Source organism: Kurthia sibirica (genome assembly GCF_003143975.1).
Classification (GTDB): domain Bacteria; phylum Bacillota; class Bacilli; order Bacillales_A; family Planococcaceae; genus Kurthia; species Kurthia sibirica.
Genome location: NZ_QFVR01000001.1, coordinates 115,344 through 230,686, shown reverse-complemented (window position 1 = coordinate 230,686; position 115,343 = coordinate 115,344). Strand labels below are relative to the sequence as shown.

At 37.9% G+C, this 115,343-nt stretch carries 114 protein-coding genes and 1 other annotated feature (2 of these 115 cut by a window edge); of the genes, 2 read left to right on the top strand and 112 right to left on the bottom strand.

Going from position 1 to position 115,343, the window contains the following annotated elements:
- The 79 genes from DEX24_RS01130 to DEX24_RS00740 all read right to left on the bottom strand — a co-directional run.
- Window positions 1-1,737 carry the beginning of a PolC-type DNA polymerase III gene (locus tag DEX24_RS01130; RefSeq protein WP_109304556.1) on the bottom strand. 2,598 nt of this gene lie to the left of the window's left edge, so 1,737 of the gene's 4,335 nt are visible here — the first part of the coding sequence; it begins with the start codon at window positions 1,735-1,737; its stop codon lies beyond the left edge, outside the window.
- Window positions 1,738-1,823: 86 nt separating this feature from the next.
- Entirely contained in the window at window positions 1,824-3,533 is a 1,710-nt protein-coding gene (locus tag DEX24_RS01125; protein ID WP_109304555.1) for a proline--tRNA ligase, read from the bottom strand.
- A gap of 35 nt (window positions 3,534-3,568) precedes the next feature.
- Window positions 3,569-4,828 (bottom strand): RIP metalloprotease RseP, encoded by a 1,260-nt coding sequence (gene rseP, locus DEX24_RS01120; RefSeq protein ID WP_109304554.1) that lies wholly within the window; start codon window positions 4,826-4,828, stop codon window positions 3,569-3,571.
- A gap of 41 nt (window positions 4,829-4,869) precedes the next feature.
- Complete coding sequence (gene dxr, locus DEX24_RS01115) at window positions 4,870-6,015, bottom strand: 1-deoxy-D-xylulose-5-phosphate reductoisomerase (RefSeq protein WP_109304553.1); 1,146 nt, start codon at window positions 6,013-6,015, stop codon at window positions 4,870-4,872.
- A gap of 13 nt (window positions 6,016-6,028) precedes the next feature.
- Window positions 6,029-6,823, bottom strand: a complete 795-nt coding sequence (locus tag DEX24_RS01110; protein WP_109304552.1) for a phosphatidate cytidylyltransferase — start codon at window positions 6,821-6,823, stop codon at window positions 6,029-6,031.
- Window positions 6,824-6,827: 4 nt separating this feature from the next.
- Window positions 6,828-7,616: an undecaprenyl pyrophosphate synthase gene (uppS, locus tag DEX24_RS01105; RefSeq protein WP_109304551.1), complete on the bottom strand. Its 789-nt coding sequence runs from the start codon at window positions 7,614-7,616 to the stop codon at window positions 6,828-6,830.
- A 141-nt stretch (window positions 7,617-7,757) separates the two neighbouring features.
- Window positions 7,758-8,315 carry a ribosome recycling factor gene (frr, locus tag DEX24_RS01100; RefSeq protein ID WP_109304550.1) on the bottom strand — a complete coding sequence of 186 codons (558 nt, stop codon included), beginning with the start codon at window positions 8,313-8,315 and terminating at the stop codon, window positions 7,758-7,760.
- A 25-nt stretch (window positions 8,316-8,340) separates the two neighbouring features.
- On the bottom strand, window positions 8,341-9,054 hold the full coding sequence (pyrH, locus tag DEX24_RS01095) for a UMP kinase (protein ID WP_109304549.1): 714 nt from the start codon (window positions 9,052-9,054) through the stop codon (window positions 8,341-8,343).
- A gap of 95 nt (window positions 9,055-9,149) precedes the next feature.
- Window positions 9,150-10,034 carry a translation elongation factor Ts gene (gene tsf, locus DEX24_RS01090; protein WP_109304548.1) on the bottom strand — a complete coding sequence of 295 codons (885 nt, stop codon included), beginning with the start codon at window positions 10,032-10,034 and terminating at the stop codon, window positions 9,150-9,152.
- Between the two features lie 93 nt (window positions 10,035-10,127).
- Window positions 10,128-10,844 (bottom strand): 30S ribosomal protein S2, encoded by a 717-nt coding sequence (rpsB, locus tag DEX24_RS01085; RefSeq protein WP_109304547.1) that lies wholly within the window; start codon window positions 10,842-10,844, stop codon window positions 10,128-10,130.
- 146 nt (window positions 10,845-10,990) lie between these two features.
- Window positions 10,991-11,566 carry a hypothetical protein gene (locus tag DEX24_RS01080; protein WP_109304546.1) on the bottom strand — a complete coding sequence of 192 codons (576 nt, stop codon included), beginning with the start codon at window positions 11,564-11,566 and terminating at the stop codon, window positions 10,991-10,993.
- A gap of 9 nt (window positions 11,567-11,575) precedes the next feature.
- A complete protein-coding gene (locus DEX24_RS01075) occupies window positions 11,576-11,866 on the bottom strand; it encodes an RNA polymerase subunit sigma (protein WP_109304545.1) in 291 nt (96 codons plus the stop codon).
- Window positions 11,867-11,881: 15 nt separating this feature from the next.
- Window positions 11,882-12,652 carry a FliA/WhiG family RNA polymerase sigma factor gene (locus DEX24_RS01070; protein WP_109304544.1) on the bottom strand — a complete coding sequence of 257 codons (771 nt, stop codon included), beginning with the start codon at window positions 12,650-12,652 and terminating at the stop codon, window positions 11,882-11,884.
- 104 nt (window positions 12,653-12,756) lie between these two features.
- A complete protein-coding gene (locus DEX24_RS01065; RefSeq protein ID WP_109304543.1) occupies window positions 12,757-13,068 on the bottom strand; it encodes a hypothetical protein in 312 nt (103 codons plus the stop codon).
- Entirely contained in the window at window positions 13,068-13,568 is a 501-nt protein-coding gene (locus tag DEX24_RS01060; protein WP_109304542.1) for a chemotaxis protein CheD, read from the bottom strand. The genes DEX24_RS01065 and DEX24_RS01060 overlap by 1 nt, the downstream gene beginning before the upstream one ends.
- Window position 13,569: 1 nt before the next feature.
- Window positions 13,570-14,193 (bottom strand): chemotaxis protein CheC, encoded by a 624-nt coding sequence (locus DEX24_RS01055; RefSeq protein ID WP_109304541.1) that lies wholly within the window; start codon window positions 14,191-14,193, stop codon window positions 13,570-13,572.
- 13 nt (window positions 14,194-14,206) lie between these two features.
- Complete coding sequence (locus DEX24_RS01050) at window positions 14,207-14,653, bottom strand: chemotaxis protein CheW (protein ID WP_109304540.1); 447 nt, start codon at window positions 14,651-14,653, stop codon at window positions 14,207-14,209.
- A gap of 17 nt (window positions 14,654-14,670) precedes the next feature.
- Complete coding sequence (locus tag DEX24_RS01045; protein WP_109304539.1) at window positions 14,671-16,713, bottom strand: chemotaxis protein CheA; 2,043 nt, start codon at window positions 16,711-16,713, stop codon at window positions 14,671-14,673.
- Window positions 16,714-16,725: 12 nt separating this feature from the next.
- Window positions 16,726-17,814: a protein-glutamate methylesterase/protein-glutamine glutaminase gene (locus tag DEX24_RS01040; RefSeq protein ID WP_109304538.1), complete on the bottom strand. Its 1,089-nt coding sequence runs from the start codon at window positions 17,812-17,814 to the stop codon at window positions 16,726-16,728.
- A gap of 4 nt (window positions 17,815-17,818) precedes the next feature.
- Window positions 17,819-18,688: a MinD/ParA family protein gene (locus DEX24_RS01035; RefSeq protein WP_109304537.1), complete on the bottom strand. Its 870-nt coding sequence runs from the start codon at window positions 18,686-18,688 to the stop codon at window positions 17,819-17,821.
- Window positions 18,689-18,691: 3 nt separating this feature from the next.
- On the bottom strand, window positions 18,692-19,819 hold the full coding sequence (gene flhF, locus DEX24_RS01030) for a flagellar biosynthesis GTPase FlhF (protein ID WP_109304536.1): 1,128 nt from the start codon (window positions 19,817-19,819) through the stop codon (window positions 18,692-18,694).
- Complete coding sequence (gene flhA, locus DEX24_RS01025) at window positions 19,816-21,849, bottom strand: flagellar biosynthesis protein FlhA (protein ID WP_109304535.1); 2,034 nt, start codon at window positions 21,847-21,849, stop codon at window positions 19,816-19,818. The genes flhF and flhA overlap by 4 nt, the downstream gene beginning before the upstream one ends.
- Window positions 21,850-21,861: 12 nt before the next feature.
- On the bottom strand, window positions 21,862-22,944 hold the full coding sequence (flhB, locus tag DEX24_RS01020; RefSeq protein ID WP_109304534.1) for a flagellar biosynthesis protein FlhB: 1,083 nt from the start codon (window positions 22,942-22,944) through the stop codon (window positions 21,862-21,864).
- A 3-nt stretch (window positions 22,945-22,947) separates the two neighbouring features.
- A complete protein-coding gene (gene fliR / locus DEX24_RS01015) occupies window positions 22,948-23,724 on the bottom strand; it encodes a flagellar biosynthetic protein FliR (protein ID WP_109304533.1) in 777 nt (258 codons plus the stop codon).
- Between the two features lie 4 nt (window positions 23,725-23,728).
- On the bottom strand, window positions 23,729-23,998 hold the full coding sequence (fliQ, locus tag DEX24_RS01010) for a flagellar biosynthesis protein FliQ (protein ID WP_109304532.1): 270 nt from the start codon (window positions 23,996-23,998) through the stop codon (window positions 23,729-23,731).
- 14 nt (window positions 23,999-24,012) lie between these two features.
- The gene (gene fliP / locus DEX24_RS01005; protein WP_109304531.1) at window positions 24,013-24,681 is read right to left on the bottom strand and encodes a flagellar type III secretion system pore protein FliP; all 669 of its coding nucleotides are present in this window, start codon (window positions 24,679-24,681) and stop codon (window positions 24,013-24,015) included.
- The gene (locus DEX24_RS01000) at window positions 24,674-25,381 is read right to left on the bottom strand and encodes a flagellar biosynthetic protein FliO (RefSeq protein WP_109304530.1); all 708 of its coding nucleotides are present in this window, start codon (window positions 25,379-25,381) and stop codon (window positions 24,674-24,676) included. Before DEX24_RS01000 ends, fliP begins: the two co-directional genes overlap by 8 nt.
- Window positions 25,382-25,385: 4 nt before the next feature.
- A complete protein-coding gene (locus DEX24_RS00995; RefSeq protein ID WP_109304529.1) occupies window positions 25,386-25,748 on the bottom strand; it encodes a response regulator in 363 nt (120 codons plus the stop codon).
- Window positions 25,749-25,770: 22 nt separating this feature from the next.
- Window positions 25,771-27,003, bottom strand: coding sequence for a flagellar motor switch phosphatase FliY (gene fliY, locus DEX24_RS00990; RefSeq protein ID WP_109304669.1), 1,233 nt, complete (start codon window positions 27,001-27,003; stop codon window positions 25,771-25,773).
- Window positions 26,996-27,994, bottom strand: a complete 999-nt coding sequence (gene fliM, locus DEX24_RS00985; RefSeq protein WP_109304528.1) for a flagellar motor switch protein FliM — start codon at window positions 27,992-27,994, stop codon at window positions 26,996-26,998. Before fliM ends, fliY begins: the two co-directional genes overlap by 8 nt.
- A gap of 31 nt (window positions 27,995-28,025) precedes the next feature.
- Window positions 28,026-28,454, bottom strand: a complete 429-nt coding sequence (gene fliL / locus DEX24_RS00980) for a flagellar basal body-associated protein FliL (protein WP_109304527.1) — start codon at window positions 28,452-28,454, stop codon at window positions 28,026-28,028.
- Window positions 28,441-28,662, bottom strand: coding sequence for a flagellar FlbD family protein (locus DEX24_RS00975; protein WP_109304526.1), 222 nt, complete (start codon window positions 28,660-28,662; stop codon window positions 28,441-28,443). Before DEX24_RS00975 ends, fliL begins: the two co-directional genes overlap by 14 nt.
- A 64-nt stretch (window positions 28,663-28,726) precedes the next feature.
- Window positions 28,727-29,521 carry a flagellar basal body rod protein FlgG gene (flgG, locus tag DEX24_RS00970; RefSeq protein WP_109304525.1) on the bottom strand — a complete coding sequence of 265 codons (795 nt, stop codon included), beginning with the start codon at window positions 29,519-29,521 and terminating at the stop codon, window positions 28,727-28,729.
- 81 nt (window positions 29,522-29,602) lie between these two features.
- Window positions 29,603-29,971 (bottom strand): TIGR02530 family flagellar biosynthesis protein, encoded by a 369-nt coding sequence (locus DEX24_RS00965; RefSeq protein ID WP_109304524.1) that lies wholly within the window; start codon window positions 29,969-29,971, stop codon window positions 29,603-29,605.
- Between the two features lie 9 nt (window positions 29,972-29,980).
- Window positions 29,981-30,625: a flagellar hook assembly protein FlgD gene (gene flgD, locus DEX24_RS00960; protein WP_109304523.1), complete on the bottom strand. Its 645-nt coding sequence runs from the start codon at window positions 30,623-30,625 to the stop codon at window positions 29,981-29,983.
- A gap of 2 nt (window positions 30,626-30,627) precedes the next feature.
- Window positions 30,628-31,914, bottom strand: coding sequence for a flagellar hook-length control protein FliK (locus DEX24_RS00955; protein ID WP_109304522.1), 1,287 nt, complete (start codon window positions 31,912-31,914; stop codon window positions 30,628-30,630).
- Between the two features lie 24 nt (window positions 31,915-31,938).
- Window positions 31,939-32,571, bottom strand: coding sequence for a MotE family protein (locus tag DEX24_RS00950; protein ID WP_109304521.1), 633 nt, complete (start codon window positions 32,569-32,571; stop codon window positions 31,939-31,941).
- 4 nt (window positions 32,572-32,575) lie between these two features.
- Complete coding sequence (fliJ, locus tag DEX24_RS00945) at window positions 32,576-33,028, bottom strand: flagellar export protein FliJ (RefSeq protein ID WP_109304520.1); 453 nt, start codon at window positions 33,026-33,028, stop codon at window positions 32,576-32,578.
- Complete coding sequence (fliI, locus tag DEX24_RS00940; RefSeq protein ID WP_109304668.1) at window positions 33,021-34,349, bottom strand: flagellar protein export ATPase FliI; 1,329 nt, start codon at window positions 34,347-34,349, stop codon at window positions 33,021-33,023. The genes fliJ and fliI overlap by 8 nt, the downstream gene beginning before the upstream one ends.
- Window positions 34,350-34,354: 5 nt before the next feature.
- Window positions 34,355-35,137: a FliH/SctL family protein gene (locus tag DEX24_RS00935; RefSeq protein WP_109304519.1), complete on the bottom strand. Its 783-nt coding sequence runs from the start codon at window positions 35,135-35,137 to the stop codon at window positions 34,355-34,357.
- Window positions 35,130-36,146, bottom strand: a complete 1,017-nt coding sequence (gene fliG / locus DEX24_RS00930) for a flagellar motor switch protein FliG (RefSeq protein ID WP_109304518.1) — start codon at window positions 36,144-36,146, stop codon at window positions 35,130-35,132. The genes DEX24_RS00935 and fliG overlap by 8 nt, the downstream gene beginning before the upstream one ends.
- 18 nt (window positions 36,147-36,164) lie before the next feature.
- Window positions 36,165-37,769, bottom strand: a complete 1,605-nt coding sequence (gene fliF / locus DEX24_RS00925; protein WP_109304517.1) for a flagellar basal-body MS-ring/collar protein FliF — start codon at window positions 37,767-37,769, stop codon at window positions 36,165-36,167.
- A gap of 60 nt (window positions 37,770-37,829) precedes the next feature.
- A complete protein-coding gene (fliE, locus tag DEX24_RS00920; RefSeq protein ID WP_109304516.1) occupies window positions 37,830-38,132 on the bottom strand; it encodes a flagellar hook-basal body complex protein FliE in 303 nt (100 codons plus the stop codon).
- A gap of 19 nt (window positions 38,133-38,151) precedes the next feature.
- On the bottom strand, window positions 38,152-38,616 hold the full coding sequence (gene flgC, locus DEX24_RS00915) for a flagellar basal body rod protein FlgC (RefSeq protein WP_109304515.1): 465 nt from the start codon (window positions 38,614-38,616) through the stop codon (window positions 38,152-38,154).
- 2 nt (window positions 38,617-38,618) lie between these two features.
- On the bottom strand, window positions 38,619-39,011 hold the full coding sequence (gene flgB, locus DEX24_RS00910) for a flagellar basal body rod protein FlgB (RefSeq protein ID WP_109304514.1): 393 nt from the start codon (window positions 39,009-39,011) through the stop codon (window positions 38,619-38,621).
- A 1,375-nt stretch (window positions 39,012-40,386) separates the two neighbouring features.
- Window positions 40,387-41,166 carry a GTP-sensing pleiotropic transcriptional regulator CodY gene (gene codY, locus DEX24_RS00905; protein WP_109304513.1) on the bottom strand — a complete coding sequence of 260 codons (780 nt, stop codon included), beginning with the start codon at window positions 41,164-41,166 and terminating at the stop codon, window positions 40,387-40,389.
- Window positions 41,167-41,250: 84 nt separating this feature from the next.
- Window positions 41,251-42,654 (bottom strand): ATP-dependent protease ATPase subunit HslU, encoded by a 1,404-nt coding sequence (gene hslU, locus DEX24_RS00900; protein WP_109304512.1) that lies wholly within the window; start codon window positions 42,652-42,654, stop codon window positions 41,251-41,253.
- Window positions 42,651-43,196: an ATP-dependent protease subunit HslV gene (hslV, locus tag DEX24_RS00895; protein WP_109304511.1), complete on the bottom strand. Its 546-nt coding sequence runs from the start codon at window positions 43,194-43,196 to the stop codon at window positions 42,651-42,653. The genes hslU and hslV overlap by 4 nt, the downstream gene beginning before the upstream one ends.
- A 24-nt stretch (window positions 43,197-43,220) precedes the next feature.
- Entirely contained in the window at window positions 43,221-44,120 is a 900-nt protein-coding gene (gene xerC / locus DEX24_RS00890; protein ID WP_109304510.1) for a tyrosine recombinase XerC, read from the bottom strand.
- A 272-nt stretch (window positions 44,121-44,392) separates the two neighbouring features.
- Window positions 44,393-45,706 carry an FADH(2)-oxidizing methylenetetrahydrofolate--tRNA-(uracil(54)-C(5))-methyltransferase TrmFO gene (gene trmFO / locus DEX24_RS00885; RefSeq protein WP_109304509.1) on the bottom strand — a complete coding sequence of 438 codons (1,314 nt, stop codon included), beginning with the start codon at window positions 45,704-45,706 and terminating at the stop codon, window positions 44,393-44,395.
- A gap of 113 nt (window positions 45,707-45,819) precedes the next feature.
- The gene (gene topA, locus DEX24_RS00880; protein ID WP_109304508.1) at window positions 45,820-47,907 is read right to left on the bottom strand and encodes a type I DNA topoisomerase; all 2,088 of its coding nucleotides are present in this window, start codon (window positions 47,905-47,907) and stop codon (window positions 45,820-45,822) included.
- Window positions 47,908-48,335: 428 nt separating this feature from the next.
- Window positions 48,336-49,223 carry a DNA-processing protein DprA gene (gene dprA / locus DEX24_RS00875; protein WP_109304507.1) on the bottom strand — a complete coding sequence of 296 codons (888 nt, stop codon included), beginning with the start codon at window positions 49,221-49,223 and terminating at the stop codon, window positions 48,336-48,338.
- Window positions 49,224-49,278: 55 nt separating this feature from the next.
- Entirely contained in the window at window positions 49,279-50,181 is a 903-nt protein-coding gene (gene sucD, locus DEX24_RS00870) for a succinate--CoA ligase subunit alpha (RefSeq protein ID WP_109304506.1), read from the bottom strand.
- 17 nt (window positions 50,182-50,198) lie between these two features.
- Window positions 50,199-51,359, bottom strand: coding sequence for an ADP-forming succinate--CoA ligase subunit beta (sucC, locus tag DEX24_RS00865; protein WP_109304505.1), 1,161 nt, complete (start codon window positions 51,357-51,359; stop codon window positions 50,199-50,201).
- Between the two features lie 158 nt (window positions 51,360-51,517).
- Window positions 51,518-51,808, bottom strand: a complete 291-nt coding sequence (locus DEX24_RS00860; RefSeq protein ID WP_109304504.1) for an EscU/YscU/HrcU family type III secretion system export apparatus switch protein — start codon at window positions 51,806-51,808, stop codon at window positions 51,518-51,520.
- Window positions 51,805-53,841: a hypothetical protein gene (locus tag DEX24_RS00855; protein ID WP_109304503.1), complete on the bottom strand. Its 2,037-nt coding sequence runs from the start codon at window positions 53,839-53,841 to the stop codon at window positions 51,805-51,807. The genes DEX24_RS00860 and DEX24_RS00855 overlap by 4 nt, the downstream gene beginning before the upstream one ends.
- Window positions 53,842-53,846: 5 nt before the next feature.
- Window positions 53,847-54,617 (bottom strand): ribonuclease HII, encoded by a 771-nt coding sequence (locus DEX24_RS00850; RefSeq protein WP_109304502.1) that lies wholly within the window; start codon window positions 54,615-54,617, stop codon window positions 53,847-53,849.
- Between the two features lie 145 nt (window positions 54,618-54,762).
- Entirely contained in the window at window positions 54,763-55,641 is an 879-nt protein-coding gene (ylqF, locus tag DEX24_RS00845; protein ID WP_109304501.1) for a ribosome biogenesis GTPase YlqF, read from the bottom strand.
- Between the two features lie 18 nt (window positions 55,642-55,659).
- Window positions 55,660-56,226: a signal peptidase I gene (lepB, locus tag DEX24_RS00840; RefSeq protein ID WP_109304500.1), complete on the bottom strand. Its 567-nt coding sequence runs from the start codon at window positions 56,224-56,226 to the stop codon at window positions 55,660-55,662.
- 117 nt (window positions 56,227-56,343) lie between these two features.
- Window positions 56,344-56,688 (bottom strand): 50S ribosomal protein L19, encoded by a 345-nt coding sequence (rplS, locus tag DEX24_RS00835; RefSeq protein ID WP_109304499.1) that lies wholly within the window; start codon window positions 56,686-56,688, stop codon window positions 56,344-56,346.
- Window positions 56,689-56,835: 147 nt separating this feature from the next.
- Window positions 56,836-57,564 carry a tRNA (guanosine(37)-N1)-methyltransferase TrmD gene (gene trmD, locus DEX24_RS00830; RefSeq protein WP_109304667.1) on the bottom strand — a complete coding sequence of 243 codons (729 nt, stop codon included), beginning with the start codon at window positions 57,562-57,564 and terminating at the stop codon, window positions 56,836-56,838.
- Window positions 57,564-58,082, bottom strand: a complete 519-nt coding sequence (rimM, locus tag DEX24_RS00825) for a ribosome maturation factor RimM (RefSeq protein WP_109304498.1) — start codon at window positions 58,080-58,082, stop codon at window positions 57,564-57,566. Before rimM ends, trmD begins: the two co-directional genes overlap by 1 nt.
- A gap of 70 nt (window positions 58,083-58,152) precedes the next feature.
- Window positions 58,153-58,386: a KH domain-containing protein gene (locus DEX24_RS00820; RefSeq protein ID WP_109304497.1), complete on the bottom strand. Its 234-nt coding sequence runs from the start codon at window positions 58,384-58,386 to the stop codon at window positions 58,153-58,155.
- A gap of 32 nt (window positions 58,387-58,418) precedes the next feature.
- Window positions 58,419-58,691 carry a 30S ribosomal protein S16 gene (gene rpsP / locus DEX24_RS00815; RefSeq protein ID WP_109304496.1) on the bottom strand — a complete coding sequence of 91 codons (273 nt, stop codon included), beginning with the start codon at window positions 58,689-58,691 and terminating at the stop codon, window positions 58,419-58,421.
- A gap of 155 nt (window positions 58,692-58,846) precedes the next feature.
- Window positions 58,847-60,202 carry a signal recognition particle protein gene (gene ffh / locus DEX24_RS00810; RefSeq protein WP_109304495.1) on the bottom strand — a complete coding sequence of 452 codons (1,356 nt, stop codon included), beginning with the start codon at window positions 60,200-60,202 and terminating at the stop codon, window positions 58,847-58,849.
- A 13-nt stretch (window positions 60,203-60,215) separates the two neighbouring features.
- Window positions 60,216-60,548 (bottom strand): putative DNA-binding protein, encoded by a 333-nt coding sequence (locus DEX24_RS00805; protein ID WP_109304494.1) that lies wholly within the window; start codon window positions 60,546-60,548, stop codon window positions 60,216-60,218.
- Window positions 60,549-60,972: 424 nt separating this feature from the next.
- Window positions 60,973-62,256, bottom strand: coding sequence for a signal recognition particle-docking protein FtsY (gene ftsY / locus DEX24_RS00800; protein WP_109304493.1), 1,284 nt, complete (start codon window positions 62,254-62,256; stop codon window positions 60,973-60,975).
- Between the two features lie 14 nt (window positions 62,257-62,270).
- On the bottom strand, window positions 62,271-65,831 hold the full coding sequence (smc, locus tag DEX24_RS00795; protein WP_109304492.1) for a chromosome segregation protein SMC: 3,561 nt from the start codon (window positions 65,829-65,831) through the stop codon (window positions 62,271-62,273).
- A gap of 11 nt (window positions 65,832-65,842) precedes the next feature.
- A complete protein-coding gene (gene rnc / locus DEX24_RS00790) occupies window positions 65,843-66,595 on the bottom strand; it encodes a ribonuclease III (protein ID WP_109304491.1) in 753 nt (250 codons plus the stop codon).
- Window positions 66,596-66,761: 166 nt separating this feature from the next.
- On the bottom strand, window positions 66,762-66,998 hold the full coding sequence (locus DEX24_RS00785; RefSeq protein WP_109304490.1) for an acyl carrier protein: 237 nt from the start codon (window positions 66,996-66,998) through the stop codon (window positions 66,762-66,764).
- 147 nt (window positions 66,999-67,145) lie between these two features.
- Window positions 67,146-67,889 (bottom strand): 3-oxoacyl-[acyl-carrier-protein] reductase, encoded by a 744-nt coding sequence (gene fabG, locus DEX24_RS00780; protein ID WP_109304489.1) that lies wholly within the window; start codon window positions 67,887-67,889, stop codon window positions 67,146-67,148.
- Between the two features lies 1 nt (window position 67,890).
- A complete protein-coding gene (fabD, locus tag DEX24_RS00775) occupies window positions 67,891-68,838 on the bottom strand; it encodes an ACP S-malonyltransferase (RefSeq protein WP_109304488.1) in 948 nt (315 codons plus the stop codon).
- A 2-nt stretch (window positions 68,839-68,840) separates the two neighbouring features.
- Window positions 68,841-69,827 (bottom strand): phosphate acyltransferase PlsX, encoded by a 987-nt coding sequence (plsX, locus tag DEX24_RS00770; protein ID WP_109304487.1) that lies wholly within the window; start codon window positions 69,825-69,827, stop codon window positions 68,841-68,843.
- Window positions 69,811-70,401: a transcription factor FapR gene (gene fapR, locus DEX24_RS00765; protein ID WP_109304486.1), complete on the bottom strand. Its 591-nt coding sequence runs from the start codon at window positions 70,399-70,401 to the stop codon at window positions 69,811-69,813. Before fapR ends, plsX begins: the two co-directional genes overlap by 17 nt.
- Window positions 70,402-70,508: 107 nt before the next feature.
- Entirely contained in the window at window positions 70,509-72,557 is a 2,049-nt protein-coding gene (gene recG / locus DEX24_RS00760; RefSeq protein WP_109304485.1) for an ATP-dependent DNA helicase RecG, read from the bottom strand.
- Window positions 72,550-73,446, bottom strand: coding sequence for an L-serine ammonia-lyase, iron-sulfur-dependent, subunit alpha (gene sdaAA / locus DEX24_RS00755; protein ID WP_109304484.1), 897 nt, complete (start codon window positions 73,444-73,446; stop codon window positions 72,550-72,552). Before sdaAA ends, recG begins: the two co-directional genes overlap by 8 nt.
- A 13-nt stretch (window positions 73,447-73,459) precedes the next feature.
- The gene (sdaAB, locus tag DEX24_RS00750; protein WP_109304483.1) at window positions 73,460-74,122 is read right to left on the bottom strand and encodes an L-serine ammonia-lyase, iron-sulfur-dependent subunit beta; all 663 of its coding nucleotides are present in this window, start codon (window positions 74,120-74,122) and stop codon (window positions 73,460-73,462) included.
- A 260-nt stretch (window positions 74,123-74,382) separates the two neighbouring features.
- Complete coding sequence (locus DEX24_RS00745) at window positions 74,383-76,020, bottom strand: DAK2 domain-containing protein (protein WP_109304482.1); 1,638 nt, start codon at window positions 76,018-76,020, stop codon at window positions 74,383-74,385.
- A gap of 18 nt (window positions 76,021-76,038) precedes the next feature.
- A complete protein-coding gene (locus DEX24_RS00740; RefSeq protein ID WP_109304481.1) occupies window positions 76,039-76,401 on the bottom strand; it encodes an Asp23/Gls24 family envelope stress response protein in 363 nt (120 codons plus the stop codon).
- 354 nt (window positions 76,402-76,755) lie between these two features.
- Here DEX24_RS00740 and rpmB point away from each other — a divergent pair, with 354 nt between their 5' ends.
- The gene (rpmB, locus tag DEX24_RS00735) at window positions 76,756-76,944 is read left to right on the top strand and encodes a 50S ribosomal protein L28 (protein ID WP_109304480.1); all 189 of its coding nucleotides are present in this window, start codon (window positions 76,756-76,758) and stop codon (window positions 76,942-76,944) included.
- Between the two features lie 211 nt (window positions 76,945-77,155).
- Here the strand turns inward: rpmB and DEX24_RS00730 are convergent, their stop codons facing one another.
- The 14 genes from DEX24_RS00730 to DEX24_RS00665 all read right to left on the bottom strand — a co-directional run bounded on the left by DEX24_RS00730 (window position 77,156) and on the right by DEX24_RS00665 (window position 91,617).
- The gene (locus tag DEX24_RS00730; RefSeq protein ID WP_109304479.1) at window positions 77,156-77,809 is read right to left on the bottom strand and encodes a thiamine diphosphokinase; all 654 of its coding nucleotides are present in this window, start codon (window positions 77,807-77,809) and stop codon (window positions 77,156-77,158) included.
- Window positions 77,806-78,471 carry a ribulose-phosphate 3-epimerase gene (rpe, locus tag DEX24_RS00725; RefSeq protein ID WP_109304478.1) on the bottom strand — a complete coding sequence of 222 codons (666 nt, stop codon included), beginning with the start codon at window positions 78,469-78,471 and terminating at the stop codon, window positions 77,806-77,808. The genes DEX24_RS00730 and rpe overlap by 4 nt, the downstream gene beginning before the upstream one ends.
- A gap of 2 nt (window positions 78,472-78,473) precedes the next feature.
- A complete protein-coding gene (gene rsgA / locus DEX24_RS00720; protein ID WP_109304477.1) occupies window positions 78,474-79,355 on the bottom strand; it encodes a ribosome small subunit-dependent GTPase A in 882 nt (293 codons plus the stop codon).
- 18 nt (window positions 79,356-79,373) lie between these two features.
- Entirely contained in the window at window positions 79,374-81,338 is a 1,965-nt protein-coding gene (pknB, locus tag DEX24_RS00715) for a Stk1 family PASTA domain-containing Ser/Thr kinase (protein WP_307725556.1), read from the bottom strand.
- Entirely contained in the window at window positions 81,322-82,086 is a 765-nt protein-coding gene (locus DEX24_RS00710) for a Stp1/IreP family PP2C-type Ser/Thr phosphatase (protein WP_109304475.1), read from the bottom strand. Before DEX24_RS00710 ends, pknB begins: the two co-directional genes overlap by 17 nt.
- Before the next feature lie 15 nt (window positions 82,087-82,101).
- Complete coding sequence (gene rlmN, locus DEX24_RS00705) at window positions 82,102-83,211, bottom strand: dual-specificity RNA methyltransferase RlmN (protein ID WP_373863538.1); 1,110 nt, start codon at window positions 83,209-83,211, stop codon at window positions 82,102-82,104.
- Window positions 83,212-83,284: 73 nt separating this feature from the next.
- On the bottom strand, window positions 83,285-84,670 hold the full coding sequence (gene rsmB, locus DEX24_RS00700) for a 16S rRNA (cytosine(967)-C(5))-methyltransferase RsmB (RefSeq protein WP_109304474.1): 1,386 nt from the start codon (window positions 84,668-84,670) through the stop codon (window positions 83,285-83,287).
- On the bottom strand, window positions 84,667-85,608 hold the full coding sequence (gene fmt, locus DEX24_RS00695; RefSeq protein WP_109304473.1) for a methionyl-tRNA formyltransferase: 942 nt from the start codon (window positions 85,606-85,608) through the stop codon (window positions 84,667-84,669). The genes rsmB and fmt overlap by 4 nt, the downstream gene beginning before the upstream one ends.
- A gap of 1 nt (window position 85,609) precedes the next feature.
- Window positions 85,610-86,110, bottom strand: a complete 501-nt coding sequence (gene def / locus DEX24_RS00690; RefSeq protein ID WP_109304472.1) for a peptide deformylase — start codon at window positions 86,108-86,110, stop codon at window positions 85,610-85,612.
- Between the two features lie 21 nt (window positions 86,111-86,131).
- Window positions 86,132-88,540, bottom strand: coding sequence for a primosomal protein N' (gene priA / locus DEX24_RS00685; RefSeq protein ID WP_109304471.1), 2,409 nt, complete (start codon window positions 88,538-88,540; stop codon window positions 86,132-86,134).
- On the bottom strand, window positions 88,537-89,742 hold the full coding sequence (coaBC, locus tag DEX24_RS00680; protein ID WP_109304470.1) for a bifunctional phosphopantothenoylcysteine decarboxylase/phosphopantothenate--cysteine ligase CoaBC: 1,206 nt from the start codon (window positions 89,740-89,742) through the stop codon (window positions 88,537-88,539). Before coaBC ends, priA begins: the two co-directional genes overlap by 4 nt.
- A gap of 111 nt (window positions 89,743-89,853) precedes the next feature.
- Entirely contained in the window at window positions 89,854-90,078 is a 225-nt protein-coding gene (gene rpoZ / locus DEX24_RS00675; RefSeq protein ID WP_109304469.1) for a DNA-directed RNA polymerase subunit omega, read from the bottom strand.
- Between the two features lie 7 nt (window positions 90,079-90,085).
- Complete coding sequence (gene gmk, locus DEX24_RS00670; RefSeq protein WP_109304468.1) at window positions 90,086-90,703, bottom strand: guanylate kinase; 618 nt, start codon at window positions 90,701-90,703, stop codon at window positions 90,086-90,088.
- A 50-nt stretch (window positions 90,704-90,753) separates the two neighbouring features.
- Window positions 90,754-91,617 (bottom strand): YicC/YloC family endoribonuclease, encoded by an 864-nt coding sequence (locus DEX24_RS00665; protein ID WP_307725557.1) that lies wholly within the window; start codon window positions 91,615-91,617, stop codon window positions 90,754-90,756.
- A gap of 526 nt (window positions 91,618-92,143) precedes the next feature.
- Here DEX24_RS00665 and DEX24_RS00660 point away from each other — a divergent pair.
- Window positions 92,144-93,838 (top strand): Rqc2 family fibronectin-binding protein, encoded by a 1,695-nt coding sequence (locus DEX24_RS00660; protein ID WP_109304466.1) that lies wholly within the window; start codon window positions 92,144-92,146, stop codon window positions 93,836-93,838.
- A gap of 185 nt (window positions 93,839-94,023) precedes the next feature.
- Here the strand turns inward: DEX24_RS00660 and DEX24_RS00655 are convergent, their stop codons facing one another.
- From DEX24_RS00655 to DEX24_RS00565, 19 genes are all read right to left on the bottom strand, one after another.
- Window positions 94,024-94,848, bottom strand: coding sequence for an aminoglycoside 6-adenylyltransferase (locus DEX24_RS00655; protein ID WP_170112799.1), 825 nt, complete (start codon window positions 94,846-94,848; stop codon window positions 94,024-94,026).
- Between the two features lie 93 nt (window positions 94,849-94,941).
- Window positions 94,942-95,277 (bottom strand): TM2 domain-containing protein, encoded by a 336-nt coding sequence (locus DEX24_RS17795; RefSeq protein WP_109304464.1) that lies wholly within the window; start codon window positions 95,275-95,277, stop codon window positions 94,942-94,944.
- Between the two features lie 774 nt (window positions 95,278-96,051).
- Window positions 96,052-96,957 carry a VOC family protein gene (locus DEX24_RS00645; RefSeq protein WP_109304463.1) on the bottom strand — a complete coding sequence of 302 codons (906 nt, stop codon included), beginning with the start codon at window positions 96,955-96,957 and terminating at the stop codon, window positions 96,052-96,054.
- 164 nt (window positions 96,958-97,121) lie between these two features.
- Window positions 97,122-97,400 carry an NINE protein gene (locus DEX24_RS00640; protein WP_109304462.1) on the bottom strand — a complete coding sequence of 93 codons (279 nt, stop codon included), beginning with the start codon at window positions 97,398-97,400 and terminating at the stop codon, window positions 97,122-97,124.
- A gap of 172 nt (window positions 97,401-97,572) precedes the next feature.
- On the bottom strand, window positions 97,573-98,205 hold the full coding sequence (gene pyrE / locus DEX24_RS00635; RefSeq protein ID WP_109304461.1) for an orotate phosphoribosyltransferase: 633 nt from the start codon (window positions 98,203-98,205) through the stop codon (window positions 97,573-97,575).
- Window positions 98,205-98,915 (bottom strand): orotidine-5'-phosphate decarboxylase, encoded by a 711-nt coding sequence (pyrF, locus tag DEX24_RS00630; RefSeq protein ID WP_109304460.1) that lies wholly within the window; start codon window positions 98,913-98,915, stop codon window positions 98,205-98,207. Before pyrF ends, pyrE begins: the two co-directional genes overlap by 1 nt.
- Window positions 98,916-99,830: a dihydroorotate dehydrogenase gene (locus DEX24_RS00625; RefSeq protein ID WP_281288145.1), complete on the bottom strand. Its 915-nt coding sequence runs from the start codon at window positions 99,828-99,830 to the stop codon at window positions 98,916-98,918.
- Complete coding sequence (locus tag DEX24_RS00620; RefSeq protein WP_109304458.1) at window positions 99,827-100,594, bottom strand: dihydroorotate dehydrogenase electron transfer subunit; 768 nt, start codon at window positions 100,592-100,594, stop codon at window positions 99,827-99,829. The genes DEX24_RS00625 and DEX24_RS00620 overlap by 4 nt, the downstream gene beginning before the upstream one ends.
- The gene (gene carB, locus DEX24_RS00615; protein ID WP_109304457.1) at window positions 100,595-103,789 is read right to left on the bottom strand and encodes a carbamoyl-phosphate synthase large subunit; all 3,195 of its coding nucleotides are present in this window, start codon (window positions 103,787-103,789) and stop codon (window positions 100,595-100,597) included. It abuts the gene before it with no gap.
- Between the two features lies 1 nt (window position 103,790).
- A complete protein-coding gene (locus tag DEX24_RS00610) occupies window positions 103,791-104,885 on the bottom strand; it encodes a carbamoyl phosphate synthase small subunit (protein ID WP_109304456.1) in 1,095 nt (364 codons plus the stop codon).
- On the bottom strand, window positions 104,882-106,159 hold the full coding sequence (locus DEX24_RS00605; protein ID WP_109304455.1) for a dihydroorotase: 1,278 nt from the start codon (window positions 106,157-106,159) through the stop codon (window positions 104,882-104,884). The genes DEX24_RS00610 and DEX24_RS00605 overlap by 4 nt, the downstream gene beginning before the upstream one ends.
- A 1-nt stretch (window position 106,160) precedes the next feature.
- Window positions 106,161-107,039, bottom strand: coding sequence for an aspartate carbamoyltransferase catalytic subunit (locus DEX24_RS00600; protein ID WP_109304454.1), 879 nt, complete (start codon window positions 107,037-107,039; stop codon window positions 106,161-106,163).
- Window positions 107,040-107,209: 170 nt separating this feature from the next.
- A complete protein-coding gene (locus DEX24_RS00595) occupies window positions 107,210-108,586 on the bottom strand; it encodes a uracil-xanthine permease family protein (RefSeq protein ID WP_109304453.1) in 1,377 nt (458 codons plus the stop codon).
- Window positions 108,587-108,614: 28 nt separating this feature from the next.
- A complete protein-coding gene (gene pyrR / locus DEX24_RS00590) occupies window positions 108,615-109,154 on the bottom strand; it encodes a bifunctional pyr operon transcriptional regulator/uracil phosphoribosyltransferase PyrR (protein ID WP_109304452.1) in 540 nt (179 codons plus the stop codon).
- A gap of 222 nt (window positions 109,155-109,376) precedes the next feature.
- A complete protein-coding gene (locus tag DEX24_RS00585) occupies window positions 109,377-110,294 on the bottom strand; it encodes an RluA family pseudouridine synthase (RefSeq protein WP_109304451.1) in 918 nt (305 codons plus the stop codon).
- The gene (gene lspA / locus DEX24_RS00580; RefSeq protein WP_109304450.1) at window positions 110,294-110,770 is read right to left on the bottom strand and encodes a signal peptidase II; all 477 of its coding nucleotides are present in this window, start codon (window positions 110,768-110,770) and stop codon (window positions 110,294-110,296) included. The genes DEX24_RS00585 and lspA overlap by 1 nt, the downstream gene beginning before the upstream one ends.
- Before the next feature lie 272 nt (window positions 110,771-111,042).
- The gene (ileS, locus tag DEX24_RS00575; RefSeq protein WP_109304449.1) at window positions 111,043-113,814 is read right to left on the bottom strand and encodes an isoleucine--tRNA ligase; all 2,772 of its coding nucleotides are present in this window, start codon (window positions 113,812-113,814) and stop codon (window positions 111,043-111,045) included.
- 96 nt (window positions 113,815-113,910) lie between these two features.
- Window positions 113,911-114,134 (bottom strand) — a binding site (T-box leader).
- A 51-nt stretch (window positions 114,135-114,185) separates the two neighbouring features.
- The gene (locus DEX24_RS00570; protein WP_109304448.1) at window positions 114,186-114,695 is read right to left on the bottom strand and encodes a DivIVA domain-containing protein; all 510 of its coding nucleotides are present in this window, start codon (window positions 114,693-114,695) and stop codon (window positions 114,186-114,188) included.
- Window positions 114,696-114,788: 93 nt separating this feature from the next.
- Window positions 114,789-115,343: the 3' portion of a YlmH family RNA-binding protein gene (locus DEX24_RS00565; protein WP_346214287.1), read on the bottom strand. It continues 243 nt past the right edge of the window; the window shows 555 of its 798 coding nt (coding positions 244-798); the start codon falls outside the window, past its right edge; its stop codon occupies window positions 114,789-114,791.

Here is a 115,343-nt window from a genome sequence, read left to right as displayed (position 1 = left end):
TTCCGTATCATAAATAGCGCGGTGATGTTGCGTTAATTCGATATTGAATTTTTTACACAACGTATTCAAACGATGACTCTTCATCTCCGGATGTAAAAAGCGTGCAAGTTCTAATGTATCAATTACTGGGTGATTAAAGTGATCAATATTGGCTTTTTTATACGCTTCATATAAGAAGCCCATATCGAAGGTCGCATTATGCGCGACAACGATTGCATCGCCAATAAAATCATGGAATTTCGTGATCATTTCCGTTACTTCGGGTGCTGTGCTTACCAGATCGTCTGTAATTCCAGTTAATTCAATTGTTGTTGCGGATAATGCGTGATGTGGATTGGCAAAGCTCTCGAATGTATCGACGACTTCACCATTGATAATACGCACTGCTGCTAACTCGATAATCGTGTCATAGGCAGCAGATAAACCGGTTGTTTCTACATCGAAGACGACAAATGTTGCATCTTCCAACTTCGTATGTTCCTCCTCGTAGGCGATAGGTACACCATCATCTACGAGATTAATTTCGATACCATAAATCACTTTAATACCATGTTTTTTTCCAGCATTATACGCATCGGGGAAGGATTGTGCAACACTATGATCCGTAATCGCAACAGCGGGGTGACCCCATTTTGCAGCTGCAGCGACCAGTTCGGCAGTCGGCGTCACAGCATCCATCGCACTCATCGGTGTATGCATATGTAACTCGACACGTTTTTCACCTTCTGGCGCTGTATCCTGACGAATATTCGGACGAATTTCTATAATATCCTGCGCCATAATAATCAAATCTCTTACAAAAGTATCATTTTGGACAGAACCTCGAACTTTAACCCACATACCTTTTTTTGCCATTTGCATCAATGCAGCATCTTCTTTATCACGCGAGAACATTTTCACGAGAATGGAATCGCTGTAATCGGATACTTTTAAAGTCATAAGTGAACGGCCACTTCGCAATTCCTTTACTTCAGCATCAAAAACAAATCCCTCAATAATGACGCGACGTTCTTCGTCTTGAATTTGATGGATTTCCATAAAATTCTCATCATTTTTAATCGGAATCCCTAATTGGAATGGACGATCTGTCATATCAACACCTGATGGGTTATCTTGGCGCTCTTTCTCACGTTTTTGCATATCAAGAACAGCTTTTTTTGAAATTTCTTCTTCCTCAATCCGACGCTGAGCGATGAAACGCTGTTGTTCTTCAGCCATTTCTTCTGTTTGGTCCTTCAATTGAAAATCAAAATGGAGCTTATCAAAACCAAAATCACTGTATGTTGCAGCTAACTTATCGGTATATTTATTTTTGAGTGTCATTTGTTCAAAATCTTGCACACAATTAATCACTAATTTTTGACCATTAAACTGTGGTAATTGTTTGCTCAAAATAGCACGTAGTGGAGGCGACAACTCATCTTGTTCTTCGATAATTTTTTGCCAATAATCATGGATTAACTTTTCATCGGCTGTTTTATCTACCGTGTCAAATTGTAATTGTATTTGTGCAATTTGAGAAAAGGCACGATCTAAATGGCTTTTAAATTTCACATATACATCAAATGGTAAGATCCCTTGGATTTTTAATGAAAAACGCCATACACGACTTGCTTTATTAACTGTTAGGCGATTAAGCTCACCATTTTCAAAAAACTGCATAATCGTATCATCTGTTAAATCAATTTGCTGTAATAGCATTTGAAAGCGTTGTTTTCCTTCATGTTCTGTTGACATATTTCCACCTACCTTCTTCTATAAAAGCAAAAGAAAGAAAGCACTAAAGCACTTTCTCCCCTTTTGTTATTCAACTGAATGACACATTAGATTTGTTGGAAAATATTGTTGATACGATCTACTACTTCTTCTTTCGCAATTTCGAATGTTTCACCACTATGACGAACCTTCACTTCAACGATTCCTTCAGCAGCTTTTTTACCAACTGTAATACGAATAGGCGAACCGATTAGATCTGCATCTGTAAATTTAACGCCTGCACGTTCTGCACGATCGTCGAATAATACGTCATAACGATATGATTTAATCGTTTTGTACAATTCTTCACCTAACGCTACTTGATCTTCATCTTTCATATTGACAGAAATAACATGTACATCATACGGCGTAACCTGTTTAGGCCACACAAAGCCATATGAATCTTGATATTGTTCAGCACACGCTGATAATATACGGGAAATTCCGATTCCGTAACAACCCATAATGAAAGGTTTTGCGCGCCCATTTTCATCTAAGAAAGTTGCTTTCATCGATTCAGAATATTTTGTTCCTAATTTAAAGACATGCCCCACTTCGATACCTTCAGCAAATTTAATAACACCTTTACCGTCTGGAGAAGGGTCTCCAACTTGGATAAAGCGAATATCTGCATACGTATCAATGGCAAAATCGCGACCTGGATTAACGTTGATATAGTGAACATCATCTTCGTTGGCACCAGCGACACCATTAGAAATTGATTTGATTGCATGGTCAGCAATTACTTTCACACCAATTGGTAATTTAACGGGACCTAGGCTTCCCACATGGCTTCCTAATAATTCATTAATTTCAGCATCTTCTGCAAGTTCAACTAATTCAGCACCTAATGCATTTTTCAATTTAATATCATTAATTTCATGGTCGCCACGAGCAAGCACAACGACTAATTCTTCATCAATTTTAAATACTAATGTTTTAATAATATTTTCAGGTACAACATCTAAGAACGTAGACACATCTTCAATTGTCTTTTGTCCTGGCGTTGCTACTTTTTCTAAGCCCTTCATATCAACTTCTGATTGTTTATAATCGATCTTCACTTCTGCCATTTCAATATTAGCAGCATAGCTTGAAGAATCTGAAAATGCAATTGTATCTTCACCAATATCAGAAAGAACCATGAATTCATGCGTACCTGCCGTACCACCAATCGAACCTGAATCAGCAATAACTGCACGGAAGTTTAGTCCAAGACGTGTGAAAATATTTGTATAGGCTTGTACCATTTCATTGTATGTTTCATCTAAACTTTCTTCAGTTGCATGGAATGAATAAGCATCTTTCATGATAAATTCGCGTCCGCGTAATAAACCGAAGCGTGGACGTTTTTCATCGCGGAATTTTGTTTGGATTTGGTATAAAGTTAGTGGTAATTTTTTATATGACTTCAATTCATCACGAATTAATGATGTCACAACTTCTTCATGTGTAGGTCCTAATGCAAAATCACGATTATTGCGATCTTTAATACGCATAAGTTCTGGACCATATGCTTCCCAACGACCTGATTCCTGCCATAATTCAGCAGCTTGTAATGTTGGCATTAAAATTTCATTTGAGCCAATTGCGTCCATTTCTTCACGGACAATTGTTTCAATTTTAGTGAGCATTTTTTTAGCTAACGGTAAATAAGAGTACACACCGCTCGTATTTTGGCGGATAAATCCGGCACGTAATAAAAGTTGATGTGAAATAACTTCTGCATCTGCAGGTACTTCACGCAAAGTTGGTATAAAAGTTTTTGACTGTTTCATGTATAAACCTCACCTTTGGCTATTCTATTTTTTAGTTAAAAGAAAAACTTCTGTATATCATTCCATGTGACGGCAATCATGAGCAGCATGAGGAGCGCAAAGCCCACGAAATGGATAATACCTTCTTTTTGTTTGTCGATTGGTTTTCCTCGAACTGCTTCGTATGCAAAGAATAATAAACGTCCACCATCAAGCGCAGGTAGTGGTAGTAAGTTCATAATTCCTAAGTTAATACTTAACATAGCTGCCCAGCTCATCAGTGTCATAAAGCCATATTTGGCTACTTCTTCTGTCGCTTTATAAATACCGACCGGACCTGATAATGAATCTAATGTAAAGCTACCCGTTACGAGCGTACCCAGTATTTCAACGATACGTACCATGAATGTATAGGTTTGCTCGAAACCATATGGAATCGCCATCAGCGGGTCTTTCTTATATTCAATACCATACTGTATACCAATTTGACCGATTTTTTCTTTGTTGACGGTCTTGGATTCAGGCGTCACTTTTACTGTTTTAATTTCGCCGTCGCGTTTAACGTCCAACGTGATTTCTTTGCCAGCATTTTCCTGAATCACTTCAGAAAGTTGCTCCCATTTCTTCACTGCTGTCCCATTTGCTGCAACCACTAAATCATCTTTTTGTACACCTGCAACTTGCGCAGGGCTATCTTTTACAACATTAGCAATGACTGCATCATTTGTCGGTATACCTTGCACAAACGCGATAATACTAAAGAAAATAACTGCTAATATAAAGTTGAATAACGGACCCGCAAAAATTGTCATAGTACGTTTTGGTAATGATTTTGCGTTAAATGTACGATCGTAAGGCGCGATGATTGTTTGTTGATTATTTTCTTCAATAATGGCATCGCGTGCCACTGAATAGCGTACTAATTTCTCGTCTTCATCATACCCTTCAATCCACAAGCCTTTTAAAAGATCTGCTTTTTCTACTTCTAAGAAGAGCATATCTGGCAACTGTTTGTTTTGGTTTAACACGACACGTGTAATTTCATCGGCGTCATTTAGTAAAAAACCAATACGATATCCCGGTTGAAGCTCAACCGTATCCATATCTTCTCCAGCCATTCGTACATAACCACCCATGGGTAGTAAGCGAATCGTGTAAAGTGTTTCTCCACGTTTTATGCCTAATATTTTTGGTCCGAAACCAATAGCAAATTCACGTACGAGAATACCTGAACGTTTCGCAAAAATAAAGTGACCTAGTTCATGGAAAAACACGATGGAGCCGAACACTAATATAAAGGCTATTATTGCTTGCATGTTCTCCCACCTTCTTCGAGTTGAAAAATTTTATACATGTATTATTTTAGCATGCTTTTAACGGTTTTTCTCGTTTCTTCATCAACATGTAAGATTGTTTCTAAATCTGGGTTTAAACTATTGTCATGTTGTTGCATCATACGATCAATGACGTCTTCAATTTCTAAGAACTTAATCTTACCATCTAAGAAGGCCGCAACTGCTGTTTCATTTGCTGCGTTCATCACGGTTAAGATTGTACCACCCATACGTCCTGCTTCATAAGCGAAACCAAGGCAACGGAAGCGATCAAAATCTACATTTTTGAAATTCAATTGACCAATTTTCGCTAAATCTAAACGTTGAGCATTTGGTCTAGGTAGACGCTCTGGATAGCTCAAAGCATATTGAATAGGCGTGCGCATATCAGGTGTGCCGAGTTGTGCCATCACTGATGTATCATGATACTCAACTAATGAGTGTATGATACTTTCTCGGTGAATGACAACGTCGATATCATCATAAGACATATCGTAAAGTACCGCTGCTTCTATCACTTCTAATCCCTTATTCATCAAAGTGGCAGAATCGATTGTGATCTTAGCACCCATCGACCAATTCGGATGATTTAACGCCTCTTTGACCGTAACATTTTTTAACTCCTCACGACTTTGATCGCGGAAACTACCACCAGAAGCGGTTAATATTAATTTGGAAATAGATTTCGGGTTTTCTCCGACCATCGACTGCCATAAAGCAGAATGTTCACTATCAACAGGTAAGATCGGTGCACCATATTTTTTTGCCTCCGACATCACTAAATGTCCTGCTGTCACAAGTGTTTCTTTGTTTGCAATAGCAATCGCTTTTTTTTGACGAATGGCAGCTAGTGTCGACTCTAATCCAACTGAACCTAAGACAGCATTCAGTAAATAACTCGAATCTTCATATGTTGCCACATCAATCAAGCCTTGTTTGCCAAAAGTAAAACCGATTTGTGGGAATTCTTTTTGAAGCGCTAATGCATCTTGCTCCAATTGAAGCGATACAAGCTTAGGTTGAAACGCTCGAATAATTTCCTTCGTTTTTTCAATATTTTTACCCACGGATAATGCCGTAATTTGAAATTCCTCTGGATGTTCTTTGACAATATCTAATGTTTGCTGACCGATTGATCCAGTAGCACCTAATAAACTAATTGATTTCATTGTATAAATCCCCTTATCCTATGAAGTGTATGAAATATAATAACGGCAAGACGAATAATAGACTATCAAAACGATCTAAAATACCACCATGCCCAGGTAAAATTTTCCCTGAATCTTTCACTCCATAATGACGCTTAATTGCAGATTCGACTAAATCACCTAATTGACCAAAAATTGACGCTACGAGAGCGACTACTAATAGCAGACCATAATTGATATCTAGGTCGGCAATAGCTTGGAATATAACAGTCGCAATTAACGCTACGACAATACCACCAACAAAACCTTCGATTGTTTTCTTAGGTGAAATTTCTGGCCATAGCTTATGCTTACCTAATTTTCGACCAATAAAGTATGCGCCAGAGTCAGTTGTCCAAACAATTACAAGTGCGAAAATAATGTATTCAACACCAGAGGCACGTGTTTCGATAAAATAATGGAATCCTAATCCGACATAGAATACACTGGCAATAATAAAAGCGACTAGATCAAACGTAAATTTATTTTTCACAAGTACTGTATAGATCAATAACAGTACAACAAATATTGATACATACTCTAACTGTGAATATGTAGTAACTTCCTGTACTTTTTGTGCAATATCACGCGGCATTAATAAAGCAAATAGGGCTAATAAGCCGATGATTCCTGGTATTGTGAAGAGTGATAACCCCTTCATTCTTAGCATTTCAAAAAGCCCTACCGCTGCCATTGCATAGACCAAAATCGTAAATGGTAAATTACCATAGACGACAAATGGAATGAACAAAGCGGCAGCGATTACGGCTGTAATAATACGCTGTTTCACTTTTTTATTCTCCTTTTAATCCACCATAACGGCGATTGCGTTTTTGGAAGCTTTCCACCGCTTCAAGTAGTGTTTCGGCTGTGAACTCTGGCCAATGTACATCGGTAAACCAAAATTCGGTATACGCTAGTTGCCAGAGTAAAAAGTTGCTCAAACGAATTTCACCGCTCGTGCGAATCAATAAATCTGGCTCAGGTAATTTCGAAGTCATTAAATGCTGGGCAATTAAATCTTCATCAATGTCTTGTGGTTCAAGCGTTCCTTCTTGAACCAGTTGTGCTAATTGCTGAACAGCTAAAACGATTTCACGACGTCCTCCATAATTAAAAGCGAAGTTTAAAATCATACCTGTATTATTTTTTGTTTCTTCTCGCGCCTTGCCAATAGCTCTGTTCGTATAATCTGGTACACCTTCTTGTTCGCCAATCATTTCAACGCGAATATTCAATTCCATTAACTCTGGAATGAATGCTGTCAAAAACTCTTCTGGAAGTCTCATTAAAAACTCGACTTCCTTTGAAGGCCTTTTCCAATTTTCTGTCGAGAAAGCGTATAAAGTAATTGCGCCTACCCCCATACTATTTGCTGCGCGTGTAATACGACGAATATTTTGCATACCTTCACGATGACCTACGAATCGCGGCAACGCTTTTTTGTTTGCCCATCTCCCGTTACCATCCATAATGATTGCTATATGATTGGGCACGTCTTCAAGGTTTAAATTAGTCATTCGTTGCTGAATAGATTGCTGCTGAACTTTATGTGATTTTTTCCATCCGAGTTTATCTAACATTTAGAATCCTCCACTAGCTTACAAGTCGGAACGTATACTGTCTCTATCATAACAAAAATAAGGATGTATTTCCTCTTTCTTATTAAAAAAAGACGTCCCTTTTTAATTAGGACGCCTCATAAAGTACAAAAGTTCTAATAATTAAACATCTAGAATTTCTTTTTCCTTTTCTGCAGCTACAGCATCAATTTTAGTAATGCTATCATCTGTAAGCTTTTGAACATCCTCAGAATAACCACGTAAGTCATCCTCAGTAATTTCTCCAGCTTTTTCAAGTTTTTTGAAGTCATCATTCGCATCACGGCGTACGTTACGAATACCGATTTTTGCTTCTTCTGCTTCTTTTTTAACTTGTTTTACAAGTTGTTTACGACGCTCTTCAGTTAATGCAGGAATTGCTAATCGAATAACATTGCCATCATTTGTTGGTGTAATACCAATATCTGATTTCATTAATGCTTTTTCAATTTCCCCTAAAACTGATTTATCGTATGGTGTAATTACTAATAAACGTGCTTCTGGTGTAGCGATCCCTGCCATTTGAGTTAATGGTGTTGGTGCGCCATAATATTCAATGCTAATGCGATCCAATAAAGATGCATTGGCACGGCCTGCACGAATACCACCTAGAGTACGTGTGAACGCCGAGATTGTTTTAGACATTTTGTCTGCTGCTACATCTACAACTGATTTAGACATTTCAAGTTCCTCCTGCTATTTATATTTATTTACTTACTACTGTACCAATTGCTTCACCTAATACTGCACGTTTAATATTACCACTTTCTGAAAGTGAAAATACAACTAATGAAATATCATTATCCATGCATAGTGTTGAAGCAGTTGAATCCATTACTTGAAGACCTTGTTGAATCACTTCTAAATAAGTTAAATTATCATATTTAACTGCTGTTGGGTCAAGTTTTGGATCTGCTGAGTAAACGCCATCAACATTATTTTTAGCCATTAATATTACGTCTGCATCAATTTCTGCAGCTCGTAATGCAGCTGTTGTATCCGTTGAAAAATAAGGATTACCAGTACCTGCAGCAAAGATTACTACGCGTTTTTTCTCTAAATGACGAACCGCTTTACGACGGATATAAGGTTCTGCAACTTGCGTCATCACGATTGATGATTGTACGCGTGTTGGGACGTCTAAGTTTTCAAGAGAATCTTGTAAAGCTAGTGCGTTCATAACGGTCGCTAACATGCCCATATAGTCAGCATTCGCTCTTTCCATGCCCATTTCGGCACCGATTTTACCTCTCCAAATGTTTCCGCCACCTACTACTAAAGCGACTTCTACACCTAGCTCTACGACATCTTTAATTTGTTGGGCTACAGATTTTACAATCTGCGGCGAAAGGCCAAAACCTTGATCACCTGCTAAAGCTTCACCACTTAATTTAATTACAACGCGTTTATATTGCGGCATTTTCTGGACCTCCATCATACTTTTTTGTGGAAAAATAGGGAACACGAATAGCTTGTGCTCCCTAAATTTATTGCTATATTGTATGCAATTGGAAATTAGTTACCTTTTACTTGGTTCATAACTTCTTCTGCAAAGTTATCTTCGCGTTTTTCAATACCTTCGCCGACTTCATAACGTACCATTGAAGTAAGTGTACCGCCTAATGAAGCAATGAAAGCTCCAACAGTTTGGTCTGGGTTTTTAACGAATGGTTGGTCAAGAACACAGATTTCTTTGAAGTATTTATTTAAGCGACCTTCAACCATTTTAGCAACGATATTTTCAGGTTTTCCTTCATTTAGAGCTTGTTCTGTTAATACTTTACGCTCATGTTCTACTTCTTCAGCAGAAATTTGGTCATGAGAGATGTATTTAGGGTTTAAAGCTGCGATATGCATTGCAACATCTTTAGCTGCTGCTTCATCAGTAGTACCTTCGACAACAGTAAGTACGCCAATGCGTCCGCCCATGTGTAAGTATGCACCGAATGCATCGTTGTCTGTTTTTGTTTCAATAACAAAACGACGTAAGCTTAATTTTTCACCAATTGTAGCAATTGCTGTAGAAATGTGAGCAGAAACAACAGCGCCATTAGACATAGTTGATTCTAAAGCTGCTTCAACAGTTTCAGGTTTAGTAGCTAATAAATGATCAGCCAATTCTTTAACTAACACTTGGAAACCTTCGTTTTTAGCAACAAAATCAGTTTCAGCATTTACTTCAAGTAAGATTGCTTCGTTACCTTGTTCTAGGATGAAAGTAGTACCTTCAGCCGCAACGCGGTCAGCTTTCTTACCTGCTGCTGCAAGACCTTTTTCACGTAAAAAATCTACAGCTGCAGCGATATCTCCGTCTACTTGTACTAATGCTTTTTTACAATCCATCATACCAGCACCAGTTTTTTCGCGTAATTCTTTAACCATTTGGGCAGTAATAGCCATGATTGTTTCCTCCTATAAATTCAATTTATATTCTCAAAAAAAGGTGATAAGAGGGTTTAGCCGCTTATCACCTTTTCCAAACTTGCTCAGGAATTACTCAGCAGCTTGATCAGCTTGAGCTTCTTCTTCACCTTGTTTTGACTCCATTAAAGCATCAGCCATTTTAGAAGTGATTAATTTAACTGCACGAATAGCGTCATCATTTGAAGGAATAACGTAATCGATTTCGTCTGGATCACAGTTAGTATCAACCATTGCTACTAAAGGAATGTTTAATTTGTGAGCTTCTGCTACAGCGATACGTTCTTTGCGTGGATCTACTACGAACATAACGTCTGGAACAGCTTTCATATCACGAACGCCGCCTAAGAATTTAACAAGACGAGCATGTTGTTTTTTAAGTTGAACAACTTCTTTTTTAGGAAGAACTTCGAAAGTACCGTCTTCTTCCATTTTCTCGATTTGTTTCATACGAGCAACACGTTTTTGAATCGTACCGAAGTTAGTTAAAGTACCACCTAACCAACGTTGGTTGATGTAGTAGTTACCTGAACGCTCAGCTTCGTCTTTGATTGCATCTTGAGCTTGTTTTTTTGTACCAACAAAAAGAACTTTACCACCATCAGCACCAACTTGGCGCATGAAATCGTAAGCTTCCTCTAATTTTTTAACTGTTTTTTGTAAATCGATAATGTAGATACCGTTACGTTCCACAAAGATGAAGCGTTTCATTTTTGGGTTCCAACGGCGAGTTTGGTGACCGAAGTGTACACCAGCCTCTAGTAATTGTTTCATTGAAATTACTGACATTGTATTGCCTCCTAATAGGTTTTGTATTTTTTTCCTCCGCATCCATCAATTGCATGAGAACTCTTTATAAAAGAGCACCACTCCTTGCATCAGAATGCGTGTGTAATTAACACCATTTTTAATGGTATCATAGCAAAGTTTTTGTTTCAAGTATTTTTAAGGTTTTTATTCTGAAATTTTATCAATAATTCAATTTCAGTCTTTCCTTTTTGCATTTTTTTTGCAATACTGTCAATCGATTGACCTGCTATATACATCTCTTTAATTTCTTGTTCGGGTGTTTTAGGTGGTACTTGTGGCTGTGTATAGGCATTTTTAACATAAGCTTTTGGCGCCGTAAAAGCGGTATTTTGTTGTTTTTGCTGTGTAGCTATCACGGGTGTAGCTGTATGTTGAAATGACTCATCTGCTGGCTGTTCAATACCTACTTGAGGTTCTTTGTCCGTTACATGATGCACGTCATCATTTGATGACTCTGGCTGCTGAGACGCTGTTATAGACTTCTCTTGTTGCGGGCTATAACGCTTCATACTCGCGATTAGACGATCATTGTCATCTTGTATATCCGTTAGAAAAGCTGTCATCGACGATTCCATTTCTTCGATCAAAAGCTCTTGTTGACGATCATTTTGTTTAAAACGATTCATCTTCATATACAACAAGACGATAAAATAGAAGCTCAACATTTGTAAGACAAACAACGCGAATATGATTATTTCCATAGAGAACTCCTATCCACTAAAATCAAAAAGATTCCCTTTATACGGATGTTTTGATTGTGGTTCTTCATTTTCTTGTTCTTTTCTATCTTTTTCTTCATCCTGAGGATGGTCATGTCTCAGATCATTATGCAGTTCTTCAGATGCTAATAATAATGTATGATTTTTTTGGAGTTGTTTATTCAAAGATTCATTTGCAAAGGCTTGTCCGGCATGAACCTGTTGCTGTGCCTGATCTTGTTGCTTCCCCGCATCAAAGGTCTTTGGTATAGCAATTTGTAGTTCTACCCCTTTTAAACTCATAATCAACCACCTCCATTAAGCATTTTTCATTTCCTCACTTAAAAGATTCTTCAACTTAAATAATGATTTAGAATGGATTTGTGAAATGCGTGAAGTCGATAGTCCCAGCACTTCACCAATTTCGGTTAATGTGAGCTCGTCTGTATAAAACATACTCAATACAAGTTGCTCTTTGTCATTTAACTTTTTGATATTTACAGCTAAATCTTGCAAGAGTTCTAATTGTACAGCCACTTGCTCTGGTGTTTTAGTCACCTCGTCACGAATGACAAAGCTTCTACCTTCTGAATCATCAAAATCCTGTAGTTGCTCATCGATTGATAATACGTTTGATACGAGATGCTCTTGCATCGTTTGGTACACTTCATTGATTGGTATATCCAGTTCCGCCGCTACTTCTTCCGCCGATACATGACGTTGTAATCGCTGTTCCATTGCTTCGATTTTCGCTTCAAGTTTTTTTGTTTTTTCTCGCGCCGAGCGAGGAAGCCAATCTTCTTTACGTAAACCATCAATGATTGCACCACGAACTCTGAATGATGCGTATGTATCGAATTTTAAATCTCTCGAAATATCAAATTTATTTAGAGCATCAAATAACCCCATCATGCCAAGGCTCATCAGTTCATCGCGCGAAACACTTTTTGGTAACCCCGTGCTAATTCGCTGTACATGATACGACACAAGTGACTTATATTTTTTCATTAATAAATCACCTGCACGAGGATCTTTATGTGCGGACCAATCTTGCCATAATTTTAGTTCTTCAGTTGACGTTGATTGCATCTGCTAATCCCCCATTTCTTGAAATATTCCCTAATTGTATTATATCAAATGATACAAAAAAATGGGAACTGAAATATGACAGTTCCCGATTTCTTCTTCACATTTTATTCATCTTTTGCTAGCATCGTCTTGACTACCTGTGCAATTTCTTCAGACTGACCTTCTGAAGGGGTATCCAACTCTACTGTTGTCTGCTCTACTGCCTGTTGTGTTTCTGGCTCTTCAATGGGTGGATTATAAAGAATCAACGCAAGTAATGCACGCACGACAAATGTAATCAAAAAGAATGCTAAAGCAAATAAAAAACTATAAATAATAATACTTGTCGGTGATTGATTTGTTAAAAAACGTGCAAAAAAGTAAATACAAAACCCAATGAGTGCTGACCAAAAATTAATATAGATTGTTCCAATCATTATATATCTTTCACTCCCTGATTGACGGTGCGTATATTTAAGAGGCAGGTCTGTGGATCAAATTCAATCGTTCGTCCACTATTCCCTCCTGTATCTTGACTTACTACCGGGATCGAATGTTTTTTTAACTGTAGTAGAACAGCCTCAACATTTCTCGGTCCAATTCGCATCGTATCCTTCGTCGTTGAAAATTGAAACATCTGTGCACCACCTGCTAGTTTCGCTTTCATTTTAAACGATGAAGCACCTGCTTGCTTTAAACTTGCAATTAGTGCAGGTATACCAGTATCAGCAAACTTAGATTGATTGATTTGGCCAGCTTTTCCTAAAGTTGAATCCGGTAACATAATGTGAATTAAACCAGCAATTTTTTTTGAAGAATCATAAATAATGACGCCGACACATGATCCCAATCCCGATGTACGAATTGAATTCGGTGACGATACAATATCCATTTGAGCAATTCCTACTCTAACAATGTTTTCATTGCTAATTAACATGTTATTCCACTCCTAGTGCAGTAAAGATTGCCTTGAAGGAATCTGGATTAGGCAGCAAAAAGAAGTGACCGTTCACTTCATGCTCCTCATCAACCTCATCCTCGAAGATTGAAGTGTCAATTACAATTACAGAGTCACTAATTTGAGACAGTTCAATTAATCCAAAACTGATAATAGCCCCAAACATATCTACGCTAAGCGCTGGAGGTGTTGGGTAAATTTTTAAGCCCGTAAAATCTGATAAGGCAGATAAATAAGAGCCTGATAAAATATTACCTAACTCTTGCATTGCTGATACACCTAGTTCTTGATTATGAGGTTTTTGAAGATCAAAATCTTCATCATGTATTAATTTGCGAATAAAACGGTTTGCTTGCTCCACCGGCAATATGAAGAACATACCACCTTGTGCGTCGCCATCTATTTGAAGATATGTGCCGGCAACGACTTGCTCTGCTCCACCACCACGTTCAACCATCTCATCAAATGACACCATCTCAACCGCTGGTACACGCATATCAATTTTCGTATTCAGTAAGGCCGACAAAGCGGTAGCTGCATGAGCAGCACCAATGTTTCCTACTTCTTTTAATACATCTAAATGAAATGAAGTTATTTTCGTCATATTATTACCTTCTTTACTTTAAGGTATTTAGTACTTTTTCTAAATTCAGCAAAATTAATAAACGCTTATCAACTTTCGCAACACCAGCAATAAATTCTTCTTCCATCGAATCTACCACTTCAGGCTGTGGTTCAATCGATATTTTTGGTAAATCCATGACATCATTTGCTGCATCTACGATAAAGCCAACTTCCATATCTTCATGAGAAATAATAATAATGCGCGTATCGTCTTCTTCCTCTAGGAAAGGAATAGCAAAACGTTCTCTTAAATCAATGATTGGCGTAACAACACCGCGTAAATTAATTACACCTTTGACATAGTTTGCTGTTCTAGGAACACGTGTAATATGCACTGATTTTTCAATACCTTGTACTTGATGCACCGGTAATGCATATTCTTTATCGCCGAGTTGAAAAACGATTACTTTTAACATTTCAGCATCCAATTGTTCTGTCATCCTCTATGCACCTCCTTCTATTTAATAAGCGAATTACAATCGACGATTAATGCTACTTGACCATTGCCTAATATCGTTGCACCAGAAATAGCGAAAACATTCGATAAGTAATTTCCTAATGATTTTAAAACAATTTCTTGCTGACCGATAAACGAGTCCACTACGAGACCAGCCATCTTATCACCCTTACGTACAAGTACAACAGAATGGAAGCCATCATTGTCATTTGAAGCTCTTGGCACATCAAATGTTTCATCTAAGAAGACAAGAGGAACAACTTTCCCACGGAAATCAATAACTTTTTGATTATGTGCATTCATAATATCACTTGTTTTAATAATGGACGTTTCAATTATGGAAGATAATGGGATCGCATATACTTCCTTTTCAATTTCAACGAGCATAACAGAAATAATCGATAATGTTAGCGGTAATTGAATGGAGAACAATGAACCTTTGCCTTGTTCTGACTCAATACTTACGCTACCACCAAGTGCTTCAATCGTTGATTTAACGACATCTAACCCCACACCACGCCCAGAGACATCCGAGATAACATCCGCAGTAGAGAAGCCCGACGCCAAAATTAACTCATCAATTTGTTTATTGCTTAAAGAAGCTACTGATTCTTCTGTAATGACGCCTTTAGCTAACGCTTTTTCAAGGACACGTTGGCGATTAATCCCCGCTCCATCATCCTCAATTTCAATAAAGACATGGTTACCGCTATGATATGCACGTAGTTCAACCGAACCTACTTCTGGTTTACCAGCAGCTAGACGTTCTTCAGGTGATTCAACACCATGATCCAATGCGTTGCGGATTAAATGTACAAGCGGATCTCCAATTTCATCAATTACTGTACGGTCTAATTCCGTTTCAGCTCCAATAATTTCTAAATTGATTTTTTTGTTTAAATCTCGTGATAGCTGACGAACCATTTTCGGGAAGCGATTGAAGACCGTTTCCACCGGTACCATGCGCATATTTAAAATAATATTTTGTAAATCGCCTGATACACGTGTCATACGCTCCGTCGTTTCATTCAATTCACTATGATTTAATTCCGTAGCGATCGACTGCAAACGTCCACGATCAATAACTAGCTCCTCGAATAAATTCATTAATATATCTAGTCTTTCAATATTGACACGAATTGTTTTGCTTGAATTATGACCATTTGATTTTGTAGTAGTAACTTGTTTTTCTTCACTCTTCGGTGTGACAGCGATTGCCTGAATCTGTGCTGTAGTAACCTCTTCTTGTTCATTTGGTTGTGTGCTAAGTTTTTTAACGGCTATTTGAGTGATGATTACTGTTTCAACTTCTGAAACCTTCATTAATTTTTGTTTCAAATCTTCTGGTGTATCCTTTGTAACGAATGCTACTGCAAACGAGCTATCAAATTGTTCATCTTCTAATTTTTCAACAGTTGGTACTGATTTAATAACATCGCCTAATTTTTCAAGTATTTCAAAAATCATATAAACACGCGCAGCTTTCAATAAACAATCATCGCGAAGTGTCACACGAATTTCTACTGTTTCAAAACCCTGCTCTGACGATTGCTCCAATACTGTTTTTTCAAAATCATCGAATGCTAATTCAGAAGATTGGATTGCATCATCTGATGTTATTGAAATTTCTTCTTCCTGAGTGGCCGAAGTACCTTCTAATGGTTCACCATTTTCAAGGCGGCGTAATTTTTCGACGGTTTGCGTCACATCTTTTTTACCGTTACCGCCCCCAGAAATATCTGCAACCATTTCTTCTAAATGATCCACTGATTCAAAAACAACATCCAATAATTCTGGTGTAACAACCATTTTATCATTGCGAATCGCATCTAAAACATTTTCCATTTTATGCGTTAAGTTAGCAATATCTTCATAGCCCATCGTCGCTGACATACCTTTTAATGTGTGTGCATTGCGGAAAATTTCATTAACAATAGCTGTATCTTGCGGATTTTTTTCTAAAACTAATAAATTTTCACTACAAGATTGTAAATGTTCATTACTTTCATCTATAAATACTTCTAAGTATTGATTTGTATCCATTGTATTTTCCTCCTACTGTACATATTTCATAATCGTTTGAGCGATTGAATTTAGAGTGATTTCTTCATCGACTAAGTTTGTTTGTACTGCTGATTTTGGCATACCATAGACAACACAACTCGCTTGTGCTTCAGCTATGGCAATCGTATTACCAACGCGTTTGAGTGCTTGCAACCCCTTTGTACCATCCGAACCCATACCTGTCATAATGACCGCTACACGGCTTAATTCAGAAAAGGGGGCTACGCTACGAAAAAGTACGTCGACTGAGGGTTTATGCCCACCAACTTGCTCAAGCGCTTCATCTAAATACAACGAGTATGTCATACCTATTTTGCGAACTGTCATATGTTTTCCACCTGGTGCAATATAGGCAACACCATTCTGTAAAATATCACCCATCTCTGCCTCTTTCACCGTTATTTCCGATAAGGTGTTCAAACGATTTGCCAGCGACTTCGTGAAGCCAGCAGGCATGTGCTGAACGATCAATATTGGTGCAGGGATCGATGCGGGAATCGCAGTTAAAACATCTTGTAAAGCTCTTGGCCCTCCTGTTGACGTGCCAATAAGTACAATTTTTTTAGAGCTACTATTCCAACTCCTAGCCTTCAAGACTTTAGCTGTTTTAAAAGGGGGCTGTTCCACATGAGGAATGACCACCGCAGTTGGTGCTACCCTTTTTAAACTTGTAATGGGGACATCAATCGCTGCTTTGACCTTACGTACAAGCTCATCTTGAATTTTATGTAAATCCAATGAAATTGTTCCGCTTGGTTTTGCTACAAAGTCAACAGCACCTAATGAAATTGCTTCGATCGTTATGCTTGCACCTGCTGTCGTCATACTCGAGAGCATAATTACCGGTTTTGGTGTTTTTTCCATAATGATCTTCAATGCCTCAACACCATTCATTTCAGGCATCTCAACATCCATTGTTAAAACATCTGGATTTAATTTTGCAATTTTATCAATTGCATCTTTGCCATTGCGGGCTGTACCGACGACTGTAATTTCATCATCCTCTTTAAAGAAATCGGATATAAGTTTTCGCATAAAAGCTGAATCATCAACTATTAATAGTTTTTTTGGTGAAGCCATTATTTCACGCCCTCCCTTTAGAAAATAAATTACGCAGTTTCGATAAGAATGGTTCATGGGTTTGTTGTGCCATGTGCTCATCCTGTAGCCCATTGACGTATATTCGAGCGATTCGATCAATAGCTTTTGATGCATGGGCACTTGGATAAAGCGCCTTAAATGGTTTTTGTTGCTGAATGGCTTTTCGAACTTGCATATCTTCCGGAATGACACCTAACGCCTGAATGGTATTATTTAAAAAGCGTTGCATTGTTGTAGCTAAGCGTTGTAACGAATCCTGCCCTTCAACAATTGTAAATGCTCGATTGCTAACGACATAATATTGCTTTGACTCATCTTTTGTATGAATATATTTCATCATCGAATACGCATCTGTCACAGAAGTTGGTTCGGTCGTTGAAATAACAACAATATCGTCTACTGCCATAATAAATTGCAATGACCATTCAGTAGCACCTGCTCCCATATCAAAGAGTATATAGTCGTAGTTCTTTTGTAGCTCATTGAAGGCGAAAATAAGACGCTCAAACATAAAGTCCGACCATCGAAGTATGGAGGACATGCCTGAACCTCCCGCTATAAAATCTATTCCGTAAGTATCTTGGTGAATAACCTCTTGAATAGTGCATTCCCCTTGTAAATAGTGGGTCAAACTATTTCGAGCACTTTTACCTAGTAAAATATGAATATTCCCCATACCAATATCCATGTCTACGACTAAAACCTTATGCCCTAATTGAGCTAAAGCAATTGAAAAGTTAGTTGAGAAATTACTTTTCCCAACGCCGCCTTTTCCACTGACTACTGCGATTGTCTTGCAAGAAATCTTGTCAATTGCCATCATCTTATGGCGTAATCTCTCTGCTTGATCCATCTTTTACTCAGCTCCTCTAAAAAATAGTTCTACGAGTTGAGCGACAGATCCTTCTGCAATATTCTCTGGGACTTCTTGACCATCCGTATAGTAAGCAAGTCCTTTATTATATTTAACCATTAAATTGATCATTGAGCCAATAGTATTTGTTTCATCCATCTTAGTAAAGACAAATTGCTCAATCGTAAATGTAGAAAATTGCTCGATAATTGCAGCCATATCTTGTTCTTTAGCAGTTAATGATAAAACTAAAAAGTTTTGCACATTGGATTTTACATCGATTAGTTGTTCTAAATCTTCAACAAATTTCGTTTCTTTGTAATTTCTCCCTGCTGTATCAATAAGCACAAGGTCATGCCCAGAAAATTGCTGAATTGCTCGCTTATAATCTTCTGATGTGTAGACGACTTCCACCGGGGCTTGCAAAAGATTGGCATATGTTTTTAGCTGTTCGATCGCACCAATTCGATAGGTATCCGTCGTAATAAATGCTACTTTCTTTTTCTTCTCTAATACAGCTCGTGCAGCCATTTTAGCAATAGTAGTCGTTTTTCCTACACCGGTTGGTCCGAGAACATTAACAAATTTTTGTTCAAATGTAATGCCACCCATTGGCAATTTTGATAATTTTCTAAAGAGTGCTTCTTGTGCTGCAATCATCAAAGTACTTTCTGTACACTCCGTATTATTTTGCATAATGACAAAGAGCTCATCACAGATTTCTGCGATGAGTTCTTCATTTAATTCTTGTTTTTTCATAAGTGTTACAATAGCTTGCATTTCTGATGGAATAGCTCGTAGTTGCTGCTGTTGTGTATTGACAGATTTCATAATTGAGCGCAACTCGTCTAATTGTTTTTTTATTTCTGCATTTTGCTGTGTATAATCAGGTGTATCGTTCATCATTTTTGGCATAACTACTGCTGATGATTTAATATCTGGACGTGTGTCCGCTGTTTCTTGCTGTTCAATTCCTACAACAACTTCAAACTGTTTTTTCTTAAACATTCCTAAAAAGCCTCTTGAATACACGACTTTTGAGCTGATGATGATCGAATCATCACCAAAATCTTTGCGAATGAAAGCCATCGCTTCCGGCATTGTGTTTGCAATATATTTCTTCATTTTCATTCTACATTCACCACTCCAACGCTCTGAATCTCGATAGATGCCTCTAGTTCGTTATAAGACAATATCGGAATTTGAGGAAAATAACGTTCAGTTAATTGGCGTACATACATACGCACAGCCGGTGAACATAAAATAACCGGGGACTGCTCTATAAATGACGTTCTTTCCAACTCGCCTGCAATTGACTCTAAAATCGACTGAGACATTTGTGGATCCATTGCTAAGTAATTACCATGGTCCGTTTGTTGAATACTATCTGCAATTTGTTTTTCAATGCGTGCTGACACAGTCAATACCTTTAAGTCTGGTTGTGTTCCCGCATATTGCGTTGTAATTTGACGTGCTAATGCTTGACGTACATATTCAGTTAATACCTCAACATCAGATGTTAACTTCGAATAATCTGCCAATGTTTCAAATATAATTGGTAAATTACGTACTGACACACTTTCATCCAATAATTTTGATAATACTTTTTGAATTTCACCGATTGATAATGGCGTTGGTGTCAGTTCCTCAACAAGGATTGGTGCGGTCTCTTGCAAGTGATCAATCAGTTGTTTTGTCTCTTGACGACCTAATAGTTCAGAAGCATTCGCACGAATGATTTCAGTTAAGTGTGTTGATACCACACTTGGCGGATCAACAACTGTATAGCCAAGCATTTCGGCTTCTTCTTTTACTTGTTCATTAATCCATTTAGCCGGCAAACCAAATGATGGTTCAATCGTATCAATACCTTCGATTGAATCATCATCACCAGGACTCATCGCTAAATAATGATCCAATAGTAATTCGCCTTTAGCTAACTCATTTCCTTTTATTTTTATACGATATTCATTCGGTTGAAGCTGAATATTATCTCGAATACGTACAACTGGTATTACGATGCCAAGCTCTAAAGCAAGTTGACGACGTATCATCACGACACGATCCAATAAGTCTCCTCCCTGTGATGCATCAACTAAAGGAATTAATCCATAACCAAATTCAAATTCAATAGGGTCAACATTTAGTAAATTGATAACATTTTCCGGGCTTTTCAAATTATCAGTCGTCACTTCTTCCTCTATCTCATCTATTTCTTCTTCAGTCTCTTTATTTAGTGAATTGATTCTCCAGGCAATACCTGCAATCGTAATAGCAACTGGTAAAGTAAAGATCAGTTGGATTGGTGTGACAAAACCTAATAATGCGATTGTTGCTGCTGCAACATACAATAATTTTGGATTTGTTAACAACTGTCCGATAATATCTTCACTTAAATTACCTTTAGAACCTGCTCTTGTTACAACAATACCTGTTGCAGTTGAGATTAATAATGCTGGAATTTGAGATACCAGTCCATCACCAACTGTTAAAGTGGTAAAGTGAGCAACCGCCTCACCCATAGCCATATCCATTTGTACGACACCGATAATCATACCGACAATCATATTAATAATAACGATAATAATACCTGCTATCGCATCACCTTTTACAAATTTCGTAGCACCATCCATCGCACCGTAGAAATCTGCTTCATTACCTACTTTTTCACGACGTTCTCTTGCATCCTTCTCCGAAATTAAGCCAGCGTTTAAATCCGCATCAATGGCCATTTGCTTACCTGGCATCGCGTCAAGCGTAAAACGAGCTGCCACTTCAGATACACGCTCAGAACCCTTTGTAATAACAAGGAACTGTATGATGACAAGGATGACGAATACAACGACACCTACTAAAATATTTCCACCTACTACAAAAGTACCGAAAGTTTCGACTACATTACCTGCATCGCCTTCAGATAAAATTGCACGTGTTGTAGAAACGTTTAATCCTAGTCTAAAAAGTGTTAACAGGAGTAATAGCGATGGGAATATTGAAAATTGTAGTGCTTCTTTCATATTCATCGCTGTCAGTAACACGAGTAAAGCTAATGTTAAATTGACGATAATTAAAAAACTGATCAACCATGGAGGTAAGGGTACTACAAGCATTGCGACAATCATGATGACTGCTGCTAAAACTCCTATATCGCGAATTTTCATTGTTGTACCTCCCTAAATTTTACGTTTAATACGATAAACATATGCTAATACCTCCGCTACTGCTTTAAAGAACTCATCTGGAATCTTTTGATTAATTTGAACCTGATCATACATCGCTCGAGCTAACGGTCTATTTTCAACCATTACAACTCCATTTTCCTTAGCAATTAATTTGATCTTTTGTGCAACAAAATCTGTCCCTTTTGCTACGACAACTGGTGCTGCCATTTTTGAATCATCATACTTCAAGGCGATGGCATAGTGAGTCGGGTTGGTAATAACAACATCCGCATGTGGAATTTCTTGCATCATACGACGCATAGCCATTTCACGTTGACGCTGTTTGATTTTTGATTTAATCAAAGGATCTCCCTCTGAGTTTTTATATTCATCTTTTACATCTTGCTTCGACATTTTTAAATTCTTTTCATAATCAAAACGTTGGTAAAAATAATCTAAAATGGAGATGATCAACAGAACAACACTAGCACTCAAACCCATAATAGCTGCAAGCTTGGCAATTGTTGTCAATGTGTCCCCAGGTGTTTTAAACGACAGGCTTAAGACATCCTCAATATTCAAAAAGATAATCATCGTTGTAACCGTTCCGATAAAAGAGATTTTCAAAATCGATTTGATTAATTCGATTATGGCTTTCATAGAAAATATGCGCTTAAATCCTTTAATTGGATCGATTTTTTTTAGGTCAAACTTCAGTGGTTCCACGGTGAAAAGTAGTCCAAATTGAAAGAAGTTAGCTGCAACTGCAGCCACAACCGCTGTTAGCATAATCGGTAAGAGTACGACCGCTACTTCAAACATAATGTCCTTATACATTTCAACGACGGAAGAGATTGAGAGTGTTTCGATTAGTATATTATGAGATAACGTCTCTCTAAAAAAGCTTAATAATCTTTCCCTCATAGATGGACCCGCAAAAAATAAATACATGAAAACAGCGAATAATACAATCGCGCTCGTAACATCTTGGCTTTTTAAAACCTGACCTTTTTTACGTGCATCTTGACGTTTTTTCGGCGTTGCTTTCTCTGTCTTTTCACCAGCAAAAAATTGTAAATTTAATGTTACTAACATGTATTATCCACCACCTAATATGACCATGAAATCTCGCATTGCTGTAAACATTACATGGAATAGCTTTTGCATAACTGCGATCATCACACTTATCATAATAATAAGAACGATGAAGCTCACTCCTATTTTTATCGGAAAACCTACAACGAAAATATTGAGCTGCGGTACTGATTTTGCTGTAATACCTAATGCCAAATCAACTAGAAATACCGTGGCAACAACAGGGATAGCCATTTGAAAAGCAATTGCAAATACCGCAGTAAAGGTTTTCATAATGAATTCACTGACAGCCTGATCGCCCAAATGTGGCCAGACGCTGTTTAAAGGAATAAATTGAAAACTATAGTAGATGCCATCAAGCAATAAATAATGTGCATCCGTTCCGATTAGTAGCAATAACGCTAATGTTTGGAAAAATTGACCGATTAACGGACTCTGTGCTCCGGTCATCGGATCGATTATATTGGCGATTGCAAAACCAATTTGAAAATCAATAAAACTACCTGCAATTTGTACTGCCGAAATAATTATGTATGCGACAAGACCAATCAACAAACCGACAACTGCTTCTTTCATCACAAGCATGGCGTACATTTCATCAATTTCAATAGAAATCGTTTGAACTGAATATGTCATCATCCACGACAAGACAACTGCTAAAAAAATACGTGCTTGCGGTGGTATTGTTTTATATGAAAAAAAGGGTACTGTTACAAAAAATGCTGATAAACGTACTAAAATCAAAAAAAAGACCGGTAACTTTGGAATCAAATCAGCCATGCGATCACCCTATATATCGCGATAAATTTTGAAAAATATCACGCGCATATGATGTTACATGCGTTAACATCCAAGGCCCAAAAATAACGATGCCCACTAATACAGCAACGATTTTTGGTACGAATGCTAAAGTTTGTTCTTGGATTTGGGTTGTAGCCTGAAAAATACTTACGAGTAGCCCAGAGATTAGCGCGACTAATAACAGGGGTCCGGAAACTAATAATATAACCGTTATCGCGCGTTCGGCTGTAGATATAACAAATTCTTGTGACACGATTCCTTCCCCCTCTAAAAGCTCTCTAAGAGCGATTTCATAACTAAATACCAGCCGTCGACTAAGACGAATAGTAGTATTTTAAATGGTAATGAGATCATAACTGGCGGTAGCATCATCATACCCATGGACATGAGAACACTGGCGACAATCATATCTATTACTAAAAATGGAATAAAGATCATAAAGCCCATCTGAAATGCGGTTTTCAACTCGCTTAATGTATATGCTGGAACGAGTGTCGTCAGTGAAATATCTTTCACTGTTTTTGGCTGTTCTTCATTCGCATAATTTAAAAATAAATTTAAATCACTTTGCCTCGTATGTTTACTCATAAACTCTTTAAATGGCAAGCTAGCCTTATCATATGCTTCATCTAATGAAATTTCTTCTTTAAATAACGGTTGTAAAGCCTCTTTATTTACTTCATTAAAAGTTGGTGCCATAACAAAAAATGTTAAAAACAAAGCTAAACCTACAATTACTTGGTTCGGTGGCATTTGCTGCGTCGCTAATGATGTACGCACAAATGACAAGACGATTACGATTCGTGTGAATGATGTCATCAAAATAAGAATACTTGGCGCTAATGACGCAACGGTTAATAACAGCATTAATTTAACGGAGGTAGAAACATTTGAGCCACTACTACTATCTGAGAATGCATTTAAAAAATCACTCATTGTCTTTATTCTCCTTTTGCTGCCACTCATCCATATTGTTTTGTCGCTCTTTTTTTATCTGATGTAATTTTTTATCGAGTTCAGACTTAAAATCACCTGTTTCATTTCCCACTTGCTCGTTTGATTTACTTCTGTTCTTTTTCTGTGAAAACTTATCTTTCATATTGCCAACCAGTTCAGCAATATACGGTAATTGAGACGCCAATACTTGCTTATCTTCGTGCAATTTCAATAAATAGTGTTGTTCTTGTTCATCTGTTATTTCTTTTATTATATGTACATCATCGCCCACACCTATAACGAAAAGAGAACTACCTATTTTCACTAGTTGGATGGATTTATGTTGACCTAGTGACAGACCACCTAAACTTTGAAGTAACTGGTTAGATTGATATTTTTTATTATTGCGATTTACTAGCTTTAATACCCCGTAAAGTAACGCGACGACAAAGATTAATGAGAGGACAATTTTTGTATAATCCCATACACCTAAACCTGAAGTACCCGTTGTTGCAGTAGTAGTTGGTTGCTCTTTTTGAGCTTCCGTACATTGTTTGCTGTCTTTATTTTCACCTAAACAATCACCAACCATACCACCTGATTCAGCATAAGCAATCGTGCTTGATGCTGAATAGGAGAATATAGTAAGTACTGCCAGCAAGAGAATAAAGAAACTTATTGTCATTTTTGGCTTGAACATCGTTCTACCCTAACGCTTTTTGAATTGCTTCAATAACGCGATCTGCTTGGAATGGTTTAACGATGAAATCTTTTGCACCAGCTTGAATAGCATCGATTACCATCGCTTGTTGGCCCATTGCCGAACACATAATAATAATTGCATTGGCATCTTTTTCTTTTATTAGTTTTAATGCTGCAATGCCATCCATCTCCGGCATTGTAATATCCATCGTCACTAGGTCCGGTTTTAATTCATTGTATTTTTCCACAGCTTGAGCACCATCTGCCGCTTCACCTACAACCTCAAAATCATTTTTAGTAAGTATGTCCTTAATCATCATGCGCATAAACGCTGCGTCATCTACAATTAGAATTCTTTTTCCCATAGTATATTCCTCCAGTAAAAATCTATCTTAAGTTATTTAATCGATCCGCCTTACTAAGTATATCAGTTATTCTTACCCCAAAGTTCTCATCTATAACAACTACTTCACCTTTAGCAATCAATCGAGCATTCACTAAAATGTCTACGGGTTCACCAGCTAGTTTATCTAGCTCAATAATTGAACCACTTGATAATTCTAAAATTTCTTTTACAGAACGTTTAGTTCGTCCAAGTTCCACTGTTACTTGTAATGGAATATCCATTAACATATTTAAGTTACGTGCTTCAGCTTGCTTTAAATGCGTTTGTTCGAAATCTGCAAATTGAGCTTGTTGAACATTTAACTGTGGTTGTACTGGCTGTTGTTGCTGTGTATACACTGGTTGTTGCTGCATTGGCTGTTGTTGCATTGGTTGTTGCATTGGTTGTTGTTGCATTGGCTGCTCAAATTGCGGAGCTGCTTGCTGTGTAGTTGATGCCATTTCTTCTGGTAGTGTTGGTGTCGATGGATTAGCTGATTCAGTCGATTTAGCAACTTCTTCAAAAGCATCTTCATCTTCAGGGTTCATTAATGATTTTACTAATTTTTTACTGAAATTTAAAGGTAATAATTGCATTATATTCGAATCAATTAAAGTACCAATTTTAAGTCTGAATGACACTTTCACTAATAAGTCATCATCAGGAATATTATCAGTACCTTGATTGCTTGAAAAATTCATCAAATCAATTGAAGGTGGAGAAATATCAACCTTTTTATTAAAGATTGTCGACATTGACGTAGCAGCCGACCCCATCATTTGGTTCATCGCTTCTTGAACAGCACTTAAATGGATCTCTCCTAGCTCTTCAGCAGGGCTAAGTCCATCTCCACCAAGCATTAAATCAGCAATAATTGCTGCATCTGATTGTTTAATTACGAGGAGATTCATACCCATTAAACCTGTTGTATATTCTACTTGAACAGCAACATAGGGATGTGGGAATTCCTCCTCCAATTTATTTCGATTAATCATACTTAGGGCAGGTGTCGTAATATCAACTTTTTGTCCTAAAAGTGAAGATAGTGCAGTGGCAGAGCTACCAAATGAAATATTACCAATCTCACCTAGCGCATCTCTCGACATGTCGTCTAAATAATCTTCAACATTGTATTCTTCTGTTTTTTCTTCAGCAGTTGTCTCTGGTGTTGAATCGATTGATTCACCACGAAGCAACGCTTCAATTTCTTCTTGTGATAACATTTCATCACTCATCATCGCTGTCTCCTCCTTTCAAGGTTTCTAAAATTTGTACAGCCAATTTTTTCTTAACTTTACCCGGTTGAGCCGTGAATTTTGGTACATCCGCTACTTTTAATACCAGTGCATCGGATATTGACTGATCAAGCTGAATAACATCATCTTTTCTTAATAATAAGAAATCTTCAATGCTAATCTGTGCAGTTCCTAATTCAGCAACAACAGGTAATTCAGACTGTTGTACTCTATCTTCGATTAGTTTCTTCTGCTCTGGTGAAACCTCTTTCGTATTAGACTGCATCCAATAACGTACCGATAAATTTGGCACAATAGGCTCTAATACAACATGAGGGATACAAATATTAATCATACCACTTGTTTCACCAATAATAGAGTTGAAAGAAATTACTACAACTGTTTCATTTGGAGAAATCATTTGAAGAAATTGTGGATTCACCTCAAGCTCCGTCATTACCGGATCGATATCCGCAATATTTGACCATGCCTCACGTAAATTATCGAATGAGCGCTCAAATAAATTCGTCATTATTTTCGTCTCAATTTCAGTCAGATTATCTACATTACTATGACTTGATCCAGCTCCACCCATCAAACGATCCATCATTGAATATGCAATGTTGGGATTGATTTCCATTAGTACATTACCATCTAAAGGAGGTACTTCGAATACATTTATTAGCGTCATATTTGGAATCGAACGAATAAATTCTTCAAATGGAATTTGGTCAACAGAAGCTACTGTAATTTGTACATATGTTCTAAGCTGAGCAGAGAAGAAAGTAGTCATTAGTCGAGCAAAGTTTTCATGTATTCGTGTTAAACTACGGATTTGATCTTTAGAAAAGCGAAGTGCTCGTTTAAAATCATACACTTTAACTTTTTTCACTTCGTCGTCTTTTTTTATATCATCCGCTGTCATTTCACCTGTAGATAACGCTGATAAGAGCGCATCTATCTCTGATTGTGACAATACATCTCCAGCCATTTGCCCACCTCCATTCTTCTATTTAATATTATTATGAAATTGCATAGGAGGTAATATACACTTTTTGAACTTCTCCATCTTGCATTAAACCATTAAATTTTGATTTTAATGTGTTGGTTAATAATTCCTTACCACGCTTACCTTCTAAATCTTTACTGCTCATTTCAGATAATACTTCAACTAAAATATCCTTCACTTGAAAATCACGTTTTGTCATTTCTTCTGCTGCTTCTTTGCTATCCAATTGGATTTTCAAAGATAGTTGAATATATTTCCGATCAGCTAAATTGGTATTTAGCTCCGGTACATCGATAGACTGTTCCAGTATCTTATCGATGTTTGGGGCTGCGTTTGGTGTATCCGTTCCAAGCTGTTTATAGACGATCACGCCTGCAACACCTAATAGCGTAATGGTTACTAAAATAATCAGCATGATTGTCAGTAGTTTATTCTTCATCATTTTCACCTCGTATATGCGGGTTTGATAACACTTGTACCTGTTTATAGAAAAGTATGATTTGTGCATTCACTTCATCAATTTCTTCTAAAACAACATATTTACGTCCGGTCGTTAAAGTAATTAAGGTGTCCGGAAACGCCTCGACCGATTCTATGTATAATGCGTTTAATGCAAATGATTTACCATTTAATCTTGTAACATTAATCATAGGATATAGGGCCAGTCTACAAGAGCACTAGCCCGGCCCCCCTTCCTTTTTTAAAACTTAGTCATTAACGTTTAAGATTTACTAACTCTTGTAAAATTTCATCTGAAGTTGTAATAATACGTGAGTTTGCTTGGAATCCACGTTGTGCGACGATCATTTCAGTAAATTCTTCTGATAAGTCAACATTCGACATTTCGATGAAACCAGATTCGATCGTACCATTACCATCTGAACCAGCTGTTTTTGAAGCTGATGGTTCACCAGAGTTATTTGATACCGCAAAGTAATTACCACCCGTTTTAGTTAAACCTTCTGGGTTTGAAAAACGCGTAACCGCAATTTTATCTAACGCAACGAGCGTACCATTTTCAACATATGATACGGTACCATCTTGACCAATCGTTAGGTTTGTTGCAGTTGAAGGGATTGGCGGGAAAGTATTGCCGCCTTCCGTTAACAGCTTTTTACCATCTGGTGAGACAAGTGTACCTGCGCTATCCAAATATAAATTCCCTGCTCGCGTATACGATGTGTTTGTACCATCCGTAAAGGATAAATAGCCATCACCATTAATGACAATATCCAATGTACGGTTCGTCGTTTGGAAAGAACCTTTTTCATGGTTGGTATCGATTGCTGCTAAACTAGCACCTAAACCGATTTGTTTAGCATTTGTACCCCCTAAATTATCTCCGGGTGCACTTGCACCTGCTACAGTTTGAGACATTAAATCTTTAAAGATTACGCGCCCCTTTTTAAATCCGTAAGTATTGACATTGGCAATATTATTACCGATTACATCTAATTTTGTTTGGAAATTTTTTAAACCACTAATACCTGAGTACATTGAACGTAACATTATTGTTTTCTCCCTTCGATTTTGGATGTACTACATCAATCAGTCAGTAGTACCGAAAAGGCGCCCTTTAACAGGTCCCGCCTATAACACAATTGCACCATCGATATTTGTAAAAATTTGATCATTTGCTTCTTGGCGATTCATCGCCGTTATAACCGTTTGATTTTTGACATTGATGATGAGCGCAGCATTTTTTGTTAAAACAAGCGCATCATTTAAGCCTTTTTTGTGAGCGGAGACTATTTTTTCTTCTATTGCATGCCATTCTGTTGCTGATATATCTATTTTTCTTTGTTCAATACGTTGTTGTGCATGCTTACTAACTTTAATGTCCTGATTCGCTGTATGTAAAATACGCGCAAATGAGTTTTGTGGTAATTGTTTCACTGATTTATTTTTGAATTGTTGCTGCGGAATAGGCATCGGTTGATTTAAACGAATTGGCTTCATATGAATAACCTACCCAGAAATAGATGTGAATTGATCGCCCGTAACGGATGCACCATTTGATAATAAATACTGTACCTTACCATCTTTTTTCGTTACGGAATTTACTATATCGGAAATATCATTACCTTCTGCATCTTTATAGCTGATTTTTTTACCAATGAGCATGCTCGCTTCGACCAATGAATTTGTCGAATTTGAACTTGTTGTATCCAATACTTCTGAAATATTGGATGCGGAAATGATTTTACCGCTTTCCAAAACAAATTTCGCTTCAGAACCATCATACTTCACACTCATTACTTTTTCGGTACCTGAATTCACGATTGGTTTTCCATCTTCACCTACAGTATCAGATGCTTCATGCCATGTTACATTTTTACCAATGAATGAATTGAATTGAATCAGTTGGGATTGTTGTGTCATAGCTGTTAAATTATTCATGGAGGTTGCAATATTTTGCATTTGTTCTAAGGAAGAAAATTGGGCCATTTGAGAGATGAATTCTTTATCATCCATTGGACTAGTTGGATCTTGATTTTGTAATTGCGTAATGAGAATTTTCAAGAAATCATCTTTACCTAAATTACTATCGCCCGTCTTTTTTGTTTGAGTAGGCATATAATAATCAGATGTAATACCTTTTGTTTCCGTCATAATTATTCCTCCATTTCAGCTAATAAATCATCAAAACTCATATGATTTTCTACTTTTTTGTCATTGTGTTCTTCGTCGTCAGAACCTTTGTTATTTGGTGTGTTTTGACCGAATTGATGACCACGTTCACCTTTATTTGGTTCGCTTAAAGCCTGCGTTACTTCTAGGCGGTCAAGCTGAATGTTTTGACTGACAAAACCTTGTTTTAACTGATGTAAAGAACTATCTAACATCTGTTTACCCAATGCTGTAGAAGCTAATAGCTTAGCGGATAATACACCATCTTTTTGTATTAATTCTAAGCGAATTGTCCCCAAATTTTCCGGATACAATTTGATTAATAAACGTGTGCTTGCTGCATTGCTTGCAAACTGTGCACGATTCATAATTGATTGAAACTCCTCAACAAACTTACTCGCTTGTGCCTGTGGAGCGGTTGGTAAAGTCATTGTCACAACAGTCGCTTTCGTTGCTGTCGCTGTCGGTACTAACTGTTGTGTCGATTGTGTTTCAGTAGCTACTATCGGTTTAAAATTAAATAGTTTATTAGCAAAAGGAAGTGCTACTGCTTTTTCAGTTGTTTTAGTTGTTACCGTTGCTGCAAGTGTTGTTAACCAATCTTTCATTTGACTACTTTGTAACTCTTGTTTTAATAATAAATCTGTTTTAGGTGCTACTAGATCGACTAATTTAAATAAAGCAACTGCTGCTTGTGCATCCTTTTTAGATAAGATGGCATTTTCTGCACCGTTTAATGCTGCCGCAATTTTACCTAATACAGCTGATATTTGATCATCCATTTTCCCAAGAGCTACCCATAAATCTTGAGGACCTTGTTGTCCCGTAAGTTTCGTCAATAATTGCTGCAAGTCTGTTGCTGTCATGCCCAATGCTTGCGCAAGGTTTTCTGTAGACAATCCTTGACCGGCCATTGAATCGACAGTAAACTTACCACCCATTAAAGTTGTTATATCTTCAATACTTGTGGCATTAAATAATGCAGCTAAATCAATACCTAATACTTCTTCTTGCATAACTTCGACTTTTGGAGTGGGTAGTAAAAAATCAAGTGTTAATGGTTTTGAGTCCTCTTGCTCTACCTTTTCTTCGACAACAGAGTGGCTGTCGCTCATAGTTATTTTGTCATCTATTACTGTTGTTGCTTGTGCATCTGTTGCTGTTTTCAGTGAGTTGCTAAAGTTCTGGTTTGAAGTTGCTGTATTTTGTGCTGGCGCTACCGGCTGATTTCTTACTTGAACAGCTTGATCAAATGACGCTATATTCACCACTTTCAAGTCACCTCCCCTCTATACTTATTTATTCTTAGACAGTTGTTCGGTATACTTAGCAGCTTTTTCTGGTGTCATTTTTTCTAAAATAGTTGCTAATGTCACCGGTTTTAAACCTTTTAAAATCTTCATAGCTTCTTTATCTGACATCGCAGATAAAATAGGTGCTGATTTCTTAGGTGCCATTTGCTCATAGGTTTTAATAACAGTCGCAATATCTGTTTTCGTATCTGCTTTAGAATTTTGTAATTTTTTTATTTCTGCTTCAAGTCGTTTCTTTTCAATCTCGGCTTTTGATGTGTCTGTTTTTGTACTATCTAGCTGACCTTGTAATTTCGCGACAATCGTATCTTTTTCTTTAATAGAAGCTTTTAGGCTGACGATTTGTTTATTGTAATTTTCCACCGCTTCATCCGATGTTTCTTTTTGTGTAGAATCGCCTGCTCCAATTACCGATTTTGCTTTTTCAAAAACGTTTGTACCTGTTACTTCTGCAACTATTAAACCGATTGCCAAAGTGAATAAAACAGGTATTATTACCCAAAAAAATAGTTTTTGTAACTTACCTGGCGATTTTGTTTGTTGAGTTTCCTCAGCAGTAACAATGCTTCTATTTTTATTATTAGGTCTTTTAGTGGGTGCTGGTTTTTTCGCCATGTCTTCACCTTGCTTCCTTATTGTAAAAGGCAATTTGCGAAATTTCGTCCAGTTGAATCAACTCAAGACGATCTTCTTCTTTCAAATATACCTCTAAGTCTTTTTCTTTCATTTTTTCATATTTTTTATATTCAAGTGAAATCTCGATTAGTTTTTGTTCAAACCAGTCCATTTTTGAACGCGCCTGGATTACCTTTGTTTGTAATTCAGCTATTTTTTTCTCTAAGCTATCAATAAAGCCCGCGTAATTGTGCATTTCTAAGACGCTTAGCCCATCTACTAGTTTTTGCTGTTGAAAAATTAATAAATTTTCTTTTTTTTTCAATGCATCATAGAGTTGTGTTGCAATCACCTCAAAGATACTAACTGATTCTTTATAGGCCATCTCAGATTCATTTTTCTCTTGTTCTTTAATAACCATTACTTGATCGAATCGATAACGATATGCTTTAGTCATTCGCTCCACCCTTTGCAAGATTGATTAGTTCGTTTATACTTTCTTCCTTGGACACGGGGTCCATAAATCCTTGTTTCAAATAATTTGTAATAAGCGGTTCATAGTGGATTGCTTCATCAACTTCTTGTGAGGAACCCTTTTTATAAGCACCAATATTAATCAAATCTTCATTTTTACTATATGTATAGTAGAGTTCTCTCAAGCGTGTTGCTGCCGCGATATGTTCTTTACTGGCAATATGATTCATCAGTCGACTGACTGATTTTAAAACATTGATTGCAGGATACTGTCCTTTATTTGCTAGATTACGATCTAAAACAATATGGCCATCTAAAATACCACGAACTGTATCAGCAATTGGCTCATTCATATCATCACCATCAACAAGTACCGTATAAAAGGCTGTAATAGAACCTTTTTCATTTGTACCTGTTCGCTCTAATAACTTAGGTAAAATTGCGAAAACAGAGGGTGTATACCCTTTTTGAGCAGGTGGTTCGCCTGTAGCTAAGCCGACCTCACGTTGCGCCATAGCAATACGTGTTACTGAATCCATCATCAACATAACATTGAGACCTTTTTCTCGGAAGTATTCTGCAATTGCTGTTGCTGTAAATGCTCCTTTTATACGCATCAAAGCAGGTTGATCTGATGTTGCTGCAACAATGATGGAACGTTTAAGTCCTTCTGGACCCAAATCACGTTCAATAAATTCTCTTACTTCACGGCCACGTTCTCCTACAAGTGCAATCACGTTTAAATCAGCCGTCGTATTACGTGCAATCATACCAAGTAATGTACTTTTACCAACACCTGAACCAGCAAAAATACCAACCCTTTGCCCTTTACCAACTGTAAGCATACCGTCAATTGCTTTTACCCCGACTTCAAGCGGCTCCTCGATTGGTGGTCGTGTTAAAGGGTTTGGTGGTTCTCCTTCAGTTTGAACAGTACTTAAGCCTCCCGGAAGCAACGAACCATCCATCGGTCTTCCCATTGAATCTAGGATTTTACCGATAAGTTCTGGTCCAACTTTCACTTCGAGTGGCTTTCCTGTACCTTCTACTAAACATCCAATTGATATATCACGCAAGGAGGTAAATGGCATTAAGACGACTGTATCATCTTTAAAACCCACGACCTCTGCAAGTATTTCTTGATGACCGAGCTGCGAAGAATTGACATGTATTTTACAGACATCACCGATCGAACTTTGGGGACCATTTGATTCGATCATAAGTCCGACAACACGCGATATTTTACCAAACTTTTTAAATGTTGGAATCGCTGTAATATGCTCTAATAAATCAGCAGCCTTCATCGTCATCAATCCACACTTTCTATAATTTCTAATAAACCCTTTTTCAACATATTAAATTGATCATCAAGCGTTACCATGAGGCGACCTGTATTTGTTTCTAAATAACACTCTGCCCCTGTTAAGTCATCATCTATAAAAATCATAAATTGAACATCTGGTGGGAATAATGTTGCAAACTCTTCTCGATTGTTCGTAACGCTATCAAAATATTGCACAGAGGTGAAAATTTTAATATATTCTGCTTCACGCGCTTCTTTTAATGCGCGTTCAATTATTTGCAAATACAATTGCGGTTCGTCTTTTAATTGCTGATTGACGATTCTTGATGCCGATCGAATAGCAAGTTCTAAAATCAACTTTTCTTGTGCTTGTAAATAAGCATTGCCATTTTCGACCGCTAATAGTGCCGTATTATTTGCTTCACTAATCTTATCTGACATAGTATGTTGTACTTTTAATGTCGCATCTTCAAAACCTTCAGCAAAACCTTCATCATATGCTTTTTTTTCCAATATTTGCTTGTCCTGTTCCCAAGCCTGACGTGCGGCATCAATCTCAGCAGCAGCATTTTGTCGCTGCTGCTCAATTTTTGCAATAGTTGCTATTTTTTCTTCCGAGAATGCTTGTTGCATTCTTTGCTGCTCGTCCAACAGATGTTCAATAGACAAACCATCAACTACGTCGCTCGCTTCACTAAGATTTTTCGTAAAAGAAAAACTACGTACTTCTATTTTTCTAATGTTGCTATCATGTTCTGATTCCGCATGCTGTCGAATGATTCTAGACAATTACGTCATCTCCTCCACCACGGGCAATAATAATTTCACCAGCATCTTCTAATCTTCTCGTTACGGCGACGATCCGTGTTTGAGCATCTTCTACATCGCGTAAACGAACAGGTCCCATGACATCCATCTCTTCCTTGAATGTTTCTGCCATACGTTGAGACATGTTTTTGAAAATAATTTCTTTAACATCCTCGCTTGAAACCTTCATTGCTAACATAAGATCTTCATTCTCTGAATCTCGAATAACACGTTGAATCGAACGATTATCAAGCGTAACAATGTCTTCGAAGACAAACATACGTTTTTTAATCTCTTCTGCAAGCTCAGGATCTTGTATTTCAAGCGCGTCAAGAATTGTTTTCTCCGTTTGTCTATCAACACCATTCAACACTTCAACAACTGCATCTACGCCACCTGTTTCTGTGTAATCCTGTGTGACAGTTGACGACAATTTACGTTCTAATACAGATTCTATTTCACTAATTACTTCTGGTGACGTTGATTCCATCGTAGCAATCCGTTTTGCGATGTCCGCTTGAACTTCCTGTGGTAAGGATGATAAAATCGTTCCCGCTTGCGCAGGCTCTAAATAAGATAAAATTAAAGCAATTGTCTGTGGATGTTCATTTTGAATAAAATTGAAAATTTGAGCTGGGTCTGTTCTACGTGCAAAATCAAATGGTCTAACTTGTAATGATGATGTCAGGCGATTAATAATCGCCAAGGCCTGTTCGTTGCCTAATGCTTTTTCCAAGACGGTTTTAGCATAACCAATACCACCTTGGGAAATATAATCTTGAGCGAGTGCAATCGTATGGAATTCTTCTATAATTTCTTCCTTAACATCTGCTTCTACTCGTTTAACGCTGGAAATTTCTAATGTTAATTTTTCAATTTCATCTTCATTTAAATGTTTGTAAACCGCTGCCGACACTTCAGGCCCTAAGGAAATTAGTAAGAGTGCGGCTTTTTGTTTACCTGATAAGTCTTTCTCTTTCTTTGTTGCCACGAAAATAAGCCTCCCCTACTATTCCTCAGAAATCCACGATCGTAATAGTTTTGCGAAATCTTCCGGCTTATCTTTAGCCATCTTCTCTAACTGCTTACGTCGAACGGTTCCCTCTGTCTCTTTTTCATCTGAAATATCATCTACTTCTAAACTAGTAAATTCTTCTTCTTCGTAGTATTCTTCTTCCGCCGTTCTTCTACGAGCGCGAATAATAAAGAATGCTAATAATGCAATAGCCGCCACTAACACGCCACCAATAACCCAAACCCACCAAGGGATTGCACTTTTAGTTGCTATATCTGTGACTGGTTTACCGTTAAGTTTTTGTACAGAAACGATTACTTTTTGCTCAACTTCAGCATCGGATAGTGTTCCTGCTTCATTTTTATCAATTGAAGTTCTTACGATAGAAGCTAACATTGTTTTAATATCATTTTGAGTCGTTGGATCCAATGAAGTTGGGTCATCCGCTGTAGGCGGTTCAACAACAACCTGTATACCTAAATCACGTACGCGATACGGACTTTCTGCAATTTGACGTTTAATACGATTCACTTCTTTATTAACTGTTTCAGATGTTTTTTCGTAATCACCATTGCCGCTACCAGTATCTTCTTGATAATTCGTAAAATTATCAGTAGTTGTTTCTGCTTCCGGTGTACCAGTCGCCCCTGCATTTGTACCTGCATATGACTCATTAATTTTTTGTGCGCTAATTTCGATACCAGACATATTTTCCTTATCGACTGGTTTCACGAGATTTTCCTCGCGATTTTCTTTTGTAAAGTCAATATCAGATGTTACAGAGACAATTGCTTTACCACTTCCCATAATGCTACCGAGAATCGATTGAACCTGTCTTTGAATGTCTTTTTCGATTTGTTTTTTCAACGTCAACTGCGTGCCAGCATTTGCCACATTTGCACCTTCAGCTGAATCTGTAGCTGCTAAATCAAAATATTCATTGTATTGATTGGTAATTACAATATTATCCGTACTTAAATTTGGTACGCTTTTCGCTACTAATTTATAGAGTGTTTTCACTTGTTCTTCTGTAAATTCTTGTCCAGGATTTGTATTTAATACAATAGAAGCACTGGCATCTTTATTTTTCTCACTATCGCTGACAAATGTACTTTGTTCAGGCATCGATAGCATAACTTTCGCATCTTTTACCCCATCAATATTTTTCATTAAATTGGCAAGTTCCGTTTGCACAGAAGCTACTTTTAAGACATTGAATTCGTTATCGGTCATACCAAATCCAGCATTTTGAGAGAAGAAAGAATAATCGATTTCTCCACTTTTTGGGTAACCCGCTGATGCTAAACTTACTTTGAGTGTATCAACCTGATCTTTCGGAACAGAAATGGCTGTACCACCTGCAGTTATTTCATACTTAGTACCCGCTGTATCTAGTTGTTCTTTAATTTGACCTACTTCAGCGGTTGTTAAGTTAGAATAAAGCGGTTCGTACGTCACTCTTGTCATGAAGAAAGTAACTAAGGCTGCAACGATCACAACTCCGAGTATTAAGCCGATTAACGTCCCTTTTTGACGTTTCGAGCGGCTGCTCCAAAAGTTCGTAAAGTCGGATTTGATTTTTGTTAATCTATCATTCATTTTAGGCCTCCGGTTACATTGAATATCACTATTCTTTATCCATGCGAGCTAGTCATATGATTAAACTGTCATACGCATTATTTCTTGATATGCTTCTACCGCTTTATTGCGGAACTGTAAAGCTGTATTTAATGTCACACTTGCTTTTTGCGCCGTAATCATTACATCATGTAGTTCTACGTCTTGACCTGTAATCAATTTATTCGTCATTACATCCGAACTTTGTTGTGCTTCATTTACTGAGCCAATTGCATCTTTTAACATTGTGCTAAAAGATTCTTTTGAAGCCACTTGGTTTGTAGGGGCTGCCTGGCTAACTGTAGGTGTGACTGGTGCCACAATACCAATTTGAGAAACGTCCATCATTCATCCTCCTAAAACTCTATTTTCCGATTTCTAAGGCTTTCGTCAACATTGATTTATTGGCGTTAAACACTGTAACGTTCGCTTCGTACGAACGTGTTGCAGACATTAAATCTGTCATTTCTTTTAATGTATCTACATTCGATAATTTAACATATCCATTTTGATCAGCATCTGGATTGGAAGGATCATATGTAAGTTTAAAATCAGTTGTTGTATCTTCATTTATTTTCGTTACTTTTACACCGTTACCAGCAGACTTACTACTAGAACCAATCGCAGCATTTAGTTGCGTTGCAAATGACCCTGCTCCTTCTTGTGCAGTTAAAGTGACGGTTTTTCTTCTATAGGGCTGCCATTCACCATCCACCATCTTTGCACGAGTCGTTTCCGCGTTCGCCATATTAGATGAAATAACATCCATTCTAAGACGTTGTGCTGTTAAAGCCGACCCCGTTGTATCTAAACCATGAAAAATAGACAAGCTTAATTACCTCCTTTTATTACTGTTTGAAGCGTATTGTACTTACTGCTTACTCTTTCAATTAATGCATTGTAATAAAGTGTGTTTTTTGCTAGGCTTGCTTGTTCTTTATCCATATCTACGCCATTACCATTTTGACGGTAATTTAAATTACTATAGCTATATACACCAGGTGTATTTGCTTCCGCTTGGAAATCGATATGTTTATCATCCGTACGATTGGCACTCAACGTCGTTGTTTGAGCATCCGTTAACATTTGCTTAAAACTAACATCTTTTGCTTTATAATTTGGTGTATCAACATTCGCAATATTTTGTGCAATTGTTTTATTTTTAATAGAAGAATATGATAACCCTTGCTCAAGGTTCGCAATCGTTCCGCTAAATAGACTCATAATTATTCACCCCATATTTTCATCTTTAAGGAAATACTCGTCTCACTTACTACCCTAATTGTAATAAAGATAATCCAATGTGTCTATTACTATTATAGTAATTTAGGTAGTCCTAAAGTACCTTTTTAGTGTTTATTAGACATTTTTTTCGCATATTAACCATTTCTATTCAACTATCCAACCACAAGGTAATAAACACTAGAGTGATAGTGCTTATTATACCTTTTATATTTATAAAGTATAAAATTTTGATTCATTAGAACTAATTAGTATATCTTTTCGCAATTAATACATAATTTATACACTTTACAACATATGTAGATTACTGCATTTTTATTCACTTAAAACAAATAATAAACAAATTATTAATCATCGATACTTTCTGTCATATATACCATTTTTTATACTTTCAATAAAACACTATAACATTTATCATCGTATTCAAAAAGTAACATTCAACATATATTTTATTTGGAATATATTTGAATTATTTTCCGAACGACTGGAAAGACTGCAATAACTAGCTTTTAATAAAAGACCAATATTTTCCTTCACAAAATGTACATATTTTAAGTTTATTTCTTCTGCATACTAAAAATCACTTTTTGCTATTAGTATGAAACATAGTGAAGTTTTCTGATAATTATGCATCAATTTTCTATAAATGGCAAATATTCTCATTTTTTAAAGTAATAGAGCATTTTTAAGAATATTTCACTATTAATGACCTTGTACCGACTTTCATAACTTCTTTTTAATCTTATTAGCTACATTCTTATTTTTAGTGATGATGCGTAAACAACTCTATTCACCCAATCTTCCTTCAAGTAATAGCTATTATTATAATCTTCGACCAACTTGACTTAAGCGCGCATTCAAAGTACTACACATGCGATCTAACCCTTTTAAATGAAAACCTTGAGTAAGTCAATTAATCTCCCTTAAAACGTTACGTTAGTAGATATGACCCTTTTTTTATACTTCCCTTTCAATAACATCTTTGCATGATAAAGATCCAATCATCTAAATCCATATGCACTTCGTTTTCATACGTTTTTTAGTATGATTTCCTGCTAAAAAACTTATTCGAATAATCAAAGCGAAAGCGAGTCAATATCTCTATCTGGCTCGCTTTTTATCTGCAAACTATCACATGTTCGCATCTCCTATAAAATAAGTTGAGGCGAGGTCTACAAAAAATGACCCACAACAGATGTGGTTTGGAAAAACCAACAACTATTGTAGAACCTGATATACAAAAAAAGGTGAGTAACATTGAATTAATCAATGTCACTCACCGCCATAAAAAAAAGCATTTTCTAAAGTATAGAATTGTACATACTTTAAAAAACACTTTTCCTATTTAATTTATATACTAACGCATTTTAATTTCTGCTAGTGCGTTTAGGAACTTGTTGTTTAATACTTTAATATAAGTCCCTTTCATACCTAGTGAACGTGATTCGATCACGCCTGCTGATTCCAGTTTACGTAATGCATTAACAATTACTGAGCGCGTAATACCAACGCGGTCTGCAATTTTAGAAGCTACTAGTAATCCTTCAGAACCATCTAATTCTTCAAAAATATGTTCAATTGCTTCCAATTCAGAATATGATAATGAGTTGATTGCCATTTGAACAACTGCTTTACTGCGTGCTTCCTCTTCGATTTCTTCTGCTTTTTCACGCAGAATTTCCATACCTACTACAGTAGCACCGTATTCAGCAAGGATTAAATCTTCGTCTTCGAAACGTGTATCGATACGTGCTAACATAAGTGTACCTAAACGTTCGCCGCCACCTTTAATAGGAACGATTGTTGTAAGACCATTTTTGTACATTTCACGATTATCAACAGGGAAAGCTGTATGCTCATCATTGATGTCAATATTAGCAATCGTTTCTGAGAAATCATATAAGTTTTTTGTGTACTCTTCTGGGAATTGGCGTTCTTCAAACATTTTTGCAGTACGTTCATTCTCGATTTGTTGGTTAATTTCTATCCCCAATAATTTACCTTTACGACTGACGATAAAAACATTACTATCGATTACATTACCTAATGCTTCAGCCATTTCTTTAAAGTTTACTGGCTTCCCAGCCGTTGCTTGTAACATCGTGTTAATTTTGCGGATTTTTTCTAATAAGTTCATTTATATAGTTCCTCCTATGAAATGTCCGTTATTTACGGAATATTCAAAAGTTTTTTAATATTTCATAATATTTATCATTATAGACTATAAGATAAACTCTGACAAATCTTTGTCTTTTGCTATATCTCCTAGCTTTTGTTCCACATACGCTGGCGTGATAGCAATATGCGTTGGTGCAATTTCAGAGGCTTCAAACGATAGATCCTCTAATAATTTTTCTAAAATTGTATGCAAACGGCGCGCGCCAATATTATCTGTTTCTTGATTAACTTTTGATGCGATTTCAGCAATTTTGTCAATGGAATCATCTGTGAAATCAATTTCTACACCCTCTGTCTCAAGTAACGCCTTATATTGACGAATCAATGAATGATCTGGCTCTTTTAAAATACGAACGAAATCGTCCTTCGTTAATTTTTCCAACTCTACGCGAATCGGGAATCGACCTTGTAATTCTGGAATAAGGTCTGAGGGTTTAGACATATGAAATGCACCAGCTGCTATAAAGAGCATGAAATCTGTTCGCACCGAACCGTATTTTGTATTAACCGTTGAGCCTTCGACGATTGGTAATATATCACGTTGCACGCCTTCACGCGAAACGCCGCCACCACCTTCACGACCTTTTACAGCAATTTTATCAATTTCATCAATGAAGATAATGCCTGTTTGTTCTGCGCGACGTACAGCCTCTGCTGCAACTTCATCAGCATCAATCAAAGCACTGGCTTCTTCCATCGTCAATAATCTGCGTGCATCAGATACTTGTACTTTTCGTTTTTTCTTTTGTGCAGGCATCATATTCGACAGCATATCGCCAATATTATTACCGCCCATGTCCATACCAGGCATTCCCGATAGTGCACCAAGCATATTTGAAGATTGTTCCGTCACTTCGATTGTCACTATCTCATTTTCTAACTTACCGGCTTGTAAGTCTTCTGCAATTTGAGAACGTTTAACGCGTACATCCGAGTCAATTTCCTTCTCTTCTTCATCACTATGGTCTTGACCGCCTCCAAAAAGCATTTCAAAAGGATTACCACCCGTATTTGCTTGTTTTTTCTTTTTCAAGCTAGGCACAAGTAATTTAACGATTTTTTCATTCGCTAATGCTTGTGCTTCTTCGCGGACTTCTTCTGTTTTTTCTTCTTTTACAAGGCGATTTGCCACTTCTACTAAATCGCGTACCATTGATTCTACATCTCGACCAACATAGCCTACTTCTGTAAACTTCGTCGCTTCAATTTTTAAAAATGGTGCTTTGACAAGTTTTGCAATTCTGCGAGCAATTTCTGTTTTACCAACACCTGTAGGCCCAATCATTAAAATGTTTTTCGGAATAACTTCTTCCTTCATTTCATTCGGTAATAACTGTCTGCGATAACGATTTCGTAGCGCTACGGCAACTGATTTTTTGGCATTTGTTTGTCCCACGATATAGCGATCAAGATACTCAGTCATTTGTTTTGGTGTTTGTTCTTTCATTTGTCTAAGTCCTCCACAATTATATTATGATTCGTAAATACACAAATATCAGCTGCGATTGTTAAAGACGCTTCTGCAATTTCCTTTGCAGATAACTGTTCGCCTGAGTATTGTTTTAAAGCACGTCCAGCAGATAACGCAAAGTTTCCACCAGAGCCAATCGCTAAAATACCATCATCAGGTTCAATTACTTCACCTGATCCCGATACGAGCAATAATGTTTCCTTATTCATCACAAGTAAAAGTGCCTCGAGTTTTTGAAGCATTTTATCGCCTCTCCACTGTTTGGCCACCTCTACAGAAGCTCTTTGTAAATTACCATTAAATTCAATCAATTTACTTTCAAACATTTCAAATAGAGTAAATGCATCGGCTACTGAACCTGCAAAACCGGCTAATACTTGCCCATTAAACAATTTACGTACCTTTTTTGCCGTGTGCTTCATTACGACTGTATTACCTAAAGTAACCTGTCCATCCCCAGCCATAGCACATTCACCTTTATGCTGTATTGCAAATATCGTAGTAGCATGTAGTTCCATAGTAAATCACACTCCTAATTTGTTTTATGCTCGTGGATGAGCATTCATATATGTTTTCCGAAGATGTTCCTTTGTAACATGTGTATATACCTGCGTTGAAGATAGGCTTGTATGTCCAAGTAGTTCTTGCACTGTCCTGAGGTCAGCTCCATTATTCAATAAATGAGTAGCAAAGGTATGACGAATCATATGTGGATAAATCGTAGATGACAATGGCGTTTTTTTAACCATTTCATTTAATATATAACGTATGCCTCTGGCTGTCACTGCATCACCCTTCATATTGACGAAAAAAAATGAATGATTTTTATTCTTCATTAACCTAGGACGTGCAAGATCGATATACAGTTGCAATGCCTCATGGGCAAACTGACCAAAGGGTACATAACGCTCTTTTCGACCCTTCCCCATCACGCGGATAATACTTAAGGAAAAATCAACGTCTTTAAGTTCAATTGATGTTAATTCACTTACGCGAATGCCCGTAGCATAGAGTAATTCGAGTATTGCTAAATCACGAATCGCTTTTGGTGTTTCCCCTTCATTCGCTTCAAAAAGCTGCATAAGCTCTTCCTCATAAAAAAAACGCGGCAATCTTCCTTCTTTTTTCGGATGGTAAAGTGCTTGGAAGGATGAATCATCCAGATCAAACTCTTTATTTAAAAACCGGAAAAACGAACGAATGGACGAAATCTTACGCGAGATTGTCGCCCTAGCCTTTTGCGCATTATATAATTGTGTGACATATAACCGAGCATGAACATACTCTACTTCTTGAAGATTACGTAAGCCTTCAGCTGCGATAAACTGAAAAAACTCCTGTATATCTTGTTCATACGCTGCTGTTGTCAGAGCTGAATAATTTTTCTCCAGCTGAATATATGAAATAAACTGTTGGAGTGCTACTTCTTTTTCGATGTTCATTATAACACCTCTTTTTCTAACTTCTTTATTATTCTCGCATTAATAGAATAATTTTGAAAGTCAGAACACTTATGTAGTACTTGTACTATGCTAATTTTCTGTAGATTTATGACAATTTGCGTCCTGTACTACTAAATAAAGGCATTTTTGTACAACACCCTTATAAATTCAAATAAAACACCGATAAAAAAAGCCTTACAAAGTATAACAACTTTGCTTGGCTTAATCAAATTTTTTTATGCAGTGTACAATTGTACGACTATGGTGGATTATTAGATTTTTTCTCTGTCAATAAAGTCAGAAATTGTTTGTAGTGCACGTTCTGCCTGTTTTTCACCACGTTCAAGCTTAGAGCGCAATTTTTTCCCAGTAAGTGCCGGGAATAAACCGAAATTGACATTCATCGGTTGAAAATGTTTGGGGTCGGCTTCCGTAATATAACGAGCCATACTGCCTAACGCTGTTTCAGCTGGGAATACCTTTAATTCTTTTTCCATATGCATCATTGCTGCATTAATACCCGCCACTAAACCACTACCTGCTGATTCAACATAGCCTTCAACACCGGTCATCTGTCCTGCAAAAAACACATTCGGTTGGCTTTTTAGTTGATAGGTCGGTAAGAGTGCCGTTGGTGAATTGATAAATGTATTACGATGCATCACACCATAACGAACGATTTCAACATTTTCTAAACCAGGAATCATGCGGAAAATTTTCTTTTGCTCTCCCCATTTTAAATGTGTTTGGAAACCGACAATATTGTAAAGTGTGCCTGCTGCATCATCTTGGCGTAATTGTACAACCGCATAGGGGCGCTCACCTGTTTTTGGATTTTCCAAACCGACTGGTTTCATCGGTCCAAATAACATTGTTTTTGGACCACGACTAGCCATTACTTCAATTGGCATACAACCTTCAAAGAACTTTTCTTTTTCAAATTCTTTTAATGGTGCTACCTCTGCTGCCACCAATGCTTCTTGGAAAGCATAAAATTCTGCTTCATTCATCGGGCAATTTAAATAGGCTGCATCCCCCTTATCGTAGCGTGATTTTAAATACACTTTATCCATATCAATACTATCTTTTTCAACGATTGGCGCTGCAGCATCATAAAAGTATAAATACTCTTGCCCCGTTGCTTGTTGAATGCTCTTTGCAAGTTCTGGAGATGTAAGAGGACCCGTTGCAATAACAGTGATCCCATCCTTCGGAATCTCCGTTACCTCTTCATTGATCACTTCAACTAATGGGTGATTTTTCACCTTTTCTGTTACATAGCCAGAAAATTCATGTCGATCTACTGCCAATGCACCACCTGCTGGTACAGAACAATGATCTGCTGCTTCGATAATAATGGATTCCAGCTTACGCATCTCTTCCTTAATAACACCTACTGCATTCGTCAGTGTGTTTGCACGTAATGAGTTTGAACAAACTAACTCCGCAAATTTATCTGTATGATGTGCTGGTGTTTGTTTAACCGGGCGCATCTCATATAGTTTCACTTGAATTCCACGTTTTGCTATTTGCCAAGCGGCCTCGCTACCTGCTAAACCTGCCCCAATTACATTAATATATGTCATTTTTTCACTTACCTGCCTTCTTTACATTTTAGATTTAAAACTTGTTATCCTGCATTACTTTATCATAAAAAAAGGTATATGAGCTATGAAAAACTCACATACCTTTAAATATTTTACTGTGTTGGTTCTTCTTTATAATCACAAGCAGAACATTGAATTTGAATGCCTTTTTTGATTTTCTTCTCGACGAGCATTGCGTCACATTTCGGACATGGACGACTAATTGGTTTATCCCATGATACAAAATCACATTCTGGGTATTGGTTACAACCGTAGAAGATTCGTTTCGTTTTACTCTTACGCTCAACGATTTCACCTTCTTTACAAGTTGGGCATTTCACACCGATTTCCTTGACGATTGCTTTTGTATTTCGACATTCAGGGAAATTACTACAAGCCATGAATTTGCCATAACGCCCAAGTTTATACACCATTGGGTTGCCACATAGTTCACAGTCTTCACCTGCGGGTTCATCTTTAATCTCTACTTTTTCCATCGCTACTTCGGCATGTTGGACATGTTTTTCGAAGTCTTGATAAAAGGCATCGATTACTTCAACCCATTTCTTATTGCCTTCTTCTACTTGATCAAGATCCTGTTCCATTTTCGCAGTAAACTCAATATTTACAACGTCGGGGAAAAATTCAATAACTAAACTATTGACGATTTCGCCTAGCTCCGTTGGAACAAATCGTTTTGTCTCCAAGGTAACATAGCCACGTTTTTGAATCGTATCAAGTGTTGGTGCGTATGTCGAAGGTCGACCAATTCCCACTTCTTCCAATGTTTTTACTAGGCGCGCCTCTGAGAATCTTGGAGGTGGCTGTGTAAAATGTTGTTTTGGTTCAATATCAATTCGCTTGATAATATCGCCTTTTTCCATTAGTGGTAGTAGCTTATCCTTTGATTTATCTTCTTTATTGTCATCATTACCTTCGATATAGACTTTCATAAAACCAGGAAATTTAACTGTAGAACCTGTCGCACGGAACATAATATCACCATTTAATAGGTCAGCTGTTACCGTATCGAGAACAGCTGATGCCATTTGACTGGCAATATAGCGATCCCAAACTAAACGATATAAGCGAAGTTGATCTCGCGTAAGAACCGTTTTCATCGTATCAGGGTGACGCATTGTTGATGTCGGACGCACTGCTTCATGAGCATCTTGCGCTTTATCAGATTTTTTTGCCTGTTGTGTGATAGGTGTCGTATAGTCTTCACCATAGTTTTCTAAAATATATTCAAATGCTTCTTTTTTAGCTGTTTCTGAAATACGTGTAGAATCGGTACGCATATACGTAATAAGACCAACGATGCCACCAGCCTTCTTACCTAAATCAATACCCTCGTATAATTGCTGTGCAAGCATCATCGTTTTCTTCGCTCTAAAATTCAGTTTACGCGCTGCTTCTTGCTGAAGTGAAGATGTAGTGAATGATGGTGCCGCATTGCGTTTACGCTCACGTTTTAATACTTTAGCTACCTCAAAATCTTCACCTTTAATTTGTGCAAGAATATCTTTTACTTCCTGCTCATTTGTTAGTTTAATTTTTTCTTTAGTTGTGCCATAGAAGTTTGCTTCAAAAGGTTTTGTTGATTTCTCAAAATTCCCTTCAATTGACCAATACTCCTCTGGTTCAAAGCTCTTAATTTCGTTTTCACGATCAATAATTAGGCTGAGTGCAATCGATTGAACACGACCAGCAGATAATCCTTTTTTGACTTTCTTCCATAGTAATGGACTAATATTGTACCCTACTAAGCGATCTAAAATACGACGCGCTTGCTGTGCATCAACTAAGTCTAAATCAATCGGTCTTGGATGTTTAAATGATTCCTTTATAGCGTCTTTTGTGATTTCATTAAAAACAACGCGACAATCCGACTCGATGTCGATGTTTAATGCAGTTGCTAAATGCCATGCAATTGCTTCACCTTCGCGATCTGGATCGGCTGCGAGATATATTTTCTTTGCCTTTTTAGCGGCAGATTTTAAATCTTGTAATACCGGACCCTTACCACGAATTGTGATATAGCGCGGTTCATAATTATTTTCGGTATCAATGCCCATTTGACTACGCGGTAAATCGCGTACATGGCCAACAGATGCCTTTACTTTATATTTTTTACCTAAATATCGCTCGATTGTTTTTGCTTTAGCGGGCGATTCTACTATTACTAAATAATCCGACATATGTTTTGCCCCCTTATAGAGGTGAAGTTTCAATTTTTGAAAACAATTACCTGTTGCAAAATGTATAACAGAAAATCGTTTTTTGCAAGATAAAACTTTTTGAAATTGTTTATTTCTCGTTTTTTTCTGTCAATAAATGTCCTACTTCACTCGAAATATGTACATCATTCTACGCGCGGTATGAAAATTTATACAATGCTTGATACGATTGACTTTCTACTCTTTTTTAAGCATGTGAATAATCATGCTTTTCTCGCTGTTTTTATACGTGATAAAAAATATTTTTCTTGCTGTTCAAAAAAAAATACTATTTTTCTGTAGTTATGATATTATTCGTCATTTTCCGACAAAAATATTTTTATCTTCTATTATAAGAAAGAATAGCGACATACGCTCGCTATTCTTTGGTCTTACTATGTATTTTTTAGTTATTCATTCGTTTCTATTTCTTCAAGTATATGTGTGCTGTTCCAAATTAACTTTGCGCCTTCTGTAATTAGTTTATGAGGTCCTACTGACAGCGAAGAACCAATATCTCCTGGCAACGCAAAAATAGGACGTCCATGATCCAACGCATAATCTACCGTACTCATCGTGCCACTTTTTTCACCAGCCTCCGTAACAACGACCCCCGCACTTAAACCACTAATAATACGATTGCGCATCGGAAAATGCCATTTTTGAGGTTTCATATAGGGTGGATACTCTGTCATGACTAACTGTTCTTTCATCATCCGTTGCGCTAGATTTTTATTCTCTGATGGATAACTATAGTTAAACCCATGCCCTAATACCGCTATCGTACGCCCAGAGCGCTCCATCGTCATAGCATGAGCTAATCCGTCTACCCCCTTTGCTAAACCGCTTACAATCACGTATTGACGCTTTATGAGTGCTGGCAATAAAAGGGCTAAGCATTTTTCAGAATAACTTGTTGCCTTTCTAGAGCCAACGATGGCCAATTTATTGGCATAGGTCAATAATTTCTGTTCACCACGTAAATACAGCACGGTTGGTGGATCGTAAATTTCCAGTAATTGTTTCGGATAAAGATCATCATAAAAAAAAAGCGGCATGATTTTTAATGCTTCATAGTAACGAGATAGATTCTTGTCAATAACACGACGGAAATTACTTTGAAGTAACTGTGCTTTATCATTATTCATCTTCAATAATAACGCTAGTTTTGTCGCGGGCATCGTCGTAATTGAAGTCAATTCCGGATCTTCTTTGAGTAGTGGCAGTAAACGGTTGACTGACATTGGTTGGACATAGTGCAACGCCAATAAATTGTCATTCAGGATATTTGTTTGCATACGCTCTCCTCCTATAAAAAAAAGTGTAGCAGATTTTCATCTGCTACACCTACTATTAATGTGTTTTTACTTTGTCATACAATCCTTTTTCTTTCACTAATTGGATGAATGTTTCACCGATTTCAGCTGGTGTAGGTGCAACTGCGATCCCTGCATCTTTCATCGCTGCAATTTTGTCAGCTGCAGAACCTTTACCACCAGAAATAATAGCGCCCGCATGACCCATACGTTTGCCAGGAGGTGCTGTTTGACCACCGATGAAGCCGACAACTGGTTTTGTCATGTGATTTTTCACATACTCAGCCGCTTCTTCTTCTGCAGTACCACCGATTTCTCCAATCATCACGACACCATAAGTTTCAGGATCTGCTTCAAATGCTTTTAGTACATCAACAAAATTTGTACCGTTAACAGGATCTCCCCCGATACCAACTGCTGTCGTTTGACCAATACCAGCCTCCGTTAATTGATGAACTGCTTCATATGTTAACGTACCTGAACGTGATACGACACCAACATGTCCTTTTGTATGAATATAACCTGGCATAATACCAATCTTACATTCGTCTGCAGTAATGACACCCGGACAGTTCGGTCCAATTAGAATTGTTTTTTTATCTTCCATGTAACGTTTTACATTTACCATATCTAAAACTGGGATATGTTCTGTAATACAGATTACCATATCCAATTCCGCATCTACTGCTTCGATAATAGCATCTGCTGCAAATGGAGCTGGTACATAAATGACAGAAACATTTGCCCCTGTTTCTTTGACAGCATCCGATACTGTATTGAAGACTGGTACGCCTTCAACTACTGTATTTGCTTTACCTGGTGTAACACCTGCTACGATTTTAGTACCATATTCAAGCATTTGCTTCGTATGGAAAAGAGCAGTAGAACCAGTAATCCCTTGAACTAATACTTTTGTATCTTTATTAATAAAAATAGCCATTTTATAGTCCGCCTCTCTTAACCGACAAGTTTTACGATTTTTTCTGCGCCATCACCTAGTGAAGTTGCAGCTGTAATATTCAAGCCTGATTCATTTAAGATTTCTTTACCTTTTTCAACGTTTGTTCCTTCTAAACGTACTACTAGTGGTACTTGCAATCCTAACTCTGAAGCCGCTTTCACTACACCTTCTGCAATGATGTCACATTTCATAATGCCACCAAAGATGTTTACAAAAATACCTTTAACATTGTGGTCAGAAAGAATGATTTTAAAAGCTTCTTTTACTTTTTCTGCTGAAGCACTGCCCCCAACGTCAAGGAAGTTAGCTGGTGATCCACCATAATAGCTAATTGTATCCATTGTTGCCATAGCAAGCCCCGCACCATTTACCATACAACCAATATTACCATCTAGAGCAATATAGCTTAAATCGTATTGTGATGCTGCAATTTCTTTTTCGTCTTCTTCATCGTAGTCTCGTAGTTCTACAATATCTTTGTGGCGATAAAGTGCGTTGGCATCAAAGTTGAATTTTGCATCCAACGCGATTACTTCATCCTCTTCTGTTACAGCAAGTGGATTAATCTCAACGATTGATGCATCTTTATCAATCACTGCCTTGTATAAACCAAGCATTAATTTAACTGCTTTATTTACAAGATGTGTCGGAATGTTAATATTGAATGCTAAGCGACGTGCTTGGAATGCAGCCAAGCCAACAACTGGATCAATCACTTCAGTGAAAATTTTCTCCGGCGTTTCTGCTGCCACCGCTTCAATATCCATTCCACCTTCTTCAGAACCCATCAACGTAACTCTCGAAGTTTGGCGATCAACTACAAAACTTAAGTAATATTCTTTTTTGATATTTGATCCTTCTTCAATGTATATACGCTTCACTTCTTTGCCTTCTGGTCCTGTTTGATGCGTAACTAAAATTTTCCCCAACAATTCTTTCGAATATGAACGCACTTCCTCGAGATTTCTCGCGATTTTAACACCGCCAGCCTTACCTCTACCTCCTGCATGAATCTGTGCCTTCACCACTACAACATCCGAGCCTAATTCCTTCGCTGCCTTGACTGCCTCTTCAGGCGAAAATGCTACAGATCCTTTTGGAACTGCTACCCCATATTGACGAAGAAGTTCTTTACCTTGATATTCATGGATATTCATCAAATTGCCTCCCATCTCAATTGTAAAGCGTTTACTTACTACACCATTGTAGTGGAGAAATTGTCAGATGTCTAGCGGTTACCTTATATTAAAATATCAATCGCTTAATCAATTATTTTCTATTTTACGTTTCTTTTTTACGCTTTTTCACTAATATTTCATCCGTTTTTACGGCTCTTTTTTGCATGCTGTTTATCTAATTGATAGATAAATGCGAATACTTCGGCAACTCCCTGATACAGTTCTTCTGGTATCGATTCATTCAAATCTAACTGTCCTAATAACTGTACTAAAGTCTTGTCTTCTTGAATCGGTACATCATTGTCCTTTGCTTTTTGTAAAATATTCTCCGCTAGAACTCCTTTGCCTTTCGCTAATACTTTTGGCGCATCTCCCTTATTTGCATCAAAGGATAGCGCAACTGCTTCCTTTCGTTTTTCCGCCGTCATATTCTAAAATCCAGTCCTTTCTCATTCGGCAGTTCCATACTTTGTCGCTGTTGTTTAACAGTCTTTTCGGGTATCGAAAATTCCTTTATAAAAACACCCGATAATTGATAATCATGTTTTTCCAAACCAGTCTTTAACGTCTCTTTTAATGGTTCAATTAGCTCTTTCACGTCATTTTTCTCTGAATAAACAGTCAGTGAAACAACACGACTCTGTACCTGCATATCTATGACAGTTTCCGCTAAAGAATCCAGCTGTAAATAGAACATAATTCGTGCAAAATTCGCATCGATTTTACCATCTTTTGTTTTCGAACCCGTCCATTGCAATGTAGCATCCGTTCTTTTACCGAACATTTGTAACGGAATTTGCATAATAATTTGTTGTTGTGGACCATTTTCTGCTGACAGTAGTTGCTGACCATTCAAACGCGCAATAATCTGTTCGGCTCCTTGGCGAGTTGACTGTGATGGTTGATCATTTAATAGGTTTTGCAAATGTGCTTTTAATGTATCTTTTAGCAGTGTCACATCCTGCCCTTTATCAAGTAACTTAGCTTCTAAACTCAAGCCAAGATCTTGTAATGTTTGCTTCATAGCATGTAAGAAGTCCTTACTCGATAAATTGGCTTGCAGCTGATTTTCAGTCGTTTGGACAAGTTGTTGAATAAGCGGTGATGGATTTTGCGCAGCTTTTTGCGCCATATTGCTAAAGGCTTGCTCTCCATTTTGTTGTGATAGACCTAGAAGGCTTGCTAATTGCTTTGAAGCACTACTTGAAGTCATTTGCCCCACTTGCTCACTAAAGGCAGCTAACACTGCTTTAAACGCGTGTGCATCCCCTTTCATAGTCACTTCACTCAAAGCGTGTATAATCGTTTGCTTTTGCGCTAAATTTAAACTTGGTTCAGCAGCTACTGCTTTTGCTAGCTGCTGAATTATTTGTGGTTTATCGGTTGTCTCAGCTGTTCTTAGTTGGGCCAATAGTTGACTAAGTGCTGGTTTAGTTGCAGCCAGCTGCTTTGATACTTCCGCTGTTAACTGCTGATGATGCTCTTTACTCGGGGATACTTGCATCCTCGTAATCGCTTGTTGTAGTGATTTTCCTTGCTCCACTGTCCATGTTGGATGTTCTTTCACCATTGCACTTAATGTCGGCAATATTGCTGTGTTACCCAAGCTATCTTTCGTCATTTGTTGCATCGCTTGCTGACTGTGGAGTGGCAATTTATTGAAAAGATTTTGCGATATATTAAATCGATTCGTTTGCTCTGGTAAATTCAAGCCCTCTTTAAGCCCCATCATTAAAGATGTGTTCGTAACTGCGGAACCCTTACTTCCGAGTAACTCCCCAAGCATCTTCCCTGTTAATGCGCTACCTAACTGCTCATTCAACGGTGTTTTTAGATTTAATAACTGTTGTAAAATAGCTTGTTTAATCGTTGGGGATAATTGTTGATCACCTTTTAATAATGCTTCAAATTTGCTTAAAGCATCGACAAATCCACCTTTTGCTCCACCTTGAATAACGGCTTGTAACGTCGCTGCATTCATTGGTAGTTTTAACTCAATAATTTTTTGAATCGCCGCCAAAGCGTCCGCTTTTACAACTGTACTTCCACTCGTTTTTAATAGCTGTTCGGCTTGGATCAACTGCTCTTTAGATAGCGGCGTATCATTTTTGATAAATTGGGCAACAAGTTGCTGCATCTCCTTTGTCTGCGGTAACTTTAGCCCTTCTAACACCTGCTTCACCTGCTCACTCATCGACATTTTACTATCGATTGGGCCACTTACAATTTTTAATGTCACATCCGGTTGCGTGCCCGTTACTTGAAAATAATGCGTATTTCCCGCCTGCATTGGCGTTTCAAGTTTAGCGATGAGTTTTTGACCGCCAATTTGAATTTCTGCCTGCTGGTCGGGATACAGCTTTTTGATCGTGCCATGTAATACTTGCCCTTCTTGCATCGACATGGCCTGTTTCCCTTGTACAACAACTGGTTGTCCTAAATTGACACCTGCTAAATTCACATCGTTCACTCCTCTATTAACATTGATTTAATTGGTTCAAAGGTTTTGCGGTGAATGGGTGTTATACCGAGGGTACGCAATGCTTCTAAATGTTGTTTTGTACCGTAACCGGCATGTTGAGCAAAACCATAGCCTGGATATGTACGATCCATATCATCCATATAGTGATCACGTGCTGTTTTTGCTAAGATAGAGGCTGCCGCAATCGCTAAACTTTTAGCATCGCCCTTTATAATTGAATCTTGAGGAATATCTATATCTAATGTCATGGCATCAGCTAATACAAAATCTGGTTTTTGTTCTAATTGTTCGATTGAAGATTTCATCGATAAGCGCGTTGCTTCATAAATATTAAACCTGTCAATTGCTGCCTCATCTTGGAAATGTATTGCCGTAGAAATAGCATATTCATATATTTTTTTCAAATAGTATTCTCTTTTTTCAAATGATAATTGCTTTGAATCATTTAAACCAACTAACCCTGGGCAATAGGCTGGTAAAATAACGGCTGCTGTCACAACTGGTCCTGCTAATGGTCCACGCCCCGCTTCATCTGTGCCGGCAATCAACGCCTCTGGAAAAGCACGGTATGACCTATCAAATGCCTCTTTTGCAAGATGTTCATCAAGTATTTGTTGTTTTTTCTCCTGTTGCCTCACCCATATACTCAATGCTTTTTTCACACCGTCACGCTCATCATTCTTCAGTTCTTCCATCCACTGTTGCCATTCTACCTCATTCGCTAATGCTTCTTTAATACTTTTAATAGTCGCCATTGTCATTTCTCCTTATAAATATATATCGGTAATTCTATCTTTTTTTTCATCATTCCATCGATTCTATTATACGCTGTTTTTCGAATAGATGACTTGCAACGAGTACATAAAAAAATGGCTCCTAATAAATTAGGAGCCATTTTTATTATTTATCTTTATTGTCAAACTCTTCTTTATAATCTTCAACATAGTCAAATGTCAACTTACCAAGATGCTCGTTGCGAATATCGCGTACGATCAATTCAGCTACGTAGCTATAATCGATTTCTCCACCTGTTGTACGTACATTACGCAACTTGCCAATATGCTCAAATGTTTCTACGATTTCATCTGAAACCTTCGTCATTTGATATCTTTCATACAGACGGTTTGGGTAATGTTTTTCTAAGAAATGAAGACCGTAAATCGCAAGGTCGTCCATATTCATAATCGTATCTTTAATCGCACCTGTAACCGCAAGTTTATAACCGACATCCGGATCTTCAAATTTCGGCCATAAAATTCCCGGTGTATCCAGCAGTTCAAGTTCTTTTTCAACCTTAATCCACTGCTGCGCTTTTGTCACACCAGGCATATTGCCGGTACGCGCTAAATTTTTCTTCGCTAATCGGTTAATCATCGTTGATTTACCAACGTTTGGAATGCCGACGATCATCGCGCGAATGGCACGACCCTTCATCCCTTTAGCTTTCATGCGATCCCATTTTGGTTTTAAGATAGCTTCAGCTGCTTTCGTCACGCGTTTTAACCCTTTGCTATCCAATGAATTGACAGCGATTGCTTCATGACCATGTGCCTTGAAAAATTCTACCCATTTCTTCGTTTGTGTTTCATCAGCCATATCGGCTTTGTTCAAAATTAATAAGCGTTGTTTTTGATGAATTACTTCGTCAAGCATTGGATTTCTTGATGACATTGGTAAACGTGCGTCGATTAACTCAAAAACGATATCTACTAATTTTAATTTTTCTGTTACCTGTCTGCGGGCTTTCGCCATATGTCCTGGGAACCATTGAATGGTCATACTTATCACTCCTACTATTTATCTCACTTTACCGAATTGATCCAACGGCCAAAATACAATGCTCGTCTTGCCGATAATCTTATTTTCAGGAACGAGACCAATATGTCGGCTGTCCTTACTATTTCTGCGATTATCGCCCATTACAAAAACATACCCTTTTGGAATGATCTCTTTGCCGGTGTAATCTTTTAATGTAAAATCCTCTGTCAACGTGCCACCATCTAAAATGGACGCTTTATACGATTTTAAATAAGGCTCCTCGACTGCCTTGCCATTTCTATATAGAACATCATTTTTATACTGAATTTTGTCACCTGATATACCGATTACCCGTTTAATATAATCTTTTTTTTCTGGTGCATGGAAGACGATTATATCTTTATGATGTATATCGGCGATTTTATAGGACACTTTGTTTACGACCATTCGGTCTCCACTAACTAGTGTCGGCATCATCGACTCTCCATCAACAACGATTGGTGTAAATAACACATAACGTATGAAAGCAGCAAGTGCAAATGCAATAACGAGCGCCTTCGTCCATTCCCAAAGTTCATTCTTTTCTTTTCTTTTTTTGGCTTCCATCGTATGGCCACCTCCCACAATCTCTTTATATTGTACAAGGATTTTAATTTTCAAGCAAAAAGAAAAGTGCTATCCAGCTTTGAAAGATGGATAGCACTCTCTAAAACAGCTCTGAAATTAACGAATTTCTTTAATACGAGCAGCTTTACCACGTAGGTTACGTAGGTAGTATAATTTAGCACGACGTACTTTACCACGACGAGTAACAGTTAAGTTAGCAATTTTTGGAGTGTGTACAGGGAATGTACGTTCAACACCAACGCCGTATGAAATTTTACGCACTGTGAAAGTTTCGCTGACACCGCCACCGCGACGTTTAATTACAACGCCTTCAAACTTTTGAATACGTTCACGAGTACCTTCGACGATTTTAACATCAACGATTACAGTATCTCCTGGACGGAAAGTTGGTAAGTCTGTGCGTAATTGTTCTTGAGTAATTTCTGTAATGATTTTTGACATAGTTTTTTTCTCTCCTTGTTAGAGGCTCATGCAGGTCTCTTTTGGTTGCTGCAGCGGAACATCATAATACGGCATTCCTTATAAGAAATGCATTTTAAATATTAGCATACTTTAATAGTGCTTGCAAGAGGATTTCCTTTACAGAAGTTAAGTTCTTTTAAGCTTATTTAAATAGACTTGTTGTTGTGCTGTTAACTCCGCTTGCTCAAATAAATCTGGTCGACGTTCAAATGTACGCTTAATCGTCTGCTCGTCACGCCATTGTGCAATTTTCGCATGATTACCTGACAACAGTACATCTGGCACTTTCATGCCTCTGAAGTCAGCTGGGCGTGTATAATGCGGGTGCTCTAATAGACCCGTAGAAAATGAGTCATTGACATGCGATGCTTCCTGCCCTAGTACACCAGGAATTAAACGGACAATACTATCAATTACCGTCATTGCTGCTAGTTCCCCACCCGTCAAGACAAAATCACCAATCGAAATTTCATCTGTAACAAGATGTTCGCGGATACGCTCATCATAGCCTTCATAATGACCACAAAGGAAAATTAAATCTTCCTCTAACGCCAATTCTTCCGCTTTTTTCTGATCGTAGCGTTCTCCTTGCGGGCACATCATAATAATGCGCGGTTTTTTACCATCTACCACGAGTTTTTCAACTGCATTAAACATCGGTTCAGGCTTCAAAACCATTCCTGCTCCACCACCATACGGATAATCATCCACTTGATTATGCTTGTTCATCGAAAAATCACGGATGTCTGTCACCGCCAAAGAAACGGCTCCTTTTTCCTGTGCTTTCTTCAAAATAGAGGCGCCAAATACACCTTCAAACATATTGGGAAACAGGGATAAAACTTGAATATTCATCATGATAACATGCCATCCATAAGTGCAATTGTAATGCGTTTCTCATCGACATCTACTTCTTTAACAACATCTAAAATTACCGGGATATAATGGAACTTGCCATTTACACCTTTAATAGCCCATACATCATTTGCGCCTGTTTCAAGAATTTCAGTAATGATACCAATCTCATTTTCTTCTTCATCAAAAACAGTACAACCGACAATTTCATGGTAATAAAAGTCATCATCATTTAAATCTTCTAAGTATTTTTCATGCACTTTTAACTCAGAGCCTTTAAATGGTAAGACATCACTCATGAAAGGATAGCCTTCTAATGTAATAAGCATAAAGTTTTTATGGGGACGTGAAGTTGCTATTTTAACAAGCGTTGGTTTTTTATCTCCAGGTGCAAATACACCTAACTCAGTGCCTTCTGCAAAACGTTCCTCTGGAAAATCTGTTTGTGAGATTACGCGAAGCTCTCCACGAATACCATGTGTGTTGACAATTTTCCCTACATTGTACCATTCAGTCATCGTAACACCTCTTCATTTTTTGAATTTATTTAAACAAAAAAGGAAGGAACCTAAGCTCCCTCCTTTTACGCTAATCTAGAATATCGACATAGGTCTTCTTCATACGGTGACTGCTTGCGGCCGAATAAACAATTGCGCGTATTGCCTTAGCAACGCTACCTTGCTTGCCAATGACCTTTCCGATATCACTAGGATGGACAGAAAGCTTATAAACAATACGATTTGCACTTTCATCAGCTATAACGCTAACTTCTTCTGGAAAATCGACTAAAGGTTGAACGATTGTTTTGATCAGTTGTTCCACAAAGTCACCCCCGATTATTTAAAAAAGTAATATTAGTTACCTTTTTTTGAGTTATGGAATTTTTCCATGATTCCTTGTTTCGAGAACAAGTTACGAACTGTATCTGATGGTTTCGCACCATTACCTAACCAAGCTAATGCTTTAGCTTCGTCGATTTTAACTTCTTCAGGAGAAGTTAATGGATTGAAAGTACCGATAGTTTCGATAGAACGACCATCACGTGGTGAACGTGAGTCTGCTACTACGATACGGTAGAATGGAGCTTTGTTAGCACCAATACGTTTTAAGCGAATTTTTACTGCCATGTTTGATTGCACCTCCGAATATTGTTTTACACAAGATATTATAATATCAAGCTTTATTTTGTTTGTAAAGTGTTTATTCTTAACACACATTATCTTACCTTATTTTTTAATGTAAGACAAGGGGTTGTAAAGTATTTTTTCTTAACAGACGATTTTTATTTGAAAAGCGAGTCCATTCCAGGGATTTTCATCTTTTTCTTGCTCTTAGTAGACATGCCTGTCATCTGTTTCATCATCTTTTTCATGTCTTCAAATTGTTTTAACAGACGATTGACTTCCTGCACAGAACAACCAGAGCCTTTAGCAATACGTTTTTTTCTACCCGCATTAATAATTTCTGGATTTGTTTTTTCCGCAATAGTCATCGAGCGAATAATCGCTTCAATATGATCAATCTGTTTATCATCAAAATTGATGTTATCGAGACCTTTCATTTTGTTGACACCTGGAATCATTTTCAAAATATCTTCTAGTGGACCCATTTTTTTAACTTGTGACATTTGTTCTAAGAAATCATCAAACGTGAAGGTTTGCGTTTTGAATTTTTCTTCCAATTCTTTCGCTTTTTCTTCATCGACGTTTAATTGGGCTTTCTCGATTAATGATAGTACATCACCCATTCCAAGAATACGTGATGCCATACGCTCTGGATGGAACGGCTCTAATGCATCTAGCTTTTCACCCATCCCGATAAATTTAATTGGTTTTTGCGTTACAGTACGAATTGATAAGGCCGCACCACCACGTGTATCACCATCTAATTTAGTAAGAACAACACCCGTTATTCCGACTGCGTCATCGAAGCTTTCAGCGACATTTACAGCATCTTGACCTGTCATTGCATCCACGACTAAAAAGACTTCATCCGGCTCTTTTAAAGCACGAATATCTTTTAATTCCTGCATCAATGTTTCATCAATATGCAAGCGACCAGCTGTATCAATGATCACAACATCTAAATGTTCTTCTCGAGCATGTGCAATGGCCTCACGTGCAATTTCAACAGGTGACACATCCGTTCCTTTTTGGAATACAGGAATGCTCAACTGCTTGCCTAGCGTTTCCAATTGTTTGACAGCTGCTGGACGATAAACATCGGCCGCAACGAGCAATGGATTTTTATTGTATTTTTTGCGTAATAAATTCGCTAATTTACCTGTAGTTGTCGTTTTACCTGCACCCTGTAAACCAACCATCATAATAACTGTCGGTGGTTTTTGCGAGAATTTCACGACACTTTGTTCGCCACCCATTAAATTTGTCAGCTCATCTTGAACAATTTTAATCACCTGTTGTCCAGGTGTTAAACTCTTCATGACATCTTGACCAACCGCTCTTTCACTTACTATTTTAACGAATTGTTTTACAACTTTTAAGTTAACATCGGCTTCGATTAAAGCAAATCGAACTTCACGCATCATTTCTTTAACGTCTTGTTCATTGATTTTACCTTTACCTTTAATCTTTTGGATGGTACTTTGGAGTCGCTCTGATAATCCTTCAAATGCCATAGCTTGTCGCCTCCTAATCCTGCTTCAACTGTTCAACTAACGATATTATTTCTTCATTCGTTAATTGAGCTGCTGATAAGCTTTTTATTAATTGATCTGTCACGCGCTGTCTCTTTTTAAACTTATGGAATAATGCCAGTTTTATTTCGTATTCTTCAAGCATCGCTTCAGTTCTACGAATATTATCATATACTGCCTGACGAGAAATACCATATGATTCCGCTATTTCACCAAGCGATAAATCATCTAAATAATATAGCTGCATATAGCTACGTTGTTTGTCGGTTAATAATGCCTCATAAAAATCAAAAAGAAAATTCATACGAGTAGTTTTTTCTAATAGCATTTTTAACCACTCCTCATCTTATCCATTGCTGTGTAGTACGTCTAAAATAGACGATACACATATTCTTTTGTATCTTAAATAAAATACATTGTTCTGTCAAGTAAAACTACTTGTCTAAATTATGATGAAGCCTTTTATATCAACGTTTTTAAGCGCTAGGAAATTGCATTTAAACACAACTTCGAACCCTCTCCTACTAGTAAACATTCTTTCACCCGACAATTCAAGTGAAAAAGATGTTTCTACACTTTTTGAGCCGATAACAGGCGTCAAGACAAATAATATATATTCTATCCTACGATGATTCGTCGCATAATAAACCTGGTGACAACATGATGAAATCACAGAATAAAATTCATTTTACTATCTATCTACATAATAAAAAAACATCGCGACGACGTCGCGATGTTGCAATTTATTATGTTTAATTGCCTTCTGTTTCTTTAATTTGTTCGTCCAGTGCATCGGCAAATAAACCGTAAACATAGCGTTCAGCATCAAATGGTTGTAAATCGTCCATCTGCTCACCAAGACCAACAAACTTCACTGGAATATGCAATTTATTGCGAATTGCAATAACAATCCCACCTTTAGCCGTTCCATCCAACTTCGTAAGGACGATTCCCGTCACATTGGTTGCCTCTTTAAACGTCTGAGCTTGCACGAGCGCATTTTGACCTGTTGTAGCATCTAAAGCTAACAATACTTCATGAGGTGCGTTAGGAAGCTCACGAGAGATGACACGGTGTACCTTCTCAAGTTCATTCATTAAGTTTACTTTATTTTGCAGACGTCCTGCTGTATCACAGATTAGTACATCTACTCCACGATTTTTCGCTGCATGTATAGCATCATACATAACTGCCGCTGGATCCGTCCCTTCGGATTGACGAATGACTTCTGCACCTACGCGATCGCCCCATACTTGTAACTGGTCAATTGCACCTGCGCGGAATGTATCTCCGGCAGCCAACATAACCGAACGACCTTCTCCCTTTAAACGATGCGCAAGTTTGCCAATTGTCGTTGTTTTTCCGACACCGTTGACACCCACGAATAAAATAACAGTTAATTCACCTTTTGGCTGCATATTTAAAGTAATATTTTCCTCGCCAGCTTTTTCATAAATCTCTACAAGTTTTTCAGAGATTAATGTCTGAATACCTTCCGTCGATTTAATATTTTTCTTTTGTACTTCAAAGCGAAGAATTTCAGTTAATTCCATTACAGTTTCGAAGCCTACATCCGCTTGCAGAAGGAGTTCCTCTAATTCTTCAAAGAAGTCTTCATCAACCGTGCGATAACGTGCAACAAGATCATTTACTTTAGATGTGAAAGAATCACGTGTTTTCGTCAAGCCCGTTTTAAACTTTTCCGTAATAGAAAAGGCTGATTTGAACCATCCGCTTTTTTCTTCCTCTGATATTGCTGACTCTTCTTGAACCGCTGGTAGTACTTCTGGCTCTGCTTCAACTATTGGCTCTGCTTCAACTACTGGCTCTGCTTCAACTACTGGCTCTGCTTCAACTATTGGCTCTTCGACCGTCCCCTCTGATAAGGGTTCCTCTATTGCAGGCTTAGTTGTCTCTACCAATTCACCATCAGGTAGCGTACTTTCGACTTTTTCGTCTTGTAGCGCATCATTTTGGACATCAGTTTGTGCTGGGGCACCCATTAATTTTTCTTTCATTCGCTTTAAAAAGCTCAAGTTGATTCGCTCCTTTAGGACATTGTTTCCTGTTCTAATTTAACTGATACGAGTTTGGAAACGCCGGATTCTTGCATCGTAATACCATACAAAACATCCGCCCCCTCCATCGTACCCTTACGGTGAGTTATAACGATGAATTGTGTTTCATCGCTGAATTTTTTCAAATATTGGCTGTAGCGCGAAACATTTGACTCATCAAGAGCAGCTTCTACTTCATCCAAAATACAAAATGGTACAGGGCGTGTTTTCAGGATCGCAAACAATAAAGCAATCGCTGTTAATGCACGTTCTCCACCTGATAATAGGCCAAGATTTTGCAATTTTTTACCGGGCGGTTGTGCAACAATTTCGATGCCAGACTCCAAGAGATTTTCAGGATCCAATAATTCTAAATCAGCACGACCTCCGCCAAATAGTTCTCTAAATACATCTTGGAAATGAATGCGGATCTGTTTGAATGTTGCACTGAAACGACTGGTCATCTCTACATCCATTTCTTGGATTGCTTCGAAAAGCGTATCCTTCGCTTCCAGTAAATCATTACGTTGGGCAGTAAGGAATTGATGTCTTTCAGCAACTGTTTCATATTCTTCAATAGCAGCAATATTGACAGCGCCAAGCTCTTTGATTGATTGCGTTAGCAAATTCACTTTTCTTCTAGCAATCGACATATCGAGATCGATTGCTGGCTCAAGCATCGCTTCTTCAAATGATAGGTCATAATTCGTCAGCAATTGCTCAACTGCATTGTCACGTTGGACATCTAAGCGACCCAGGGCAATTTCAATTGTACTTTGTTCTGTACGCATACTCTGATGAATTCGTTGCAATTCTTTCAAAGCAATTGTCTGTTGTCCAATTTTTTGTTGTAGCGCTGTACGTTGTATGAGATTGGCTTGAATCGTAGCATCCAATTGTTCTTTATGAGCAATCATTTTATCAATTTTGTCGCTAAGCTGTTCCACCGTCATTTCTTTTGGTAGATCACTTTGTGTGACAAAATCAATTTCGCGACGAAGTGTAGCTACTTCCGTGTCGGCACCATTGAAATAATTACGTGTTTCTTCCGTTGATAAACGAATCGATTCCACCTGTCCAGTAGCTTGTGCGTTTTGCTCGCGTTTATTCGCTAACTCTGCCATTAAATCATCGCGCGCCAATTCACTTTGTTGCTTGAGAATTGTCATTTTTGCGATATCGGCATCGATCTCGAGTAAACTTTGTTTAAGAGCGATTAGTTGTGCTGTCAAAGCAGCTTTTTTCATTTCAAGTTCAGAATGACGAGAGGTTGAGTCCTCCTGTTCAGAGCCGTAAATAGATAGGCTTTGCATCAAATATTTTAATGTGGATTGCAACTGCATTTGCTGCGTTTCTAAGATGTTTTCTTGACGGCGTAATTGCTCGCCATGATCCTGTTGAACATCGAGCAATGTTGAAGCTGTAAGTGCCTTAGCTTTCCAGTCCGCTACGACATGTTCAGCTTGTAAAATCGTCGCTTCCATTGCTGATAGTTTTTCTTGCAAAGCTTCCAGTTCAGCTTTGCGGCTAAATACCGTTGTTTGATTTTTATTTGAGCCACCACCAGTCATCGAACCACCCGCATTGACTACATCCCCTTCAAGCGTAACAATGCGATAACGATAATTGACAAACTTAGCAATTTGACCAGCACCATCAAGATCTTTTGCAATGATTACATGTCCTAATAAATGCTCAGCTATTTTACGATATTGCTCGTCGAAAGTAACAAGTTCATCTGCCGTATTAATAAACGATGGATGATCCACTGCTGCTTGAATTGTATTTTTGGATACTTTTCGTGACTTCATGATATTGAGCGGTAGGAAAGTTGCTCGACCTGATTTTTGCTGTTTCAAATAACGAATTGCTGATTTAGCATGTACATCGGTCGTCGTGACGATATGTTGCATCGCTGCACCAAGCGCTGTTTCAATTGCTTGCGTGTACTCTGTCTCAACTTGAATTAACTCAGCAACAGCTCCTGAAATACCCTGTAATTGATTTTTTTCGCGCGCTACCAATACGGCTTTAACACCTTGATAAAAACCTGCAAATTCGGCATCAAGCTCTGCTAACGTATCTCGTCTTGATTGAAGTTGTTGTAAATGGTTATATCCTTCATACAACATTTTCTGCTTTTCTTCGAGCTGCTTTGTGGCTGTTCTCAAATCTGCTTGTGTTGCTTGAAAATCTTTTGTTTGCTCTGCAATTTCTTCTTTCAAAGCCTGTAAAGTCGGCTCTATTTCATTTAATTTCTCTTTGACACTCGCTTGTTCTGTAAGAAGCTCAGTTGATTTACTCGACATTTTCTCAGTCGATTGAAGCTGTTGATTGATTTGTTGATTCACACTATTCAATTCATTATTAGCTGCTGCTTGCTCGCTTAAATAATCAATATATGTACTCTTCTTCTCTTCAATATCTGCATTCAATTCATCTGATGTGCGACTTAAATGATTCTCAAGCTCTTTTATTTCTTTTTTCAAGTTACTTAACTTCTCTGATGCCATCTTCAGCTTCGTCTCTTTTTCAAGCAATGATTTGTGCCAGTTATCACGTTTTGTCGTGGCAACAAGTAATGATTGCTGAAGCTTGAACAGTTGATCCGTAGCATTTTTTTGTTTTTCAACGAATAGTTTTTGGTCCCCTTGTAATCTTTCAGAAGTGGAGCTTACCTCAACTAATTTTGTACGATCTGTATCCAAAGCTGTATCTACAGAGGTTAAAGTTTCACGCAGTGTTTTTAATTGTTCTTCAGCCTTGGTAATACTTGCTGCTTGCTCTAGTTCTTTGTTATCAACTACTGCTTTATTTTGTAAAATAGCCATTAGTTTTTCTTCTATTTCTTCGATATCATGAACGAGTACAGCGATGTCAATTTCTCGTAAATCTTTTTTCATCGCCAAGAAATCCTGCGCAGTAGAAGCTTGGATTTGCAACGGTTCAATGCGCTCATCCAACTCGTGTAAAATATCGAGCACACGGTGCAAGTTATCATCCGTTTCAAAAAGTTTATTTTCCGCTTTTTTACGACGTTTTTTATATTTTAGAACGCCTGCTGCTTCTTCAAAAATAGAACGACGTTCGTCAGGACGACTATTCAATATTTCATCGACTCGACCTTGTGAAATGATAGAAAATGCTTCTTTCCCTAGTCCTGAGTCTAAAAATAAATCAGTAATGTCTTTTAAACGACATGATTGCTTATTTAGTAAATATTCACTTTCTCCTGAACGGAAAACTCGTCGTGTAACGCTTACTTCACTAAAATCGATTGGTAACCGCTCGTCCGTATTGTCGAGTATTAGCGTTACCTCTGCGAAATTTAGTGGTTTTCTAGAATCACTACCCGCAAAAATAATATCTTCCATCTTTGCACCGCGAAGAGATTTTGCAGACTGCTCGCCTAAAACCCAACGAATCGCGTCTGTCACATTACTTTTCCCGCTACCATTTGGACCGACAACCGCAGTAACGCCAGGTACAAAATCAATACCAATGCGCTCAGCGAATGATTTGAAGCCAATTACTTCAAGCCGTTTCAGATACAAATAAATACCCCCTAGTCTTTAGGTAACTGTTCTTTTAGGGTACGCATCGCAGTTTGAGCGGCCTTTTGTTCAGCTTCCTTCTTAGATTTGCCATGACCTTCACCTAATTCTTCACCGCTTAAAGTGACTTTAGATATGAATGTTCTGTTATGTGCTGGACCATTTTCTTTGACAATCTCATATGCAAGGACGCCTGAATTTGATTGTTGTACCATTTCTTGTAGCTGACTTTTGAAATCAACGACATGTGAGAATGTTCCGAGCTCCACTTTAGGAAAAACAACCTTTTCCAAAAATCCCACAACTGTTTCTAAACCTTGGTCCAAATACAACGCGCCAACAAACGCTTCAAAGCAATCGGCTAATAAAGCTGGACGTTCACGACCTCCCGTAATTTCTTCACCTTTTCCCAACAAAACATACTGTCCAAAATTCAGTTCATTTGCAAAAATCACTAATGATGGCTCACAAACAATCGCTGCTCGAAGTTTAGTAAGCTCACCTTCTGTCATCTTAGGGAACAATAGGAATAAAAACTTAGAAACAGTTAGCTCTAATACTGCATCGCCTAAAAACTCTAGTCTTTCATTGTCTTCAAATTCTTTGCGACGATGTTCATTTACAAATGATGAGTGTGTAAATGCATTGTAGAGTAAACTTTTGTTACTAAAATGAAGGCCCAAAATCGATTGTAACTCTTCAAATTTCGTTCTTGCTTGATCAGATATTGCAGCATTTCTCTGAGATAATTCTTCAATTCTCATTTTTATCAACCTCTTATTTTACTTATAGTAGTACATATTCAATTTTACCTGTTTATTAGTCAATGTGCAAAAATAAATACAAAAATACCTCCATGACTCAAAAATCATGGAAGTATCTCTTCTGGATATATAAAAAATAGTGCGTGAAAATCACCGCTATTTAGTACTAGCCAATTTTGCTTTCGATGAATGTTACTGCCTTACCAACTGTTGAAATTTGTTCAGCGTCTTCATCCTCGATTTGCATATCAAATTCTTCTTCAAGTTCCATTACTAGTTCAACAACATCTAGTGAGTCAGCACCTAAATCGTCCTTGAAAGAAGCTTCTAATTTCACTTCGCTTTCGTCAACACCTAGACGGTCAACGACAACTTTCGTTACGCGTTCAATTACTGTAGCCAAAATACTCACCTCCCCTCAATAATAATAAGCTGTGTCAACACAATATAAAAGTAATAATTTCCAAATTGGTATGACCACTTTTTTCGTTTTTAGTATAACATTTCAACGCAGATTTGAACATAGGATTTCAAACCTTTTCTCGAATGATTACATAACCATTCCGCCATCAACATGCAATGTTTGACCCGTCATGTAACTCGCATCATCTGATGCTAAAAATGTAACAACCTTTGCTACTTCAGAAGCTTGCCCAAGCTTCGCTAATGGGATTTGTCCGAGCATAGCCGTTTTGACATCTTCAGGCAATGCTGCTGTCATTTCCGTTTCAATAAAACCCGGTGCAATTGCATTTACACGAATATTCCGTGTCGAAAATTCCTTCGCTGCTGTTTTTGTAAAACCAATGACAGCGGCTTTTGAAGCAACGTAATTCGCTTGACCAGCATTTCCTGCTACGCCAACAATTGACGCTATATTGATGATCGCACCTGCACGCTGTTTCATCATTTGACGACTTACCGCCTTCGTACAGAGAAATACTGATTTCAAATTCGTATCAACGACCGCATCAAAATCTTCTTCTTTCATACGCATGATTAAATTATCTTTTGTTATACCAGCATTATTAACTAATATATCAATCGAACCGAAATTCGTCATTGTTGCGGCCATTAAACCTTTGACATCATCCGCATTTGCGACATTTGCTTGATGCGCAATGGCTTGTCCACCATTTGCTATTATTTGCGCTACAACTTCTTCTGCTTTCGCTTGAGAACCGCTATAGTTGACAACAACCTTTGCACCTTCAGAGGCTAAATGTAATGCAATTTCACGACCGATGCCGCGTGAAGCACCTGTTACTACCGCTGTTTTATTCGATAATTTCATATTAGTTCCACTCCTTGGATGCATCGATGACAGCTTGCATCGTTTCTTCATCATATACGCAAAACGTCGTTAATTGACGATCTACTTTTTTTACAAGACCACTCAACACTTTACCTGGACCACATTCGATAAACGTATCAACGCCTGAAGCGATCAACTCACGAACTGTTTCTTCCCAACGTACTGGTGAATACAATTGTTCAACAAGCAATTGTTGAATAGTATCTGCATCAACAACCGGTTGTGCCGTGACATTCGCAATGACTGGTATTTCTGCATTTTTCTTCGGAATAGCTGAGAGCATTTCCTCTAAACGTGAAGCTGCCGGGCGCATTAATTCTGAATGAAAAGGACCGCTCACCACTAATGGCAATACGCGTCTAGCACCCGCTTCTTTTGCTTTCACACCGGCAACTTCCACCGCTTTTGCTGTACCTGAAATGACAATTTGACCTGGACAATTTAAATTTGCTAACTGTACAACCTCATCTAAATCCTTTGTCACTTCATCTGTTACTTGTTGCAATGCTTGTGCATCAAGTCCTAAAACCGCCGACATCGCACCTTGACCAGCTGGTACTGCATCATTCATATATAATCCACGCTTATGTACTGCAACGCAAGCATCTTCAAATGATAACACTTTAGAAGCGACTAAAGCCGTATATTCACCTAAACTATGACCTGCAGTGAAAGCAGGTGTAATCCCGTGATCCATTAATCTCTGTGAAATCATCGCACCTGTCGTTAGCAAAGCCGGCTGCGCGTGAAACGTCAATGTTAATTCCTCTTGAGGACCTTCTAACATCAATTTAGATAACTCCATATTTAACAACTGATCTGCTTGATCATAAAATTCTTTACTACGTGAATCCGTGTCGATTAATTGTTGTCCCATACCAACGGTTTGTGAACCTTGGCCAGGAAAGATGAATGCGATTTTAGTCATAGTTAATTCTCCTTTGAAATTGTAGAATCAATCGTTTGACACACTTGATGTTCAACCATAATATGCGTTTGACGAATCGCACTATAAATAGCGTTGGCCTTTGATGAACCGTGTGCTTTTACGACTGGTGCTTTCAAACCAAATAATGGTGCTCCACCATATTCGGAATAATCCATTTTTGTTTTAATATTTTTTAAATTATTTTTCATCATAACTGCTGCCATTTTTGTTTTTGTCGATGACATAAATTCTTCTTTTAACATCCCAAAAATATTACCGGCAACGCCTTCGATTGTTTTTAATACCATATTACCTGTAAAACCATCTGTTACAACAACATCTGCTGCATGATTTAATAATTCACGCGCTTCAACATTGCCAATAAAATTAATATCCGCTTCTTTTAATAAAGCAAAAGCAGCCTTCGTTAATTCATTGCCTTTTTTATCTTCCGTACCAATATTCAATAAGCCGACAGTTGGCTTGTCAATACCACGTACTTGCTGCGCATAAATACTCCCCATAATCGCATATTGTAAAATATTCTCTGGCTTGGCATCAGCATTCGCACCTAAGTCCATCATATCAAAACCTACACCATCCATCGTTGGTAAAGTCGTCGATAGGGCTGGTCGATCAATCCCCTCAATACGATGCACGATGAATAAGCCAGCCGCCATAAGCGCTCCCGTATTGCCAGCGGATACACATGCATCTGCTTCACCATCCGCAACGGCTTGAGCCATACGCACCATCGATGCATCTTTTTTGCGACGTACTGCACGAACTGGTTCATCTGTTCCTTCAATTTTTTCAGAACAATGAATAATTTTAACGCGCTCGTGTTGCTGTATATAAGGAGACATTTTTTCTTCGTCACCATAAATTGTAAATTCTACATCGGGAAAATCATGAACAGCCGAAAAAACACCTTCGACGATTTCCTTAGGGGCATTGTCGCCACCCATACCATCAATTGCTATTTTCATTTTTACCACCTTTACCCTTCGTACGATACATTTCAAATTTACCAACAAAAACTGTGCTACCTTCTACTGTAGATGTTACTTCCACAAATGTACGGTCTCTAGCATCGTCTTTACCTGTCACGATTGCTTTAGCGATTACACGATCCTCCGCATGTACGGGACGCGTGTATAATAGCTCTGATTTTACTGTCAATGCTAAATCGTCGTCAATTACTGCCACAGCTAATGAATTGGCCTGTGCAAATAAATGATGCCCACGGGCGATGCCATTTCGTTGAAATACATGCTCCTCTTTAACATCGAAGATCGATAATGCACGTTCATCTAAATCAATATCTATAATTTCACCAATTATTTCATCAATTGGTAACGATTTTACTTCATTTTCAAAATTATGTGCCGCTACATCTTTTATTCGCTCGCGTAGCTCTGGGATGGATAATTCCATGCGATCCAATCGAATCGTCTGGACGCTAACGATAAACTTGCTCGCTAGTTGATCGTCTGTCACAAAGGGATTATCTTCAATGGTTTGCTTTAATAATCTTTGTCTTTCTTTTTTCGAGTACTTCATTGTCCTTTTCCCACCCTTGTATTAGCACTTGGTACTAACATCAGTATATAAATATAAAAAAGGGAATGTCAAGTGTTGTTTACTTAAACGCTTGATATCCCCTGCAATTAATCGATTCTCTCACCGTCTAAAACACCTGATTTTTCAAGTTTTTTGCGCAAACCTGCATAATTTGGATTTTGCCAAAAATCCTCGGAATCTACCATTTTCACTGCATCTTGTCTCGCTGTTTCTAAGGCACGATAGTCATGTATTAAGTCTGCTACTTTAAATTCTGGCATACCACTTTGCTTACGACCAAAGAAATCTCCCGGACCTCTTAACTCTAAATCTTTTTCAGCTAATCGGAAACCATCTGTCATTTCCACCATCGAAATCATACGTTCCTTGCCCTCGTCACTTTTTGGATCTGCAAGTAATATACAATATGATTGATGCTCACCCCGCCCAACACGTCCTCTTAACTGGTGAAGTTGAGCTAAACCAAAACGTTCAGCATCATAAATCATCATGAATGTTGCATTTGGGACATTGACACCGACTTCTACAACAGTCGTCGACACGAGCACTTGTAAATTACCCTCACTAAATTCGCGCATAACAGCATCCTTATCACTTGATGATAGTCGGCCATGCATCAAACCAATATTGAATTTACCGTGAAATAACGTCGTTAGTTGTTCGTACACTTCGACAGCATTTTGCACGTCAAGCTTGTCAGATTCTTCTATGAGCGGGCAAATTACATATGCTTGCCTACCTGCAGCAATCTCCGTGGTCATTTTCGTAATAATTTGATTGAACTGCTCCTGTTTTACCCAGTGCGTTTCAATCTCTTTACGACCGGCAGGAAGCTCATCGATAATGGAAACATCCATCTCACCAAAAACAGTGATTGACAATGTTCTTGGAATCGGTGTTGCCGTCATAAATAATACATCAGGATTCTCACCCTTCTCTTTTAAAACGCGACGCTGTTCTACACCGAAGCGATGTTGCTCATCCGTAATCACTAATCCAAGCTTATGAAAGCGAACATCTGGTTGAATGAGTGCATGTGTTCCCATAACGATATCGATATCACCATTTGCCAAACGTTCTAAAATTTCACGACGTGCCTTCGTTTTCGTCGAACCTGTTAATAAAGCCAATGACAGGCCAAAAGGTTCTAGCCATTCACTTAAGCTATCGGCATGTTGCTCTGCTAAAATCTCCGTTGGTGCCATAAGAGCACCTTGAAAACCGGCTGTCACAGCAGCATAAAGCATTGCTGCTGCAACGACTGTCTTACCAGACCCGACATCGCCTTGCAAGAGACGATTCATGCTATGAGGTTGTAATAAATCACGACAAATTTCATTGACTACTTTTTTCTGAGCACCTGTTAATTCGTATGGAAGCGATTCAAAAAATGCCTTGAGCTTTGATACATCATAATGAATAACCATGCCATGTTCTTGCTCTTTACGCAGTTTACGTAATGCTTGGATTTTCAATTGAAAATCCAGTAACTCCTCGTAAACAAAACGTCTGCGCGCCTGTTTTGCAGTTTCAGCATCCTTTGGGAAATGCACACCTTCCAACGCTTCAACAATCGGCAATAACTTGTAGTTAACGAGCAGTTCCTGTGGTAATTGTTCTTCGATGTCCTGTCCATATAAATCAAGTGCTTGGCGCATAAAATGGCGGAACTTTGTTTGAGGAAGCTTCCCTTTTACACTATAAACAGGTTCAAAATCGGCTCGTTCGTCTTTAGGTCCACAAGAAATATGTGTCCCGTTAATCAACTGACGACCTCGATCCCATTTCCCTGTTACCGCGACAATTGTACCAGGTTCAAGCTTTGTTTTTAAATAGTTTTGATTAAAAAAAACAACCTTCACTAAATGTTGACCAGCGAGCATCTGCACTTGAAGACGTGATTTACGATTACCTAAAAACATGACTGTAGGAATACTCTCAATACGTCCTTCTACCGTTACCCGCTCATTATGTGGTGTTTCTGCTAAATTTTTCAAACGATAATCTTCATGACGGTATGGAAACGTCCATATTAAATCTTCAATCGTGTGAATATGCATATTTTCTAAATTTTCGGCAGCTGCCTTCCCCACGCCACTGAGTTCGGTTACTGGACGAGCTAATTCACTAGCCATTTGCCGGCGCCGCACTACCAAAAATTTTCTTCTCTAACCAACGACCAGTTGGAGTTGCCGCAAGTCCACCTTGCGCTGTCTCTCTTAACGCTACAGGCATCGTTTTACCGATTCGATACATCGCATCAATTACTTCATCTGTTGGAATACGACTTTCAATACCTGCCAAAGCCATATCTGCTGATACCATAGCATTCGCTGCGCCCATTGCATTTCGTTTTACACAAGGAACTTCCACTAAACCAGCTACTGGATCACAAACAAGACCTAACATATTTTTTAAGGAGATTGAAAAGGCATGGGCACTTTGTTGTGGCGAACCACCTGCCATCTCAGTGATTGCAGCTGCCGCCATAGCTGCTGCTGAACCAACCTCTGCTTGACACCCACCTGCTGCACCCGAAATCATTGCATTATTCGCTACGACTTGACCGAAGGCACCCGCAGTAAACAAAAAGCGTACCATTTCTTCTTTCGTTGGATGTAACTTATTTTTAACAGCAAATAATGTACCTGGTACAACACCAGCAGAACCTGCAGTTGGCGTAGCACAAATTGTCCCCATTGCTGCATTTACTTCATTTGTAGCTACTGCTTTCGCTACTGCATCTAAGATAAAATCACCAGATAACCCTTTACCAGAAGCGATGTAATTTTGCATTAATACGGCATCTCCACCTGTTAAGCCAGTAACGGACTGGACACCATTTAAACCGCGTTCAACCGCTGCTTCCATCACTTCTAAATTACGGAACATTTGATTCATGATTTCTTCACGGTTACGCTCTGTAATAATCATTTCTTGTTCAATCATAATTTCAGAAATTAATTTATTTTCTGCTTCCGCTCTTTCAACAAGTTCTCGGACATTACGAAATAAAATTTCCATCAATCAAAACCCCCTAATTTTTTATTCTTGTTACCTTCGTTATATTAGGAAGCAATTCAATTTCTTCCAGTATTTCTGTCGAGATATTTTGGTCGACTTCAATGACCATTAAAGCCATATTACCGCGTTCTTTACGCGACACTTCCATATGCCCAATATTAATCGAATGATGCGCTAAAGAAACAGCAACATTCGCTACCACGCCCGCACGATCATCATGAACGACTAAAATAGCAGACATGCCACCTGACATCCTTAGAGGGAAATCATTAAGCTCTGTAATCTCAATAGAGCCACCCCCAATTGAGATGCCTACCATGCTCATCTCACTATCACCATCCCCAATTACAATGCGTGCTGTATTAGGATGATCAACACTACCTGTCTCCGTAATGAATTCAAATGTCAATCCTAAGCGAGCTGCTTCATCAAAGGAAGTTTTAATACGTTCGTCGAATGTATCATAATCTAGTAAACCGCCAATGATTGCAACGTCCGTACCATGACCTTTATACGTTTCGGCGAAGGAACCATACAGGTGGATTTTAGCCCAGGTTGGTTGCTTACCAAACAAATCTCGCGCTACACGACCAATTCTTGCTGCTCCAGCTGTATGGGATGATGAAGGTCCAATCATAACTGGACCAATAATATCAAAAACCGATGTAAATTTCATATATTCTCCTCCTTATCACACATTATCTTTACCAATATTACACGATTCAATGCAATAACCCAAACAATTTAGTCAAATTTATTATAGCCTATGAATCAAGCCTTTAAATATGATTTATTCGTTCTATTTATAGCTAATAAATCAATAATTCTCGTTCTATTATCAGCGGATTCTTTATTTATTATAGAAGAATAAGATACTTGTATAATGAATAAAAAAAAGCAGACGAATTGCTTCGTCTGCTTAACCAATCATCATGCTTATTCTACTGACAAGATGAAGGGATACAAAGGTTGTTTACCATTGTGTACTTCTACTTCAGCATCACCATAGTGCGCTTCAATATAGGCTACTAAATCGTCTACTTGTTGTTTCGTTGCATCTTCACCATATAAAATGGTAATAATTTCTGCATCCTCATCCACAATTTGATCGACTAAATACTCTGCCGCTTCTTTTAAAGACGGACTAGCTTTCACAATTTTACCTTCTGCCATCGACATAAAGTCATCTTTATGAATCTCGATTCCATCAATAGATGTGTCGCGAACTGCAAAAGTAATTTGACCCGTTTTAACGCCATCAATTGCCGCTGTCATAGCCGCTGCATTTTTCTCAACAGATGCTTCAGTATTAAAGGCTAATAGTGCTGCAAAACCTTGAGGAATCGTTTTAGTCGGTACTACCGCTGCTTCGATTTCTAAAATTTCTGCCGCTTGCTGAGCTGCCATAATAATGTTTTTATTATTCGGTAAAATTAATACGCGTTCAGCACCTACTTCCTTAACAGCTTTTACGATATCTTCAGTTGAAGGATTCATCGTTTGACCACCTTCGATTACATAAGCTGCGCCTACGCTTTCAAGAAGTTCTTTAATGCCTTTGCCCATCGCTACAGTAACGATTGCATATGGAACTTTTTTAACCTTAGGTTTTTCTTCTGTACCGACAATTGCTGTATGTTGCTGACGCATATTATCTACTTTAATTTTCACAAGTTCACCATATTGATGACCGTATGCAATTACTTCACCTGGTGTTTCAGAGTGAACATGAATTTTAACAACTTCATCATCTGAAATAACTAGTAATGAATCACCGAAATGACTCATATCTTCACGGAACTCTGCTTCTACGAATGGTTTTTTATCATCTTCAAAACGAACCATAAATTCAGTACAGTAACCAAATTCAATATCAGATGTATCCATAAAATCTTGTGCACTATGGTGTTCAGCACTGACTAAATCATCCATAGATTTAATTTCTGTTTTTTCAGGTAGCGCTTCGCCTTTTAAGCTCGCTAAGAAACCTTCATAAACATAAACAAGACCTTGACCACCACTATCTACTACGCCTACTTCTTTAAGAACAGGTAAAAGCTCTGGTGTTCTTTCTAAAGATGCTTGTGCAGCTTTTAGAGTTTCCTCCATTACTTCAATAACATTATCGTTATTTTTAGCAGCGATAACAGCTTGTTCAGCTGCTTCACGTGCCACTGTTAAAATTGTACCTTCTACTGGTTTCATTACCGCTTTATACGCTGTTTCCACACCGTATTGGAAGGCTTGAGCAAGTTTAACACTATCTACTGTATCTTCTTTTTCAATCGCTTTACCGAAACCACGGAATAATTGCGATAAGATAACGCCTGAGTTACCACGCGCACCCATTAATAGACCTTTAGATAACGCCTGTGATGTTTTACCGATACTAGCTTCTGCTTTAGCGGCAGTTTCTTTTGCACCAGATGTCATTGATAAGTTCATATTTGTTCCTGTATCACCATCTGGTACAGGGAAAACATTTAAAGCATCTACATAATCTGCATTTTGAGATAAATGATGGGATCCCATCTGTACCATTTCCGCAAATTTTAATCCGTCTAATGACTTCATTTGAATAAGTTCCTCCTCTTACACGTTCGCTACACGAACACCTTGTACATAGATATTAACTGATTTTACAGCCATACCTACAGATTTATCGAGTGTATATTTAACCTTAGATTGAACCTGATAGGCTACCTCGGAAATTTTTGTACCATAACTAACTATTACATACATATCAACATGAAGTTCTTCACCAATTTGACGTACAACTACGCCTTTACCAAAGTTCTCTTTACGTAGAATATCAGTAAGCCCATCACGGATTTGGTGTTTACTAGCCATACCAACTATCCCGTAACATTCGATTGCTGCTCCACCCGTAATTTGAGAAACGACATCATTTGAAATATCTATGCTTCCGAATTCGTTTTTAAGTTCTACTGACATAATTTAGCCCCCTGACTTAAAGTTAACTATTCTATATTGTACTATTTTTTTAAAACAAAGAACAACTTTATACATACAGAAATTATTATACATCAGGAAAGCATATATATTAAGTATAATTCAGCAATTTATCTCTAAAATTCCTCAAATACACCTATTTAAAATCCTTTTAAATACAATTTATTATTTATCTGTTAATTAATTCCTAACAAAAGATTTAGGTGTAAAGGTTTTTTTCTTGAAAGGCAAAGAAAATGAGTTGCAATGAACTATAACGTATGTTAAATTATTAAAGTATGTGAAATATCGAAGTGAAAACTGAACTTTCAACTTCTTATATAGGAGGAAAACAATATGCCAAAACAATGTGTAATTACTGGCCGCAAAGCTCGTGCTGGTAACAATCGTTCTCACGCAATGAACTCTAGTAAACGTACTTGGGGCGCAAACCTACAAAAAGTCCGTATTCTAGTTGATGGTAAACCTAAAAAAGTATGGGTATCTGCTCGTGCTTTAAAATCAGGTAAAGTTGAACGCGTTTAATACGAATTTAACAGCTTGATGTGAACAATTAGCCCACTGGTTAATTGTTCACTAAAAAACGACAACGTCATTTTATGACATTGTCGTTTTTTTGTGCATTCTTTTAATTTTGTAGCACAATAATGGTCGGTCTATGTGAACTGAATGATTCTGTATATCGGGATCCTTTACCAGTACTCTAGAAGGATTCCTTTCTAAGCAAAGAAGATAATTAATCTCTGCTGCGGATCATAAGAATCGCATTGTCGGTAAATTGTAGCGTCGCTTCAGCCTCTACAATCTCATTGCTTGTGAAGCGCCCTGAGCCTATAGGCATCGCTAAATTATTGGTAGTGTATTTCACACCCGTTAGCGTGACGCCAGCAATCGGACCTCCAAATGGATAAAAGGACAAGTATTTATATTTATTTGTATGCCGAATTGTATGCATACCAGCAAAAAGAAATTGCAAGCAGTTTGATGTATTAACAATAATAAGAGGAATAGATGGATTTTGTTGCTGTAAACGGTAGACAGAATGTAGATTTGATTCATAATGATCTAATCTACCTCCTGTAACACCCGTAATATAGATGATCTCTGGTTCATAGGTTAATGCTTTTATGATGGCTAGTTCGGTGTCTGTTTCATTTTTTTCAGCTTGAAAACCATCTACTTCAGCAACCTGTTCTTTAACTAACTGCCATTCTTCTAAAGTAAGCGAATCAAAGTCTCCTACCGCCGCATTCGGTATAATACCCGCTTCTAACAAATAAATTGAACCATGGTCGGCACCTATATAAACTGTTTCGTTATGTGGAAAAAGGAAATCATCTAGGACGATTTCCTTTTTTGGTCCTCCAGCAACTACAATTGCTGTTCTCATCTTATTGCCTTTTCTCCCGCTTCTAAGATAGCTTGTAAAGCTGCTGTGCGGTCTTCTTTACCATAGATTGCAGAACCAGCTACAAAAATCGTCGCACCAGCCTCTGCACACGGAACGATTGTTTCTGCCGTAATCCCACCATCAATTTCAATATCGATATCTAAGCCTCGCTCTTGAATAATATAGGATAACTCAGCAATTTTCGGCACTACTGATTCAATGAATTTTTGACCACCGAAACCTGGATTTACAGTCATCAATAAAACTAAATCAATGTCACCTAGCACATGTTTAATCGAATCAACTGAAGTATGTGGATTTAACACCACGCCCGGTTTCACACCAAATGAACGAATCAATTGAAGTGTACGGTGTAAATGACGGCAAGCTTCTACATGCACGGTAATGTAATCAGCTCCTGCTTTTGCAAATTCTTCGATATAATCATCCGGATTTTCAATCATTAAATGCACATCTAACGGAAGTGTCGTATATGGTTTAATTGAAGCCATTACCGCTGCACCAAATGAGATATTCGGTACAAAATGACCGTCCATAACGTCGATGTGAATAAGATGAGCTCCTGCTGCTTCCACTTCTTTTACTTCTTCGCCTAACTTTGCAAAATCTGCGGCTAATATAGATGGGGCAATTTTAATCATATTTAGTACCTCGGCTTTCTATCTGTTATTTCTTGTAGGAATTGTAAATAATGATCGTAGCGATACTGCTCGATACTACCTGACTCCACAAGTTTTTTCACTTCGCATTTTGGTTCTTTTAAATGAAGACATTCTCTAAATTTGCAGCTTTCAGAAGCTTTTTGAAGTTCTGGAAAACAAGCTGTTAACTGTTCTTTTTCAATTGTTTCAAAATCAAATGAACTGAAACCTGGAGTATCCGCCACAAGTCCTCCTGCTACTTCGATTAACTCAACATGGCGCGTTGTGTGCTTCCCACGATTTAACGCCGAGGAAATGATGCCTGTTTTTAAGTTAAGCTCTGGCATTAATGTATTCAAGAGTGTAGATTTTCCCACACCTGATTGTCCAGCTAGCACAGTTGTTTTATGTTCCAATAACGGAGTAATTTTGTCGAGAAGTTGTGCATCATCGATAAATGTTTCGATAATAGTATACCCGATTTTTTCATATTGTTCCTTATATTTGGCAATAAGCGGCTTTTCATCTTCTGGTAGGAGATCCAATTTTGTGAGACAAATAATAGGTTCTACATCAAACGATTCTAACGCTACTAAAAAGCGATCGAGTAAGACAGTATTGAAATTAGGCTCTTTCACCGAAAATACTAAAATAGCTTGATCGACATTGGAAATAGGTGGGCGTACAAGTTCATTCATACGCGGAAAAATTTCCGTAACAGTACCATCATTATTTCCCTCTACAACATACTCGACAAAATCACCTACAAGCGGTGTGATTCCCCTCTTACGAAAGACACCTCTTCCTCTTGTTTGATATACTTTACCGTCGTCATAAACATAGTAGTAACCTGCTAACGCTTTTCTAATTTGGCCCTTAGCCATATATTTCCTCCTTTGATTTTATAGATCATCATATGAAATTGTTTCATCATAAAGCACTTCGCCATCACGTTCTACACGGTAGGAAGCTTCCTTGCCCTGTTCTATTTCTAGTGTGATATTTTTCTTAATATCGTCGTAAATTCTAAACTCTTGATGGACGTCTTTTATCGAATGTGTAGCATCTTGAATATAGATTTTTATTTTTTGATAATTTGCTTCTTCACCATCGTCATCTTCTTCAGGCTCAAATTGAATCTCTACTGTTTTAACAAATCGTTTTGCTGGTTTTTTCTCCATACCCTTTGATAACGTGACATTGATTGTAGACCCTACTTTTAATGATGTTCCTGCTTCAATGGACTGTGCCATAACTTGCCCTTTGGCAACATCATCTGAAAATGCCTCATCGGTAATTTTTATATTAAAACCGGATGAATTAGCGTATGTTTTCAAGGCATTTTCATCAAATCCTATTAAATTTGATAAAATATTTTCTGCGACGCCCTTGCTAATTGTCAATGTAATTGTCGTTTCGCTCGGGACATTTGAAGAGCCCTCCATCGGTGATTGCTTAATAACTGAATCGATTTCTTTAGAAGAAAAAGATTTTTTCACAACTATATTTTTATACCCTTGTTTTTCAAGGATAGACTTCACTTGATCAATATTCTTGCCTATATAATCAGACATCGTTTTTTTGGCTTTACCTTCGCTAATGACAAGGTCAACTTCCGTTCCTTTTTGACGCTCTGTGCCAGCTGCAGGACGTGTATTTATCACTTTTCCCTCATTGATAGCAGAAGAATTTTGGGTCGTCTGCTTACCGATTGCAAAACCTGCGCCCTGCAACTTATCAATCGCATGATCTAACGAGCTGTCTGTAACATCCGGGACAGCAATTTTCTTCGCTGAAAAGAACTGGGGCATCGTAAAATATAACACAGCAAAAATAATTAATAATGCACCTATTAACGCGACAAGCCATTTTAATTTACTCTTTTTTTTCCGTGGTTTTTCCGATGTTTTTGGCGGTTGTACAATCGCACTGACCTCTTCGCTTTGTTGATCGTAAATAGGACGTGCTTTAATGATTGGCATTGCTTTCGTTGCATCATGATCCTCAGGCACAACAAATTTCGCTTCATGAGCTCTCTCAAGCGATAGGACTGTTTCCAAATCATCACGCATTTTTTCAACTGTTGGATAGCGATGTCGCGCATCTTTCGACGTTGAAATTAATACGACATTTTCCAATGATTGTGGAATCGTCGGAACGATTGCACGAACAGAGGGTGTTTCTGATTGTAAATGCTTTAAAGCAATCGACACAGCCGATTCCCCTGAAAAAGGTAATTCTCCAGTCAGCAGTTCGTATAATACGATACCAAGTGAATAAATGTCGGATTTCTTTGTCGCAATACCACCTCGCGCTTGTTCTGGTGACAAATAATGGACAGTTCCTAATACCGAATTTGTTTTCGTAAAAGAGGTAGAGGATAAGGCCATTGCAATACCAAAATCAGTAATTTTCACATGACCATCTTCATCAAGTAAAATATTTTGTGGCTTAATATCACGATGTATAATTTGATGTTGATGGGCAATCATAATGGCTGATGTTAGCTGTTCCATTATTTCAACACAGCGTGTTGGTGCCAGTGGCGCATATTCATTTATATATTGTTTAAGGGTCATCCCCTTAACGTATTCCATTACAAGATAATGCATTCCCTCATCTTCGCCGACATCATAGATACTGACTATATTTGGGTGATTAAGGCTCGTCGCTGACAGTGCTTCTCGTTGAAAGCGACGCTTCGCCTCTTCCTCATCATTAAAACTATAATGCAATACTTTTACAGCCACGTCGCGGTTCAAAATCATATCATGTGCTAAGTACACATTGGACATGCCGCCCCCACCGATCACTTCCAACACCTTGTATCTGCCGCTTATTCTCTTACCTTTAAGCAATTTCGTCACCTCCATCTTTAAGAGGCTGTGCAATAATGACGGTAATATTATCTTCGCCGCCATTTTCATTGGCTAATTGCACAAGTGCCTGTCCCTTTTCTTCAATAGATTGCAAAGAGGTAACGATCATATGTATTTGTTGCTGATCCACTTTATTACTTAAGCCATCAGAACAGATTAAAAAATAGGACGCCTCTTCGATTTGTATTTGATAAAAATCAGGTTCAATTGTCGCTTCCGTACCAAGTGATTTAATAATATAATTTTTCTTCGGATGTATTTTTGCCTCATCCTCACTTATTTCGCCGCTATCAACTAGAATATTGACATACGAATGGTCTCTTGTAATCAATTGGATTCCCTGCTCGTCGACAATATAAGCTCGACTATCGCCAACATGGCAAATAGACGCTTGATTTTCTGCAATTATTGCAGCAATCAGCGTCGTACCCATGCCCTGACAATTTTCATTTTTTAGAGAATAATCATAAATAAGCTTGTTTAATTGTGTGACTGTATCGAGTAGCCAAGCTGTGCAATCGCTCATCGTCAAAAAATCGCTATCCGATGCTGCTATAAAACGCGATCGTAGTCCTTCTACTGCTAATGTACTTGCAACATCCCCAGCATTATGACCGCCCATGCCATCAGCAACGATTGCTAAATGGACGGTATTATTGCTTCGGGAAATTACAGTTGCGCGATCTTCATTGACCGATCTTTTCTTACCGATATCACTCTCTACGGTATATCTCACAACCTTCACCTCAATTTAGTGTGCAGTCTCTTCTTCTCTCTCTTGTGCACGAAGTTGCCCACATGCTGCAGCGATATCGGAACCTTGTTCACGACGAATTGTTACATTGATTTTACGGTTTTTCAATGCTTTTTCAAAAGCAAAGATGCTGCTGCGTGATGTACGTACATAATCGCGCTCTGGTACATAATTAATAGGAATTAAGTTAACATGACATTTAATATCTTGGATTAAATCTGCTAATTCATTGGCAACTTGCACCGAATCATTTTGACCTGACATCAGACCGTACTCAAATGTTACACGACGTCCTGATTTTTCAGTGTAGTAACGTACTGCATCCATTAAATCTGGTAATTTATATGCTTTTGCAATCGGCATTAATTTTTGACGTGCCTCTTGGTTTGGCGCATGTAAAGATACTGCGAAGTTAATTTGCATACCTTCATCAGCGAATTTATAAATTTTCGGTACAATCCCCGAAGTTGATACGGTAATATGACGCGCACCAATATTTAAAGATTCTTCATGATTAATAACACGTAAGAATTTCATGAGTGCATCATAGTTATCGAATGGTTCACCGATGCCCATAATTACGACCGATGCAACACGTTCTCCTGTTTCATCTAATTGTTGTTGTACTTTTACTACTTGCTCGATAATTTCACCAGCTAATAGATGACGTTTTAATCCACCTAATGTAGAAGCACAGAAAGTACAGCCGATGCGACAACCAACTTGAGTTGTTACACAAACAGATGCACCGTAGTCATGGCGCATTAAAACTGTTTCAATCGAGTAACCATCTTGCAGTTGGAATAGGAATTTGATTGTACCATCTTTTGATTCTTGTTTAATCAATGTTGATAAAGTACTTAATTCGAAGGCTGCCGCTAATTTATCACGTAGACCTTTTGATAAGTTGGACATATCTTCAAATTGAGTTACACGTTTCACATATAACCAATCAAAAATTTGTTTTGCACGGAAACCTTTTTCACCATTATCTTTTAACCATTGCTCTAAATCCTCTGGTAATAATGAATAAATTGACTCGCGTAATACTGGTTTTTCTTTCTTGACACGTTTTACTTCAGTTACTGGGTTTAAATTTTCTTCCACGATTGGATCTCCTAACCATTTGTGGCTTACGAACCGATTCAGCTCAGCCAAATCCGTTTTTCAGCGCTTAATTTTATTGAGCTTTTTTTACAAAAGCAGCTACAAAAAAGCCGTCGCTACTAAAATCTTGTGGGAATACTTGCATCGTACCTGTCGTTCTTAACGCCACGAGCGCTTCAGGTGCTTGTGGTGCAGGTGCTAACTCCATATCCGGATGCTTTTCTAAAAATAATGATACTGTATCACTGTTTTCCATTTTATCAATTGTACATGTGCTGTAAACCATTTTGCCTCCGATTTTCAATAAATCATGTGCGGCATCTAGTAAAGCTAATTGAATCGTATGCAATGATGCAAAATCAGATTCTTTTTTTGTATATTTAATATCCGGTTTACGTCGAATAACACCCAGACCACTACATGGTGCATCGACTAAAATACGATCGAATGATTGCGCATCAAACTGATCGTTTGCTTTACGACCATCCAATACTTCTGCAGCAATAATCGAAAGACCAAGACGTTCACTATTTTCTTCAATGAGCTTAATTTTATGTTTATGAAGATCTGTCGCGATTAACTCACCTTCATTATTCATTTTTTCAGCGATATGCGTCGTTTTACCACCGGGTGCAGCGCACATATCCAATACTCTCATACCTGGTTGAACATCCAAAGCATTGGCAGGTAACATCGAGCTTTCATCTTGAATCGTAATAAGTCCATCTTTAAATGCTTGTGAACGTACAACCTGCCCTTCAATAATATGAAGACACTCAGGTAAATTCTCACTACGTTGCACTGAATAATTTTCATCCCAAAGTGCTTGTAATGCCTCATCTGTTGTTACTTTGGCTGTATTTACACGTACTGTTTGAATAGGTGGTAAATTATTTTCGAACAGCATATCATGTGTTTTTTGATAGCCAAAATCATTCAAATAACGCTGTACTAACCAAAGCGGGTGACTTGTTTCAATTGCTAGCTTTTCAGCAGGATCAGCAATCGTTGATGTATCGCGAATACCATCGCGCAAAATCGAGCGTAAAATACCATTCACGGTCGAGCTGACACCTTTGTGTCTTGCACGATGTTTAGCTATTTCAACTGACTCATTAACAGCTGCATGATCCGGTATTTTTGTTAAAAATGCGATTTGATAAAGTGACAATCTCAACAACCACCTTACCCAATCATCTAGTTTACCACGAACATACGGTTCAAGATAGTAATCTAATGTCATTTTATATTGTAGTGTACCATAAGTCAGCTCTGTCAACAGTCCACGGTCTTTGGCATCAATTTTATTTTTTTCAATTGTTTGGTTTAGCAGTAAGTTACTGTATGCCTGTTGATTGTCGACCGCCAATAAAATCGATAATGCTGCATCGCGAACATTGCCATCCCATACTTGTGTTTTCTTTTTACCTTGTGATTTTTTTTCTACTTTTTTCGTCATTCAAATTGATCCCCAATCTGTAATTTAGAACCTACGCCGTTTAAGTAATTAATTGCTGGCATCGCCTTTTTACCTGCGGGTTGCAATTCAAGTATATCAAGTGCTTCGTTATTGCCAGTAGCTACTGTGAAGAATTTTTTATCTTTAAAAATCACCGTGCCTGGTTTTGCATCACTTGTCTTATCGGAAACACGTGTATCCCAAATCTTCACTGTTTCATCATGCAATATTGTATATGCAACTGGCCAAGAGTTTAAACCGCGAACTTGATTGAAGATTGTACGTGCAGATTGTGTCCAATCGATACGTTCTTGATCACGTGAAATATTGGAAGCAAACGTAACTTGTTGTTCATCTTGAACAATACGGTCGTTCGTCCCATCAATAATTGTTGGTAATGTTTTTTTCAATAAGTCTCGTCCTACAATGCTTAGTTCTTCAAAGAGTTGACCCGTTGTGTGATGATCTTCTATCGCAATCGCTTGCTGTGAAATAATATCACCAGCATCCAATTTGACTGCCATATACATGATTGTTACACCTGTTTCCGCTTCATCATCTAATAATGCTTGGTGAATCGGTGCGCCACCTCGATATTTCGGAAGCATAGACGCATGAACATTAATACAACCCAATCTAGGTGCATCCAATAACTCTTTTGGTAATATTTGACCGAAGGCTGCTGTAATTAAAATATCTGCCTGCAATGCAATAATTTCTTGTAGTTCCTGTGAACCACGTAATTTTTCAGGTTGAATGACCGGTAATCCTAATTCAAGTGCCGCAGCTTTAACTGGTGGTGGTGTTAATACTCGTTTACGACCGACTGGACGATCCGGCTGTGTTACGACGGCTTTAATATCATACCCTTCTTCATGTAACATGTGTAAAATAGGCACGGAAAAAGCAGGTGTTCCCATAAATACGATAGATGTCATATTATTGTTCTTCCTCCTCTGCATACATTTCAGCAATTTCTTCTGCCGATACAATACGACTCATTTTAGAATCAAATAATACGCCATTTAAATGGTCGATTTCATGCTGTAAAACGCGCGCATCATAATCATATGCTTCAATTTCAAATAAATTACCATCACGATCCTGTGCTTCTACGCGCACTCCATTCGAACGTTCGACTTCTCCAAATAAATCTGGAAAGCTCAGGCAGCCTTCAATATCACTTGTTGTGTCGACGGAATATTCGATAATTGTTGGATTAATAATTTCTAATATTTCACGCTCTTCACCAATTTCAACAACCGCTGCACGGATACTTTCATTTACTTGTGGCGCAGCGATACCCACGCCATCAGAAGCCGTCATCGTTTCATACATATCATCTAATAGTGTTGCTAATTTTTCGTCGAAATTCTTCACTTCAGCTGCACTCGTAGTTAATACGGTTGCTGGATTTTTTACGATTTTTAAAACTGTCATTATATCCTCTTTTCTATGCAATTAAATGGTCGATGGATCCAAATCAACGGTCATTAACACGCCTTTTTTAATCCAGTCTGTTCTGTAAAGTTTGATTAATTGTTTCAAAACATCATTTAATTGAGGTTCTCTTTTATATTTTATCAAACATTGATAGCGATATCTATTTTGGATGCGACTAATTGATGACGCAGTTGGTCCAATAATCTGCACTTGTTGCGATAAATTCATTCGGACAAAGTCACTAGCCATCGTAGCATACTCCGCACATTTCATAACATCTTCGTGGGTTACTTGAATGACAACAACAAAATAGTAGGGTGGATAGGAGGAACGACGACGCATTGTCATTTCTCGTTCAAAAAACGGCTCAAAAATTTGATCCTTTGCCATCTCAATCGCATAATGTTCAGGTGTATAGGTTTGAATAACGACCTCACCAGGTAAATCATGACGCCCTGCACGCCCACTAACTTGTGTCAGCAGCTGATATGTTCGTTCTGCCGCCCTAAAATCAGGTAGATTCAACGACGTATCTGCACTCATGACACCAACTAAAGTAATATTAGGAAAATCTAAACCTTTAGCAATCATTTGTGTACCAAGTAATATATCTGCTTTTCCTTCGCCAAAATCGGTGAGTAATCTTTCATGGGCTCCCTTTTGCCTTGTCGTATCAACATCCATTCTAATTACACGTGCTTCTGGGAAAACCTTATAAATTTCACTCTCGATTTTTTGTGTGCCAGTTCCAAAGAAACGTATATGTTCACTTTGACATTGCGGACATTGCTCTGGAACATGTTCTTCGTAACCACAGTAATGACATTTTAGTTTTTCTGTATTGCGATGATAAGTTAATGAAATATCGCAGTTTTTACATTGAACGACTGTTCCACAATCTCGACAGAGGACAAAGGACGAAAACCCTCGTCTATTTAAAAACAATACCATCTGTTCTTTACGCTTTAATCTTTGACGTATTGCCTCTGCCAAAGACCTTGAAAACATCGAACGATTCCCCTCATGAAGCTCATCACGCATATCTACTATTTCAACGCTCGGTAATACTTGATTTTTTGCACGATTATTTAAGGTGAGCAGTTCATATACTCTCTTTTTAGCACGTGCATACGATTCTAATGCTGGCGTTGCACTGCCTAATATGACGGGGCAATTATAATAACGTCCACGCCAAATAGCAACATCCCTCGCATGATAACGTGGCGTATCTTCCTGCTTATACGTCGATTCATGCTCCTCGTCTAATATGAGCAATCCAACATTCGTAAATGGTGCAAAAATAGCAGAACGCGCTCCGACGACTACTTTTACTTCCCCACGTTGGATTTTACGCCATTCATCGTATTTTTCCCCCTGTGATAGACCGCTATGCATAACAGCCACCAATTCGCCAAAACGTGCCCTAAAACGTTCAGTCATCTGAGGTGTTAAAGCAATTTCAGGAACAAGTACAATCGATTCCTTTCCTTTTGCAAGTGCATTGCTAATCGCTTGTAAATAGACTTCTGTTTTGCCACTACCAGTGATTCCATGCAGTAAAAATGTTGTTGCGACGTCATGATTCATCGAATTTTCAATCGCTTGCAATGCCTCTTGTTGTTCATCTGTTAATGCTAATGGCAATGATTTTTGAACATCATGTGAAAATGGATCACGATAAAGCTCCTCTTCAACAAAAGTTGCGACACCTAAATCAACGATTGCTTTTTGTACAGATGCTGAAATACCATGATCATCTATTAATTCTTGTGGTAAAAAGCGTTCACCGATATGTTGCTTCATCCATTCAATCGCTTGTTTTTGTTTACGCGCTCTATTTGATAAGGCATCGAGTTGCTGATTGAGAAATTGCTCGTCACTAGACACCACAAATTTTCTTATAGATTTAATCGCACCTTGTTGTTTCACTACCGTAATAATTTGTAGCTGTTGCGCTTTAACTGCACGTTTTAAATCAAGTAGAACGTCCGCTTGCTCAAACTTACGATAAGGTATGGCTTTCTTATCACCAAAAATAGTGGCAAGTTGTGGTTCCAAGTCTGCACTACTAACTAAAATATGAACCGTTTTTTCATATTTTGCACGTAATGCTGCTGGTAGCATTACTTGTAATGCATCGATTTCATAACAGAGTGTTTTATGCGTCATCCATTTTGCCATTTCGAGCATTTCTGTCGTGAGTACTGGTTCTATATCTACTAATTTTGATACTTCTTTGATTTTATTCACCGGTACATCCGTCTCATCGCTTAACCCAACAATGAAACCAAGGACATCACGATGACCGAATGGCACTTTTACACGACTACCTGCTTCGATTAAGTCATGCATTTGATGTGGCACTCTGTAGTCAAACGGACGATCAACAGGGTATGCTGATACATCTACGATGACTTGTGCAATCATTGCCATTGTCCTTCTTTTTTCAAAATAACTTCAAGCAGGTTTTTCGCTAATTTTTCCTTTGCCATAGATGGGAAACTCTGTTGGAAATTGTCCTTACCAACTAACACAACCGTATTGATATCCGCCCCAAAGCCACGATCTGTTTTTGACACATCATTTGCCACGATATAATCTGCATTTTTCTTCTGTAACTTACCTTGTGCATAATGAATTACATCATTGGTTTCTGCAGCAAAGCCGATTAGTAATTGATGCGTTTTCTTGTCGCCTAAGGCTTTTAAAATATCTGTCGTACGTTCCAGTTCCATCGTAGAATCGCCTTGTTGTTTTTTCATTTTTTGTTGTTGTAAATTTTTAGGACGATAATCTGCCACCGCAGCCGTTTTAATAGCTATATCGAGATCATCATATTTATCCATGATTACTTCATACATTTCTTGTGCACTTTCTACGTCTATGACCGTCATACCAGTAGGTTTTGGTAAATCTACTGGCCCCGATACAAGCGTCACCGTTGCCCCTAAATCTCTTGCTGCAATCGCCATCGCATAGCCCATTTTTCCGGAAGAAAAATTCGTCAAATAACGTACTGGATCAATTCTTTCACGCGTAGGACCAGCAGATACAAGTACTTTTTTCCCTTTTAATGGTAGCGTTTGTGGTTCAAAAAAAGCAGATGCTAATGCAGTAATTTTTTCCGGTTCTTCTAGTCGCCCCTTGCCGACATAACCACATGCCAAAAATCCCTCTGATGGTTCAATAAACTGATAACCATCTACAGCGAGCTGTGCAATGTTGCGCATGACTGCCGGATGATCGTACATATGCACATTCATTGCCGGCGCAATCCATACAGGTGCCGTCGTCGCTAATAATGTTGTCGTAATCATATTATCTGCAATGCCATTTGCCAATTTACCAATAACATTCGCTGTAGCTGGTGCAACGATCACAAGATCTGCCCAATCAGCTAAGTCGATATGCGCAATTACTTGTGATTTTTTCTCATCAAAAGTATTATAAAATACATCATTTTTACTCATTACTTGAAAGCTTAATGGCTGGACAAACTCCATAGCAGAATCCGTCATCATTACCTTTACATGGGCACCTGCTTGGGACAGCTTACTCACAAGAGCAACCGCCTTATAAACAGCAATCCCACCAGTAACACAAAGTAAAATATTTTTATTTGCTAACATACTTCCTCTTCCTCCTCAATAAAAGCAGCTTGTTTCGTATGACTTAGTCATTTATATATACAATAAGCTCCCAAAGAAAAAATTCTTTGGGAGCTCCGTCGATTCCGAAAATTAAACTTCGTCTTCGTAAATAGCTGATTCGTCTTGTTTTTCTTGAATTAAAACGCCTGCAGCTACTTCTTCAAGAGCTTTCCCAACGTTTTTATGAGAAACGTAAGAAGAAAGGCGCTCTGAGCTACCTTCTTGCATAGCACGTGCACGTTTAGATGCAAGGCTCACTAAAGAATATTTTGAATCGATTTTCACTTTTAATGCATCAACTGATGGATATAACATAGTTAGATTATTCTCCCTTCAACATAGCTAGATATTGTTTTTCAACTCTTTCGCGGCGACAATGCTCCGCTACAACGATTGAATTTATACGATCACAGGCAAGCTGCACTTCATCATTTTCAACGACATAATCATATAAATTCATCATCTCAAGTTCCTTGTTAGCAGCTTCGATACGAGTGGCAATTACATCCTCTGTCTCTGTGCCGCGGCCGACTAAACGACTTTGTAGCTCCGAAAGACTTGGTGGTGCAAGGAATATGAAAAGACCGTCTGGAGCTTTTTCACGAATTTGTGAAGCACCCTGCACTTCAATTTCCAAGAAAACGTCACGACCAGCATCAAGTGTTTCATTGACGTAATCGATTGGTGTACCATAATAATTCCCAACATATTGAGCATATTCTAGTAACTTTTCTTGCTCAATCAATTGTTCAAATGCTTCTTTTTCTTTAAAGAAATAGTCGACTCCATCCACTTCACCTTCGCGTGCTTTACGCGTCGTCATGGAGATGGAATATTCATAATTCGTATCTGGTTGTGAAAATAGTTCCTTCCTTACAGTGCCTTTACCGACACCTGAAGGTCCTGATAAAACAATCAGTAATCCACGTTCTTTTCTCATTTTGTCTCCCTCATCGTTACAAATAATTAATTATACTTCTTTTAGAACAATTATTCAATATTTTGAATCTGTTCTCGCATTTTTTCAAGCACTGATTTTGCATGAATAACAGCTATCGATGCAACTGACGATTGATTTTTCGAACCAATTGTATTTATTTCGCGATGAATTTCCTGCAATAAAAAATCTAATTTTCTACCAATGGACTGCTCATCACCCATCGTTTCATCTAGCTGACTAAAGTGACTCGCTAGACGATCTAGCTCCTCTGCAATATCCGCTCTTTCCGCAAACAATGCAACTTCCGTAATAACACGGCCTTCCAATTCTTCAATAGAAGAAATATCCTGCATTCTTTGCAGGAGCTTGTCACGATACTTTTCAACTGCCTGTTGTGAAACGCTGTGAATTATTGCTATTTGCTGCTCTAACTCCATTTTAAAACCTATCACTACTTCATACAATTCCTGACCTTCACGTACTCTCATATCAATCAAATTGACTGCTGCTTGTGTAACTGCTTCTTCAACTGCACGTAATATTTCTTCTCTTGGAATTTCTACTACTTCAACGATTAACGCATCGTCAAGTGAAATTAGCTCTTGCATCGACCACTCTGGCGTTACTGGAACGCGGCTGCTAAGCTTCGTTCTCGCTTCTTTATACGCCTCCACTAATGGCCAATTCACTTTAACCGTCTGTGCTAACTGCTCATTTTTCTTCACATGAACCGAAACATCTAACTTGCCACGAGAAAATAATTTTGCCAAAAGTTTTTTTGTTAAAACTTCTGCCTCCATCCATTCTTTCGGGAATTTTGAAGAGACCTCTAAAAAACGGTGATTCACCGCTCGAATCTCAATCGTTAGCTGGAAATTTTCAGTCGTTGTGACACCCCTACCAAAACCAGTCATACTACGCACCAAGGTCAGTCACATCCTTCTTTGCATAATAGATTAATTATACCATATGAAGATTTCCTTTGGCTCGTTCATTTATCGATGAATTGTTTTTTTCATACTTTTCTTCAGCTAATATATACGAAAATACATGCTAGTAGCGACCTCTCTCTTACTTTTACTACGCGAATTTTTTTACTTCTCGAAGGCTATTTCTTTTATCATTTACCCCCTCACAAAAAATTATTTCATTTTACCTAGCGATTTTCTAATTCTATTTTTTTGTAGGCCATACTTTTACATCTTTAGTTTGGTGCATTAATCTGCTAGCAAAAAATAAATAACCTATTTCTTACGATTATAATGTGCTGTAAAGCAAGAATAGATCGCTAATGTTTCTTTAATTGCGTCTATTGAATATCTCGTTTATGAAGCATAAAAAAGTTATAGCAAGATTATTTCTAATTGTTTCAAAAGCTTTTATTACACAATCAATGTTAAAATAGAAAGAACAAAAACGTTTTTGAAAGAGGAATTAATTATGGCTTATGATGGTTTATTTACAATTGCAATGACAAAGGAGCTTCAACAGCTCGTTTCAGGTAGAATTGGTAAGATTCATCAACCCAATGCTCAGGAGATTATTATGACAATCCGTGCTAACGGTGCTAATCACCGCCTCCTATTCTCCATTAATCCTAACTATGCACGCGTTCACTTAACAGAGCAAACAATCGACAACCCACAAGAGCCACCCATGTTTTGCTCTTTGTTACGTAAACATATTGACGGTGGTTTTATCGAATCAATCGAGCAATTAGATGCCGATCGAATCATTAAAATAGCCATCGCTAGTAAAGATGAAATTGGAGATCCAATTCGCCGTATTTTATATGCCGAAATAATGGGAAGACATAGTAATTTAATCATGGTTGATGATGCGACAAAAAAAATTGTCGACAGTCTTAAACATTTGTCCCCCGCCGTAAATAGTTATAGAACCGTTCTACCTGGTTCACTTTATGTATCTCCACCTAAACAGGATAAACTAAATCCTATTACCGTAAGCGATGAAGAACTTCAATTGTTTTTTAATGACATGCGTGATTCACAAGATATTATGAATCATTTCATCGGCTTTTCACCATTACATGCGACAGAACTACTTACCAGAGCAACAGAGCAAAAAGTCAATGCTGCACATATTTTCAAACAATTTATCGCTGAATTCTTGACAGGTGGAACACAGCCAACCTATATAGAAAAAGGGCGGAAAATTATTTTCTCTCCAATTGATTTGCATAGCTATGATGAGAAGAAAACGATTTATGATAATTTAAGTTTATTGCTTGATCGCGTATTTTTTGCACGTGCAGAACGTGACCGTGTCAAACAACAAGCCGGCGACTTAGAAAGTTGGCTACAAGGTGAGACCAACAAATTAAAGTTAAAACTAAAAAAACTCGGCCAAGATTTAAAACGCGCTCAAAACCTTGAAGAATATCAACTAAAAGGTGAGTTATTAATGGCTAATCTATATAATTTTGAAAAAGGGGCATCTTCTGTTACTGTGGATAACTATTACAGTGAAACAGGTGAAAAAATAACAATCCCTTTGAGCGAACGTAAAACACCTATCGAAAATGCGCAAAGCTATTATTCAAAATACAATAAGTTTAAAAATGCACTTATTAAAGTGGAGGAACAAATTCAAATAACTGAAGATGATTTACAATACTTTGATATGTTACATCAACAGGTTGAACAGGCATCACCTGCAGATATTGAAGAAATCCGTGAAGAGTTAGCTGAGCAAGGTTATATGCGTTTAAAAAAATCAAAACGTCGTAAAAAACCAACTAAACCAACCCCAGAGCATTACGTTTCTTCAACTGGGATTGCTATATCTGTCGGTAAAAATAATAAACAAAATGATTTCCTTACTTTTAAAATCGCTCGTAAATGGGAAACCTGGTTGCATACAAAGGATATTCCAGGTTCACATGTCGTCATTCATTCAGATGATCCGGATGAACAAACCATTTTAGAAGCAGCAACATTATCGGCATACTATAGTAAGGCACGTGATTCATCCTCTGTTCCCGTCGACTACACACTCGCAAAACATGTCAAGAAACCGAGTGGAGCAAAACCTGGTTTCGTCATCTATTTTGAACAGAAAACAGTCTTTGTGACACCAGATGAGGATCTTGTGATGAAACTGCAAAAAACATAAGTCCACTCTTAACAAAGAGGCTTTACCACATAGGTAGCCGATGCAAAACAAAAAGGAAATTACCTAAGGTAATTTCCTTTTTGTTTTGCATTTGTATAGATTAGATGATCGGTTTCTAGCCTCTTATCGCATATATAAACGCGGTATTCCTGTTAATTTTGACCAAGGTTTATATGATTTTATCGTTAAATTGCTTCAATTTTTGTAGAAATATAATTGATAACTTGCACACCATCTTCATGAGCATATCGATAATCTAGTCGCACCGCTAATTTGGGTGCATAACGATCGAATAACTCAAGCAGCAATAACAAACTTTCTTGTTGTTCATCATAATTGCTCATACGATACGTCATTGTCAACATATTCCAATCACGACTGTTCATATAGTCTTCCAAATACTTTTCTGCATTGCCTAAATTCACCGCGTAGTGATTTGCTTCTCCGATGGACCAACTAATGATTTGAATCAGTTCCTCACGCATCCATTGTAAGTGCTTTGCCACATACATGAATTGCTTTCTCACAATACCTTTCAATACATAGGGAGCGAGCCAGAAAAATTCATTGACACATGCAGTAAACTGTTGTTCGCTAGGTTGTTGAATATAAAAGCTTTCTTCGGTAGGTGTCGGTGCATCTAAAACTAACTGATGCACATCATGAATAATTTGAATGGACGACTCCCATTGTAAATAAGCGTCTAATGCATCCACACTTCCCACCTTTAAGTCGATTCGTCCTCCATCTTTAAATACCATTAAAAACGGATGAATTTGATGGCCATTTATCAAATCAATCGGTCCCGGTTTTTGCATGATCATACGCACACCAAAATAATCGAGCCACTTGTCATCTCGCAAGTATTTTTCACAATCTGTCGTTAAAAAAGTAATATCTAAATCTGAATATGCGTCTTGTTTTGAAACTGCTCCAGAACCTTCCACTCCAGCCACAAGTATATCTTTATGTATGCCTAAAAAAACAGTAATTAATTGTTCATAAATCATTGGAATCACCCCTTTGTAATGTATAAAAAAATACTCATCCATGTTCGCCCATGGATGAGTTCAATAGACGTTGAATACGAGTCGAAATTTGCTTTACAGCTTTTTCTCTAATTGTTCATTTTCCATTTTAATCATTTTTGGGAGTCTTATTGCGTCGATTATCCACCATATTAACAAAATGAATAAAATTATTTTCCCTACTGGTGTAAAAATGAATAGTATACCGGTCATACAAAACAGTAGCATCATCAAGCCACTCCATGACCAATCTACGTAAAACCGATGAAGTCCCAAAAAGCCAAGGATTAACCACGAAAAATAGGCTCTCAAAGGGCGTTTTCTTCTTCGATTATAGAACAATAGTTGTTCTTCCGAGAGAAAGCGACTCAAATGAGGGAATTTCTTTCGAGTATTCAGTGGTTTTCCCACCTCTCTTTTCCAACTTCTTAAATATAATACCCCTTATTTACAAATATATAACTTTTAATACTTATATTTAATTATTTTTCTTAAAACTTATGTCATATAATTCGAATATAGGTCGTAAAACACTTGATATCACTGAAATCCACTACATAAATTTATAATAAAAAAGAATGATTTTTTTAAAGTTAGCGTTTTATTTATGCAGCTAATTTGTGTTCAATACATGCGTTATTATACGAGTGGCTATACTTTGTAATTTTTTCTTTTAATATATCATATGAGACTAATTTTTCTCCGTAATACATTTCCTATTTTAATAAGCCAAAGAAATTCTCCATCGCCACATTGTCTGCACCTATTGCTTTACGGAATATTCTTTAAAAAATCTTGTTCTAATTTACTCTTTTTACCCATGTATTATGTTGATAGCGCCAGGAACCTCTCCACATGCGATTAGGCTTTTTCCACAAGCAATCAATCAGCTGGCTCTATTCTTGGAATCAACAGTAGACAGCTGTATGTTAGACATCTATTTTATGTTCTTTTAGAATTCCTGAAACATTCCGTTACCTAAGGCAATAACCTACGGTACTAGGAGTATCTCTTGCTTAAACTATTTCCCTTTATAATGAGTCATCCTACATCCCCTATAACCACTAGTTAATATTTCATTATATAAATAAAACTTTGCAACAGAACCTATAGTTGATGATAAAAAAGCACCTCAAAAGTTAGTTTTTCCTCTAACTTTTGGGGTGCGGCACCTAGCAACTCTTTTTAGTCTTTTATGAACATAATTTGATTTTTACTAGGATCTTCAACGATAAAACAGTCACCAATATCTTGCATTGGTATAAATTGTTTTACATGATTTTTCAATTGTTCATAGGCCTCTTCCGTTGGCAATTTAATCTTAATATTTTTCAAACCTGTGTGGATACCTAGTGGATAGGCGATATTTTCTCCTGACCAAGTATTGCCTGCAATATGATGATGATAGTCACCTGCTGAGACAAAAAACACATCTTCCAAAACCTGTTTCTTTTCGAAACCAAGAACTTCATGATAGAAATAAACCGTTTCCTCTATTTTATCAACGCGTAGATGAATATGTCCAATTGTTGTTGTAGAAGGCAGTTTTCCATCACTAGTATAATCAGCTATTGCTGCTAATTCTGCTATATTTAGTGGCTCACTTCCACTTGGATATGATGACCATTCTTGTTGCGGTCGATCCGCATAAAACTCAATGCCATTCCCTTCAATATCAAATATGTAGAATGCTTCACTATATCCATGATCGCTCGCTCTATCTAAACGAGCAATTGGTAAAATTTTTTCAGTATGAGGAAAATGAACAGCCTGTTCCTCTGGACTATTAATAACTTTTTTACTACGTATAATATCAAAAAATTTTGTTGCAAATGCCTTTCTTGATGGTAATAACAACGCTAAATGAAATAAACCTGTTCCTTTTGCTGGTTGGTTTTTCTCTGCTGTGCTATGTAGTTCTATAATAATTTCTCCATCTTGTGCAGTGGCTAATAGAGCACTATTCTCTGTTTTACTAGCTAGCGTAAGCCCTACTACTTGTTCATAAAAGTCAATTTGACTTTGTAAATCTAATACTTTTAATACGACTTGATGAATCGTTGTTTGAGCATCTATGGTAAAATTCGACATGATGTAAAACCTCATTTTCACTATAATTAAATTCCTAGCCTAAAGCTTGGTATTGAGTATATACAATTTACTGTTATTGTGCAAATATATTTCTTTAAATGAAAAATTTCGTTAACAAAGAGAAAAAAACGATACCTCCAACAAGTGGAGTGTATCGTTTTTTATTACTCTTCGTAGTTTATGATTAATTCATTTTCAACTTCGACCATTTTTTTCAATTTCACACCATCTATAATCCACATCGTTAAGACAATTATTAGGGTTGGTAGACCAAGGTAAACCGCTAAATAAATTAATGTCCAACTCGTTAAGATCATGTACACAAGTGCACTACTAATACGATTTAAATAGATTTTATGACCGCCAAAAAACCCTAAAAACAACCATAATATTCTAGCTGTACGTAGATTTTTCAATTTTACTTCTTGAGATGTTGATGACATTGATTAAACACTCCTTACGATTCAATAAATACTAACTTCATCTTAATCTTTTTTTCCACAAAAAGATACTTTATACAAACGTGTTGCGAAAGTTGTCACTGTTGTGTAAAAATTAGGGAATTATGATCAAAAAATAACTCGGCATCCGCAATGGATGTCGAGTTATTTGTCATTATTTTAATGTTCCTGCCTTTAATGCATCATACCAAGATAATAACCCTGGAATGTCTTTTTCACTAATCGTACCTGTCTCTTCAGCAGCTTCTACTAATGCTTCAAAATCTGAGAGGCTATAATAGGGAACACCTGATTTTTTAAAGTTTTCAATCGCAGCTGGCAATAAATATGAGTAAACTGATACTACACCTAATACCTCAGCACCTTCGCGTGTCAATGCTTCTACTGCATTGATGGAAGATCCACCTGTCGATACGATGTCCTCAATTACGACTACTTTAGCTCCAGCTGTAAGTTTACCTTCCGTTTGCTTGCCACGTCCATGACCTTTTGGTGCAGAGCGCACATAGACCATTGGCTGTTCTAAGAGGTCTGCAACCCAAGCTGCATGTGGGATACCTGCTGTTGCTGTACCTGCTACTACTTCACATGTTGGAAATTTCTCTTGGATTAATAGCGCTAAGCCTTTAGCGATTGTTTTACGAACGATTGGATATGAAATTGTCAAACGCGTATCACAATAGATTGGTGACTTAATCCCCGACGCCCAAGTAAATAAATCATTGGGACGTAACTCTACTGCTCCTGCTTCTAACATTCCTTTTGCTACATCGTGTGAAATGGCCATTATTGATTTCCTCCCCAAAGTTGCTCTACTGTGTGATATGCCACTACTGGATTTTCTGCTTGGACAATTGCGCGTCCGACAACAATTTGAGTAGCTCCTTGTTCCTTCGCAAAGTTTGGTGTTGCTACACGCTTTTGATCATGTGCTTCTCCACCTACTAAGCGAATACCTGGCGTTACTTTCAAAAAAGCTTTGCCACAAGCTTTTTCAATATCATGTGCTTCTAATACGGAGCACACTACTCCATCTAAGCCAGCATTTTTTGCAAGTATGGCATAGTTAATAACAGATGCATCCAGGCTCGTCATAATATTTTGCTCCTGCTGCATTTGCTCTTCCGTAGTTGAAGTAAGTTGCGTCACAGCAATTAATGCAGGGCGCCTTTGACCTGCTACCGTACCTTCTTCTAACCCTTCTAAAGCAGCGGTCATCATACGAGAACCACCTGCTGCATGCACATTAATTAAATCGACACCAAGTTTTGCTAAGCCACGCATAGCTGATTTCACAGTGTTTGGTATATCATGTAGTTTTAAATCCAAGAAAATTGCATGACCCATTGCTTTGATTTCTTTAATAATTGAAGGACCTTCTTGCAAATAAAGCTCCATTCCTACCTTTACGAAAAGAGGCTCATTAAATTGGGTTAAAAATGCGAACACTTCCTTTTTACTAGAAAAATCGAGTGCAATAATTGGCTGTGTATTCATTTAACGATGGCTCCTTCCGATTAGATCTGTAATATTGTCATAACCTAATTCATCTAATTTTGCTGGTAATTGTTCAATAATAGTAGGGCATACAAAGTGGTCGACGAAGTTAGCAGTACCGATTGCAACTGCACTAGCACCAGCTGATAGGAAATCAACGACGTCATCTACATTCGCGATACCACCCATGCCAATAATCGGAATCTTAACCGCTTGACTCACTTCATAAACCATACGCAATGCCACTGGTTTTACAGCTGGACCTGACAAGCCGCCGGTACCATTAGCGATAACTGGTTTCCCTGTCTTTTGATGTAAACGCATGCCAACTAATGTGTTGATCATCGTAATCCCATCCGCTCCACCTTCTTCAACTGCTTTAGCAATATCAACGATGCTCGTCACATTCGGAGATAATTTCACGTAGACAGGAACGCTTGAAACTGCTTTGACAGCCGCGGTTAACTCTTTTGCTGTTTGTGGATCTGTACCAAATTGGATACCGCCACATTTCACATTAGGACAAGATATATTGAGCTCTAAAGCATGAACATTCGGTGCCTGTGAAATTTGGCGTGCAACCTCTACATAATCTTCCGTTTCAGTACCTGCCACATTTGCGATAATTGGGATATCGTATTGTGCTAACCAGGGTAACTCATGACTTAGAACATGCTCTAGTCCTGGATTTTGAAGTCCGATAGCATTCAACATACCAGCAGATGTTTCTGCAACTCTTGGCGTCGGATTACCGCGACGTTTTTCTAATGTTGTTGCTTTAATCATAATCGAGCCAAGGACAGATAAATCATATAACTTTGCGTAATCTTGACCGAAGCCAAAACAACCTGATGCGGGCATAATTGGATTTTTTAATGATAGCCCTGGTAGTTCAACCTGTAATCGATTACTCACAATACGACAACTCCTCTCGGAAACACGGGTCCATCTGCACATACTTTTTTATAATCGCCGTCTGTAGTATCGCACACACATGCATAGCACGCTCCGATACCACAGCCCATACGTTCTTCAAATGATAGAAATCCTTTTTTATCTGGAATTGCTTTTTCTAGTGCACCTAGCATTGGCATCGGTCCACAGCTATAAAAAATATCAAATACAGGCTCCACTTCACTAATAACATCTGTCACAAAGCCTTTATAGCCATATGTGCCGTCCGCGGTAACGATGAATGTCTCACCTAACGCTTTAAATTTATCCTCGTAAAAAACATTTGCTTGTGATTGAAAACCAAGTACATGGATCGTCTTCACTCCACGCTCGTTCAATCTTTTAGCTAACTCATAAAGAGGTGGCACACCAATACCACCACCTACTAATAAGGCGGTACTTCCCGGTAATGCTTCTTCAACCGGAAAACCGTTGCCTAAAGGACCAAGAACATCTACTTCGTCGCCAACTTTTTTCTTTGACAATAAATTCGTGCCAAGTCCGCCTGCGCGATAAATCATTTTGAATTGCATAGCATCATGATCAATTTCTGCAATACTGATTGGTCTTCTTAATGAGGGCTCATATGCATCTGCCACACGAATATGGACAAATTGCCCTGGTTGTTTCATCGCCAATGACAGTTGGCCAATAAGTGTTAGTTCGAAAATATCATCTGCAATTTGCTTATGATGAACGACTTTCATTTGTTCTTGTTGGATCATTTAGTGCACCTCCGCTTTTGGCATTTCCTCTGCTGTAAATGTCATTGATTCAATGACACGTAAAATCGCTTCTGCCGTGTCTAAAGATGTTAAACAAGCGACACCATTTTCCACTGATTCACGACGAATTCTGAAGCCATCACGCGCTGGTTGTTTACCTTTAGTAATTGTATTAATGACCAGTTGAGCATTACCATTTTGAATAACATCAAGTAATGTTGGGCTACTCTCGCCAATTTTACCGACAATTTGTGCTTGAATACCAACAGCCGCAAGTGATTTAGCTGTACCTGGTGTCGCTAGAATACTGTAGCCAATATTTGTGAATCGACGTGCTAAGGCGATTGCTTCTTCCTTATCTTTATCAGATACCGTCATCAATACTGAACCATGATCTTCAATTTTCATGCCAGCTGCTACAAAACCTTTGTACAATGCTTTTTCTAACGTGCTATCTTTCCCCATAACTTCGCCTGTTGATTTCATCTCAGGTCCTAATGTGGTATCAACACGACGCAGTTTTGCGAAGCTGAATACTGGTACTTTTACAAAGACACCTTGTTTAATTGGCGCTAACCCTGTCGGGAAGCCTTGGGCAATAATAGATTGACCTAAAATTGCTTTTGTCGCTACATTCGCCATTGGAATATTCGTGATTTTACTTAAAAATGGTACTGTACGAGAAGCACGTGGATTCACTTCGATTACATACACTTCATCTTCTGAAATAACATATTGAATATTCATTAGACCTTTAATTTCTAGTCCAATTGCTAAGCGAGTCGTGTAATCAACTAATGTATCGATATGTTTTTGTGACAGATTTTGTGGCGGATAAACAGCGATGGAGTCACCAGAGTGGACACCTGCGCGTTCGATATGTTCCATAATACCTGGGATACAGACATTTGTGCCGTCACAAATTGCGTCTACTTCAATTTCTACACCCGTTAAGTAACGATCGACTAAGACCGGATGTTCTGGAGATGCTTCTACTGCATTTTCCATATAATATTCTAATTCTTCTGTTGCATAAACAATTTCCATCGCGCGTCCACCAAGTACATACGAAGGTCTAACTAGTACCGGATAACCAATTTTCTCTGCAATTGCTACTGCATCCTTCGTGTTTATCGCTGTTTTACCTAATGGTTGAGGAATGCCGATGACATGTAATGCTTCTTCAAAACGATCACGTGACTCGGCACGATCAATGGCATCCAATGATGTTCCAAGAATTTTCACGCCACGCGCTTCTAGTTTATCTGCAAGATTAATTGCTGTTTGCCCGCCAAATTGAACGACAACGCCCATCGGTTGTTCCAAGTCGATAATATGCATAACATCTTCGATTGTTAGTGGTTCGAAGTATAATTTATCTGAGATGGAGAAATCAGTTGATACTGTTTCCGGATTGGAGTTGATGATGATCGCTTCATAACCTGCTTCTTGAATTGCCCATACCGAGTGGACTGTTGCATAGTCAAATTCGACACCTTGTCCGATACGAATTGGACCTGAACCAAGAACAATTACTGATTCACGTTCCGAGCGAATTGATTCATTTTCTTCTTCATACGTACCATAAAAATAAGGTGTTTCTGATTCGAATTCCGCCGCACATGTATCAACCATTTTATACACGGGGATGATTCCTGCTTTTTTACGGAAGTCATATACATCCATATCCGTCGTATTCCAAAGTTTGGCGATTGTTGCATCAGCAAATCCAATACGTTTGGCATGACGCGTTACTTCTTCGTCATATGGTTTTGCTTGTAATACCGCTTCATAGTCTACGATGTTTTTAAATTTATTTAAGAAGAATAAGTCAATAGCTGACCATTCATGAATTTGTTCAATTGTCACGCCTCTGCGCAATGCTTCACCTAAGAAGAATAGACGTTCATCACCCGCTTTACGGATCCGTTTTTCAATCCATTCATCTGTCAATGTTTCAGGGTATTTCATTTCTATATGTTGATGACCTGTTTCTAAAGAACGCACCGCTTTTAAAATCGCTTCTTCAAAATTACGCCCCATAGCCATTACTTCACCTGTGGCTTTCATTTGCGTACCAAGATTACGTTTGGCGTTTTCGAATTTATCGAAAGGCCAGCGTGGAATTTTAGCAACTACATAATCCAATGCTGGTTCAAAGCAAGCATAGGTTTTACCTGTTACTGGGTTCATCATTTCATCTAGATTAAGTCCTATGGCAATTTTAGCAGCAAGCTTAGCGATTGGGTAACCTGTTGCTTTTGATGCTAGAGCTGATGAACGTGATACACGTGGATTTACTTCAATAATATAATAGTTAAAGCTATATGGATCTAATGCAAGTTGCACATTACAACCACCTTCAATACCTAGTGCACGAATAATTTTTAATGATACATTACGTAACATATGATATTCGCGGTCTGATAATGTTTGAGAAGGCGCTACTACAATCGAGTCACCTGTATGAATACCGACAGGGTCAACATTTTCCATGTTACATACGACGATAGCGTTGTCATTTGAATCACGCATCACTTCATACTCAATTTCCTTGAAACCAGCGATTGATTTTTCAAGTAAACATTGTGTTACTGGACTGTATTTTAAACCTGATGCTACAATTTCCTCTAATTCTTGTACATTATTGCAAATACCACCGCCTGTACCACCTAAAGTGAATGCAGGACGAACGATTACTGGATAGCCAATACGGTTCACAAAGTTATGTGCTTCTTCGATATTATGAATAATATCTGATTCCGGCGTTGGAACGTCTAGTTCGTACATTAAGCTACGGAATAAATCACGATCTTCTGCTTGATTGATTGCATCTAGTTTTGTACCTAGAATTTCGATATGTAACTCTTCTAAAATGCCTGAGTTATCTAATTCAATTGCCATATTCAAGCCCGTTTGACCACCTAATGTTGGTAAAATAGCATCTGGACGTTCCTTACGTAAAATACGTGAAACAAATTCTAAAGATAGCGGTTCGATATATACTTTATCGGCAATCTCTGTATCCGTCATAATGGTTGCTGGGTTAGAGTTGATTAATATGACACGATAGCCCTCTTCTTTTAAAGATAGACAAGCTTGCGTACCTGCGTAATCAAATTCTGCGGCTTGCCCAATTACAATTGGACCTGAACCGATAACTAAAATGGATTTTATATCTAGACGTTTTGGCATATTATTTTTGCTCCTTTCCAGCATGTACATTCATTAATTCGATAAATTCATCAAATAGGTGATTAGGATCTTCTGGTCCTGGTGACGCTTCTGGGTGATATTGTACTGTAAAGACTGGGTGAATCTTATGTCTAACACCTTCGACTGTTCCGTCATTAAGTGCAATATGTGTAATTTCTAAATCTGTTTTAGCAAGTGAATCTGGATCGATGGCATAACCATGGTTTTGAGATGTGATTTCTGTGCGGCCAGTCGCAAGATCTTTTACAGGGTGATTGGCTCCGCGATGACCAAATTTAAGTTTAAATGAATCTGCACCACTCGCTAAAGCAAATAATTGGTGGCCTAAACAAATTCCGAAAATTGGCACTTGTCCAACTAAGCCTTTAATTGTTTCGATTGCTTCTGGTACATCTTTTGGATCTCCAGGTCCGTTTGATAGCATAATACCATCTGGACTATAAGCTAATACTTCCTGTGCAGTTGCATTATACGGGACAACAACTACGTCACAATCACGTTTGTTTAATTCGCGTAAAATACCATGTTTCATACCGAAATCGATTAAGACTACTTTTTTACCACGACCTGGGCTTGGGTAGGCTGATTTAGTCGAAACTTGCTCTACTTGATTTGTTGGTAATACAGTTGCTTGTAAGCGCGCTACAACCTCTTCCACATTGACTTCTTCTCCAGCTGCTGAAATATAACCTTTTACCGAACCTTCAGTACGAATCATGCGCGTCAATTTACGTGTATCGACTCCCTCAATCCCGGGAATACCCTTCGCTTTGAAAAATTCATCTACCGTGCCTTGCGAGCGGAAATTTGATGGTGTTTTTGCTATTTCACGAACGACAAATCCTTTAATCGCGGGATTGATTGTTTCGAAATCATCTCGGTTCATACCATAATTACCGATCAGCGGATATGTCATTGTGACAATTTGACCGCAAAATGATGGATCTGATAATGTTTCCTGATAACCTGTCATACCTGTTGTGAATACCACTTCGCCGTCTGAGGCATTATCGCTCCCAAAAGCCTGTCCTGTAAATACTTCACCGTTTTCTAAGATAAGTTGTCTCGTTGTCATTTTGTTTCCTCCCATACAATCTTTCCGTTATACATAGTCATTACTGGCCAACCTATTGCGCTCCAGCCATCAAATGGTGTATTGCGCCCTTTAGATACAAAACCATCCGCATCAATCTTCTGTTCTTTTTCAAGATCTATAAGTACGAGGTCTGCTGAAGCACCTACTTCAATTTTGCCATATGGCAGTTTGAATAATTCTGCCGGTTTTAATGCCATCCAGTCAATCAATTGTTTTAATGTCCATTTGCCTGTTTTTACGAAATGCGTGTACAACAATGGAAATGCTGTTTCGAAACCGACAATACCAAATGGTGCGCCTACCATACCACAGCATTTTTCTTCTGCTGTATGTGGTGCATGATCCGTAGCGATACAATCAATTGTGCCATCTAGTAATGCGGCGTGAAGAGAATCTTTGTCTTCGCTCGCGCGCAGTGGAGGGTTCATCTTCCAGTTTGCATCATCTGCTGGAATGTCCATTTCCTCTAATAACAGGTGATGAGGGCAAACTTCAGCTGTCACATGAATACCAGCCGCTTTCGCATCGCGTACTACGCGAACAGATTCCTTCGTTGATACATGACAGACATGGTAATGAGCACCAGCTGCTTCTGCTAATAATACGTCGCGTGCAATTTGTACCGATTCACATACCGATGGAATTCCTGGTAAACCTAATTCTTTATTACGTGTGCCTTCATGCATAACGCCATCATAAATCAATGAGTTATCTTCACAATGCGCAACTACTGTCATACCAATAGCTGCCGCTGCTTGCATTTGTTCAAACATCGTCGCCGCTTCTTGAACGCCTACGCCATCGTCAGAGAAAGCGACGGCTCCATGTGCTTTTAATGCTGCCAAATCTGTTTTAGCATCGCCAGATTGCGCGACAGTAAGCGAGCCATATGGCAGCACGCGGATAACTGCACTATCTTCAATCAAGCCGTTAATCAACTGTAAATTTTCTACAGAATCAGGTACTGGCTTCGTATTTGGCATGGCACAAATTGTTGTAAAACCACCCTTTGCTGCAGATGCAGAACCCGTAGCAATGGTTTCTTTATGCTCAAAACCTGGTTCACGTAAATGAGTATGTACATCGACAAAACCTGGAGAGACAATCAACCCCATACCGTCAATTACTTGTGCATTTTCCGCTGTTAGAGTTACGCCAATTTCTTTAATCACACCTTCTTCAATACGAAGATCTGTCGTTTGAAGTACTCCTTCTTCGTTTAGCATTTGTACATTTTTCAGTAATATTGTCATATTAGCCTCTCCCTTTCAAAATATGTTCTACTATTGCCATTCTTATGAATAAACCATTTTTCATCTGTGCAAAAATACGTGAGCGTTCATGCTCCACTAATTCTGAGTCAATTTCAACACCGCGATTAATAGGTGCTGGGTGCATAATAATTGCACCCTTTTTCATATGTTTTTCACGCGCTACTGTTAAACCGTATTGATCGCGGTATGTTTCTACAGTAAAGCCCTCATACGCAGCATTTCTTTCATGTTGTACTCGCAGCAGCATAATAACATCACTCTGTCCTAAAAGTTCATCCCAGTTATGGTGAGCCTCATATTCACCTTGCCAAGCAGGTGGGCAGACAAAATTGATAGTTGCCCCGAGTCGAGTCAAAGCAATTGCATCTGATTTCGCTACGCGACTATGCGATACATCTCCTGCAATTGTAACATTGATGCCTTCAAACTTACCGAACTCTTTGAATATTGTATACAAATCTAGCAGCGATTGTGATGGGTGCTGACCTGCACCATCACCAGCATTTATTATGGAAACATCTATACCTTGAAGTAGTTTTTTATAGTATGCGTCTTCTTTATGACGAATAATCACTGCGTCTATACCACTTTGTTGGAGTGTCTTCACCGTGTCATATAATGTTTCACCTTTTAAAACACTTGAGAAGCCTGCATCAAAGGGAATAACTGTGGCTCCTATTCTTCTTTCTGCCGACTCGAATGATGTTTTCGTTCGAGTACTTGGTTCAAAAAATAAGTTTGCAACAAAATATTCTTTCTCTAGTTGTGGTTTTGCACCTGCTTCAAATTCAGCAGCACGCTGGAGGATCGTCATGATTTCTTCATTTGTTACATCGTCCATCGACAGTAAATTTTTCATCTTCAGCACGCCTCCTGTTTTGTAGTCAAAAGAAAAGCCCCCCTAAATTGTTAGGGAGGCTGGAGGAAGGATATGACAAGATAGGGAGATGGCGCATTTGCCATTTCCATATCAAATCGAATCACCCTTCTTTGCCTCTCTGGGCAATCATTAAAAGGTAAATCTATATGCTATTTTTTCAATTCTTTTTCAAGTTGCTCTTCAGCTTGTAATTCAATATCAGGTTGTGCTTTACCCGGCAAGATTATATTAAGCAGTACACCAACGATGGATGCAAGCGCCATCCCCTCAATTTGGAAGTCCAAACCTTTAATAGTAAATGCATTATGCCAAAGTAATTTACCGCCACCAATACCCAATATTAAAATGACCGAGGCAATTACTAAATTGCGTTTATGATCGAAATCAATTTTATTTTCGACTAGCATTCTTAAACCCGAAGAAGCAATAATACCGAATAATAGGATGGATACACCACCAAGTACTGGGCGAGGTATCGTATCTACTAAAGCCATAAGCGTTCCAGAGAATGCTAGTAGAGTCGCGAACAAGGCAGCCCCACCAATAACCCACACACTGAATACTCTTGTTAGTACGAGGACACCAATATTTTCACCATAGGTTGTTTTTGGTGGTCCTCCAAGTAAAGCACTAACAAATGTCCCCAGTCCATCACCAAGTAGTGAACGATTAAGTCCTGGATTCTTGATAAAGTTTTGTTTAACAACTTTCCCTAGTACCAGCTGATGACCGATATGTTCTGAGATCGTTACGATAACGATTGGCACCATGGCGAATAGAATAGTTGAATTTAACGTAAAATCATAGTCGACTCCTGGTAAGAGAAAGTCAGGTATTTGAAAGAACTTGGCGCTTGATACGGCGGTAAAATCAATGAAGCTCGTACCAAATAATTTATCCGATAGTAGCGATGATACATACCCCACCACTAAGCCGATAATAATCGGCATCGTACTCATCACACCTTTAAAGAAGTTATTGATGATAATCGCTGCTGCTAATGTGATGAGTGCAATAATGAAATAAGAGAAATGATATTCTGATAGCCCATTTGCTAGTGGCTTATTCATCGCCATGTCAACTGCCGTTCCTGCTAATCCAAGTCCTATTACCATGATGACCGGACCGACAACAATCGGAGGTAAAATTCGCATGATCCATTTATAACCTGTTTTCCAAATTAACAGCGATACAATACCGTAAACAACACCAACGGCCATGGCACCGATCATTGCACCACCTGGTCCTATTTCGCCTCCATTGGCAGCTTGTGCTGTCATGGCTACACCCATTGGTGCAATGAAGGCGAAGGAAGAACCAAGGTAAGCTGGTACTCGGAATCTCGTTACTAACAGAAAGATAATCGTTGCAATTCCGCTCGTTAACAGCGCAATCGACGGTGATAATCCCGTTAATTTTGGTACTAAGATTGTTGACCCTAACATAGCAAACATATGCTGTAGGCTAAATGTTATTAGCTGAAGTAATCTCGGTCTTTCATGAATGTCTAATACTGCTTTTGTCATCTTACATGTCCCCACATTTCTTTATTGCTTATTCGTAAATCGCTACTTGTTCTTCATTATCTACTTCAATTAAATGTACGACGATTCGTTCATGGCTAGCAGTTGGGATATTTTTCCCTACAAAATCTGCACGTATCGGTAATTCTCTATGACCTCGATCTACAAGCACCGCTAGCTGTATTTGAGAAGGTCTACCGATATCCATTACTGCATCCATTGCAGCTCTTACCGTTCGCCCTGTGTATAATACGTCATCTACTAAGACAATTTTTTGATTGGTTACATCGTCCGTAATATCAACTTGTTTAACAAGCGCTTCGCCATTCTCTGTTTTCAATGACAAATCATCTCGGTACAAGGATATATCTAACTCACCTGCGCGAATCTCTTTTTTCTCAATCGCATTAATTTTCAGCGCCAAGCGTTTCGCTAAATATGCACCACGTGTTTTAATGCCGACTAAGATGACTTCATCGATGCCTTCATTGCGTTCGATTATTTCATGAGCAATTCTTGTAAGCGCTCGGTTAATTCCTGCATCATCTAATAATTCTGCTTTTTTTGTCATGTCGTTGCCTCCTTAAATTTTGGCATAAAAAAACTCTCAGGCGAATGGCCCGAGAGGATATAGGTATACTAATTAATATGTCGGCTACACTGTACGCATACAGGTATCCCACATTACTCGCATTCCTTTTCAGCCTCTCTGGACTGTCTTTAAAGGTGAATATGAAGTTTTTCACTGACCACAGTATAGCCCGCTAAGACTTAAAGTGTCAACGTTTTTTTATTAATCAGCGTATTCGATACTTAATTCAGCTAAAACCGCTTCTAACTCAGCAGGAAGTGGCGCTGAGAATTCCATATATTCTTTTGTACGTGGGTGGATAAAACCTAAAATACCAGCATGTAATAATTGACCACCAATATCCATCGTTTTCTTCGGACCATATTTTGGATCGCCAACTAGTGGATAGCCAATATAATTTAAATGTACACGAATTTGGTGAGTACGTCCTGTTTCAAGACGGCAGATTACTTGTGTGTAATCTACACCAAAACGTTTAACTACTTGGAAATGCGTAACAGCATGCTTCCCTTCATCTACAACCGCCATCTTTTGACGCTCTTTTTTATCGCGACCGATAGGAGCATCAATTGTGCCTTTATCATGAGGGATATGTCCGTGAACAAGTGCTGTATAACGTCTTGTCACTGTTTTATCTACTAATTGTTGCACTAAAGATTCATGTGCAATATCATTTTTAGCGACCATTAGTAAACCTGAAGTATCTTTATCAATACGGTGAACGATACCAGGGCGAGCAACACCGTTGATACCTGATAAATCCGTACAATGGAACATTAAACCATTCACTAAAGTTCCTGTAGCGTGGCCTGGTGCAGGGTGTACAACCATCCCACGAGGTTTGTTGACAACAAGAACATCCTCATCTTCATAAATGATGTCTAAATTTAAATCTTCCGCTAAAATTTCTAAAGCAACTGGTTCAGGAGGTGTTACTACAATAACATCACCTAATAAGGCTTTATATGTTTTTTTAACTATTTGACCATTCACTAATAATTGGCCACCAACGATAAAGTTTTGTATTTGCGTACGAGACCATTCTTCTTGTAAAGAACCAATCACTTTATCTAATCTTTGTCCTACTTGATCTTCTGTTATTTCAAAATTACCTAACATTATTTCACCTTTTTCTTTCCTTTTTGATCTTCAAAAAGGACATATATGATTAACATGATTACACCTATAGTTAGTGCGGCATCCGCAATATTGAAAATTGGAAAATCGTAATTTATAACTGGAATGAGCACGCTGACAAAGTCAACCACTTCCCCACGAAAGATACGATCTATAAAATTCCCAATCGCTCCACCAAGTAATAACATAAGACTTACTTGGAAAACGGGCTGACCCTTGGCTTCCTTATGGAAATAAAAAATAATACCTATAACTACTGCTACAGTAATTATTGCAAATAACCAGAACTGCCCTTGAAGTAAGCCCCAAGCTGCACCACCATTACGATGTGAATAAATTGAAAGATATGGCTCCCATACCGTTACTTCTTCACCAACATCTAGTTTTTCTACAATACGCCATTTTGTTAGTTGATCTAAAATTATGACAAAAATCGCTATTAAATAATATTTAAACACAGCAAGTCCTCCGTTTTCACTATATCTTATTTATTTTACCATATCGTCGCTTTGATTGAAAAACAATAAAATATTTCTATTCTTTTCCCTCTATTTCCCATATGACTTGCCGACATACTACCACTCACTTTCTTCCACAATAATGCTCTATTTATTACTTTAAAATAAAATCTTATTTCGCTTAAAATAGTTGCCAACATGAATCATCCCATCCTCGAGCATTGACAAAAAAAAAAACAGCCCCTTGAAAAAAGGGACTGTTTCATCATTATTTATTCAGCGTCTGCATAGTATTCTTCTACTACTTCAGCACAATGCGCACATAATGTCGTATGCGTAGCATGTGTACCAATCGTATCAGAAATTGTCCAGCAGCGTTCACATTTCTCACCTTCAGCTTTGACAACTACTACTGCTACATCATCTTGAATGACTGCATCAGCAGGTGCCTCGGCAGTTAAGCCGCCTACTTCAAATTTAGAAACAATATTCAATTGCGCAAAGTTAATCGCCGCATCTTGGAATAAGTCATTCGTCGCTGCATCAGCATAAACTGTCACATGTGCTTCTAATGATTTACCAATTATTTTTGCACCACGAGCTTGTTCAAGTGCTTTTAAGATGGTTGTACGAATTGTCATAATACGAGACCATTTTTCTGCTAATGCTGCGAATCCTTCGAATGTAACAGCTTCAGGCATATCTGTTAGTTGGATTGATTTTTCAGTCGCATCAGAAAGATAGCCGTACATTTCATCCGTAGTATGCGGAATGATTGGAGTAGCAATTTTTAAAATAGCATGTAATGTATCGTACATAACCGATTGCATTGCACGACGAGCATGATTATCATTACCTTCGATATACACAACATCTTTTGCAATATCTAAGTAAAATGAGCTTAATTCAGATGAGATGAAATTATTCATCGCTTTATAGACTGTCGCAAATTCATAGTGATCATATGCTTTACGTGAAGTATCAATAAAGTTTTGTAATTCCATAAACATGTACTGATCCACTTCACGAAGATTAGCATAGTCAATATAATCTGTTTCACGATTGAAATCATGTAGGTTACCATGTAAAAATTTAAGCGTATTACGAATTTTACGATATACTTCTGACACTTGTTTTAACATATCCATCGAAATACGTACATCAGCAGTATAATCTACTGAAGCAACCCATAGACGTAAAATATCTGCACCATACTGATTCATTACTTTACTTGGTGCGATAATATTACCAATTGATTTAGACATTTTACGACCATCGCCATCCAATACAAAACCGTGCGATAACAAACTCTTATATGGTGCATGTCCACTAATTGCAACAGACGTAATAAGAGATGAGTTAAACCAACCACGATATTGATCTGAGCCTTCAAGATAAAGGTCTGCAGGATATTGTAATTCCGGACGTTCTGCTAACACGCCTTGGTGCGTAGAACCGGAATCAAACCATACATCCATAATATCATTTTCTTTCGTGAATTCGCCATTTGGAGAACCAGCATGAGTAAAGCCTTCAGGCAATAATTCTTTTGCTGTTTTTTGGAACCAAATATTTGAACCATTATCGCGGAATAAATCTTGTACATGGCTAATTGTCTCTGGTGTAATGATAGACTCTCCATTTTCAGCATAAAACACTGGAATTGGAACTCCCCACGTACGTTGACGAGAAATACACCAATCTCCACGATCACGAATCATGTTGAATAGACGTGTTTCACCCCATACTGGCGTGAATTTTGTATTGCGGATCGCTTGTAATAACTCATCACGGAAGCTTTCGATTGAAGCAAACCATTGTGGTGTTGCGCGATAAATAACTGGTTTTTTCGTGCGCCAGTCATGTGGATAGGAATGTTCAAAGAAAGTAAGATCAAGCAATGCCCCTACTTCTTTTAATTTTTCAGAAATTGGTTTATTCGCTTTATCATAAAACATACCAGCAAATTCACCAGCATCTTCAGTCATCATCCCTCTATTATCTACTACGGATAATGTTTCAAGACCGTAACGCTTACCGACTTGATAATCGTCCTCACCATGACCTGGTGCTGTATGAACGCATCCTGTACCTGCATCAAGTGTTACATGATCTCCTAACATCACTAAAGATGTACGATCAAATAGTGGGTGTTTAGCTGTAATATTTTCTAAATCAGCACCATCAATTTCACGATCAATCACTGGATTTTCCCAGCTTAATTTTTCTGCAACGGTATCAAGTAAACCTTTTGCGATAACGAATTTTTCGTCATTTGCTTTTACTACAATATATTTATATGCAGGGTTTACAGAAATACCTAAGTTGGCAGGGATTGTCCAAGGTGTTGTTGTCCAGATGATGAATTTTTCATCAGATGTTAAGATATTTTTCCCATCTTGTACTGTAAATGCTACATAAATAGACGGTGATGTCACATCTTGATATTCAATTTCGGCTTCAGCTAATGCTGATTCACTTGAAGGTGACCAATAAACTGGTTTTAGACCTTTATAAATAAAGCCTTTTTCAGCCATTTTTCCAAATACACCAATTTGATGAGCTTCGAATTCTGGTTTTAATGTAATGTATGGATTTTCCCAATCACCACGAACACCAATACGACGGAATTGTTCACGTTGGTTTTCTACTTGTTCATACGCATATGTCATACATAAATCGCGGAATTCAGCAGTTGTCATTTTTTTGCGATCATGTCCTTTTTTCGTAAGCGCATGCTCAATTGGAAGACCATGTGTATCCCAACCAGGTACGTATGGAGCGAAGTATCCAGTCATTGAACGATGGCGGTTAATCATATCTTTTAATACTTTATTTAAAGCATGACCCATATGTAAATCGCCATTTGCATAGGGAGGGCCATCATGCAAGATGTATGGTGTAGCGTCTTTCGTACGCTCTAACACAAGTTTATTAATATCCATTTCATTCCATTTTTCTTGCATTTTTGGTTCAGCATTCGGTAAATTTCCGCGCATAGGGAAATCGGTTTTTGGCATCAATAATGTATTTTTATAATCCATTTTGATTATTCCTCCTCAAATTTATTTGAGCTAATCGCTCGAACATCAACTTTTATTATATTTTATTTCTCAGGAAATAAAAAAACCTCCCCATCCCAAAGGGACGAGGAGGAGATTTCTCGCGGTACCACCCTAGTTGCATACAAAAAACGTATGCCTCTTAGAACACGTTTAACGGTGTGTTGCCGAAATTATCTACTTGATGTTTCGATAATCTAGTTCAAGAGTGATCTTCCTTCATGAAAAGTCAATCGAGCTTACACTATCCTCGACTCGCTATATTATTTCTCATAAATTACTGTCTCTATCAATACTTTTATACATATGATGACATTATAAAAAACCACTGCGCTTTCGTCAAGTAGCTAATACTATTCTTGCGGCAGATTTAAATGTTCAAGTTCTGTCGTATCTGCTTCATATTCCATTAAATGATCCCAATCATCCGATTCAATTAAATCTAATTGTGCTTCTACAATCATTTTGAAACGATTACGGAATACTTTTGATTGCTTTTTAAGTTCCTCAATCTCCATGGCAATTCGACGCGCTTTGGATAATGCTTCGTTGACAATACGATCTGCATTCTTCTCTGCCTCTTTAACGATTAATTTCGCTTCTTTTTGCGAATTACGACGAACTTCTTCGGCAGCTTCCTGTGCCACAACAATCGATTTTTGTAGCGTTTCTTCCATAGAATTATAATGACCTAGACGAATATTCGTAGAGGCAAGTCGATCTTCTACCTCTTTTTTATCTGTCAATACGAGCTTATAATCTTCCATAAGCTGTTCAAGAAATTCATTTACTTCGTCTTCATTATAACCTCTGAAGCCTCTATTAAATTCCTTATTATGTATATCGATTGGTGATATTGGCATAGTTCTTCTCCCCTTCGCAACTTACTTAATATAGGTTTATTATACCTTTTTTTTAGTAATAGTTCATCTTCAAATAATGTTTTTTTGCAAAAATCAAGATTTCCGCTCTAATTTTGATAAAATTACTCGAATTTTATCTTTTTTAGTTCTACCAGCAATCACATTTATTGCAAGCCGCCCCTGTCCTCTTATCGATAATAGATCACCTTCATCTACTTCAAATGATACACTTTCTTGCAAGCGGTAATTAACTTTCACTTTCCCACCTTGAATAAGCATTGCAGCTTTTTGCCTTGAAATCGAATAGGCTGCTGCGATTACTGTATCAATTCTCAAAGATGAAATTGTTTCAGATTGTTCAATCCAGACATCATCATTAACAATCAATTCAGCTGTAGGTGAAATAACGGATAGATGGACCTTCACTTTATTAATAGCCGTTAAATTCATTTCAATGAAGTTAGAAACTTCCTTTTGAGCAACAAATTGGATTTTTCTCTCATTGAGTCTAATATCCCCGAATTTACTTCGGTCTAAACCTAAAGCAACTAAAGAACCTAATACATCTGGATGATGTAGTTGTACAAATTTTGAGGGGTATTTCATTTCATAGCAAATAATATTGAAATCATCGAACTGCGGTACTAA

Excerpts from the sequence above, each read along its gene's own strand:
- fliJ (WP_109304520.1), bottom strand. The coding sequence starts at position 33,028 with ATGACTAAAGCATATCGTTATCGATTCGATCAAGTAATGGTTATTAAA.
- rpsB (WP_109304547.1), bottom strand. The coding sequence starts at position 10,844 with ATGTCAGTAATTTCAATGAAACAATTACTAGAGGCTGGTGTACACTTC.
- priA (WP_109304471.1), bottom strand. The coding sequence starts at position 88,540 with ATGATTGCACAAGTCATCGTAGATGTATCAGCATACCCTGTTGATCGT.
- dxr (WP_109304553.1), bottom strand. The coding sequence starts at position 6,015 with ATGAAATCAATTAGTTTATTAGGTGCTACTGGATCAATCGGTCAGCAA.
- DEX24_RS01070 (WP_109304544.1), bottom strand. The coding sequence starts at position 12,652 with ATGCAATCAACGTCAACTGAAGAACTAAAATTATGGCAAGATTGGTCC.
- rseP (WP_109304554.1), bottom strand. The coding sequence starts at position 4,828 with ATGCAAGCAATAATAGCCTTTATATTAGTGTTCGGCTCCATCGTGTTT.
- sdaAA (WP_109304484.1), bottom strand. The coding sequence starts at position 73,446 with ATGGAAATTTTATTTCGTAATGTCCGAGAACTTGTTGAAAGAGCGGAA.
- DEX24_RS00570 (WP_109304448.1), bottom strand. The coding sequence starts at position 114,695 with ATGCCAATATCACCAATCGATATACATAATAAGGAATTTAATAGAGGC.
- fmt (WP_109304473.1), bottom strand. The coding sequence starts at position 85,608 with ATGACATCTATCGTATTTATGGGAACACCTGCTTTTTCCGTGCCTATT.
- fliP (WP_109304531.1), bottom strand. The coding sequence starts at position 24,681 with ATGAGTGATTTTTTAAATGCATTCTCAGATAGTAGTAGTGGCTCAAAT.
- hslV (WP_109304511.1), bottom strand. The coding sequence starts at position 43,196 with ATGGAACTACATGCTACTACGATATTTGCAATACAGCATAAAGGTGAA.
- rpsP (WP_109304496.1), bottom strand. The coding sequence starts at position 58,691 with ATGGCAGTAAAAATTCGCTTAAAACGTATTGGTGCTAACAAAGCTCCA.
- DEX24_RS00740 (WP_109304481.1), bottom strand. The coding sequence starts at position 76,401 with ATGTCAGTAGAACTTAAAAACGAATTCGGAAGCATAGATATTTCAAAT.
- fabG (WP_109304489.1), bottom strand. The coding sequence starts at position 67,889 with ATGAAATTATCGAATAAAACAGCGGTAGTAACAGGTGCTTCACGCGGC.
- fliR (WP_109304533.1), bottom strand. The coding sequence starts at position 23,724 with ATGGCTGATTTGATTCCAAAGTTACCGGTCTTTTTTTTGATTTTAGTA.
- pyrH (WP_109304549.1), bottom strand. The coding sequence starts at position 9,054 with ATGCCGCAATATAAACGCGTTGTAATTAAATTAAGTGGTGAAGCTTTA.
- tsf (WP_109304548.1), bottom strand. The coding sequence starts at position 10,034 with ATGGCTATTACTGCCCAAATGGTTAAAGAATTACGCGAAAAAACTGGT.
- flgD (WP_109304523.1), bottom strand. The coding sequence starts at position 30,625 with ATGACGGAAACAAAAGGTATTACATCTGATTATTATATGCCTACTCAA.
- DEX24_RS00660 (WP_109304466.1), top strand. The coding sequence starts at position 92,144 with ATGGCTTATGATGGTTTATTTACAATTGCAATGACAAAGGAGCTTCAA.
- rimM (WP_109304498.1), bottom strand. The coding sequence starts at position 58,082 with ATGACTGAATGGTACAATGTAGGGAAAATTGTCAACACACATGGTATT.
- carB (WP_109304457.1), bottom strand. The coding sequence starts at position 103,789 with ATGCCAAAACGTCTAGATATAAAATCCATTTTAGTTATCGGTTCAGGT.
- DEX24_RS00950 (WP_109304521.1), bottom strand. The coding sequence starts at position 32,571 with ATGGCGAAAAAACCAGCACCCACTAAAAGACCTAATAATAAAAATAGA.
- DEX24_RS00745 (WP_109304482.1), bottom strand. The coding sequence starts at position 76,020 with ATGAAGTCATTAGACGGATTAAAATTTGCGGAAATGGTACAGATGGGA.
- trmFO (WP_109304509.1), bottom strand. The coding sequence starts at position 45,706 with ATGACATATATTAATGTAATTGGGGCAGGTTTAGCAGGTAGCGAGGCC.
- DEX24_RS00605 (WP_109304455.1), bottom strand. The coding sequence starts at position 106,159 with ATGACAATATTACTGAAAAATGTACAAATGCTAAACGAAGAAGGAGTA.
- rpmB (WP_109304480.1), top strand. The coding sequence starts at position 76,756 with ATGCCAAAACAATGTGTAATTACTGGCCGCAAAGCTCGTGCTGGTAAC.
- DEX24_RS01060 (WP_109304542.1), bottom strand. The coding sequence starts at position 13,568 with ATGTTAATTAGCAATGAAAACATTGTTAGAGTAGGAATTGCTCAAATG.
- fliL (WP_109304527.1), bottom strand. The coding sequence starts at position 28,454 with ATGATGAAGAATAAACTACTGACAATCATGCTGATTATTTTAGTAACC.
- DEX24_RS00655 (WP_170112799.1), bottom strand. The coding sequence starts at position 94,848 with ATGATTTATGAACAATTAATTACTGTTTTTTTAGGCATACATAAAGAT.
- DEX24_RS00645 (WP_109304463.1), bottom strand. The coding sequence starts at position 96,957 with ATGTCGAATTTTACCATAGATGCTCAAACAACGATTCATCAAGTCGTA.
- rpe (WP_109304478.1), bottom strand. The coding sequence starts at position 78,471 with ATGATTAAAATTGCCCCATCTATATTAGCCGCAGATTTTGCAAAGTTA.
- frr (WP_109304550.1), bottom strand. The coding sequence starts at position 8,315 with ATGTCTAAATCAGTTGTAGATGTAGCAGCAGACAAAATGTCTAAAACA.
- rsmB (WP_109304474.1), bottom strand. The coding sequence starts at position 84,670 with ATGACGAAAAAAGTAGAAAAAAAATCACAAGGTAAAAAGAAAACACAA.
- DEX24_RS00665 (WP_307725557.1), bottom strand. The coding sequence starts at position 91,617 with ATGACTGGTTTTGGTAGGGGTGTCACAACGACTGAAAATTTCCAGCTA.
- plsX (WP_109304487.1), bottom strand. The coding sequence starts at position 69,827 with ATGAAAATAGCAATTGATGGTATGGGTGGCGACAATGCCCCTAAGGAA.
- rpoZ (WP_109304469.1), bottom strand. The coding sequence starts at position 90,078 with ATGTTATATCCATCAGTTGATGCATTAAAAGTGAAAATCGATTCAAAA.
- DEX24_RS01000 (WP_109304530.1), bottom strand. The coding sequence starts at position 25,381 with ATGTTCAAGCCAAAAATGACAATAAGTTTCTTTATTCTCTTGCTGGCA.
- DEX24_RS01035 (WP_109304537.1), bottom strand. The coding sequence starts at position 18,688 with ATGGATCAAGCAGAGAGATTACGCCATAAGATGATGGCAATTGACAAG.
- DEX24_RS01075 (WP_109304545.1), bottom strand. The coding sequence starts at position 11,866 with ATGAGTTTAAAAGGGGTAGAACTACAAATTGCTATACCAAAGACCTTT.
- DEX24_RS00850 (WP_109304502.1), bottom strand. The coding sequence starts at position 54,617 with ATGGCGACTATTAAAAGTATTAAAGAAGCATTAGCGAATGAGGTAGAA.
- DEX24_RS00640 (WP_109304462.1), bottom strand. The coding sequence starts at position 97,400 with ATGTCATCAACATCTCAAGAAGTAAAATTGAAAAATCTACGTACAGCT.
- flhA (WP_109304535.1), bottom strand. The coding sequence starts at position 21,849 with ATGAAAATTCGCGATATAGGAGTTTTAGCAGCAGTCATCATGATTGTC.
- fliE (WP_109304516.1), bottom strand. The coding sequence starts at position 38,132 with ATGGACGTTTCTCAAATTGGTATTGTGGCACCAGTCACACCTACAGTT.
- def (WP_109304472.1), bottom strand. The coding sequence starts at position 86,110 with ATGACAGTTTTAAAAATCGTAAAAAATCCAGCAACCGTATTAACTACG.
- DEX24_RS00620 (WP_109304458.1), bottom strand. The coding sequence starts at position 100,594 with ATGATCCAACAAGAACAAATGAAAGTCGTTCATCATAAGCAAATTGCA.
- flhF (WP_109304536.1), bottom strand. The coding sequence starts at position 19,819 with ATGAAAATGAAGAAATATATTGCAAACACAATGCCGGAAGCGATGGCT.
- ileS (WP_109304449.1), bottom strand. The coding sequence starts at position 113,814 with ATGGATTATAAAAATACATTATTGATGCCAAAAACCGATTTCCCTATG.
- DEX24_RS00610 (WP_109304456.1), bottom strand. The coding sequence starts at position 104,885 with ATGACAACGAGACAACTTATCTTAGAAAACGGTGAAGTATTTACAGGA.
- fapR (WP_109304486.1), bottom strand. The coding sequence starts at position 70,401 with ATGAAGTACTCGAAAAAAGAAAGACAAAGATTATTAAAGCAAACCATT.
- trmD (WP_109304667.1), bottom strand. The coding sequence starts at position 57,564 with ATGAATATTCAAGTTTTATCCCTGTTTCCCAATATGTTTGAAGGTGTA.
- DEX24_RS00965 (WP_109304524.1), bottom strand. The coding sequence starts at position 29,971 with ATGAAGCCAATTCGTTTAAATCAACCGATGCCTATTCCGCAGCAACAA.
- DEX24_RS01080 (WP_109304546.1), bottom strand. The coding sequence starts at position 11,566 with ATGGAAATAATCATATTCGCGTTGTTTGTCTTACAAATGTTGAGCTTC.
- DEX24_RS01040 (WP_109304538.1), bottom strand. The coding sequence starts at position 17,814 with ATGGCTTCACCAAAAAAACTATTAATAGTTGATGATTCAGCTTTTATG.
- DEX24_RS01050 (WP_109304540.1), bottom strand. The coding sequence starts at position 14,653 with ATGACAGAACAATTGGATGCTGAAATGTTAAAAGTAATCGTTTTTCAA.
- sucD (WP_109304506.1), bottom strand. The coding sequence starts at position 50,181 with ATGGCTATTTTTATTAATAAAGATACAAAAGTATTAGTTCAAGGGATT.
- fliI (WP_109304668.1), bottom strand. The coding sequence starts at position 34,349 with ATGAAGGCTGCTGATTTATTAGAGCATATTACAGCGATTCCAACATTT.
- rnc (WP_109304491.1), bottom strand. The coding sequence starts at position 66,595 with ATGAGAATTGAAGAATTATCTCAGAGAAATGCTGCAATATCTGATCAA.
- fabD (WP_109304488.1), bottom strand. The coding sequence starts at position 68,838 with ATGACTAAAATCGCATTCATCTTTCCTGGCCAAGGTTCACAAACCGTT.
- fliM (WP_109304528.1), bottom strand. The coding sequence starts at position 27,994 with ATGGCTGGAGATGTATTGTCACAATCAGAGATAGATGCGCTCTTATCA.
- codY (WP_109304513.1), bottom strand. The coding sequence starts at position 41,166 with ATGAACTTATTAGAAAAAATCCGCAAAATTAACACGATGTTACAAGCA.
- recG (WP_109304485.1), bottom strand. The coding sequence starts at position 72,557 with ATGGCTAGTGAATTAGCTCGTCCAGTAACCGAACTCAGTGGCGTGGGG.
- flhB (WP_109304534.1), bottom strand. The coding sequence starts at position 22,944 with ATGTTAGTAACATTAAATTTACAATTTTTTGCTGGTGAAAAGACAGAG.
- gmk (WP_109304468.1), bottom strand. The coding sequence starts at position 90,703 with ATGAGAAAAGAACGTGGATTACTGATTGTTTTATCAGGACCTTCAGGT.
- DEX24_RS01065 (WP_109304543.1), bottom strand. The coding sequence starts at position 13,068 with ATGATTGGAACAATCTATATTAATTTTTGGTCAGCACTCATTGGGTTT.
- coaBC (WP_109304470.1), bottom strand. The coding sequence starts at position 89,742 with ATGTTAGCAAATAAAAATATTTTACTTTGTGTTACTGGTGGGATTGCT.
- DEX24_RS00805 (WP_109304494.1), bottom strand. The coding sequence starts at position 60,548 with ATGCTATTAGAAAAAACTACTCGTATGAATTTTCTTTTTGATTTTTAT.
- fliY (WP_109304669.1), bottom strand. The coding sequence starts at position 27,003 with ATGAGTGATGAAATGTTATCACAAGAAGAAATTGAAGCGTTGCTTCGT.
- DEX24_RS00860 (WP_109304504.1), bottom strand. The coding sequence starts at position 51,808 with ATGACGGCGGAAAAACGAAAGGAAGCAGTTGCGCTATCCTTTGATGCA.
- DEX24_RS01125 (WP_109304555.1), bottom strand. The coding sequence starts at position 3,533 with ATGAAACAGTCAAAAACTTTTATACCAACTTTGCGTGAAGTACCTGCA.
- flgB (WP_109304514.1), bottom strand. The coding sequence starts at position 39,011 with ATGAGTCTATTTAGCGGAACGATTGCGAACCTTGAGCAAGGGTTATCA.
- lepB (WP_109304500.1), bottom strand. The coding sequence starts at position 56,226 with ATGGAAGCCAAAAAAAGAAAAGAAAAGAATGAACTTTGGGAATGGACG.
- sdaAB (WP_109304483.1), bottom strand. The coding sequence starts at position 74,122 with ATGAAATTTACATCGGTTTTTGATATTATTGGTCCAGTTATGATTGGA.
- rsgA (WP_109304477.1), bottom strand. The coding sequence starts at position 79,355 with ATGGCTAAGGGCCAAATTAGAAAAGCGTTAGCAGGTTACTACTATGTT.
- hslU (WP_109304512.1), bottom strand. The coding sequence starts at position 42,654 with ATGAAAGAACAAACACCAAAACAAATGACTGAGTATCTTGATCGCTAT.
- xerC (WP_109304510.1), bottom strand. The coding sequence starts at position 44,120 with ATGAACATCGAAAAAGAAGTAGCACTCCAACAGTTTATTTCATATATT.
- uppS (WP_109304551.1), bottom strand. The coding sequence starts at position 7,616 with ATGTTAGATAAACTCGGATGGAAAAAATCACATAAAGTTCAGCAGCAA.
- DEX24_RS00975 (WP_109304526.1), bottom strand. The coding sequence starts at position 28,662 with ATGATTAATGTTACAAGATTAAATGGTAAATCATTTGCATTAAACGCA.
- flgG (WP_109304525.1), bottom strand. The coding sequence starts at position 29,521 with ATGTTACGTTCAATGTACTCAGGTATTAGTGGTTTAAAAAATTTCCAA.
- fliF (WP_109304517.1), bottom strand. The coding sequence starts at position 37,769 with ATGAATGATAGATTAACAAAAATCAAATCCGACTTTACGAACTTTTGG.
- ylqF (WP_109304501.1), bottom strand. The coding sequence starts at position 55,641 with ATGACCATTCAATGGTTCCCAGGACATATGGCGAAAGCCCGCAGACAG.
- pyrE (WP_109304461.1), bottom strand. The coding sequence starts at position 98,205 with ATGGCCATTTCACACGATGTAGCAAAAGGAATGTTAGAAGCAGGAGCA.
- ffh (WP_109304495.1), bottom strand. The coding sequence starts at position 60,202 with ATGGCATTTGAAGGATTATCAGAGCGACTCCAAAGTACCATCCAAAAG.
- topA (WP_109304508.1), bottom strand. The coding sequence starts at position 47,907 with ATGTCGGATTATTTAGTAATAGTAGAATCGCCCGCTAAAGCAAAAACA.
- dprA (WP_109304507.1), bottom strand. The coding sequence starts at position 49,223 with ATGCAAACAAATATCCTGAATGACAATTTATTGGCGTTGCACTATGTC.
- DEX24_RS00600 (WP_109304454.1), bottom strand. The coding sequence starts at position 107,039 with ATGAAAAATTTACTGTCGATGGACGATGTAACAAATGAAGAAATCATG.
- DEX24_RS00995 (WP_109304529.1), bottom strand. The coding sequence starts at position 25,748 with ATGGGAAAAAGAATTCTAATTGTAGATGACGCAGCGTTTATGCGCATG.
- pyrF (WP_109304460.1), bottom strand. The coding sequence starts at position 98,915 with ATGAATACACAGCCAATTATTGCACTCGATTTTTCTAGTAAAAAGGAA.
- sucC (WP_109304505.1), bottom strand. The coding sequence starts at position 51,359 with ATGAATATCCATGAATATCAAGGTAAAGAACTTCTTCGTCAATATGGG.
- rplS (WP_109304499.1), bottom strand. The coding sequence starts at position 56,688 with ATGTCAAAAATCATTACAGAAATTACTCAAGAACAATTACGCACAGAC.
- DEX24_RS00585 (WP_109304451.1), bottom strand. The coding sequence starts at position 110,294 with ATGTTAGGTAATTTTGAAATAACAGAAGATCAAGTAGGACAAAGATTA.
- DEX24_RS01055 (WP_109304541.1), bottom strand. The coding sequence starts at position 14,193 with ATGACGAAAATAACTTCATTTCATTTAGATGTATTAAAAGAAGTAGGA.
- DEX24_RS01045 (WP_109304539.1), bottom strand. The coding sequence starts at position 16,713 with ATGGATACAAATCAATACTTAGAAGTATTTATAGATGAAAGTAATGAA.
- pyrR (WP_109304452.1), bottom strand. The coding sequence starts at position 109,154 with ATGACAAAAAAAGCAGAATTATTAGATGATGCAGGAATTAACCGAGCG.
- DEX24_RS00595 (WP_109304453.1), bottom strand. The coding sequence starts at position 108,586 with ATGACAAAAGCAGTATTAGACATTCATGAAAGACCGAGATTACTTCAG.
- DEX24_RS00730 (WP_109304479.1), bottom strand. The coding sequence starts at position 77,809 with ATGAGAACAGCAATTGTAGTTGCTGGAGGACCAAAAAAGGAAATCGTC.